The sequence below is a fragment of the Pseudomonas sp. genome (assembly GCF_017744435.1).
Taxonomy (GTDB): domain Bacteria; phylum Pseudomonadota; class Gammaproteobacteria; order Pseudomonadales; family Pseudomonadaceae; genus Aquipseudomonas.
The window spans coordinates 56,323-150,655 of sequence record NZ_JAGIBG010000015.1 but is presented as its reverse complement, the minus strand read 5'-3'; the positions used below and the strand labels follow the sequence as shown (position 1 = coordinate 150,655).

Below are 94,333 nucleotides of genomic sequence, written 5' to 3'. Positions count from 1 at the left end.
GTACTCGGCTACGAACCGAGCGGTCGCAGGTTCGAATCCTGCTGAGTCCGCCACTTTTGAAGTGGCTCTGCTTGCAAAGTCGCTTCACCCACCAGTGGTAATCTGGTCTAAAACTACCACCACGGACTCATAGCTCAGCTGGATAGAGTACTCGGCTACGAACCGAGCGGTCGCAGGTTCGAATCCTGCTGAGTCCGCCACACAATCAAGAAGCCCGCTCAATTGAGCGGGCTTTTTGTTTTCTGTTTCACTGCTTTGTCAGTGATGTCTGACTAGACTGCACAGTAACCAGCCCGACAGGCTTTTGCGCGGTGAATGTGTTTTTTACTGCGCGCCTGCCGTCGCACTGATGGCTTCGAGCGTTGTCCTAGCTTTATCTCGCAAACGATTGTTCTGGCCAAAATTTTAAGCGATCTGACAGCTTAGGCAGTGTATGATTGCGCCCGTCAGCCCCGCCGGGGCTTGTGGAAAACCACCATGGACTTACCCAGTAGTTACTCCTTAACAAGATTCATACAGCTAGATCTGACTGATTGATTCTCCCGGCGTGCTCCGCTGCTGGGAGTGGAGTTCGCCTATGACTGAAGTAGAAGTAAAGAAAGCTCAAGAAAGCCTGCAGGATCGCCTGGCCCAGGTGGTCGAACTGCTGCAGCGCCAACGTGTGGTAGAAGACCTGACCCACCGTCAGGAAGGTCAGCACAATGACCTGGTGGAAAACCTTGTCCACCGCCAGAACCTGGTCGACCTGCAGCGCAAGCTGGACGACCTGCACCCTGCCGACGTCGCCTATATCCTCGAAGCCTTGCCCCTGCAGGACCGCCTGACGGTCTGGCAGCTGGTGCGCTCGGATCGCGACGGCGACATTCTCCTCGAAGTTTCCGACTCTGTTCGCCAATCGCTGATCGCCGACATGGACGATCACGAGATCCTGGCTGCCGCCAAGGAAATGGATGCCGACGAACTGGCCGACCTGGCGCCAGAGCTGCCACGCGATGTCGTGCACGAGCTGATGGAGACCCTCGATGCCCAGCAGCGCGAGCGTGTGCGCTCGGCACTGAGCTATGACGAGGAGCAGGTCGGTGCGCTGATGGACTTCGAGATGGTCACCATCCGTGAAGACGTCAGCCTGGAAGTGGTACTGCGTTACCTGCGCCGCCTGAAAGAGCTGCCCAACCATACCGACAAGCTGTTCGTGGTCGACTATGAAGGCATTCTCAAGGGCGTGCTGCCGATCAAGCGCCTGCTGGTCAACGACCCAGAGAAGAAAGTGGCGGAGGTCATGGCGACCGACCCCGTGTCTTTCCATCCTGAGGAAGATGCCTACGACGCCGCTCAAGCCTTTGAGCGTTATGACCTGGTTTCGGCGCCGGTGGTGGACAAGAGCGATCGCCTGATCGGCCGTCTGACCATCGACGAGATGGTTGACCTGATCCGTGAGGAGAGCGAAAGCGAAGTCCTCAACATGGCCGGTCTGCGCGAGGAGGAAGACATCTTCGCCTCGGTCTGGCGCTCGCTGCGCAACCGCTGGGCATGGCTGGCCATCAACCTGATTACCGCCTTCGTCGCCTCGCGGGTGATCGGCCTGTTCGAAGGCTCGATCGAGAAGCTGGTGGCGCTGGCTGCGTTGATGCCCATCGTTGCCGGTATTGGCGGCAACTCGGGCAACCAGACCATCACCATGATCGTTCGCGCCATGGCGCTTGACCAGGTATCGCCGGGCAATACCAGCCGGCTGATGCGCAAGGAGCTGGCGGTGGGGCTGCTCAATGGCCTGGTCTGGGGCGGGGTGATCGGCGCGGTGGCGTTCTGGCTCTATGGCAGCTGGTCACTGGGCGTGGTGATGACCGCAGCGATGACACTGAACCTGTTGCTGGCGGCATTCATGGGCGTGTTGATTCCGATGACCCTGACGCGCCTGGGGCGCGACCCGGCCATGGGCTCGAGCGTGATGATTACCGCCGTTACCGACAGTGGCGGCTTCTTCATCTTCCTGGGCCTGGCTACGCTGTTCCTGCTCTGACACGTAGCTGGCGCGGTTCCCACAAATGCAGCGCAAAGCCCAGGACAGGCACAACGAAAAAAGCCAGCTTACGCTGGCTTTTTCGTGTCTGCTTGCTGCCGGCCTCAGGAGGCGTCGGCGGCCATTTCCACATCGTGAGCGATGAGGGCCACCAGCGCATTCTGCTGGCGGTGCGACAGCTGGCGGAAGCGTTGCAGGAGCTCGCGCTCGTGCAGCGACAGCTCCGGGCTGTCCAGGCGCATGCTCAGCTCGTCGCCCAGCGCACCTTCCTGGATAAGGCTCTGCTCCAGGCGCGCGATGATCTCGGAGTTCATGCTGCGGTGATGGTTGCGCGCTACCTCGGCAATGCGCTCACGCATCCCGTCTGGCAGGCGGACGACGAACTTGTCAGCGGTGCGGCTCGAATAAATAGCCTGTTTCATTGGGCGCATATAAATTGACCGGATTTACTGGTTCAGGGGAAGCGGTTCTCAAATTGGCCGCACGGGGTGGAAGTACGACCGTGGCGACGACAAAATGTTCAACCGTCATGAAAATTTGGATGGTCATCTTGCCTCATGGTCGCCGATTCCTTGGCGTCAATTCTGTGACAAATAGTGAGCCGGATAAAGGCTTTTTGCCAGTACCAATTATCAGAAATGAGCACTGGTTTGAAAAGTTTTGCATTATCCAGCCCTTCGCACCGTCAGCCTTTTGCCGTCAAAAACCTGTAAAACGCAGCAAAGGACACAGAAAACACCTAGAATGCGCGGGTTTCCTTCCATAGAGCATAGTGGCTATGCAACATGACGCAAGCGCCCAAGATGGAGCCTCAGGCCGCCTGATATTTCTGGTAGGACCGTCCGGTTCGGGAAAAGATTCCCTGATCGATGCATCTCGTGCGCAATTGTCTGCCGCAGGGGTGGAAATTGCCCGTCGCGTCATCACGCGTTCCGCCGAGGCCAAGGGTGAAGCAGCCCATGGCGTAAGCGCGGAGCGCTTCGCACAAATGCGCGAGGAGGACGCGTTCGCCATGCACTGGCGGGCCAATGGCCTGGAGTACGGGATTCCAGCCCAGGTGGATCAGTGGCTGGCGCAAGGGCACTCGGTGTTGGTCAATGGTTCGCGGGCTTATTTGCCTGAAGCGCAGGCGCGCTACCCTGATCTTTTGGCCGTGTGCCTGGAAGTGCAACCTGAGGTACTGCGTGAACGCTTGCTTGCCCGCGGGCGGGAAACCCCGGAGCAAGTCGACCAGCGCCTGGCGCGCAATGCCCTGCTGCAGCTGGAGGCCGGGCCGTCCGTACACTACCTCGACAATTCAGGTGACTTGGCAACGGCAGTTGCGGCTTTGCTCGATCTGCTGCGTCAGGAAAAGTTGATTGCCTGAGCGGCTCTCAGAAAACCCTTACGTGCAAAAAGCCCGATTCAGGCATGACAAACGGTGGCGCGCTGGTTAACATGCTCGCCGTCCCGCTATTGCTGCATTCAGATCAGCAAGATCGCCGGCGGGTTTCAGTCCCTGTAGTTTAATGGATAGAACGGGGTCCTCCTAAGACTCTGGTGCAGGTTCGATTCCTGCCGGGGACGCCATCCACGCTAAATCCCTCCCTCTGCCCCTCGTTTCCTTTGCACAAGGCCGACGTGCGCTGCGCGCGCCCGATCCGGAGCTTGCTGTCATTTCATCGAGGGTCGAAGGATGCTTGCCGCCACCTGCTTCAAGGCCAGCCAGGCGCTGCCTGTTGCCAATCAATTGCTGCTCAACCCGCTGCGGCCAGTTGCCGCCAGGGGGAAACCATGAGCGCCATACTGGAACTGCTGGCCCGGCCCCTGCTGCCAGGCCAGCGTAGCCTGCCCTTGCTGGTCGAGGCGCCTCACGCTGGCCTGGACCTCAACGAGGCGCTGGAGCCGATCCGCGCGTTGGTGGACCGCCACTTGCTCGACGCCGGAGGCATCCTTTTTCGCGGTTTCGAGGTGGGCGGCGCCGAGGCCTTCCGCAGCTTCGCCAGCGGCTTCGGCCACCCGCTGCTCAATTACGAGTTCGGCTCTACCCCGCGCAGCAATGTCACCCAGGGCGTGTACACCTCCACCGAGTACCCGCCGCACCAGAAGATCCCGCTGCATAGCGAACAGGCCTACACCCGTGAATGGCCGATGAAGATCTGGTTCTACAGCATGATCGCCGCCGAGAGCGGGGGGGAAACGCCAATCGCTGACAGCCGCGAGGTGTTCCGCCGAATCGACCCGCGCATCCACGAACGCTTCAACCGCCATGGGCTGATGTACGTGCGCAACTTCGGCAATGGCCTGGATGTGCCTTGGGAGCAGGTGTTCAACAGTGACGACCCGGCAGTGGTGGAAGCCTACTGCCAGCGCCATGCGATCACCTGCGACTGGAAGGACGACGGCGAACTGCGCACCCGCCAGGTCTGCCAGGCTGTGGCCCGCCACCCACGTACTGGCGAGGATGTGTGGTTCAACCAGGCGCACCTGTTCCATGTGTCCAACCTGCCGCCCGAAGTGCGCGAGAGCCTGCTGGAAATCGTCGACGAGGAAGACCTGCCACGCAACGTCTACTACGGTGACGGTTCGCCCATCGAAGACTCGATTCTCGACGAAGTACGCTGCGTGCTGGATGAATGCACCATCGCCTTCCCCTGGCAGGAAGGCGACGTGCTGATGCTCGACAACATGCTCGCCGCCCACGCCCGCAGCACCTTCACCGGCAAGCGCAAGGTCATCGTGGCCATGGCCGAAGGGCACGGCGCGGGCTGAGCCGCGCAGCACTGCAGCGGTGGCCGGTTCGTCTTCGGGCGTGCCGGTACGCTGCCGTAAAACCGGCGGGGCGGGTTTTGCAATCAGCGCCTAAATGCAAGCCGGAACCATTCGTTCAACAGGTATCGCGGAGCCCAGGGCGGCTCCCATCACCGGTTCGGACGACCTATGAGCACCCTCGATCAATCCCTGAAGCTGGCGCGCCGCTTCATTGAACTGCCGCTGGAAAAACGCCGTGTCTTCTTCGCCGCCCTGCGCGACGAGCAGGTCGATTTCACCAGTTACCCCATCCCCGACTGCAGCGGCATCGCCGGCCGCGACCAGCTCTCCTATGCCCAGCAGCGCATGTGGTTCCTCTGGCAGCTGGAGCCGGGCAGCGCTGCCTACAACCTACCAGGGGCCGTGCGCCTGCTCGGCAGCCTTAATCGCCAGGCGCTGGACCTGGCCTTTGCCGATCTGGTGCAGCGCCACGAGTGCCTGCGCACTACCTTCGAGGAGGTCGACGGCCAGGCGTTGCAGCGTGTCGGTGACGGTGCGCAGGTGCAGGTGCGCCATGTCGATCTGTCCGGCCTGGAGGCGGGCCAGCGTCTGCAGCGGACCCGAGAAGAAGTCGCCCGCGAAGCCGGCCAGCCATTCGACCTGCAGCAGGGCCCGCTGCTGCGGGTGGCGCTGCTGCAACTGGCGGCGGATGAGCATGTGCTGCTGCTGACCATGCACCACATCATTGCCGATGGCTGGTCGATGAACATCCTCATCGAAGAGTTCATGCGCTGCGTGGACGCCCGCAGCGCTGGCAACCAGGCCCCGTTACCGGCGCTGGCCGTGCACTACCGCGATTACGCCTTGTGGCAACGCAGCTGGATGGAAGCCGGTGAGCAGGCCCGCCAGCTCGACTACTGGCGCGCCCAGCTGGGCGAAGAGCATGAGCCATTGGAATTGCCCACTGACCGCCCACGCCCGGCTCAGCCGAGCCATGCCGGAGCGCGCCTGGAGTTCGCCATCGACGCCGAGCTGCGCAGCGGCCTGAAGGCGCTGGCCCAGCGTCAGGGCACGACCTTGTTCGTGGTGCTGCTGGCGGCCTTCAAGACCCTGTTGTACCGCTACAGCGGCCAGGGCGATATCCGCGTCGGTGGCCTGATTGCCAACCGCAACCGCGGTGAGGTCGAGGGCCTGATCGGCTTCTTCGTCAATACCCAGGTGCTGCGCAGCCAGCTGGATGGGCGCCAGACCTTCGAGCAGTTGCTGGCAGCGCTGCGCCAGACCGCCCTCGGCGCCCAGGCTCACCAGGAACTGCCGTTCGATGCGCTGCTGGAGGCGCTGCAGCCCAGCCGCAGCCAGAGCCACAACGCGCTGTTCCAGGTCATGTACAACCACCAGCCGCTGGTCACCGACATCCAGGGCATGCGCCTGGGTTGCGGCCTGCAGCTGGCGCACCTGGACGCCGAACAGAGCGTGGCCGGCGCCCGCAGCCATGCCGCTGCCAGTGACCTGATGCTGGAAACCCGCGAGGAAGGCGAACGCTTGCTGGCCGCCTTCACCTACGCCACCGATTTGTTCGACGCCGCCACCGTCGAGCGCATGGCCGGCCACTGGCGCAACCTGCTGCGCAGCGCGCTGGCCGACCCACAGCGCCGGATCGGCGAGCTGCCATTGCTCGAGGTTGCAGAAACCCGCCAGTTGCAGCATTGGGCGCTGCGTGCCGCCGCCCCGCAGGCCTCGGCACTGGCCCATCAGCGCTTCCAGGCCCAGGCAGCACGCACGCCCGAGGCGGTCGCGCTGGTGCTGGCCGGCGAAGGGCAGGGGGCCAGCCTGAGCTACGCCGAGCTGGAGCGCCGCAGCAACCGCCTGGCCCAGCGCCTGGCGCAGTCGGGTGTCGGCCCCGAGGTGCTGGTCGGTGTGGCGCTGGAGCGCTCGTTGGACATGGGGGTCGCCTTGCTGGCGGTGCTCAAGGCCGGCGGCGCCTATGTGCCGCTTGACCCGCAGGCGCCCAGTGAACGCATCGCCCAGGTGTTCGCCGACAGCGGCCTGCGCCTGCTGCTGACTCAATCGAACCTGCTGAGCCAGCTACCAGAGGCTGAGGGTATCGAGGTCCTGTGCCTGGACCAGGCCCAGGGCGAGCAGCCTGAGCATGCCCCGCAGGTATCGCTGCAGCCCGGCAACCTGGCCTACGTGATCTACACCTCCGGTTCCACCGGCCGCCCCAAAGGCGTCGCCATCAGCCATGGTGCGCTGGCCGAGTTCTGCGAACTGGCAACCGACTATTCGCGCCTGACCGCGGATGATCGCGTGCTGCAGTTCGCCACCTGCAGCTTCGACGGTTTCGTCGAGCAGTTCTACCCACCGCTGTGCGTCGGTGCCCGTGTGGTGTTGCGCGACAGCCGCCTGTGGGACAGCGCCAGCTTCCTGCAGGCACTGGAGCAGCACGGCATCACGGTCGCCGACCTGCCGGCCGCCTACTGGCACATGCTGGTGCAGGACTACGCGCGCGACACGCCACCGGCGTTTGCCGCACTGCGCCAGGTGCATGTCGGCGGTGAAGCCATGGCGGTGGACGGCCTCGATCTGTGGCGCCGCGCCGGCCTGGGTGGCGTGCGCCTGCTCAACACCTATGGCCCGACCGAGGCCACGGTGGTGTCCAGCATCCACGACTGCACGGCGCTGGCATCGCAGGATGTGTCCTGGCGCGGCATCCCCATTGGCCAGGGCCTGGCGGGCCGCCGCCTGTGCATTCTCGATGGCGAGATGCAGGCAGTGCCGGCCGGTGCCATCGGCGAGCTGTACATCGGTGGGCCCGGCCTGGCGCGCGGTTATCACGGCCAGCCCGCGCTCAGCGCCGAACGCTTCCTGCCCGACCCCGAAGTCCCTGGCGAGCGCCTCTATCGCACCGGCGACCGCGCCCGCTTCGACGCCAGTGGCGCCATCGAATACATCGGCCGCGTCGACCATCAGGTGAAGGTGCGCGGCTTCCGCATCGAGCTTGGCGAAATCGAGATGCGCCTGCAGCAATGCCCTGGTGTGCGCGAGGCGGCGGTGCTGGCCCTGGACATGGCCGGCGGGCGGCAACTGGTGGCCTATGTGGTCACCGAAGTGGATGGCGCCAGTGCCGAAGCACAGCGCCAGGCGATCCGCGAGGGCCTGCGCGCGACGCTGCCGGACTACATGGTCCCCTCGCACCTGGTGCTGCTGGAAAAGCTGCCGCTGACCCCCAGCGGCAAGCTCGACCGCAAGGCCTTGCCTGCACCCGACCCGAGCCAGTTGCAGGCCAGCTTCCGTGCGCCGGTCAGCGAGCAGGAACAGCAGCTGGCGGCGATCTGGATGGAGGTTCTGCAGGTACCCCGCGTCGGCCTCGACGACAGCTTCTTCGACCTGGGCGGGCACTCGCTGCTGGCGGCTCAGGTCATTGCCCGGGTCAAGTCCGAACTGGGCGTCGCGCTGCCCATGCGCAGCCTGTTCGAACGCCCGCACCTGGCCGCCCTGGCTGAGGAGCTGCAGGCCCTGGGCGGCACCGCGGACGAGGACTGGGCCGACATGGAAGCGTTCATGAATTCACTGGAGGAGGTTTGAGCATGACCCGCAACACTACGCTGCGTATCGCCGAGAAGTTCATCGGCTTGCCGCTCGAACAACGCCGCCAGTTCCTCGCCAAGCTGCGCCAGGATGGCAAGGACTTCGGCCTGCTGCCGATCCCGGTCAGCCGCCATGGCCTTGAGGCCATTCCACTGTCCTATGCCCAGCAGCGCCTGCTGTTCCTCTGGCAGCTCGACCCGCAGAGCGCCGCCTACAACATGGCCGCCGGCCTGCGCCTGCGCGGCGAACTGGACCAAAGCCGTCTGCAAGGTGCCTTCGACGCCCTGATCGAACGCCACGAAGCGCTGCGGACCGTGTTCCAGGTCGACGGCGAACAGCCACTGCAACGGGTGCTCGCGGCCGAGCCCCTGGCCCTGCGGCAGGTCGACCTTGGCACGGCCGACGAGGCCGAGCTGGCCCGCCAGGTGGAAGACGAAGTCGCTCGCCCGTTCGACCTGCTCAATGGCCCGCTGCTGCGGGCCAGCCTGTTCCGCCAGGGCCAGGATGAACACGTGCTGGTGGTGTGCATGCACCACATCGTCTGCGACGGTTGGTCGATGGACGTGATGGTCCGCGAGTTCGTCCAGTGCTACCAGGCCGGCGCCCAAGGCCTGCCAGCGTTGCCGTTGCAGTATGCCGACTATGCCGTGTGGCAGCGCCGCTGGCTGGAGGCAGGCGAGGGTGAGCGGCAGTTGCAGCACTGGCGCGAGCAGCTGGGCGACGAACACCCGTTGCTCGAGGTGGCGGCCGATTTCCCGCGCCCGCCCGTGCAGAGCTTGCAGGGCGAGACCCTCAAGTTCGACTTCGGCGGGCCGCTGTCGCAGCGCCTGCGCGATGTTGCCCGGGCCCAGGGTGTGACGCTGTTCATGCTGATGCTGACCGGCTACGCGTTGTTCCTCTCGCGCCATTCCGGCCAGCGCGACATTCGCATCGGCGTGCCCAACGCCAACCGTGGGCGCGAAGAGGTAGAGGGGCTGATCGGCTTCTTCGTCAACACCCAGGTGCTGCGCTGCGTGGTCGACGAGCGCCTGTCGCTGAGTGAACTGCTGGTGCGGGTGCGCGAGGCGACCTTCGCCGCCCAGGCCAATCAGGAGCTGCCGTTCGAGCAACTGGTGGAAGTGCTTGCGCCCGAGCGCAGCCTTGGCCACAACCCGTTGTTCCAGGCCAAGTTCAACCAGAACGTCGGCGTGCAGAAGCAGACCGCGCTGCAACTGCCGGGGCTGGCCGTCAGCGAGTATCCGCTGCGCAAGGAAGGCACCCACTTCGACCTCGCCCTGGACATCACCGACGACGGCAGCCTGGTGCACGGCGAGATGACTTACGCCAGCGATCTCTACCAGCGTTCCACCATCGAAGGATTCATCGCTGCGCTGCGTGAGCTGTTCGAGACCTTGCTGGCTGCGCCAGACGCGCCACTGCATACCCTGGTCAAGGCGTCTGCCGCAGAGGGTGGCAGCCACCGGGAGCAACCGGCTCTGGTCCTGCAGCGCTGGGACGAGCAGGTGCGCCGTCAGCCCGACGGCGTCGCGGCGGCCTGTGCGGGGCAGCGGCTCAGTCATGCCGAACTGGACAGCCAGGCCAATCGCCTGGCCCATCAGCTGCGTGATCTGGGCGTAACCACGGGTGCTCCGGTCGCGGTGCTGATGGAGCGCTCGCTGGATTGGCTGGTGTGCCTGCTGGGCATTCTCAAGGCCGGTGGCGTGTACATGCCGCTGGACATCAAGGCGCCGACCGAGCGCCTGCAAGGCATGCTGCAGCGCAGCGGCGCGCAGGTACTGCTGTGTGATGCTGCTGAGCTGCGCCAGCAGGCGTTGGCAGCGTCTGGTTGCCAGGTACAGCCCTATGCACCAGAGCGCTGGGCCTCGTTGCCGGGTGATGCGCCAGAAGCCGGGACACTGGCAGGTGCACCGGCCTACGTGATCCATACCTCCGGCTCCACCGGCCAACCGAAGGGTGTGGTGGTCAGCCATGGCGCGCTGGCCAGCTATGTCGATGGCCTGCTGCAACGCCTGGACCTGGCCGCAGACGCGAGCATGGCGCTAGTGTCCACCATCGCCGCCGACCTAGGCCACACGGTGCTGTTCGGCGCCCTGTGCTCCGGGCGCACCCTGCATGTGTTGCCAGAGGCGCTGGGCTTCGACCCGGATGCGTTTGCCGCCTACATGGCTGAGCAGCGCATCGGGGTGCTGAAGATCGTCCCCAGCCACCTCAACGGCCTGCTGCAGGCAGCCAATGCCGCCGACGTGCTGCCCGAGCATGCGCTGATCGTCGGCGGTGAGGCCTGTTCACCCGCGCTGTACCAGAAAGTGCGCGAGCTCAAGCCCGGCTGCCGTTTCATCAACCACTACGGCCCCAGCGAAACCACGGTCGGCGTGCTGACCCACGAACTGCAAGGTGAAGCGCCGCACACCATACCCCTGGGCGCAGCGCTGCCAGGTGTCAGCGTGCGGGTGCTGGACGATGTGCTCAACGTGCTGTCCGCGCGTGTCGCTGGCGAGCTGTACATTGGCGGCGAGAGCCTGGCGCAAGGTTATCTGGGCCAGGCGGCACTGACCGCCGAACGTTTCGTGCCCGACCCGTTTGGCGCGCCGGGCACGCGCCTGTACCGCAGCGGTGACCGCGTGCAGCGCGACAACGCAGGCTTGCTGCACTTCCTCGGGCGTGCCGACGACCAGGTGAAGATCCGGGGTTATCGTGTCGAACCAGGGGAGGTCGGCCGTGTGCTGCGTGGCCTGGCGGGCGTGCATGACGCGGTGGTGCTGGCCGTCCCGCAAGGGGATGACGCCGCGCAGCTGCAACTGGTCGGCTGGTGCGTGCCGGGCAACCCCCAGCTGAGCGTCGAGGCCCTGCGCGAGCAGTTGCAGGCGCTGCTGCCGGACTACCTGGTACCCGCTCATTTGCTGTTGCTGGAGCGCCTACCACTGACCGCCAACGGCAAGCTCGACCGTCGCGCACTGCCGCAGCCGCAGGTGCAACTCAAGCGCCATGTTGCCGCCAGCACACCGCTGGAGGAGCAGCTGCTGGCCATCTGGCAAGCGGTGCTCAAGCGTGACGACATCGGCGTCGAAGACAACTTCTTCGAACTGGGTGGGGACTCTATCCTCAGCCTGCAGATCATCGCCCGCGCCAAGCGCCAGGGCATCAAGCTGAGCCCGCGCCAGCTGTTCGAGAAGCAGACCATCGCCCAGCTGGCCCAGGTCGCCAAAGTGGCCCCTGTAGCGGCCAAGCCTGCTGCGGTTGCGCAGGTCAGCGGTGCCATGGCGCTGCTGCCGGTGCAGGCGCGCTTCTTCGAGCTGGCCCTGAACCAGCCTGGGCACTACAACCAGGCGGTCATGCTGCAGCCACGCCAGGCGCTGACGGCGAACATCGTCGAACAGGCCCTGGCGCTGCTGGTCAACCAGCACGACGCACTGCGCCTGGCCTTCAACAAGGTGGATGGCAGCTGGCATGCCGAGCACCGTGCGGGCGTGCCAGGCGGAATGCTCTGGCATCGCCAGGCGGCCGATACCGCGCAACTGCAGGCCATCGCCGAAGAGGCTCAGGGCAGTCTCGATCTCGCGCAAGGGCCGCTGCTGCGCGCCGTGCTGTGTGACCTTGCCGAGGGTGGGCAGCGCCTGCTGCTGGTGATTCATCACCTGGTGGTCGACGGTGTGTCCTGGCGGGTGCTGCTGGAAGACCTGGAGCAGGCCTGTGTCGCGCTGCTGGTCGGGCGTGCACCCGCGCTGGCGGAGAAGAGCACGGCATTCAAGGCCTGGGCCGAGCGCCTGGTGGGCTGGGCCCAGGCGGCTGACCGTGATGCAGAGCTGGCCTACTGGCAAGCGACCCTCGCGGGGCAGACCGGCGACCTGCCGGCGGCACGCCGCGACGCCGGGCTGCAGGTGCGCCACGCCCGCACCGTGCGCTGCCGGCTGGATGGCGCCACCACGCAAAACCTGCTGCAGCATGCGCCAGCGGCCTACCGCACGCAAGTCAACGACCTGCTGCTGACCGCCCTGGCGCGGGTGCTGTGCCGCTGGACCGGGCAGGGCAGTGCGCTGGTCCAGCTGGAAGGCCACGGCCGTGAGGACCTGTTCGACGGCGTGGACCTGAGCCGCACCGTGGGTTGGTTCACCAGCCTGTTCCCGGTGGCACTGACCCCGACCGACGGCCTGGCCGGCTCGCTCAAGGCCATCAAGGAACAGTTGCGTGGCGTACCCGGGCGCGGCATCGGCCATGGCGTGCTGCGTTACCTCGGCAGCCCGGCGCAGCAGGCGGCGTTGCAAGCGTTGCCGCAAGCGCGGGTGACCTTCAACTACCTGGGCCAGTTCGACCAGGGCTTCGGCGAAGACCGGCTGTTCGCACCTGCCGCGGAAAGTGTTGGCGCCACCCAGGCGGCCGATGCGCCACTGGGCAACTGGCTGAGCGTCAACGGCCAGGTGCTGGGCGGCGAACTCGAATTGGGCTTTACCTTCAGCGAAGCGATGTTTGATGAGCCGGCAATCGCCGGCCTGGCCGACGACTACGCCCGTGAACTGGCCGCGTTGGTCGAACATTGCCTCGACAGCCAGGCCGGCGGCGCCACCCCGGCTGACTTCCCGCTGGCCGGCCTGACCCAGCCGCAGCTGGATGCGCTGCCGGTCGACCTGCGCCAGGTCGAGAACATCTACCCGCTGGCACCGATGCAGGAAGGCATGCTGTTCCACAGCCTGTACGACGGCCAGGCCAGCAGCTACGTCAACCGCCTGCGCCTGGACCTCGACGACCTCGACCCCGAGCGCTTCATCCAGGCCTGGCAGCAGGCGCTGGACCAGCACGAATCGCTGCGTGCCGGGTTTGTCTGGGAGCAGGGCCTGGAAGCGCCACGCCAGGTGGTACTGCGCCACGTCCAGCTGCCGGTCGAGCGCTTCGACTGGGCCGGCGAGGCCGATATCGACGCCCGCCTCGAAGCGCTGGCGCAGGCCGAGCAGGCCCGTGCCTTCGACCTTGGCCAGGCGCCGTTGCTGCGCCTGGTACTGGTGCGCACCGGGCCGCAGCGCCATCACCTGATCTACACCAGCCACCATATCCTGATGGACGGCTGGAGCAATTCGTTGCTGTTCGCCGCCGTGATGCAAGCCTATTCAGGGCAGCCTGCCGCATTGGCGCCAGCGACGCGCAGCGACTATCTGGGCTGGTTGCAGCAGCAGGATCGCGCCGCTGCCGAGGCCTTCTGGAAAGCCCAACTGCTCGACCTGGACGGCCCGACACTGCTCGGTGGTACACGCGATGCCAAAGAATCCGGGCAGGGCGCGGTGGTACTGGAGCTGGGCGAGGCATTGAGCGAGGCTTTGAAGCACTTCGCGCAGGCCCAGCAAGTCACCCTCAACAGCGTGCTGCAGGCCGCCTGGGCGCTGCTGTTGCAGCGTCGTACTGGCCAGCCTCGGCCCTGCTTCGGCGCCACCGTGTCCGGGCGACCGGCGGAGTTGCCGGGGATCGAGCAGCAACTGGGCCTGTTCATCAACACCCTGCCAGTGGCCGCCGAGCCGCAAGGGCAGATGCCGGTTGCCGACTGGGTGCGTGAGGTGCAGGCGCTCAACCTGCGCCTGCGCGAGTACGAGTACCTGCCGCTGTATGCTATCCAGGCAGCGGCCGGGCGCCAGGGCGAGGCATTGTTCGACAGCCTGCTGGTGTTCGAGAACTATCCGCTGGCCCAGAGCCTGTCGGACAGCAGTGCCGGGCTGCGTCTGTCTGGCCTGGAGTATCAGGAATACAGCGGCTATCCGCTGACCCTGATTGCCGAAGCGCGGGATCAGATGCAGCTGACCTTCGCCTACCAGCGCCAGGTCTTCGACCATGCACAGGTGCAGCAAATGGCGGCCGAGTTGCGCCATCTGCTGCAAGGCTTCGCCAGTGCGCCGCACGCCTTGCTGGGCAGCTTCGGGTTGGTCGACGCAGAGGCTCACTCGCGAATCGTGAAGGGTTGGAATGCCACAGCACGGGACTACCCAGGCACGCCTTATGTGCACCAGCTTTTCGAACAGCAGGCAGCCCGCCAACCGCAAGCACCGGCACTGACCTTCGCCGACCGCACCTTGAGCTATGCCGAACTCAATGCCGAGGCCAACCGCCTCGCCGCGCATCTGCGCAGTCAGGGCGTCGGCCCGGACGTGCTGGTGGGCATCGCCGCCGAGCGCTCGGTGGAAATGGTCGTCGGCCTGCTGGCGATCCTCAAGGCTGGTGGCGCCTATGTGCCGCTGGACCCGGACTACCCGCAGGACCGCCTGGCCTACATGTTCGAGGACAGCGGCATCACCTTGCTGCTGACCCAGTCGCACCTGCGCGGAGGCCTGCCGATCCCTGCCGGGCTGGCGGTGCTCGATCTGGACCGGGCCGAGGCCTGGAGCGCGCTGGAGGCGCACAACCCGGCTGTAGAACTGCACCCGGAAAACCTCGCCTACGTCATCTACACCTCCGGCTCCACCGGCAAGCCGAAGGGCGCAGGCAACCGCCATATCGCCTTGCACAACCGCCTGGCCTGGATGCAGGAGGCGTATCAGCTCACCGCCACTGACAGCGTGCTGCAGAAAACGCCATTCAGCTTCGACGTGTCGGTGTGGGAATTCTTCTGGCCGCTGATGGAGGGCGCACGCCTGGTCATGGCACGGCCTGGTGATCACCGCGACCCAGCGCGCCTGGCCGAGCTGATCACCCGCGAGCAGATCAGCACGCTGCACTTCGTGCCGTCGATGCTGCAAGCCTTCGTCGGCGACGAAAGCGCCGCCCGCTGCACTTCGCTGCAGCGCATCATCTGCTCCGGCGAAGCACTGCCGGTGGAACTGCAACGCCAGACCCTGGCGCTGCTGCCGCAGAGCGGCCTGTACAACCTGTACGGCCCGACCGAGGCGGCCATCGACGTCACCCACTGGACCTGCGTCGAGGAAGGCAAGGACGCGGTGCCGATCGGCCAGCCGATCGCCAACCTGCAGACCTACGTGCTGGACGGCGAACTGAACCCGGTCAGCCCTGGCGTGACCGGCGAACTGTACCTGGGCGGCATCGGCCTGGCCCGTGGTTACCACCGTCGCCCATCGCTGACTGCCGAGCGCTTCGTCACCAGCCCGTTTGGCACTGGCCAGCGGCTGTACCGCACCGGCGACCTGGCGCGTCAGCGCGAGGACGGGGTGATCGAGTATGCCGGGCGTATCGACCACCAGGTGAAGATCCGCGGCCTGCGCATCGAACTGGGCGAGATCGAAGCACGCCTGCAGGAACAGGACAGCGTGCGCGAGGCGGTGGTGGTGGCTGCCGAAGGGCAACTGGTGGCGTACCTGGTCGCCGAACAGGCCGACAGCCTGGCGGCAATCAAGGCACACCTGGCGGCGGTGCTGCCGGACTACATGGTGCCGAGCCAGTGGGTGTTGCTTGAGCACATGCCGCTGTCGCCCAACGGCAAGCTCGACCGCAAGGCGCTACCCAAGCCTGAGCTGGGCCAGTCACGCAGCGAATACGCGGCGCCGCAAAGCGAACTGGAGCAGCGCCTGGCCGCCCTCTGGCAGGAGGTGCTCAAGGTCGAGCGGGTCGGCCTCAACGACAACTTCTTCGAACTGGGCGGGCATTCGCTGCTGTTGGTGCGCCTGGTCTCGCGGATCAAGACCGAGTTCGCCATCGAGCTGGCGATGCAGGACGCCTACCTGGCCGACAACCTCGGCGCCCTGGCCACCCTGGTGGCAGGCAACGCCAGCCCGGCGCAACACGACTACGACGCGATCTTCGACGCCCTCGACGAACTGGAGGCACTGGATGTTTAAGCAAGGGACCCAACAGGGCAATGAGCTGGTCCAGCGGATCAGCGGGCTGGCTCACGACAAGCGCGTGGCCCTGTTCAAGCGCCTGCTGGAGAAAGGCATCGACCCGGGCCGGCTGCCCATCGTGGCGCTGGCCGAAGCTGATGTGCCACGCCTTTCCCATGCCCAGCAGCGCCAGTGGTTCCTCTGGCAGCTGGACCCACAGAGTGCCGCCTACAACATGCCGGCAGCGCTGCGCCTGGAAGGCACACTCGACCTTGCCGCCCTGCAGAGCAGTTTCGACGCGCTGGTAGCGCGGCACCCGCCGCTGCGCACCACCTTCGAAGCAAGCGAAGGCGAGCCACTGCAGCGTATCCACGCTGCAGGCCCGGTGGTGATCGAGCATCTGGCCTTGCCGGGTGCCGACGACCAGGCCAGTGCCGAGGCGGTGAGCCGTGAAGTGGTGCGCCCCTTCGACCTGCAGCGTGGCCCGTTGCTGCGGGTGCTGCTGCTGGAAATCGGCGCGGCGGACCGGGTGCTGGTGATGACCCAGCACCACATCGTCTCCGATGGCTGGTCGATGCAGGTCATGATCGAGGAGCTGATCCAGCTCTATCAGGCTGCCTGCGAAGGCCGCCAGGCCCACCTCCCGGCACTCCCCATCCAGTACGCCGACTTCGCCGCCTGGCAGCGCCAGTTGCTCGAAGCGGGTGAGGGGCCGCGGCAGCTGGCTTACTGGACCGAGCAATTGAGCAATGCCCCAGCGGTGTTGGAACTGCCCACCGACCGGCCACGCCCTGCCGTACCCAGCCATCGTGGCCAGGCAGTGAGCGGCACGCTGGACGAGCCGTTGCGCCAGCGGCTGGTCGCCCTGGCACAGGCGCACGGCTGCACCTTGTCGATGGTGCTGCTGGCGTCGTTCCAGCTGCTGCTGCGCCGCTACAGCGGCCAGAGCGATGTTTGCGTGGGCATGCCGTCGGCGGGGCGCAACCGGCCGGAGGTGGAGCCACTGACCGGTTTCTTCGTCAACACCCTGGTGCTGCGCGGCCGCCTCGAAGATGGCCTGAGCACCGCGCAGCTGCTGCAGCACACACGCACCACCCTGCTTGCCGCCCAGGCCAACCAGGACCTGCCGTTCGAAGCGCTGGTCGATAGCCTGGTGGCGCACCGCGACCTCAGCCACAACCCACTGTTCCAGGTCATGTTCAACCACCAGGTGCTGGGTGATGGCCTGGGCACCTCGGCGCTTGCCGGTCTGTCGCTGACCTTGCTGCCGGCCCCGACTTCGCGCGCCAAGTTCGACCTGGCGCTGGACACCCGGGAGCATGGCGGCCAGCTCAGCGCGAGCCTGAGCTACGCCAGCGACCTGTTCGATGGCGCTACCGCCGAGAAGATGTTCGCGCACTGGCAGAACCTGTTGTGGCGCATGAGTGCCGAGCCTGGCAAGCCGATCGCCGAGTTGTGCATGCTCGGCGAAGACGAGCGCAATTGGCAGCTTCAGGACTTGAACCCCGGCCTCGGCCAGCCGGCCGAAATGCGTACTGTGCATGGCCTGATCCAGCAACAGGCCCAGCTGCGCCCGACTGCCCCGGCCCTGGTCGTGGCGGGCAGGCAGCTCGATTACCAGCAGCTCAACCAGTGGGCCAACCGGTTGGCGGCGCGCCTGCACGAGGCGGGCGTAGGCCCTGAGGTACGCGTGGGGATCGCGCTCGAGCGTTCCGTCGAGATGCTGGTTGCCTTGCTGGCCGTGCTCAAGGCCGGTGGCGCCTACGTGCCACTGGACCCGACCCACCCGCGTGAGCGGCTGAGCTACATGATCGAGGACAGCGGCGTTGCCCTGGTGCTGGCCCAGCCGCATCTGCTGGCCGTGCTACCGCTACCGGCTAGCGTCGAGGTGTTGCCGGTCAGCGCTGATGGCGCCGAGCTGCAAGGCTACCCGGCACACGATGCCCACTACCCGGTGGCGGCGGACAACCTGGCCTATCTGATCTACACCTCTGGCTCCACCGGCCGGCCAAAGGGCGTGGCGGTCACCCATGGCCCGCTGGCCATGCACTGCCTGGCCATTGCCGAGCGCTACGGCATGACCCCCGAAGACCGCGAGCTGCAGTTCGCCTCGATCAACTTCGACGGCGCCCACGAGCGCTGGCTGGTGCCGCTGGTTTCCGGCTCGATGCTGATGCTGCGCGACAACGATGCCTGGGATGTCGAGCGCAGTGCGCGCGAGATTGCCGAGCATGGCATCACCATCACCTGCTTCACCCCAAGCTACCTGCAACAACTGGCCGAGCACCTGGGCGAGGCGGGGGCCGACTTGCCCATCCGTTCCTACACCGTGGGCGGCGAAGGTACCAGCCGGGCCACCTTCGAGCAGATCCAGCAGGTGCTGCGCACGCCGCGCATCATCAATGGCTATGGCCCGACCGAGACCGTGATCACGCCGCTGCTGTGGGCGGTCCACCTGGGCAGCGGTTTCGATGCGCAGTACATGCCGGTGGGCACGCCTGTCGGCGCCCGTTCGGCCTATGTGCTGGGCAGCGACCTGCAGCTGTTGCCCGCAGGCGTGCCCGGCGAACTGTATATCGGCGGTGAAGGGCTGGCGCGTGGTTATTACCAACGCCCAGGCCTGACCGCCGAGCGTTTCGTCGCCGACCCGTTCGGCCCGCCAGGTGGCCGCCTCTACCGGACGGGCGACCTGGTGCGCCTGCGCCGTGACGGCGTGGTCGAGTACCTTGGCCGGGTCGATCACCAGGTCAAGGTACGCGGTTTCCGCATCGAATTGGGTGAGGTGGAATCGTGCCTGATGGGCATGGAGGAAGTGCGTGAAGCGGTGGTCGCCGTGGCAGGCGAAGGGCGTGGTTCGCGCTTGGTGGCTTACCTGGTGCTGGCGCCGGGGTTGCAGTGGGATGCCGCATTGCGTGGCCAGGTACTGGCCCGGCTGCGCCAGGCCTTGCCGGAGTACATGGTGCCCGCGCACCTGCTGGTACTGTCGACCATGCCCTTGAACCCCAACGGCAAGCTCGACCGGCATGCCTTGCCAGCCCCCGTGCTGGACCGTTCCGAGCATTACCGGGCACCGGTCACGCCGCTGGAACTGAGCCTGGCGAAGCTCTGGGGCGAGCTGCTGGATGTGGAAGAGGTCGGGCTCGATGACAGCTTCTTCGAACTGGGCGGCAATTCGTTGCTGGCCATGGAGCTGGTGCGCCGGGTGCGCGTGGCTGCGCTGGACGGCTTCAGCATGAGCCTGCGTGACCTGATGACCATGCCGCGTATCGGTGAGTTGGTCGAGCGCCTGCAAAGCACTGCAAGCCACAGCCCGATGCTATTGCTGAACACCCCGGAGCAAGGCGCCACACCGCTGTTCTGTCTGCATGGCGTGCATGGCTCGGTGTTCGACTACCTGCCGTTGGCCAGGCGCCTGCAGCCGCAGTGGGCGGTACACGGCATCCAGTGCCGGATGCTGTTCAATGCAACCTGGGTCGATTCGACCGTGGAGTCCATGGCCGCCGACTACTGCGATTACATCCGCGCCGTGCAGCCGCAGGGGCCGTACTGCCTGCTCGGCTGGTCGCTGGGTGGCGCCTTGGCGCTGCAAGTGGCGCGTGAGCTGGAGGCGCAGGGGCAGGTGGTGGCTTTCGTCGGGCTGCTGGACAGCTATCTGCCCCAGGCCGATCAGCAACAGCCGTGGGCTGAGCGCTTGCTGAACCTGCTGCTGGCGCTGGGCGCCGATGAGGGCGCCAGCCGGGCGCTGTGCAGTGGATGGCAGGGGCCAGAACAGGATGAGCGACTACTGTTCGGTGAGCCAATGGCGGCCTTACTGGGCAACCTGTCGGCACCGATGCTGGTCAACCTCGCCATTGCCGAGCGGGTTGCCTTGGTGCGCACTACGCTGCAACTGGATCGGGTAGCCATGGCCATGAAGGGGCTGCCAGACACTCGGGTGAAGCCCACGTGCTGGTGGGCGGCGGGGCGTGAAGCGGCAGCTCGGTCGGGCATCGATGGGCACTACGGCAGCGCATTGCGGCACTTCAACATCGACCGTGACCATTTCGACCTGATGCAGGATGTGCGGCTGATTGAGGATCTGGCCGAATTGCTGCAGGGTATTGGAGTTGAAGCCGAGGAGGCTGCATTCGAGGTTTGATGCACGCTTGAGCCTGGCGTTGGTTGTATGGGGCCTGTGAGATCGAGCGCCCAGGCAAGCGCGGCTCCCACCGGGATCGCGCGAGCATTAAGCAATTGAGCAAGACAGTTGGTCCTGCATTACCGCGAACACATCGCTGGCTACTAACCCCCTTGCGACAGACCAAAAAAAAGCCCCCTGGCGCATCGCACCAGGGGGCTTTTTCACACCGTCAGCTTCAGAAGTCGGCTCTGAGGGTCACGGTGTAGTTGCGCGGTTCACCATACACGTTGCTCGCGTTCAGCCAGCCGATCGACGAGTAGTACTTCTTGTCGAACAGGTTGTTGCCGTTGAGGGCGACGCTGAAGTTCTGGTTGATCTGGTAGGCCACGCGGGCGTTCCAGATGGCGTAGCCGGCCTGCTCGATCTTGTCGATGCCGTTGGTGCCACCCTGGTTGGTGTTGTGGTTCTTGCTCTGGATGCTGGCGCCGGCACCGACGGTCCACTGGTTCAGCTCGCCAGGCAGGTTGTAGTCACCCCAGAAACGCAGCAGGTGGCGTGGTGTGTAGCTGTTGAAGGTTGAGCCGGAAGTCGAGCTGCCATCACCCGGGTCGTTGAGAAACTTGGTCGAGGTGTAGGTATAGCCGGCAAACAGCTGCAGGCCGGCCAGCACTTCGCCGCTGATTTCCGCATCGAAGCCCTCGGCGCGTACCTTGCCGCCGGCCACGTAGCAGTTGGTTTCACCGTCCTGCCCGCACTGCGAGGCATAGTCGTACTGGGCGCGGTTTTCCTGGTCGACGCGGAACACCGCGAAGCTGGTGTTGACGCGGCCATCCAGCAGTTCGCCCTTCAGGCCGAGCTCATAGTTGGAGCCTTCGATCGGCTTGAGCGGGGCAAGGTCCGAGCTCAGTTCGGTCTGCGGCTTGAAGATGTCGGCGTAGCTGACGTAGGCCGACCATTGATCGTTCAGCGCGTAGATCAGGCCACCGTACGGGGTGACTTCACCGGTTTCCTTGGCGTGCGCAGGGTCTGGCGACGTCGTGGTGAAGCGCGTCAGTTCATAGTCGTACTTGTAGTTGCTGACCCGTGCGCCCAGCACCAGGGTCAGCGGGTCGATCAGCTTGTAGCGCATCACGCCGTACACGCCATTCTGGCGAATCTTGGCCTTGGAAACACCGGCGTAGGTGGTGCTGAGCATTTCATCCAGGGTGGGTTCGCGCGGCGAGACCGGGTCGTAGATGTTCATCGGGCCGAGGTTGAGCAGACCGCCTTGCAGGTCGTCGGTGCGCAGGTCGCTGGCGTTGGCACCTACCACCACCTCGTGCTCCAGGCCGAAGGCGCGCCATTTGCCGGTGAGGTTGATGTCGGCGCCCTGGTTGATGTTCTCGAAGTCGTAGAGGTAGGCGCGCGACTGCATGCCGTTACCGGTTGCCGGGTCGACGGCGCCACGGCCGAAGCTGTAGAGAATGTCGTTGGTCTCGCGGATATAGCTGCCCGAAGCCTTCAGGCGCCAGTCTTCGTTGAAGTCGTGGGTGATGTCGGCGAAGTAGGTGGTCTGCTTGTTGTTCCACTTGTTCCAGTCGGCACCGGTGAACGTGGAGCGGCCGACATTCACCGCGCTGCCATCCTTGTTGCGCGGCAGGCCACCGAAGTAGGGCGTCGAGTGCAGGTCTTCGACGCTGGCGCCGGCGGCGACCGTGGTGGAGTCGCTGAGGTCGTATTCGAGAATCCCGTACAGCACGTTCTTGCGGCTATCCGCCGTGTCGTAGAAATAGTCGCGGTCCTCATGGCCGGCGACCAGGCGCCCGCGCAGCCGGCCATCGGCAGTCAGCGGGCCGCTGGCGTCGAGGGTCTGGCGATAGGTGTCCCAGGAGCCGGCGCTGGCCGTGACCGACAGCGAAGGTACGGCCTTCGGGCGCTTGCGCACCAGGTTGATGGCCGCACCCGGGTTGCCGCTGCCTTGCAGCAGGCCGTTGGCGCCACGCAGGATCTCGACGCGATCGTACAGCAGGGTGTCGGAGGTGAAGCTGCTGCCGATGCCGTAATAGCGGCGGTCCAGCGGCACGCCGTCGTACTGGATGGTCTCGACCTCGAAGCCACGCGAGTAGATGTACTTGCCGCCGGACGGGCTCTGGTAGGTGGTGATGCCGGTGGTTTTTTCCAGCACCTGGTCAAGGGTGTCGAGGCGCTGGTCGTCCATAGCCTTGCGGGTGACCACGCTGACCGACTGCGGGATGTCCTTGAGGCGGTGGGTGCCCTTGCCGATGGTCACCGCGTTGGACGTGTAGCTCCCCGAGTCCTCGGTGGTGGCATCGAACTGGCGCCCGTTGATGTTGACCGGGCCCAGGTTCAGGGCGGAGCCGTCGGCCGGTCCGCTGAGGGTGATGGTATGGCCGTCGAGCTGGTAGGTCAGGTCACTGTCGCGCAGCAGCAGGCGCAGGGCCTGCTCGGGCTCCATGTTGCCCTTGACCGCAGGTGCAGGGGTGTTGTGTACGGCGTCCGGGCTGTACAGCAGTTGCAGGTTGGCCTGCTTGGCCAGGGTATTGAGTGCCCCCACCAGCCCTTGCGAAGGGATGTCCAGCGCGACCGGCTCGGCTTGCGCTGCCATGGACGCTGCCAGCGCACAGGCCAGCAGCGACGGTGGGAATATGGCCAGTGTTTTCCTGCGAACCGCCCGGGCGAGCGGCGAAACCGTGGTAATGGTCATGCGGATACTCAAGTGTTAGCAGATATATTGGTTATGAGATTTATTTGCATTTATGTGACGTGCCAGCGCCGCAGAACCGGAAAAATCAATGTGAAAATTCTGTGATTTCTTCTTCGACCCGCTTGCCGTCGCGCAGGCGCAGCAGGTGATCGGCGACGTCGAAATAGCGGTCGTCGTGGCTGATGACGATGATGGTCTTGCCCAGGCGCTTCAGTTCCGGCAGCAGCTCGGTGTAGAAAATGCGCCGGAAGGTCGGGTCCTGGTCGGCGGCCCATTCGTCGAACACCAGCACTGGGCGCTTCTCCAGCCAGGCGTTGACCAGCGCCAGGCGCTTGCGCTGGCCGGTGGACAGGTCGGTGGTGGTGAAGGCGCCGTCGCGGATCTGCACCTTGTGGGCGATTTCCAGGCGCTGCAGGTACTTGCCGGCGTCCTCGGGCAAGGCCTGGCCGTCCTGCAGCAGGTCGTCGAACAGGTAGTAGTCGGCGAACACCGTGGTGAACAGCTGGCGGTAGTCGTCGCGGTTGCTGGCGGTGACGGCTTGGCCGTCCAGCACGATCTCGCCTTCGTGGGGGGCGTACAGGCCCAGCAACAACTTGATCAGCGTGGTCTTGCCGCAGCCGTTCTCGCCAACGATGAACAGGATGTCGCCTTGCTCGACACGCAGGTTGATCGGCCCCAGGGCAAAGGGTGCGGCACCGTCCACCGGCGGGAAGGCAAAGCGCACATTGCGCAGTTCGAGGCTGCAGATCTGCCGGTCGGGGACTTCAGGAGCATCGAGCAGCAGGTGCGGTTCGGGTGACGAGAACTGGGTCGACAGCTCGGCAATGCGGCGGAAGGCGATCTGCGCGCGGCTGACGATGGGCAGGGTCGACACCAGGTGCTCCAGCGGCCCTTTCATGAACAGCAGCACCAGCACGAAACCGCTGGTGACCTTGGGGTCGGTGATCAGTTCGGCCTGCTGCAGGGCCAGCACCAGGCCGATGACCACGAAGAACAGCATCGAGCCCAGGCTCTTGGCGACCACGAAGATGTTGATCGAGCGGATATGGGTATCGCGGATGAAGTTGGCCGTGCGGCTGATGCGCTCGTCGAACATGCGCTGGCGCCGCGGGCGGCTGATGCGCAGTTCCTTGGCCCCGGAGGCGACGCCGCTGTAATGCCGCTGCATTTCGTCTTCCGCCTCGCGGGCCGCATGGAAGCCGCGGATACCGCGCACGCGGGCGATGTACTGCACCGCGGTGCCGAGCAGGATTGCGCAGGCGGTGATCAGGAACATCGGCCACGACAACTGGGCCAGGTAGCCGAGGCAACCCAAGGTCACCGACAGCGAAATGGCCAGGGGGGCGAAGGCGAAGGCGAAGTCGCTGATGGTGTCGACGTCGTGGGTCAGCACCGGGATCAGGCGGTGGCTGCGGTAGCGTTCGATCTGCTCGATGGGCGCGCTGAGCACCTTTTCGCCGAGGTCGCGGCGCAGCCTGGCGATCACATGCTGGCCGACATAGTTGGTGCCGATGTCCGAAGCGATGGAAGCGCACAGGGCGAGCAGGCAGATACCGGCGAACGCCAGGACCACACCCCAGGTGATGGCGCCGGGGGCATGCAGCAGGTTGTTGATGTTGGCGAGCAGCAAGGTGATGCACAGGCCGCCGACGATCCCCAGCACGACGGCCAGGGCGACGATCAGTCGGTAAGGCTTGAGCAGGCCGAGGAGTTCGCGGAGTGCGCCAGGGGTCGATCGGTTCATGGTGAGTTCCTGGTGGGTACGCGGATGCGGTTTCGGCGCTGCGCGCGGCAAGCACCGTATGGGCGGGTTGCCCAGTGAAAAGACGTGTGAGGGGGGCTGTGATTTAGCCGGCCCGGGCCGTGCGCCTGGGCCAGTCAGGTACCGCTCGCGGTACCGTGCAGGGGGGTGTCGCTCAGAGCTCGCGGGCTACCCGGAAGCCCAGCCAGTCGCCGCGCACGTAGGGTTCGCGGTAGTTGCGATTGCCGGAGCGGGAGAACACCGGCGCTTCGCTGTAGTCGTTGCCGCGGATGTGGTTGTACTCGCAGCTCGCTTCCATCCACGCGCTGCCATCGGCGGGGGCGCCGACATAATTGTCGTGCCGGCAGTCGGCGACCCATTCGTAGACGTTGCCATGCATGTCGTACAGGCCGAAGGCGTTGGCCGGGAAGCTGCCGGCCGGCGAGGTGTAGTTGTAGCCATCGGCGGCGCCATAGGTGTTGGCATGCTGGGCGATGCTGTAGTCCTTGCCTTCATCGAAGGGGAACGGGAACGGGCCGCTGGTGCCTGCGCGAGCAGCGTATTCGCGCTCGGCTTCGCTGAGCATGCGGTAGTGCTTGCCAGTCTTCTTCGACAGCCAGGCGACGTAGGCTTTCACCTCGTCGTAGCTGATGCACACCGCCGGTTGCTCGGGGCCTTGCGGGTAGCTGGGCTTGCCGTTGGTGCAACGGCGGCCGGGGCGGTCGTCGCCGTCGGGGAGGGTGACCTTGGCTTCGCGCTGCCAGGCCTGCAGCTGTTTGGCCTGCACCTGGAACTGGCTGATGGCGAAGGGCTTGGCGAAGGTCACGGTGTGCATCGGGCCTTCATCTGGCTGACGGCCGACTTCGTCATCGGGTACGCCCATGGTGAAACTGCCGGCGGGCAACACGACCATCTGCGGGCAATCCTTGCAGTCCTTGAACGTCTTGCCGGGGGCGTGCGCGTCGGCGGCAAAGGCCGGGGCGCTGGCGAGCAGGGCGGCCACCAGGGCCAGGGGCTTGAACATGTGCATGGCGGTTCTCTTGAAAGGCAAAAGGTCAGGCGAGTTGCGGGGCGAGAATGGCCATCACCCGGTCGATCTCGGCTTCGTCGTTGAGCAGGCTCGGGGCCAGGCGCACCACCGGGCCGACGTCACGGTCCACGGCGTCGCTGATCACCTTGTTGGCCATCAGGTGGCGGGCGACGGCGTCGCAGTCACGGCCCTCGACGCGGAAGAAGGTGAAGCCTGCGGAAAGCTGGCTGCTGCGCGGCGTCACCAGCTGCACCTTGGCGTGCTCGGCGAGGCGCTGCTTGAGGTAGTCGTTGAGCTGGTGCACCCGGGCCTGGACATCGGCCTTGCCCAGTTGCAGGTGCAGTTCGAACGCCTTGCCCAGGGCCAGGCGATGGTCGAAGGCGTGGTAGCCACCGGGGGTCATCAAGGTGCCGAAGTTCTCGCCCTTGGTGAAGGTCGGCAGGCTGGGCACCAGGTACGGCTGCGGCTTTTCTTCGCGGGCGATGATCACGCCGGTGCCGCGTGGGCCGAACAGCCACTTGTGGGTGCCGGCGATGAAGTAGTCGCAGTTGAAGTCGGCGAAGGTCACGTCCTCGATGCCGAAGCCGTGCACGCCGTCGACCACGTAGATGATCCGGTCCTGCTCGTCGCGGCTTTGGTTGAGGGTCTTCACCAGTTCGCCGACTTCGCGGATCGGCAGCTTGACGCCGCTGCCGGATTGCACCCAGGTCATGCCGAGCACGCGGGTTTCGGGGCGGATGGCCTGGCGGATATTGCCGAGCATTTCGTCCACCGAGGCCAGCTGCGGCTCCTTGAACAGCTTCACGCGGCGCACCTGGGTGCCCATCAGCCGCTCGCGATAGGCCAGGCGGGTATTGGTGGAATAGTGCTCGTGGGCGCTGACCAGGATCTCCTTGCCCGGCGCCACCTGCAGGCCGCCGTAGATCATCGACAAACCTTCGGTGGTGCTGCCGGTCAGGGCCACCTGGCCTGGCTGCACGCCGAAGTAGCGACCGGCCCAGGTGCGCACGTCATTTTCGTAGCCCCAGAGTTCCTCGCGGTCCCAGTCGACCATTTCGCCCGGGTTCTGGTCCAGGCGCGCGCGGAAGCGGGCGATGGCCTCGCTGACCACGCGGGGGTGGGAGGCCAGCAGGAAATTGCAGAAGTGCAGGTAGGCCGGGTCCAGGTCGAACTGCTGGCGCAGGGCTTGCCATTTGCTCAGGCCGGGTTTTGCCACAGGCGCGGCTGCCAGTGCGGTCTGGGCAAAGCTACCCGTCAAGGGCAAGGCGGCGGCGAGCAGGCCGGCCTGCTTGAGAAAGCTGCGACGGTCGTTCATCAGCCACGCTCCGCTTGAGTGTTGGCACCGGGCTTGGCCAGGCGCTGCACTTCTTCCCACACGCGCAGGAAGTTGCCGCCCCACAGCTTGGCGATGTCGGCGTCGGAGTAGCCGCGCTGGATCAGTTCGGCGGTGACATTGCGCGACTCGCCGACGTTCATCCAGCCGGTGACGCCGCCACCGTCGTTGAAGTCGGAGGCGATGCCGACATGGTCGATGCCGATCTTGCGCACCGTGTAGTCGATGGCGTCGACCATGTCCTTGACCGTGGCGCGGGGTTCTTCGTCGAGGATGGCGTAGAGCGCGCTGGCGTACTCGCCGAACTTCTTCTCGGGCCAGATGGAAATGATCGCGTCACCCGGCATCAGGGCGTTGGCCAGGCCGTTCAGCGGCTGCAGGTCGAAGCGCTTGCGCAGGGCATTGAGCTTGTCCAGGGTGCCCTGGCTCAGGGGCTTGAGGTAGGCCGGGAAGCCCACCACCTGCACCACGCCGCCGCTGTGCTTGATTGCTTGTAGCTCGTGGTCGCTGAGGTTGCGCGGAATGTCCACCAGCGCACGGGGTGCGGAGTGGGAGGCTACCATCGGCGCGCGGCTCAGGCGGGCGACGTCTTCCAGGGCCAGGGTGGACATCTGCGACACGTCGATGATCACGCCAAGGTCGTTGAGCCGGCCCACAGCCTGCTCACCCAGCGGCGACAGGCCACCGAGGGCGTCGGGAGTGTCGTTGAGGAACGGCAGCGGGCGCGAGGAGTCGGCCCAGGCGTTGTTGCCCACGTAGCTGAAGCCGAACATGCGCATGCCGCGAGCGGCCCAGGTGTCCAGGGCATCGAGGTCGTGGCCCAGCGGGTAGGCATTGAGCATGCTGAGGAAAATCGCGAACTTGCCTTCGCCGTGCAGGCGGCGGAAGTCGGCGGGGCTGTAGGCGATGGCGACCTGGTTGGGGTAGTCGCGCACCATGCCGGTGAGGATCTTGTAGCGCATCTCCTGCTGCTGGCGCGCTTCATCGACGAAGGCGGCGGTCGGGCGATGGGGCGCGTTCGGGCCATTCCAGATTTCCGGCCAGCCGAAGATCGTCAGCGCCGCGCCGGAGAGGCGGCCGCGGCCGGCCTTGACCAGGTCGAACTGGCCGCTGCCATCCTTGTCGGCCTCCTTGCCTTCGGTGCCGAAGTTCAGCGGTACGGTGATGTGGCTGTCGAAGGAGATGATGCGCTCCTGAAGTTCTTCGGCATGTTTCATCACCTCGCGCGGGTAACCGGCCGGCAGGTAGATGAAGAAGTACCAGGCCGCGGCGCCGGCGAGCGCGAGGATCAGCGCCAGGGCAGCGAGGTAGGGGGCCTTGCGCAAGCGTGTCGTGTTCATTGCCATCCCGTTGGTTGCAGGGTCGATGCGGTTGCGGCAGCCGCGATCACGGGGCTTGCCTGTCACCGAGGGACGAGCGCGACAGCGGGAAATTTAACGGCGTGCTGCCGGTAAATTTGCCGCGCGGCATCTCGTTCTAGCTCGATAGGCGTGGCTGACACGGATACGGATGTGGCGATGAGGTTTTCCAGGCGTGGGTTCATGGTGGGGCTGGCGGTCGCCGGCGCGGCAGGTTCGGCAGCGTGGTATGCGCGCCAGCCGCGCGACCACGACGAGAAACTCGGTAAAGATGAAGTGGCGACCGCCGGGGAAGCCACGGTAGAGGCTGCCGCAGGGGCTGGCGTGCGCATCGCCGACAAGCTGCGCGGCATCTGGGACCTGCGTTTCAGTGGTGCCGAGGCCGGCCTGGACGGCTTGGCGCTGCAGGGCCTGCAGATGCTGCTGGATGTCGGCCCGACTGGCCGCTCGCTGCGCGGCTACATCGACGTGGCTGAACGCCTGCGCGGCAATGATCAGCCGCGTTACCGGGTACTCGGCGAGCTGGTCAGTGCCGATGCCAGCAAGGTCCGCTGGCGTCTGGTGCCGGTCGGGGCATCAGCGCCGAGCCATGAGCTGGAGGCGACCCTCGATGAAGTCTGGGCTGGCTGGGGCAACGCTGGCGCCGGCACACTGACCGGACGCATCCGTCGCATCGACCGGCCATTGTTGATGACCGAACCGGACAATCACTTCGTCGCCAGCAAGCGCGCCTTCCCCGAAGCACGCCAGGTCACGCCGCTGGCGCCGGCGCTGATGGCCTGGCTGAATTCCCCCGAGCACCGCCTGTTCCACCAGGTGTGGCACGCCACCCGGGACAAGTGGCACCGCCTGGGCGACGACAAGCGCGATGCCCTGCGCGGTGCCGGCTGGCAACCCGGCCCACGTGACGCTGAACGCGGTGCGCGTGGGCGGCGCAAGCACCTCAATGGCTCCGGCGAGGACTTCTTCTTCATGCACCGGCACATGCTGGGGCACGCCCGTGGCCTTCAGCCTGACCTGCCGAACTGGGCGCAACTGCCGTTGCCGTCCCCACAGCTCGAGTACGACCGGCTGGGGTTCATCCGCTACCAGGAGAACCATGACGGCAACTCGGTGCCGCCGGCCTGGGTCGCGGCCAATGATGAAGAATTGAGCCAATGGCTGCATGGCATCAAGGCGGCGGAAACCTTCTTCAGCAATTTCCAGGTCTGGGAGTCGCAGTACCAGGACCCGGACTACATCAGCCGCCTGACCCTGGGGCAGTTCGGCTCGGAAGTGGAACTGAACATTCACGACTGGCTGCACATGCGCTGGGCGACCGTCACCCGCGACCCCTCCAACGGCGCGCCGGTGATGGCTGATCGCAACCAGACAGACTATGCGGCGCGCTGGTTCCGGGAGGAAAACGACTTTCTCGGCGACCCGTTCTCGTCACACGTCAACCCGGTGTTCTGGCGCTTCCATGGCTGGATCGACGACCGCATCGAGGACTGGTACCGGGCCCACGAGCGCGCCCACCCAGGTGAAGTGCAGCGGCGTGAGGTCAATGGCGTGTCGTGGTTTGCGCCGGGGCGTTGGGTGCAGGTTGGTGACCCTTGGCTTGGGCCGATGACCCATGGCTGTGGGGGGATTTCCGATGCCGGGGGCGGGGCTGGCGAGATGGAAGTGGAGGCGATGAAGCTGGCGTTGCGCATTGCTTTCAGTGGCGAGCGGGATGTGGGCGACCTGCTGCGGCGTACGCCGCGCAGGCCTTGGTATGCACGGCATATGAAGTTGCCGGAGGGGGCGGTTTAGGTTGCGTGATGGCTTGCAGGTGCTCGCCATGACAGGTTCAGCGCCTGTGAGATCGAGCGCCGCCCGCGCGGCGCTCGATCTCATAGGCGCTGCAACTGTTGTGGCAGGCACATGGCAGCCCTCACACAACCTTCACGCCGTTACTTGCAGTTCCCCGCCTTGCGATACCCCGCCGCCAACGCCTCGGCCTCACTGCCAAACGCCACCTGGTTCTTCTGCGAAACCTGGCTATACCCCGGGCAACCGCTGGCCAGGTGATACACATGGCTATTGCGGTTACCGACCACCGCACCGCTTGCCGCGGTGCTGGCCAGCGTCGGCTTGGCCGCCTCTTTCACTGCCGTGGTCGGCACCACAGCCGCACCCTGCGGCGTATACCCCAGCGCCCACTTGCGCTCGCCGGTCACGAACGGGTTGTTGTGCCCCATGATCGCGGCAATCCGCTGGTCACGCTGCTTCTCCCAGGCCGTCACCGGGTGCTGCTTGTCCCAGGCCATCAGCACCTGTTGCTGCTGGCGCGACATGCTCAGCTTGTAGCGATCGAACATGTAGAACGTGGTGCGTGCCACCAGCCCCTTCACCTCGTCGCGTGGCTCGGCGGTTTTCTGCTGGAAGTCGATCTTGGTGGTGCACTGGCCGTACTGCGGCGCAACGCCAGAGACCATGCCGTAATTGAAGTTGCTGCGGTCACCGTTCACTTCGCCCACGGACGGGTAGAGGTTGAACAGGTCGGCCTCCATGGCGCGGAAGGTCGGGTCGCTGTCGACGCACTGCTCGCGCCCGCCGTTCTGCCAGCACTGGCGCTGGTGGCCGAAGGTCCAGGCCGGGACGATGTGCTCCCACTCGGTACGCTCGGCGCGGGTCTGCAGCTTGCGGGTTTCATAACCACAGGATTTCAGGTCGACCCGGCCACCGGACTTGCCGACCCAGGTCCACTTGCAGCCACAGTACAGCTCGCCCATGGCGCTGTTGCCCTGGTCGAGGTAGATCTTCTGTTTGGCGACCACCTTGGCTTCGGTGAAGGTGGCGGGTGGGGTGGCGAAGGCGGCGGGGATGGCGGCGAAGGCGAGGGCGACGGCGCAAAGCAGTTTCTTCATGAAATACGTCTTAGGCTTACAAAAAAACGCGATTATACGGCTTGAGCGATTCGATAGAAGAGATGAAAGGCTTGCGCTTGAGCGCTGCGGCGCTATCGTTTGCGGGTCAGGATCTTGTCGAGCGAATCGTCATGCAAATTGCCCCGTCGCCTCTCAACGAGGCAGCCCGCCTGTGTTTCCTCGAGAGCCTGAACATCCTCGATACCCCGGCCGAGGAAACCTTCGACCGCATCACCCGGTTGGCCAGTGTGCTGCTCGATGCGCCCATGGCCCTGGTGTCGCTGGTCGACATGAACCGCCAGTGGTTCAAGTCGCGCCAGGGCGTGGAGGTTGCCGAAACCACGCGCGATGTGGCGTTCTGTGCCCATGCCCTGCATGCCGAAGACATCCTCGTGATCCCGGATGCCAGCGCCGATCCGCGTTTCGAGGACAACCCGCTGGTGACCGGTGGGCCGCGCATCCGCTTCTATGCCGGCGTGCCACTGCGCTTTGCCGGTGAGCTGACCGTGGGCACCTTGTGTGTACTGGACACCCGGCCCCGCCAGGTGTCGGAAACCGAGCTGGCGCACCTGCGCGACCTGGCGCGGATCGTCGAGCGCGAGATGCTCCACCGCAGCCTGGCCCTCGACTCGGGCAGCGCGGTGAAGCAGGCGGAGCAGGGCGCCCTGGTGTCCTCCGAGGCGCGTTTCCACCGGGTGTTCGACAACAGCCCGACGAGCAAGGCCCTGGTCGGGCTTGACGGGCGCATTCTTGAGCCCAACCGGGAGTTCTGCCAGTTGCTGGGCCGGGCCAAGGAGTGGCTGGTGCTGACCCGGCTGGGCGGGCTGATCGACCCGCAGGACCTGGCCAAGCTGGACGCGCCTTGGCAACAGATCGTTGCCGGCGAACAGGATTCGCTGGTCATCGAAGTACGGCTGGTCACTCCTACCAATGGTGCACTGTGGAGCGAACTGAGTGTGTCGGCGCTGCGCAACGAGCGCGGGGTTACCGAGCAACTGGTCGTGTTCGTGCGCGACGTCAGCGAACGCAAGCGCCGCCAGCAGCAACTGCAGCGCTACCAGGCGACCCTCGAGCAGCAGGTGGCGCAGCGCACCGAAGAGCTGGCACGCAGCCAGGAAACCCTGCAGGCCATCGCCGACAATATCCCGGTGCTGATCGCGCAGATCGGCACCAATCTCGAATACCGCTTCAACAATGCCGTGTACCGGCAGATCTTCGGCGTCGAGCCGACCCAGCTCAAAGGCCGCAAGGTGCAGGATGTGCTGCCTACGGACGTATACCAGCAGCTGCTGCCGTACTTTCACAAGGCATTGGCCGGCGAGCGGGTGGAGGCTGACAACGTGCGTTACAGCCCCGACGACACGCGGATCTGGCACGCGTCCTATGTACCGGATATCCGCAACGGCAAGGTGGAGGGCTTTTTCGCCATGTCGCTGGACGTGACCGAACGCAAGCGCAAGGAAAAGACCCTGCTCGACCAGGCCACGCTCGACCCGCTGACCGGCTTGCCCAACCGCGCGGCGCTGCATGAAGAGCTGGATTTCGCCCTGCAGCAGCGGGCTGCGTTTGCCTTGTTCTTCATCGACCTGGATGGTTTCAAGCAAGTCAACGACCAGCATGGCCACGAGGCGGGTGATGCCGTGTTGCAGGCTGCTGCGGGGCGCATGCTGGCGATCATGCGCGCGGATGACACGGTGGCCAGGCTGGCCGGTGACGAGTTCGTGGTCATCGCCCAGGCCGTGGCCAACCAGGCATCAGCCCAGGATATCGCGCGCAAGCTGTGCGACGTGCTGTCGGCGCCGGTCGCCGTGGAAGGCGCCGAAGTGGCCGTTGGTGCCAGTATCGGCGTGTACCTCAACCATTCCGGGCATGACCCGCAGACTGCCGAGGATGCCCTGGCGCTGGCCGACAAGGCCATGTACGAGGCCAAGCGCAGCGGGCGCAACCGCTTCAGTGTGGTGCCCGACCGCTAGAAGCCCCAATGCTGCAACGCCCACAACACGCCCATGCCGACCGCCAGGGTCAGCAGCGTACTGCGCGTGCGCCAGGCAACCAGCCCCGCCACCACAGCCGCCGGTATCTGCGGGTTGCTCCAGTCGATACTCGGCTGGCCAGCCTTGAACACCACGGCCGGCAGCACCAGCGCAGCCAACACACTGGCAGGGACGTACACCAGCGCACGGCGCAACATCGGCGGAATGCGCAACGCACCGTAGAATTCGATGAACGACAGCCGTATCGCAAAGGTGCCCAGGCCGATCAGGGCAAAGGTGATCCATGGGGTCATGTCGTTCATGGCGCCTCCGCTGCCACGGGTGCGCCCTTGCGCAATTGCTCGATGCTCAACCCGCTGATCACACCGCCCAACGAGGCGACCAGCAAGCCGAGGTTGTAGGGCAGGTCGTGTGCCAGCACCGCCAGCGCGCCGCCCACCACCGCTGCGCCCAGCATCGCCGGGTTGCGGATGCCCGGCACCAGCAGGGCCAGGAACGACAGCGGAATGGCAAAGCCCAGCGACCAGGACTCCGGAATGCCGGTGCCCAGGTACACGCCGGCCAGCACCGCCAGGTTCCAGCCGAACCACATCGGCAAGGCGGTCCCGAGGTAGTAGGGGAAGGCAAATCGACCGAGGCCGCCAGCGCCGAATTTCAGGCTGCACAGGGCGAACGACTGGTCGGAAAGCAAGTAGGACAACGGCCAGCTCTTGCGTCGTGGCAGATCGCTCAGGTGCGGGGCCAGGGCGGCGCTGTACATCAGGAAGCGCAGGTTGATCACCAGCGCGGTGACCACCATGGTCAGTGGCAGCGCACCGCTCTGCATCAGCTGCAGCACCACCATCTGCGCGGAGCCGGAATAGAACAGCAGGGTCATGCCCATCGCGTCGAGCGGCGACATGCCCACGCCGATGGCCGTGACCCCGGTAATCAGGCCGAACGGCACCATGCCGGTCATGAGTGGCAGCACTGCGCGGACACCCTCGGTGAATGCGTGCATCCCGCTTTTATAGTGCATGTGGGTTCCTTGAACATTCATCAGGCTTGCTCAAGGTAAAACCCGCCCGGCTTGGTAACAACGCAGATTTCTGGAATATTAGGCCTAAAAAAAATAGGCCTTGAACCATGTCACTCGATTCCCCTACCCGGCACACCCTGCAGCTCAATGCCCTGCGCGCCTTCGAGGCGTCGGCGCGGCTCGGTGGTTTTGCCCGGGCTGCCCACGAACTGAAGGTCACCCCCGGGGCGATTGCGGCGTTGATCAAGACCCTGGAAACCCAGTACGGCGCCGCCCTGTTCGAGCGCCATGCCAAGGGCGTGCGCCTGACCCCGCTGGGCGAAAGCGTGAAGACGCAGTTCACCGAGGCCTTCGATGCGGTGGAGGAGGCTGCCCGTACCTTGCGCCGGCTGGCCGCGCCGCAGCGGGTGCATATCGTGACTTCGCCGGCATTGGCGCAACTGTGGATCGGGCCGCGGCTGCCGCGCCTGACCGAAATGCTCGCACCCATCGAGGTCTCCGTGACGGCGGTCGATGAACCGCCCAACCTCAAGCGCAGCCCGTTCGACCTTTGCCTGTTCTACGTCGAGCAGGTCGAGCGCGGCCAACGCAAGCTGGCCGATGAAGACATCTTGCCGGTGTGCAGCCCCGCGCTAGCCGCCCAGATCGCCGCGCCGGCAGATCTGGCCAGTGCGCGCTGCATCAAGGATGTCGGTTGGCAGGACTGGGATGTCTGGTCGGCGGCAATCATGCCTGAGCAGCACTTCGTGGCCCGAGGCCCGGGTTTTTCCCTTTACTCGATCGCGGTGCAGCAAGCCTTGCTGGGCGCCGGCGTGCTGATCGGGCGCAGGAGCCTGATCCAGCCGTATCTCGACAGTGGTGAACTGGTCGCGCCCCTGGCCCGCTCGGTGCCGTTGGGGTTGACCATCGCGGCATGGCGCTTGCCAGGTGCCACGGGCAACCCACGCGTGGCGGCGGTGGAAGAGGCCTTGAAGCGGCTGGCCTGAGGTGTGGCCAACGTTGCGCTGGCCACGCCCTGGTTTCAGACCTGCTCGGTTTCCGTGGTCTGTCCGGCCATCTTGGCCTGGGTCTTGATCTCGATGTCTTCCTTCATGCGCCGGGCGATCTGGTCATCGATCTTGGCCTGTTGCTCAGGTGGCAAGGCGTTGTATTCGTCCTCGGTCATGCCCAGTTCCTGGAGAATCTTTTCCTTGATCTTCTCTTCCGGGGATTTGGCCATGTAGTCGCGGAAATCCTGCACTGCATCACTGGTTTCCTGGGTGCTGGCGCTGGCTTGCTGGCGGGCAGCGAGGTCGGGGTTCTGCAGCATGACCTTGAGCTTGGCGAAGGCTTCTTCGCGGGCGTCGTCGGCGTTCTGCTGCGACGTGCTGCCCTGGCTGTTCTGCTGCGCAGACGCATTGCGGGTGGCCAGCGGCGCACGGAACGGTACCAGTTCGGCTTGCGCCTGGTCGTGGTTGATGCGCTGCTGCAGGTGCGCGGTGGCCTGCCAACCCAGGCCATTGAGGGTAATTGCCATGTTCTCCTCCTTGGACGTTGCAAAGCCAGGAAAGCGGGGCAAGTCCCATGCCAGCCGTGCAAGCCGCGAAAATAGGACGTTCGGGCTATTCCGGTCGTTGGCCGCCAGGCATATGCTTGCCTGTCAGAGGAAGCAAGTTGCCGCCTGCGGCAAACACAAGCACTGTCGGCAGCACCTTCATCGGCGCGCAGTTGCTGGACACCAGGGAGAGCGTCCATGAATCAGGAAGTACTGCCGGCACCTGCCGGCTTCAGTGAGCAGCAGCTGGCCACGCTGTTCGGGTTGATCAGTGATGGTATCTGGGACTGGAATGCCAATACCGGCTACGTCTACCGCAACCCTGGCTGGTACGCCATGCTCGGCTACGATAGCCATTCCATGGCCAACACCGTACTGACCTGGGAAAGCGTGATCCACCCCGAGGATTACCCACGGGTGATGGCGCATTTCGAGGCCTACATCAACCAGCGCAACGAGCGCTATCTCATCGAGTACCGCTGCCGCTGCCACGATGGCAGCTACCTGTGGGTCGAGGACAGCGGCCATATCATCGACCGCAACGAAGACGGTTCGGTGGCGCGCATGCTCGGCGCGCACCGCAATATCGATGCGGGCAAGCGCCTGGTGGCGCAGCTGGAGCAGAAGAACCATTCGCTGGAAGCCCAGGTGTTCGAACGCACCCGCGAGCTGTCCTGGGTCAACCAGCAGCTGCAGCGCCAGCTCGACGAAAACCGCATCCTGGCAGAGCGCGACGCGTTGACGCGGATTGCCAATCGCTACCGGCTGGAGAAGACCTTGCAGCAGGAGTGTGCACGGGCCAAACGCTTCCGCCAGCCACTGGCGCTGATTGCCATGGACCTGGATGATTTCAAGCCGATCAATGATCGCTATGGCCACGCCTGTGGCGATGCTGCATTGATCCGGGTAGTCGAAAACCTGAGCACCAGCCTGCGCGAACTTGACCTGCTGGCACGATGGGGCGGCGACGAGTTCGTCATGGTGCTGCCGCAGACCACGCTGGGCGAGGCGCTCGACCTGACGGGGCAGTTGCGCCGGGTGATGGAGCGGATGGAACCGGTGGGCGATTGCCGCCTGACCATGAGCTATGGCGTGGTGCAGTGGCAGGACGGAGAGAGTCACCAGGACCTGTTGGACCGGGCTGACAAGGCTTTGTACCGGGCCAAAGGCACGGGCAAGAACGCCATTTGCGATTGAGTTTGTGACACCGGCAGGCGCTGCAGGCGCGGATCCTGATCGCCGGTACGCGCGCGGCTTAAAGTTTCCTGTCAGCATGCCGACTCATAGGTCACTGGGTACGGGCTATGCCTCCGTATCGCCAATGGTTGGAGTTCCTGCCCGCTGCGGCAGGGTGCGTCGCCTTGCGTCCACTTCAATTCGTGCCCCGCTGCCGGTCGACGCAACCGGTCGTGGGCATTGGTCTCAAAGAGTTCTGAAGGGGCAAGTATGAATCTTTATGTCAACCAGGTGAAAAACAAGCCGGACTACCGGGGCGCGCTGTTCAAGGGCGATATCTTCCTCGAAACCGGGCTTGGCAATGCACATCAACTGTGCGCCCTGGCCCGGCAGAGCATCACTGCCGCATTCGGTGGCGAAACCGATCACCAGTCGCTGCACAAGATGATGCCGGTGGAGACCTTCGTCGAGCGCGTCACCGCGCTCAAGCGCCAGTTCACCAATGGCCCTGAAGCCAAGGCACTGATCCGCGATTTCATCCGCGAGATCGGTGCCGACCCGAAGGAGTACATCTTCGACGTGCCGCGGGTGCGCGTGGTGCCGAACTACGACTACCTGCATGCCGGCGTGAGCTATGCCTACAAACCGCACCGGGATACCTGGTACGGCGGCGTCGAAAGCCAGGTGAACACCTGGATGCCGGTGTACAGCATCGAGCCGGAACAGACCATGATGATCAACCCGGCGTATTTCGAGCGGCCGGTGCACAACAGTTCGGCCCAGTGGAGCCTCAAGCACTGGATCAACGAGCAGCGGTACAAGGCCTCGCAGAACATCACCGAAGAGACCCGGGTGCACCCGGTTCCGCTGGAGGACATCGACACCAGCGCCGAGCTGCGCGTGGCAGCCAACAGTGGCGAGATGCTGATCTTCTCCGGTGCCCACCTGCACGGCACCGTGGCCAACTTCACCGACAAGGTGCGCTTCAGCGTGGACTTCCGCCTGATCCACCTGCAAGACTTGCTGCACAAGCGCGGCGCGCCGAACGTCGACAACGGCTGTTCGGATGCTGATGCCGGCTTCAAAGACTATTTCAATGCCAGCGACTTTTCGCCATTCCAGGGAGTTAACCCATGACCAAGCGTCGTCTGACCGCTGCCGAGGTCGAGTACAACGAAAAGCGCGCCAGCGTGCTGAGCCGTGTCGATGCCCGATACGTGGCTGATGCACCGTTCCTGTTCGCCAACCGTATCGCCGTAACCGCTGCGCTGTCGCGCATCGAACTGTTTAAGATGGTCCAGGATGTTCCCGGCGCCATCGTCGAGTGCGGTGTGTACAAAGGCAACTCGTTGATGCTGTACATGCAGCTGTCGATGATTCTCGAGCCTTATGCGATCAACCGTTCGATCATCGGTTTCGACACTTTCGGCGGCTTTGCCAGCATCGATGCCGAGCAGGACCCGGCCGACATCAACGAAAGCATGTTCTCCGACACCGACGAGACGCTGATCCAGGACATGATCGATGCCAACGACCTGATCCGTCCGGTCAACCGCATTCCGCGTTGCGAGATCGTCAAGGGCGACATCCTGGAAACCGTGCCGGCCTTCGTCAAGACCCGTCCGGACCTGGTGGTGGCGATGCTGATTCTCGACACCGATCTGTACAAATCGACCAAGGTGGCGCTGGAAACCTTCCTGCCGTACATGCCCAAGGGTGCGATCGTGGTGCTGGACGAAGTGGCCTACCGCAACTTCCCGGGCGAGACCCAGGCACTGCGTGACGTGCTGGACCTGAACAAGATCGAGCTCAAACGCCTGCCGTTCGATTCGACGGTGGGTTACTTCCGCGTCTGACGTGGCATAGCGACGAACGAAAAAAGACCCGCGGCGCCTGGGGCGCAGCGGGTCAAATCGGCCTCGGCCGCTTCAGTGTCAGATATGCAGTGCGTGGCCCAGCGCGCGCAGTGCCGCTTCCTGCACCGCCTCGCCCAGCGTCGGGTGAGCATGGATGGTGCCGGCCACATCTTCCAGCCGTGCGCCCATTTCCAGCGACTGGGCAAACGCCGTGGACAGTTCCGATACCGCCACGCCAACTGCCTGCCAGCCCACGATCAGGTGGTTGTCACGCCGCGCCACTACCCGCACGAAACCGCTTTTCGATTCCAGGCTCATGGCCCGGCCGTTGGCGGCGAACGGGAACTGCGCGACGATGCAGTCCAGTCCTTGCTGGCTGGCTTGCTCCGGCGTCTTGCCGGCCACCACGACTTCCGGGTCGGTGAAGCACACCGCAGCAATCGCGGCGGGCTCGAAACGCCGGGTCTTGCCGGCAATGATTTCGGCAACCATCTCGCCCTGCGCCATGGCGCGGTGGGCGAGCATCGGTTCGCCGGCCACGTCTCCGATGGCCCAGACGTTGCGCATGCTGGTCTGGCAGCGCTCGTCGATGGCGATGGCGGCGCCGTTCAGCTTCAGGTCCAGGCATTCCAGGTTGAAGCCTTTGGTCCGTGGCCGGCGGCCCACGGCCACCAGCACTCGGTCGGCTTCCAGGCGCAGTTGCCCGCCCTGGCCATCGCTGGCCAGCAGGCAGCCGTTCTCGTAGCCTTCGACGCTGTGGCCCAGGTGCAGGGCGATGCCCAGCTTCTTCAGCGATTCGGCCACGGGTGCGGTCAGTTCGCTGTCGTAGGTCGGCAGAATGCGCTCGCGTGCTTCCACCACGCTGACCTGCGCACCCAGCTTGCGATAGGCGATGCCCAGTTCCAGGCCAATGTATCCGCCGCCCACCACCACCAGGTGCTTGGGCAGGGCCTTGGGCGCCAGGGCTTCAGTGGAGGAAATGATCGGCCCGCCGAGCGGCAGCATCGGCAGTTCGACGCTGTGCGAGCCGGTGGCCAGCAGCAGGTGCTCGCAGCGGATACGCTGGCCGTCGACCTCGACCTGTTTGCCGTCGAGGATCTTCGCCCAGCCGTGAATCACCTTGACCCCATGCTTTTTCAGCAAGGCAGCCACGCCGGTGGTCAGGCGGTCGACGATGCCGTCCTTCCAGGCCACGCTCTGGTCGATGTCCAGGCGAGGGCTATCAACGCTGATGCCCAGTGGCGACTGCCCGGCAAAGCGTGCGGTCTGGTGGAACTGCTCGGCCACATGGATCAGCGCCTTGGACGGGATGCAGCCGATGTTCAGGCAGGTGCCGCCCAGGGCTTGGCCTTCGACCAGCACGGTGGGGATGCCCAGTTGCCCGGCGCGGATGGCAGCCACGTAGCCGCCAGGGCCGCCGCCGATGATCAGCAGGGTGGTGTCGATGATCTGGGACATGCTCACTCCAGGAACAGACAAGCAGGTTGTTCGAGCAGGCCACGCACGGCCTGGATGAACTGCGCGGCATCCATGCCATCGACCACCCGGTGATCGAACGAGCTGGACAGGTTCATCATCTTGCGCACGACGATCTGGCCGTCGATCACCACCGGGCGCTCGACGATGCGGTTGACGCCGACGATCGCCACTTCCGGGGTGTTGACCACCGGGGTGCTGACGATGCCGCCCAAGGCGCCGAGGCTGGTCAGGGTGATGGTCGAGCCGCTCAGTTCTTCACGGCTGGCCTTGTTGGTCCGTGCGGCGTTGGCCAGGCGCGCGATCTCGCCGGCGTTGGCCCACAGGCTGGCGGCTTCGGCGTGGCGTAGTACCGGCACCATCAGGCCGTTGTCACCCTGGGTGGCGATGCCCACATGCACCGCGCCGTGGCGGGTGATGACCTGGGCTTCGTCGTCGTAGGTGGCGTTGATCTGCGGGAAGTCGCGCAAGGCCACGACCAGGGCACGGACCAGGAAGGGCAGCAGGGTGAGCTTGCCACGGGTGTTGCCGTGCTTGGCATTGAGCTGCTGGCGCAGGGCTTCCACGGCGGTGACGTCGATCTCTTCCACGTAACTGAAGTGCGCGACGCGGCGCTTGGCATCCTGCATGCGCTGGGCGATCTTGCGGCGCAGGCCGATCACTGGCACCTGCTCGCTGTCGGTGCGCTTGGCGTAGCCACTCGGCGCCTGGCCGGCCGCGCTGTGCGGCTTGCTCATGAAGGCGTCGAGGTCTTCGTGCAGGATGCGCCCGGCCGGGCCGCTGCCATGCACGTAGCGCAGTTCGATACCGGCATCCAGGGCGCGCTTGCGCACCGCCGGTGAGGCCAGCGGCTTGTCGCCCGGCTGACGCGGCACGATCGCTGCTTCAACGTGATGCTCGGGTGCCTGCAAGGCTGCCGGCTGTGGTGCTTTCGCTTCTGGCTTGGGTGCAACAGGCGCCACGGCCGCGCTGTGGGCTTCCACAGCTTTGGCCTGTGGCACATCCACATGGTTGCCGCTGCCTTCTACCTCGATGCGGATCAGCTCGCTGCCGACCGCCATCACTTCACCGGGCTGGCCACCCAGTGCCAGCACCTTGCCGCTGACCGGCGAAGGGATTTCCACGGTGGCCTTGTCGGTCATGACATCGGCCACCACCTGGTCCTCGGCGATCACGTCGCCGACCTTGACGAACCATTCCACCAACTCGACCTGCGCGATGCCTTCGCCAATGTCCGGCATCTTGATGACGTGCGTGCCCATTCAGACCTCCATGACCCGTTTCAATGCCGCGCCTACCCGCGAAGGGCCTGGGAAGTAAGCCCATTCCTGTGCGTGGGGGTAGGGGGTGTCCCAGCCGGTGACGCGTTCGATCGGTGCCTCGAGGTGGTGGAAGCAATGCTCCTGCACCAGCGACACCAGTTCGGCACCGAAGCCGCAGGTGCGGGTGGCTTCATGCACGACGACGCAGCGGCCGGTCTTCTTCACCGACTCGACGATGGTCTCCAGGTCCAGCGGCCAGAGGCTGCGCAGGTCGATGACTTCGGCGTCGACGCCGCTTTCTTCGGCGGCCACCTGAGCCACGTAGACCGTGGTGCCGTAGGTCAGCACGGTGACATCGTTACCCGGGCGGGTGATGGCGGCCTTGTCCAGCGGCACGGTGTAGTAGCCGTCCGGCACCGCGCTTTGCGGGTGTTTCGACCACGGCGTGACAGGGCGGTCGTGGTGGCCGTCGAACGGGCCGTTGTACAGGCGCTTGGGCTCGAGGAAGATCACCGGGTCGTCGCATTCGATCGAGGCGATCAGCAGGCCCTTGGCGTCATACGGGTTGGACGGCATCACCGTGCGCAAGCCGCAGACCTGGGTGAACATCGCCTCCGGGCTCTGGCTGTGGGTCTGGCCACCGTAGATGCCGCCGCCGCAGGGCATGCGCAGGGTCAGTGGGGCGATGAACTCGCCGGCCGAGCGGTAGCGCAGGCGGGCCATTTCCGAGACGATCTGGTCGGACGCGGGGTAGAAATAGTCGGCGAACTGGATTTCCACCACCGGGCGCAGGCCGTAGGCACCCATGCCCACGGCGGTGCCGACGATGCCGCTTTCCGAGATCGGGGCGTCGAACACTCGCGACTTGCCGTACTTGGTCTGCAGGCCCTCGGTGCAACGGAACACGCCGCCGAAGTAACCGACGTCCTGGCCGTAGATCACCACATTGTCGTCGCGCTCGAGCATGACATCCATGGCCGAGCGCAGGGCCTGGATCATGGTCAGTGTGCTGGTGGCCATGGCGGTTTCCGGGTTGATGCTGTTGTTGTGATCGTTCATGTCAGACCCCCAGTTCCTGGCGCTGACGGCGCAGGTGGTCAGGCATTTCCTTGTACACGTCCTCGAACATCGAGGCCGCGCTCGGGATGTGGCCGTTGGCCAGGGTGCCGTACTGTTCCGCTTCCTTCTGCGCGGCGATGACCGCGGCTTCGAACTCGGCGGTGGTGGCCTGGTGTTCTTCTTCGGACCAATGGCCGATCTTGATCAGGTGCTGCTTCAGGCGGGCGATCGGGTCGCCCAGCGGGAAGTGGCTCCAGTCATCGGCCGGGCGGTACTTGGACGGGTCGTCAGAGGTCGAGTGCGGGCCGGCGCGGTAGGTGACCCACTCGATCAGCGACGGGCCAAGACCACGGCGGGCACGTTCGGCGGCCCAGCGCGAGGCGGCATACACGGCGACGAAGTCGTTGCCGTCGACCCGCAGCGAGGCGATGCCGCAACCCACGCCACGGCCGGCGAAGGTGGTCTGCTCACCGCCGGCGATGGCCTGGAAGGTGGAGATCGCCCACTGGTTGTTGACCACGTTGAGGATTACCGGGGCGCGGTAGACGTGGGCGAAGGTGAGGGCGGTGTGGAAGTCCGACTCGGCGGTGGCACCGTCACCGATCCAGGCCGAGGCGATCTTGGTATCGCCCTTGATCGCCGAGGCCATGGCCCAGCCGACCGCCTGCACGAACTGGGTCGCCAGGTTGCCGCTGATGGTGAAGAAACCGGCTTCGCGCACCGAGTACATGATCGGCAACTGGCGGCCCTTGAGCGGGTCGCGCTCGTTGGACAGCAACTGGCAGATCATCTCCACCAGCGACACGTCGCGGGCCATCAGGATGCTCTGCTGGCGATAGGTGGGGAAGCACATGTCGGTGCGGTTGAGCGCCAGCGCCTGGGCGCTGCCGATGGCTTCCTCGCCCAGGCTCTGCATGTAGAAGGACATCTTCTTCTGGCGCTGGGCAACCACCATGCGGCTGTCGAAGATGCGCGTCTTGAGCATCGCGCGCATGCCTTGGCGGAGGATCTGCGGGTCGATGTCCTCGGCCCATGGGCCTTGGGCGTTGCCTTGCTCGTCGAGCACGCGGACCAGGCTGTAGGACAGGTCGGCGGTGTCGGCAGCGTCGACATCGATCGGGGGTTTACGGATTTGCCCTGCGTCGTTCAGGCGCAGGTAGGAGAAATCGGTCTGGCAGCCTGGCCGGCCGGTGGGCTCGGGCACATGCAAACGCAGGGGGGCGTACTCGTTCATGCTTTTTACGCTCGCTCGGATGTTGTTTTTGTGAGCTCTGAAGCGGCCGCCGCTGAGTACCGGCTTGTGACTGGTAGGTCAGCGTCTTCTACATCTTAGTGGGAGGGCAGGAGAATTTTTCTCTCAAGTTGGTTGCCTTTGTCTGGCGGGGGAGATAAACATTCCGGATAAACATAAAAAACCGGTGAATTTGTCTCATGCGCAAGCTCGATCGTACCGATATCGGCATTCTCAACAGCCTCCAGGACAACGCCCGCATCACCAACGCGGAACTTGCGCGGTCGGTGAACCTGTCGCCGACGCCCTGTTTCAACCGGGTCAAGGCCATGGAGGAGCTGGGCGTGATCCGCCAGCAGGTGACCTTGCTGTCGCCAGAGGTGCTGGGGCTGGACGTGAATGTGTTCATCCATGTCAGCCTGGAAAAGCAGGTCGAGCAGGCGTTGCACCGCTTCGAGGAAGAGATCGCCGAGCGGCCCGAGGTGATGGAGTGCTACCTGATGACCGGCGACCCGGATTACCTGTTGCGGGTGCTGTTGCCGAGCATCCAGGCGCTGGAGCGGTTTCTCGATTACCTGACGCGGTTGCCGGGGGTGGCGAACATCCGCTCCAGCTTCGCCCTCAAGCAGGTGCGCTACAAGACGGCGTTGCCGTTGCCCGCCAATGGCATGACCTTGCGGGAATAGTTTTCACCTGTGCCGGCCTCTTCGCGGGCTCGCCCGCTCCCACAGGGATCACACAATGCCTGAGGCTCGTGCTGTCCTGTGGGAGCGGGCGAGCCCGCGAAGAGGCCGGCACAGGCAACACAGAGGGTGCTTGATATTTTAAACACCCCAAGCCTATGTTGTTGTCAGCCTATAACAACAAGGACAAGCGTCATGACCACCGCCGCCCACCGCTCGCCTGCCGAGCTCCTCCAGGGCATCGACCAGATCGAATGCGTCACCCCCGACCTCAACGGCGTTCCCCGCGGCAAGGTGATGACCGCAGAGGGCTTCCTCGAAGGCCGCCGCCTGCAGATGGCCCGAGGCGTACTGTTGCAATGCATCATGGGCGGCTACCCGCCGGCGCGTTTCTACGGCAGCGACGACGGCGACCTGGCGCTGGTGGCGGAACCTGCGCAGATCCACCGCCTGCCGTGGAGCGAGGAGGGCCTGGCGCTGGCGATCTGTGATGCCAACGAGCTCGATGGCCGGCCTTCCGCGCTGTCCACGCGCGGGCAGCTCAAGGCGGTGATCGCCCGCTACGCCGCCCTTGGCCTGGCACCGGTGGTGGCGACCGAGCTGGAGTTCTTCGTCTTCGCGCCCAACACCGACCCGCAGCAACCCTTCCTGCCACCCGTTGGCAAGGATGGCCGCCGCGAGCTTGGCCATTCGGCGTTCAGTGTCAGTTCCAACAACGGCCTGCGCCCGTTCTTCCAGGAGGTCTACCAGTGCATGGCGGCCCTGGGCCTGCCACGCGACACCTTCATGCACGAAATGGGCGTGAGCCAGTTCGAGATCAATCTGTTGCACGGTGACCCGCTGCTGCTGGCCGACCAGACTTTCCTGTTCAAGCACCTGCTCAAGGAGGTGGCGCTCAAGCACGGCCTGAGCGTGGTATGCATGGCCAAGCCATTGGCGCACACCCCGGGCAGCTCCATGCACATTCACCAGAGCGTGGTGGAAACCGCCAGTGGGCGTAACGTGTTCAGCGACGAGCAGGGCCAGCCGACCGATGCCTTCTACCACTTCATCGGCGGCCAGCAGGCGTGCATGGCCGACTTCACCGCGCTGTTCGCGCCCAACGTCAACTCCTACCAGCGGCTGTGCCATCCGTACGCTTCGCCGAACAATGCCTGCTGGTCCGAGGACAATCGCGCTGCCGGCCTGCGCATCCCGGCCAGTGCGCCGGTGGCGCGGCGGGTCGAGAACCGCCTGCCGGGCGCCGACGCCAACCCCTACCTGGCTATTGCTGCCAGCCTGGCCGCCGGTCTGCACGGCATCGAGCAGCGCCTGCAGCCAACCGCGGCGATCCAGGGCGAGTTCGAGGTGCCGGAACACCTGAGCCTGCCGTGCACCCTGCATGCGGCCCTCGATCGCCTCAAGCGCAGCACCCTGGCGCGGGAGCTGTTCGGCAGCGAGTTCATCGACGGCTACCTTGCCAGCAAGACCCTGGAACTGACGGATTTCTTCAACGAGATCACCCCGTGGGAGCGTCGTGTGCTGGCCGCACAGGCCTGATCGCGACACAACCGCTACTGGACGCGCCCCTGTCCGGCTATTTGTCTGGCAGGGGACTGCGCCGCGGCCAATTTGCTTTTATGCTTGCCAGCAAGCCAACGCCACCTGACCAGGGAGTTCGACGGGACGTATGCGGAACATCTGGAAGCCCTTTCAGTCGTTGTATTTCGCCGCCTTGATGATGTTGATCGGCTCGGGCCTGCTCAGTACCTATCTGGCCCTGCGCCTGGCGGCCGATCATGTCGACAGCCTGTGGGTCGGTGCATTGATGGCCGCCAACTATTTCGGCCTGGCCGTGGGTGGCAAGGTCGGTCACCGGCTGATCGGCCGGGTTGGGCATATTCGTGCCTATGCCACCTGTGCCGGTATCGTCGGCGCAGCGGTGCTGGGCCATGGTTTGACCAGCTGGCTGCCGGTGTGGGTCGGGCTGCGGATGATCGTCGGCCTGGGCATGATGTGCCAATACATGGTCATCGAGAGCTGGCTCAACGAGCAGGCCGAGGCCAAGCACCGCGGTGCGGTGTTCAGCGGCTACATGATCGCCTCTTATCTTGGCCTGGTGCTCGGCCAGCTGATCCTGGTGGTGCACCCGCAGCTGGGCCCGGAACTGCTGATGCTGGTGGCCATGTGCTTTGCCCTGTGCCTGGTGCCGGTGGCGATGACCCGGCGCATCCACCCGGCGCCCCTGCGCCCGGCGCCGATGGAGCCGAAGTTCTTCATCAAGCGGGTGCCGCAGTCACTCAGCACGGTGCTGGGTTCTGGCTTGATCGTCGGTTCGTTCTACGGCCTGGCGCCACTGTATGCCTCCAGCCAGGGCATGACCACCGAGCAGATCGGTCTGTTCATGGGCTGCTGCATCTTTGCCGGGCTGCTGGTGCAGTGGCCGCTGGGCTGGTTGTCCGACCGCTATGACCGGGCGGTGCTGATCCGCAGCGTCGCGGTGGGCCTGGCGCTGGCTTCGGCGCCGTTGGCGTTCCTGCCGAGCGTGCCGCTGGAGGCGCTGTTCGGCATCGGCTTCGTGATTTCGCTGCTGCAGTTCTGCCTGTACCCGCTGGCAGTGGCGTTTTCCAATGACCACGTCGAGAGCGAGCGAAGGGTGTCGCTGACCGCCATGCTGCTGGTCACCTATGGCGTGGGTGCCTGTATCGGGCCATTGGCGGCGGGGGTGCTGATGAAGGTATTGGGGGCGCAGATGCTCTATGCATTCTTTGCATTCTTTGCTTTGGTGCTGGTGTGGCGCATCCGGCCGAAGGCGGTTACCGGCCTGCACCAGGTGCAGGACGCGCCGTTGGGGCACGTGGCGATGCCGGCAGCTGGTTCGCCGTTGTCGGCGGCGCTCGACCCGCGGGTGGATGAGCAGACCGTGCAGGAAGTGATGCAGGCGCCGGTGGCGGCTGAGGATACCGAGGATGACCAGAAGTCTGAACCGGTTGCCGAGGCTCAGGCGCAGGATGAGGTCAGCAAGTCAGTCTGAACCTGTGCTGGCCTCTTCGCGGGTAAACCCGCTCCCACAGGTACTGCACAGATTCTGACACCATAGATAACCCTGTGGGAGCGGGTTTACCCGCGAAGAGGCCGGTCCTGCAAACACACAAGCAAAAACGCCACCCGATGGGTGGCGTTTTAGTTTGTGCAGTCGACTCAGTAGTCGTCCTTGTCGAACCGCCGCGCTTCACGCTGCAGCTGGTACACAAAGCTTTCGATCTTGCGCTGCGACTGGCCGCTGAGGTTGTGGAAACGCACGCCGGCGAAGGTGGTGTTGATCCGCTCTTCATAGTGCAGGTGGCGCAGCTCGACCATGGTGTCCACCAGGCCAAGCGGGTTGCTGGCCTTGAAGCGCTCGTACACCTGGCCCAGTTGCAGCCGGTCCTCGACGTTACCTTCGAAGCGCAGCTTGCAGCCGGTGGCAGAGATGTCCAGCAGCTTGCCGCGCAGGGCACCATTACCCTTGAGGTAGCTGCCGTCGAGAATGATGTCGACCAGTTGCGACAACTTCAGCGCGGCGCGGAAGGCATTGCGGCGCTGGTGGTAGGTCATTTCTTCGGGCATCGCGCCACGGTAGCAGCGGTGGCCGTCGACTTCGCTGATCTTCAGTTCGTGATTGCATTCCCAGGCGATGCGCACGCCGTCGTGGAAGCCTTCGACGCGGAACGGTTCGCCGTTCTCGATGAATTTTTCGCCGTCGCGCGGGATCATTTCGTCCAGCGCCAGGGTGTTGCTGTCACGGTCCACGTGTACCACGTAGCTCTGGAACCGCTGGCTGCGCTCATGGAAGGTGATGATCAGCGGATCATGGCTCTCTTGTAGCTGGCGCAGGTTGGCCGCGATCTCCAAGGGCGTGTTCAGCACCTTCGGCGGTTGCGGGGCATCGGCTTCATTGAACACGGGTTTTCAATCTCCAGGCAAAAACGACACACGCAAGTAACGGCATTTTGCCAGTATGTTCCGTGCCTTGATAGAAGTAATCACACTTGGCTGAGCGCCCGGGGCTTGGCAAGTGGTGAAGTGGTGCCACGGCTGTCATAGAGCGACGGTGCTTCGCCGCCCTGGAGGATTCTGATCTGGTTGGCCGTAACGTGTTGTTGTACCTGGATGATCCGGCCATTGGTCTCGTTGACCTTCTGGCAGTCATTCATCAACTGGTTCAGCACATCCAGCTGCTGCAGGATCAGCTCGCCGTTGTCCGACTGCGCCGCCAATGCCTGCACCCCGGCGCGGTTGGCGCTCAGGCCAAGGCTGGTAAGCAGGGTGTTGCGGCGCATGCCTTGCTGCTCGAGCAGGACGATCAGCGACTGCTTGCGGGCCAGGATGCCCTCCAGCGGCGCCATGTCGCGACTGTGCAGGGCTACCGACTCCTGCTGGAGCAGGTCGAGCAGTTCCTGGGTCGGGGCGATGTCGTCTTCGATCAGTTGCAGCAAAGTGATGTCGTGCATGGCTAACTCTTGGCTTTACATAGCGTCCGTGAAGTCAGCGCGCCGAACGGTCAGCGCTGGGCTTCGAAATCGAGCAGTTTGCTGGCGACCCGGCCGGCATCGACCTGGTAGCTGCCGTCTGCGATCGCCTGCTTCAACTGGGCCACGCGGGCACTGTTGACGACGGGCTGGTCGCGCAGCTTGTCGCTGACCTTTTGCAACTGCTGGGCCTCTTGGCTGAGGTGTACCGCTTCTCCGCTGGCGCTGGCGCTTTTCGGCGCTTCTTGGGTTTCGCCGGTTTTCTCGGCGTTACCGGACGTGGCGTTGCCACGAACGCCGCCCGTGATGGACGGAGAGTTATTCAAACGACTGAAGTCGATGACCATGATCAGAAACCTCTGGGTATTTGGACGCTTGCCTTGTTTTCGGCCAACCCGAAAGAAACTTTAGGCACAAATGCTTAGCCGCCTGTCAGCAAGCTCGCGAACCCGTTTCCGCACAGTTTAGGAAAAGCAGTTGCACACCGCCAGCGTAATCTACATGGCGACCTCGACCTGGCCGGGGCCGGTGACCCGGGCTTTCACCACCCGCTGCGAATTGAGGTTGCGCACGCGGATCTGTTCGCCCTGGCCACCCTTGGCCAAGGCTTCGCCAGGCATGCGCACGCTCAAGGGGCCGCTGCGCGCGGTGATCACCACATGGTCGCCCTTGCTTACCACTTCGGCTTGCTCCAGGTGCTGCGCCGTCAGCACCTGGTCGAGCACCGTCGGTCGCACCATCTTCATGCCCACTGCCTGGTCGAGGTCGGTGAGGAAGCCCTGGGTCAGCGTGCCGACGTCGCGCTCGCGCAGGGCCACGTCATTTTCGCCGATCACGTTGTCGCGCTTGAGCGGCCGGGTCACCACCACCACGTCGCGGAACAGCTTCACCGTCGCCGGCACGAAAATGGTCCAGGGCGCGCTGCCATCGCAGCGAACCTTGACGGTCACCCGGCCCAGCGGTTGCGCCGGGCTTTCCAGCGAGGCGTCCAGTTGCTGGCTGCACAGCGGCATGCGCAGGCGCGGATCGAGCGGGTTGACCTGGATTTCGTAGCGTCCGGGCGTCTGGGTGGTGGCCAGGTAGTCCTCGACGCTGAATTCAAGAAACCCTTGGGTGACACCGATAAGCTGTTCAGGCAAGGTAACCGCGTCCGCCAGCGTGCGAACGCCAGGTGCCAGCAGGCACAGCATGGCGAGCGTGCTGCTCAGCAGGTGCGTCAGTCGTCGGAAATTTGTCGTTTTCATGTACATGGCGCTCAAAAAAGCAAAGCCCGTGCCGACTTGGTGACCACGTAGCACCAAAAAGGCAGAACGCATAAGGAGTCAGGCATGGCGGGGGTAATGGATTCAGTCAACCAGCGCACGCAGCTGGTCGGGCAGAATCGCCTGGAGTTGCTGCTGTTCCGTCTGAACGGAGCGCAGCTTTACGGCATCAACGTGTTCAAGGTTCGCGAAGTGCTGCAGTGCCCGGAGCTGACCGTGCTGCCCAAGTCGCACCCGGTGGTGCGAGGCGTGGCCAACATTCGCGGGGCGACCATCCCGATCCTCGACCTGTCGATGGCGACCGGCCTGCCGGGGTTGCAGGAAGACACGCGCAACAGCTTCGTGATCATCACCGAGTACAACACCAAGACCCAGGGCTTCCTGGTGCACTCGGTCGAGCGCATCGTCAACATGAACTGGGAAGAGATTCATCCGCCACCCAAGGGCACGGGTCGCGACCACTATCTGACCGCCGTCACCCGGGTCGACAACCGCATGGTCGAGATCATCGACGTGGAGAAGGTGCTGGCCGAAGTGGCGCCGTCGTCCGAGTCGGTGTCTGCCGGTGTGGTCGATGCCGAGGTGCAGGACAAGGCCACGCTGCTGCGGGTGCTGACCGTCGACGATTCGTCGGTGGCACGCAAGCAGGTCAGCCGCTGCCTGCAGACGGTGGGTGTGGAGGTGGTGGCGCTCAACGATGGCCGACAGGCCCTGGACTACCTGCGCAAGCTGGTCGATGAGGGCAAGAAGCCGGAAGAAGAGTTCCTGATGATGATCTCCGACATTGAAATGCCGGAAATGGACGGCTATACGCTTACTGCAGAGATCCGCAGCGACCCACGTATGCAAAAATTGCACATCTGCCTGCATACTTCGTTGTCCGGAGTGTTCAACCAGGCGATGGTCAAGAAGGTCGGGGCTGATGATTTCCTGGCCAAGTTCAAACCGGACGACCTGGCCCAGCGCGTGGTCGACCGGATCAAGGCAACGCATTGAAGCAGCCGGGGGCATGCTCCCGGCACCAGTGATTGAAAAGAGGCGGCAGTAGTGTCTACGGGTAATTTGGAGTTCGAACAGTTCAGGGTCTTCCTGGAGAAAGCCTGTGGCATCCTGCTGGGCGAGAATAAGCAGTACCTGGTTTCCAGCCGTCTCAACAAGCTGATGGAGCAGCAGGGCATCAAGAGCCTGGGCGAACTGGTGCAGCGCATCCAGACCCAGCCGCGGGGCGGTTTGCGCGAGCAGGTGGTGGATGCGATGACCACCAACGAAACCCTGTGGTTTCGCGATACCTACCCGTTCGAAGTGCTGAAGAACAAGGTCATTCCCGAGTTCGTCAGGAACAACCCCGGGCAGCGCCTGCGCATGTGGTCGGCGGCCTGCTCGTCGGGTCAGGAGCCTTACTCGATCTCGATGGCCATCGACGAGTTCGAGCGCAGCAACCTGGGCCAGTTGAAAATGGGGGCGCAGATCGTTGCCACCGACCTGTCCGGCTCGATGCTGACCAACTGCAAGACCGGAGAGTACGACAGCCTGGCGATTGCCCGTGGCCTGTCCCAGGAGCGTCTGCAGCGTTACTTCGACACCAAGGCGCCGGGGCGCTGGGCGGTCAAGCCGGCCATCCGCAGTCGCGTCGAGTTCCGTTCGTTCAACCTGCTCGACAGCTATGCGAGCCTGGGCAAGTTCGACATCGTGTTCTGCCGCAATGTGCTGATCTACTTCTCGGCGCAGGTGAAGAAGGACATCCTGATGCGTATCCACAGCACCCTGAAGCCTGGGGGCTACCTGTTCCTCGGCGCCTCGGAAGCGCTGAACGGGTTGCCGGACCACTACCAGATGGTCCAGTGCAGCCCGGGGATCATCTACCAGGCGAAGTAAGCGAGAGGGCCGGCAACGCAAGTTGCCGGCCTTTTTATTTGCCTGTACCGGCCTCTTCGCGGGTAAACCCGCTCCCACAGTTACTGCACAGCTTTTGAAGGCGGTGCGCACCCTGTGGGAGCGGGTTTACCCGCGAAGAGGCCAGGACAGGCAGAAGAGAAATGACGTCAATTTTTTGTTTTGCCGCTTTTGCCGCCCGGCAATTGCCGCTTTCGTTTCGCCAGGCGGAAGCACTTTGCCGCTTTTCTGGCATCGCGCCATCAATCGTCAGTGCTACACCCCAGCATTTCCGGGCTTTCGGAAATGTGGCACAGCCCTTGCTATACCTTGCTCAACGAAATTCCGGCCAACCTTCGAAGGTTTTCCCGACATGAGCATCAGTTTCGACAAGGCGCTTGGCATTCACGAAAAGGCACTGGGCTTCCGCGCCCAGCGCGCCGAAGTGCTGGCCAACAACATCGCCAACGCCGACACGCCCAACTACAAGGCGCGTGACATGGACTTCTCTTCGGTGCTTGCCGCCGAGAGCCAGAAGCAGCAAAGCGGCCGCTTCGCCATGGATCGCACCAACAGCCGCCACATCGAGGCCGAAGGCCTGGCGATGGCTGACGACACCCTGCAATACCGCGTGCCGACCCAGCCGTCGATCGACCAGAACACCGTGGACGCCCAGATCGAGCAATCGAACTACACGGAGAACGCCATCGGCTTCCAGGCCAGCTTCACCTTGCTCAACAGTAAATTCAAAGGGCTGGTTTCGGCCCTGCGCGGAGAGTAATCCATGTCTCTTTCCAGTGTTTTCAACATTGCCGGCAGTGGCATGAGCGCGCAGAACACCCGCCTCAACACCGTTGCCTCGAACATCGCCAACGCCGAGACCGTGTCGTCGAGCATCGACCAGACCTACCGTGCGCGCCATCCGGTGTTCGCCACCACCTTCCAGAACGCGCAAAGCGGCGTCAGCCAGTCGCTGTTCGAGGACCAGGGTGAAGCGGGGCAGGGTGTGCAGGTCAAAGGCATCGTCGAAGACCAGAGCAATCTGGAGGCGCGCTACGAGCCGAATCATCCGGCGGCGAACAAGGACGGCTACGTCTACTACCCGAACGTCAACGTGGTCGAGGAGATGGCTGACATGATCTCCGCCAGCCGTGCGTTCCAGACCAACGCCGAGCTGATGAACACCGCCAAGAACATGATGCAGAAAGTACTGACCCTGGGTCAGTGATAAGGAATCCAGATCATGGCAGTCGATAGCACCAGCGGTGTGAACCTCAACGACGTCATCGCGGCGTCCGGTGTCACTTCCAGCACCAAGAAAACCTCCACGACCAGCTCCGCGACCGGTGGCCAGACCCTGGGCAAGGATGCGTTCCTGCAGTTGCTGGTCACCCAGATGCAGAACCAGAACCCGCTGGATCCGCAGGACAACAGCGAGTTCGTCGCCCAGTTGGCGCAGTTCAGCAGCCTCGAAGGCATCACTTCGCTGAACGAGTCGGTCAGCGCCATCACCAGCGCCATGGCCTCGTCGCAAGCGCTGCAGGCATCTTCGCTGGTGGGTCGTTCGGTGATCGTGCAGAACGACAAGGCGATCGTCGATACCGCAGACAGCTTCAATGCGCAGTTCGTGGTGCCTCAGTCCATCAGCGAGGCGAAGGTCACCATCACCGACAAGGATGGCAATACCGTCAAGACCATCGAGCTGGGTGAGCAGAAAGCCGGTTATGCCGACTTCATCTGGGATGGCACCAACAACAAGGGCGAGAAGGTCGACCCGGGTACCTATACCTTCACTGCCACCACCACCGTGGACGGCAAGTCGGTGCAGATGAACACCCTGCTACCGGCCAAGGTCACCAGTGTCAGCTTCAACACCACGGGCGAGATGGTGCTCAACCTCGCCGGGGTCGGCAAGGTTTCCCTGTCCGACGTACAAACCATCGGTATCTAAGGCCAGAACGGCGCAAGGAGCTACAGCATGTCTTTCAATATCGGCCTTAGCGGTCTGTACGCAGCCAACAAGCAACTGGACGTTACCGGCAACAACATTGCCAACGTTAACACCACCGGTTTCAAGTCGTCGCGTGCCGAGTTCGCCGACGTCTACGCCGGTGCCAACCGTCTGGGCGTGGGCAAGAACCAGGTCGGCAACGGTGTGCGCCTGGCGGCGATCTCCCAGCAGTTCAGCCAGGGTGACGTCAACAACACCGGCAACGTGCTGGACATGGGTATCCAGGGCCAGGGCTTCTTCGTCCTCTCTGACAACGGCGCGCGCGTGTACACTCGTGCCGGTGCCTTCCAGAACAGCAAGGACAACTATGTGGTCACCTCGGACGGCCTGCGTCTGCAGGGCTATGCCGCTGACGCGAACGGCAACATCCAGCGCGGCGTGCTGACCGACCTGAAGATCGATACCTCGTCGCTCGCACCGAAGGCCACCACCCTGATCGACCAGGGCATCAACCTGAACTCCGAAGCGACCATCATCCCGCTGCCAAGCGCCACGCCTGCCGGCCCGGCGTTCGACCCGGCGGATGACACCACCTACACCAAGTCCTTCCCGACCAAGGTGTACGACAGCCAGGGCAACGAGCACACCATGGAGCAGTTCTACCGCAAGACCGGTACGAACCAGTGGACCATGTATACCCTGATCGATGGGCGCAATCCGATGGATCCGACTTCCACTGCGCCGCTGGAAGCGTCCATGACATTCAATTCCGACGGTAGCGTGGCGTCCATGGCCACCGACCCGGCCACTATCCCGGCAGGTGCCCCGGCAGGTGCCCAGTGGGATGTGACCAACAACACCTTCACCCTCAAGGGCTGGATCCCGGCCGCCAAGGATGCATCGGGCAACTGGGCCTCCAACGGTTCGGCGGAAAACACCGCCGGCATGCGTCTGTCGATGAACAGCACCACTTCGTACAACACCGAGACCGCGCGTATGTCGCAGTCCCAGGACGGCTATGCCACCGGTATCCTGTCGAGCCTGTCGATCGACTCCACCGGCGTGATGTTCGCCAGCTTCAGCAACCAGCAGTCTCGCGCCATCGGCCAGGTGGCCCTGGCCAGCTTTGCCAACGAGCAGGGGCTGCAGCAGATTGGTGGTACGCGCTGGACCGAGACCTACTCGTCGGGCATTCCGGGCATCGACTCGCCGAAAACCGGCACCCTGGGTAGCGTCGAATCCAACGCGCTGGAGGCCTCGAACGTCAACCTGACCCAGGAGCTGGTCGAGCTGATCAAGGCGCAGAGCAACTACCAGGCGAACGCCAAGACCATCTCCACCGAAAGCACCATCATGCAGACCATCATCCAGATGACCTGATGGTCGCTGGTTGAGCATGCGTGGACTGACCCCTTTCCTGTAAAGGGGTCAGTCGTATTTGCAGGAGGGATCATGAAAAGGCTGGTTGTCACGTTGGTCGCCGCGTTCTGCCTGTACCAGGCCCAGGCTGGCACCGCGCCCTGGTGGCGCTGGGAGAGCCAGGTGGATGGCCGGCTGGTGTGTTCGCAATGGCCGCCGGGGGAGGGCTGGAAGAAATTCGCCGGCCCCTTCACCAATGGCGGTTGCCGCGAACCGTGATGAGGCCGGTACAGGATTGCCGCCATCGGCAACCCGGCGCCGGATAACCGGCGGCATCCCAATCGCAAAACCCCGAAAAAAGCCCGTATTCACGGGCTTTTTCATGAATTCAAAAAGTTGGTTCGGAACTTGCTTTAGAGCCTGCACAGCAACGGCGAGCGGCAAACGATCGTCAGTGCAGCGGAGGATGACTGTGGACAAGATGCTTTACGTGGCCATGACCGGCGCCAGCCAGAACGCGCTGGCGCAGAAGGCCCACGCCAACAACCTGGCGAACGTTTCCACCAACGGTTTCCAGCGCGACCTGGAGCAGGCGCGCTCGATGCCGGTGTTCGGTGACAGCTTTCCGTCGCGGGCGTTTGCCATGACCGAACGCCCGGCTACCGACTTCAGCGAAGGGCCGATGGTCGAGACCGGGCGTGACCTGGACGTGGCCGTGTCCGGGCAGGGCTTCATCGCCGTACAGGCGCCGGATGGCAGCGAAGCTTACGTGCGCACCGGCAGCCTGAACATCGACGCCCTCGGCGTGCTGCGTGCCGGCAACGGCATGCCGGTGATCGGCAACGGCGGCCCGATCGCCATTCCGCCAGAACAGAAAGTTGAAGTCGGTGCCGACGGCACCATCAGCATCCGCTCGATGGGTGAAGACCCGCGAGTGATGGCAGAGGTCGACCGTATCAAGCTGGTCAACCCGGACATCAAGAGCATGACCAAAGGCCTGGACGGGCTGATCCACACCCAGAATGGCAAACCGGCTGCCGCCGACGTCAATGTGCGGGTGGTATCGGGCTTCCTCGAAGGCAGCAACGTCAATGCCGTGGAAGAAATGACTTCGGTGCTGGCGTTGTCCCGTCAGTTCGAACTGCACGTAAAAATGATGAACGCGGCCAAGGAAGGCGATGAAGCCATGGCGCGTGTTTTGCAAATCGGCTAACCAACATTGAACGGGTGCCGTAAAACAGGCGCACGAGGAGAATACTGATGCTTCCGGCTCTTTGGGTCGCTAAAACCGGCCTGTCCGCCCAGGACACCAACCTGACCGTCATTTCCAACAACCTGGCCAACGTCTCGACCACCGGCTTCAAGCGTGATCGTGCCGAGTTTTCTGACCTGCTGTACCAGATCAAGCGTCAGCCAGGCGCGCAATCGACCCAGGACAGCGAGCTGCCGTCGGGCCTGCAGGTCGGTACCGGTGTGCGCATTGTCGGCACCCAGAAGAACTTCCAGACCGGCAGCCTGCAGACCACCGAAAACCCGCTGGACATGGCGGTCAACGGCCGTGGCTTCTTCCAGGTGCTGCAGCCGGACGGCACGGTCTCGTACACCCGTGACGGTACCTTCCACCTGAACTCCGATGGCCAGATCGTCACCGCCCAAGGCTTTGCCCTGGAGCCGGCGATCGTGGTGCCGAACGACGCCCAGACCTTCACTGTCGGCCAGGATGGCACCGTGTCGATCACCGTCGCCGGCAACCCGGCTGCGCAGGTCATCGGCAACCTGCAGACCGCCGACTTCATCAACCCGGCCGGCCTGCAGGCGATCGGTGACAACCTGTTCCTGGAAACCGCTGCCAGTGGCGCGCCACAGGTCGGCACCCCAGGCCTGAACGGCTTCGGCACCACCCTGCAGCAGACCTTGGAAAACTCCAACGTCAGCACCGTGGAAGAGTTGGTGAACATGATCACCACCCAGCGTGCCTACGAGATGAACTCCAAGGTCATCTCCACCGCCGACCAGATGCTGTCGTTCGTGACTCAACAGCTCTAAAAGCCCTAGTGCAGGTTCTACTGCCGTTACACCGTGAGGTAAGTGTCATGAAACGTCTGTTGTCTGTGTTCGCCCTGGGGGGGGCGGTTGTGTTGGCAGGTTGCGTCGCGCCGACGCCAAAGCCGAACGACCCGTACTACGCGCCGGTTCTGCCGCGCACCCCGCTGCCGGCGGCAGCCAACAACGGTTCGATCTACCAGGCCGGTTTCGAGCAGGGCCTGTACACCGACCGCAAAGCGTTCCGCGTGGGTGACATCATCACCATCACCCTCAACGAACGCACGTCGGCGAGCAAGAACGCAGGTTCGCAGATCCAGAAGAACAGCAAGGCTGACATTGGCCTGACCTCGCTGTTCGGCTCCACCCCGAACACCAATAACCCGTTCGGCAGCGGCGACCTCACCCTTGAGGCTGGCTACAGCGGTGACCGCACCACCAAGGGCGACAGCAAGGCCACCCAGGGCAACACCCTGACCGGTTCGATCACCGTCACCGTGGCCGAGGTGCTGCCCAACGGCATCATCGCCGTGCGCGGCGAGAAGTGGATGACCCTGAACACCGGTGAAGAGCTGGTGCGCATCGCCGGCCTGATCCGTGCCGACGACATCGCCACCGACAACACCGTGCCGTCCACCCGCGTGGCCGATGCGCGCATCACCTATTCGGGCACCGGCTCGTTCGCCGATGCCAGTCAGCCCGGCTGGTTCGACCGCTTCTTCCTGAGCCCGCTTTGGCCCTTCTGAGTACGGATGAACATGTTCAACCTTAGGCAGCTGATTGCCGCGACCTTGCTCCTGTCCTGCGCGTTCGGTGCCCACGCCGAGCGCCTCAAGGACATTGCCAGCATCTCCGGCGTGCGTTCCAACCAGTTGATCGGCTATGGCCTGGTGGTGGGGCTCAATGGTACGGGTGACCAGACCACCCAGACCCCGTTCACCTTGCAGACCTTCAACAACATGCTGTCGCAGTTCGGCATCAAGGTGCCGGCCGGCTCCGGCAACGTGCAGCTGAAGAACGTCGCTGCGGTGTCGGTGCATGCCGACCTGCCGGCGTTCGCCAAGCCGGGCCAGGTGGTGGACATCACCGTTTCGTCGATCGGCAACTCGAAGAGCCTGCGTGGCGGCAGCCTGCTGATGACCCCGCTCAAGGGTATCGACGGCAACGTCTACGCCATCGCCCAGGGTAACCTGGTGGTCGGCGGTTTCGATGCCGAGGGCCGTGACGGCTCGAAGATCACCGTCAACGTTCCGTCGGCCGGCCGTATTCCTGGCGGAGCCTCGGTCGAGCGTGCCGTGCCAAGCGGCTTCAACCAGGGCAACAGCCTGACCCTGAACCTCAATCGCCCGGACTTCACCACCGCCAAGCGCATCGTCGACAAGGTCAACGACCTGCTCGGCCCAGGTGTGGCCCAGGCCGTGGACGGCGGCTCGGTGCGGGTCACCGCGCCGATGGACCCGAGCCAGCGGGTCGACTACCTGTCGATCCTCGAGAACCTCGAGATCGATCCGGGCCAGGCCGTGGCCAAGGTCATCATCAACTCGCGTACCGGTACCATCGTCATCGGCCAGAACGTCAAGGTCTCGCCAGCAGCGGTGACCCACGGCAGCCTGACCGTGACCATTACCGAAGACCCGATCGTCAGCCAGCCGGGGCCGTTCTCCAATGGCCAGACGGCGGTGGTTCCGCGTTCGCGGGTCAATGCCGAGCAGGAAGCCAAGCCGATGTTCAAGTTCGGCCCGGGCACCACGCTGGATGAGATCGTCCGTGCGGTGAACCAGGTTGGCGCGGCACCCGGCGACCTGATGGCCATCCTCGAAGCACTGAAACAGGCCGGCGCCTTGCAGGCCGACCTGATCGTGATCTGAGGACGCCACGGATGAATTCGAAAAGCCTGGTTTCCAGTCACGCTGACAGCGGTGCCTACACCGACCTCAATCGCCTGAGCTCGCTCAAGCACGGGGACCGCGACAGCGACGCCAACGTGCGCAAGGTGGCCCAGGAGTTCGAGTCGCTGTTCATCAGCGAGATGCTCAAGGCCTCGCGCAAGGCCAGTGACGTGCTGGCCGACGACAACCCGATGAACAGCGAGACGGTCAAGCAGTACCGCGACATGTACGACCAGCAGCTGGCCGTGAGCATGTCCCGCGAGGGCGGCGGTATCGGCCTGCAGGACGTGCTGGTGCGCCAGCTGTCGAAGCACAAGAGCACCCCGGTCAACACCAGCCCGTTCCCGCGTGTCGATGGCAACGCGCCGACGCTGTGGGGCAACAAGGTGGCCGACCCGGTGCAGGCTACCCAGTCCACGGCCACGCGCAACGACGTGGCTGCGCTCAACTCGCGGCGCCTGGCGCTGCCGGGCAAGCTCACCGACCGCCTGCTGGCCGGCATCGTGCCTTCGGCCGCCAGCCCGGCCGCAGCAACCAATGCCGCCGCCGTGCCGGCCCGTGACGGGCAGCGGGTGGCCAGGGCCGTCGCCATTCCGGACAACGGCCTGCGCATCACTGGTCGCGCCGTGGCGCAGCCGCCGCTGGCACCGAAGAAGGCCTTTGCCGACAGCGACGAGTTCGTCGCCACCATGCTGCCGATGGCCGAGCAGGCCGCCAAGCGCATTGGTGTCGATCCGCGTTACCTGGTGGCCCAGGCCGCCCTGGAAACCGGCTGGGGCAAGTCGGTCATGCGCAACAGCGACGGCAGCAGCAGCCACAACCTGTTCGGCATCAAGGCCAGCAGTAATTGGGAAGGCGATTCGGCGCGGGCGATCACCAGCGAGTTCCGCGATGGCCAGTTCGTCAAGGAAACGGCAGCGTTCCGTTCCTACGATTCGTACCAGGACAGTTTCCATGACCTGGTAAGCCTGCTGCAGAGCAATTCGCGCTATCAAGATGCGGTGAAGTCGGCCGATAACCCAGAACAATTCGTGCGAGAACTGCAAAAGGCCGGGTACGCCACCGACCCGAACTACGCCAGCAAGATCTCGCAGATCGCAAGACAGATGAAGTCGTACGAGAGCTACGCAATGCTCGGTACCACAACGAAACTTTAAGGGTATGGAACCATGGCGAGTCTGATCAATATTGGCATGTCGGGACTGTCGGCCTCCCAGGCGGGCCTGCATACCACCGGCAACAACATCGCCAACGCCGATGTCGCCGGGTACTCCCGCCAGCAGAACGTCCAGCGAGCCAAGGGCTCGGTGCAGGAAGGCCAGGTGTTCATGGGCACCGGCACCACCCTGGGCGATGTCCGTCGGGTGTACAACGCCTTCCTGGATGCCCAGTTGCAGACCGCCACCTCGCTCAACAGCGACAGCACCGCCTACCTGAACCAGGTCACGCCGCTCAACAACCTGCTGTCCGACAGCAACACCGGTATCACCGGTGCGCTGACCAACTTCTTCTCCGCCCTGCAGAGCGCCGCCAACAAGCCGACCGAAGACGCTTCCCGTCAACTGTTGCTGAGCAATGCCGAAGCGCTGGCCAGCCGCTTCAACAGCTTGTCTGCCCAGTTCAAGGAGCAGAACAGCAACATCAACGGCAACCTCAGCTCGATGACGTCGCGGATCAACGAACTGACTTCCAGCATTGCCAAGTACAACGATCAGATTTCCAAGGTCTCGGCGGCCAACGGCCAGCCGAACGATCTGCTCGACCAGCGCAACGAAGCGGTGCGCCAGCTCAACGAGTTGGTGGGGGTGCAGACTGTCGAGCGTGACGGCAATATCGATGTCTACCTGAAGAACGGCCAATCGCTGGTGCTGGGCAAGACCACCAACAAGATGAGTGCCGAGCCAAGCGTCACCGACCCGACCCAGTTTTCGGTCAAGCTCGACCGTGGCAGCACCACCATGGATGTCACCAACAGCATCAGCGGTGGCGAAATGGGCGGCCTGCTGCGCTACCGCAGCGAGACCCTGGCACCGGCCATGAACGAGCTGGGCCGTATTGCGCTGGTGGTGTCGCAGCAGATCAATTCGCAGCTCGGTCAGGGCATCGACAAGAACGGTGAGTTCGGTGCTGCGCTGTTTGGCGACATCAACAGCGACAGCGCCATGTCCGCGCGCAGCACACCCAAGGTCGGCAACACCGGCAGTGCCGCGCTGAACGTGGTCATCCGCGATACCGGCAAGCTGAGCACCAGTGATTACCAGGTGACCTTCGTCGGCCCGGGCACGGACCAGTACCAGGTCAAGAAGCTGCCTGACGGCACCGACATGGGCACCTACAGCACCAATGACGACCCGGCGCCGGTCATCGATGGTTTCAGTCTCGACCTCAAGAGCGGCACCGCAGCGGTGGGTGACAGCTTCAAGATCACCCCGACCCGCAATGCCTCGGCGGAGATCGGCGTGGTGCTCACCGACGCCAAGCGCCTGGCGCTGGCCGCGCCGCTGACCGCGACTTCGGGTAGCGGCAATATCGGTACGGGTGTGATCACCCAGCCGGTGCTGACTTCGGTGCTGGATATTGCCGACCCGGCTCAACGCCAGGAACTGCAGACCGGTATCAAGTACTCCACGCCGCTGCGCCTGGTATTCGGTAACGAAACCGCCTCGCCGCAGACCTACGAAGCCTTCGATGCCAAGGGCAACAGCATTGGTACAGGCACCTTCGTTCCAGGGCAGAGCAATACCCTGAAGTTCGATGTGCCGATGATCGACTCCGCGGGCAACCCGATCAACGACGCCAGTGGCAACCAGAAGTCGTTCAGCTTCGAAATGGATGTCGCCGGTGCGCCGAAGGATGGCGACAGCTTTACCGTGTCGCTGACCGGCGCCGGTTCTTCGGACAACCGCAACGCGCTGTCCCTGCAGGAACTGCAGACCAAGCAGACCGTGGACATTGGTTCGACCAAGGGCATCAGCATCACCGACGCCTACGGCAAGCTGGTGGAAAACGTCGGGGCCCAGGCCAAGCAGGGCCAGATGGACACCCAGGCGACCGGCGTCATCCTGACCCAGGCAACCGGTGCCCGTGATTCGGTGTCCGGTGTGCAGCTGGATGAAGAAGCCGGCAACCTGGTCAAGTATCAGCAGTACTACACGGCCTCGTCGCAGATCATCAAGGCGGCGCAGGAAATCTTCAACACCCTGATCGCCGCGCTTTAAGGAGTCTTGACCCATGCGTATTTCCACGGCCCAGTTCTATGCATCCAGCGCGGCAAACTACCAGCGCAACTATTCCAATGTGGTCAAGACCAACGAGGAAGCCAGTTCCTTCGTGCGCGTCAACACCGCCGCCGACGACCCGGTGGGGGCGGCACGCCTGCTGCAGCTGGGTAACCAGGCAGACATGCTGGCGCAGTACAAGACCAACGCCACCAACATCACCAACTCGCTGAACCAGGCCGAGACCACGCTGGACTCGATCAACACGATCCTGTCGCGGGTCAACGAGCTGGCGCTGGAGTCGGGCAATGCCGGCTACACAGACACCGAGCGCAAGGCCAAGGCAGCCGAGTTGGGCCAGCTGGAAGACCAGTTGCTGGGCCTGATGAACAGCCGTGACGAGAACGGCCAGTACCTGTTCGCCGGCTCCAAGACCGACACTGCACCGTTCGTGCGCAATGCCGATGGCACCTACTCCTACCAGGGCGACCAGACCCAGCAGGAGCTGCAGGTCGGCGACATGCTCAAGATGGCTGGCAACAGCACCGGCTACAGTGTGTTCCAGCAAGCCCTGAACACCAGCCGCACGTCCACCACCCTGACTGCTCCGCCAGTGGATGACGGCCGGGTGAAGCTGTCCAACGGCCAGGTGTCGGGCAGCGTCACCTACAACGACCGCTTCAGAAGCGGCCAGCCGTACACCATTACCATGCTCAGCAGCACCAAGTTCAGCATTACAGACAGCCTGGGCAACGACGTCACCGCCGAAGCCACCCAAGGGGGCAGCTTCGACCCGAACACGGCGGGCGGTTCGATGGTCAGCTTCCGTGGCGTGGACCTGCGCCTGAACATCAACTTGCAGGATGGTGATGTTGCGGACACCGCGGTGGCGGGCCATACCTTCACCCTGCAGAGCAAGCCGGACACCATTACCGCCACCCGCAGCCCGGGCAACCCGTCGAGCGCGCAAGTGTCGTCGATCAACGTCACCGACCAGAACAAGTACAAGGCCATGTTCCCGAGCGGGGGCGCGGTGATCAAGTTCACCAGTGCTACCGACTTCGAGCTGTATGCCCAGCCGCTGACCGCCGACAGCCGGCCGGTGGCCAGTGGCACCATGGCGGGCAACGTCGCCTCGGCCGCTGGCGTGGACTTCACCTTCAGCACCACCCCCCCGCAGCAGTCCGGTGACCAGTACATGGTCAATGTCGACAATCACCAGACCCAGAACGTGCTGGATAGCGTGGCCAAGCTGCGCACAGCCCTGAGCCAGCCGATCGACGGCGACAATGCGGCCTACCAGCAGCTGCGCGCCGACCTGGATTCGGCCATCGCCAACATTCAGAGTGGCCAGGACACCCTGAGCCGGGCGGTTACCGATATCGGTGCGCGGGGCAAGGCGCTGGAGATCCAGCAGAACACCAACGAAAGCCTGAGCATCGCCAACACCAACACGCAATCGTCGATCCGCGACTCTGACCCGGCCGAGGTGATGATCCGCCTGACTCAGCAGAAGACCACGCTCGAAGCTTCCCAGCAGGCGTTCGCGCGCATCAGCCAGCTGAGCCTGTTCAACGCCCTCTGAGTGCGCCTGTAGCCGTTCCTCCTCCTGACCGGGGGAGGGGCGGTGCGTTGTTCCAACCTGGTAGCGACTGTTCTGAATTCTCTGCGGGCAGTCACCTGTCGAGAGAATTGCCCCGTGTACCCAGCCCCCCTAGTCAGTCTCGTCATCCCCGCCTGCAATCCTCGGTTCTTCCGCGCGGCCCTGGCCAGTGCCCTGGCCCAGGACTACGACAACCTCGAGGTCATCGTCTGCGACGACAGCCACGGGCCCGAGATCGAAGCGGTGGTCGAGGAGCTGCGCGGGCTGGCCGGTCACCCGTTGGTGTATCTGCGCAATCCACAGCCGCTGGGGTTTGTCGGCAACCTGCAGCTGGGGCTCGAGCAAAGCCAGGGCGACTACATCAAGTTCCTCTGCGATGACGACCGCCTGATGGCCGATTGCGTGTCCAGCCAGGTGCGGCTGTTCCAGGCCCATCACGACCTCAGCCTGGTCGCGGCCCGGCGCCACCTGGCCGATGCCGGGGATTGCATCCTGCCGCAGCGCCTGGAGACCAGCCCGGTCACTTACGGTGCCACGCTGTTCAATGGCGATGACCTGCTGGACTTCTTCGAAACGCGCCAGCTCAACTTCATCGGCGGCCTGAGCAGTGTGCTGCTGCGTGCCGGCGACCTGCGCGAACTGCTGCCCGCACTGGCGCCGGGCTTCGTGGCGATGCTCGACTTCGTGCTCTTCGTGTGCCTGCTGCGCCGCGGGCACCTGGGTCTCACTGCCGGGGTGCACTGTATCGAACGGGTCCATCCAGGACAGCTGAGTGGCCGACACGACATGAAGGCCGCCGCCGTCGCAGAAGCGCAGCACCTGCGCGACATGTTTGCCGCGCGCACCGGCGAGCGTGTACCGTTCAGCGGCTGGATACGGATGCAGGTCCTTCACGGTGATCAGCGCGATGCCCTGCGTACCTGGGATAACCTGTTCCTGATACACACGCTGCGCTGCCTGCAGGCCATTCATGATTCCCGGGTTGGCAGCGACAGTGAGAGTTTTACCGAGCTTTACCAGCAATGGCTGGCTTGCCGTCAGGACCCGTTGGTACTGGCGCGGCTGATGCGCCTGAGCGAGCACTGGCCAGTGCGCCCGCGCATCGTACCGGTGGTGATCGACAGCGAGGGTGACCCTCGGGCGCTGCAGGTGACGCTCGACAGCATCGCCCGACAGGCCTATGCCGCGGATGCGACCCTGGTGCTGTCGGGAGCATCCCGGCCTCACGCGCCCGAGGCTCGCGTCATCAGTCAGCCGTTGCAGCCGGACTGGGCCATGCAGCTGAACACGCTGGTCGAGCAACTGGAAGGGGTGGACTGGATCTACTTGCTGCGTGCCGGTGACCGTCTCAACAGTTTCAGCCTCATGCTGCTGGCCGAGCGCATCGTGTCGCGCCCGCAGATCGCCTGCTGCTATGGCGATGAAGGCGGCCTGCAGAACGACGAGTCGGTGGAGCCGGTGTTCAAGCCCGACTTCAACCTCGACCTGATGCGCGGCTATCCCTACACCGGCCGCATGCTGGCGCTCTCCCGCAACGCCATTCAGGCCTCGGGCGGTTTTGCGGCCGGCTACCGGGAGCTGGCCCCCCATGACCTGCTCTGGCGCCTGGTGGAAGAGCGCGGCCCGCAGGTCATCGAGCACATTCCCGAAGTGCTGGGGGAGAGCGCTTTCGGCTATGCCGCCTGGCTGTCCTCGGCGGCAGTGGTCGAAGACAACCGGCAACTGCTGGACGCGCATCTCAAGCGTCTGGGGGTGGCCTACCAGCTGCGCAACAGCGGCGGGCCGATCAACCAGGTGCGTTACCTGCACGCTACGCAGCCACGGGTAAGCCTGGTGATCAGTGCCCGGGACCAGCTGCCAGCGCTCGAGCGCTGCCTGGAAAGCGTGCTGGAGAAGACCGCCTACCCGCACTACGAAGTGCTGATCGTGGACAACGCCAGCGAGGGCGCCGAGACCCATGCCTGGCTGGCTGCCCTGCAGCAGTTGGGCAGCGACAAGCTGAGGGTGCTGAGCCTGGGCGAGGAAGCCAGCTTCGCCGCGCTGCAGAACCTGGCGGCGCAGCAGGCCCGGGGTGACTATCTGCTGATGTTGAGCCCGTTTGCCGTGGTCACTGAGCCGGGCTGGCTCGACGCGATGCTGAGCCATGGTCAACGTCAAGAAGTCGGCGCGGTGGGTGCCAAGCTGTGCGATGCCCGGGGCCTGGTGGTCCAGGCTGGCAGCGTGCTGGGCCTGCGCGGCGGGGTGGCTTCACCCTTTGTCGGCGAGCCTGTGGAGGCGGGCGGCTATATGCAGCGTCTGCAGGTGGCGCAGAACTACTCGGCAGTGGCTGGCGACTGCCTGCTGATTCGAAAGCAGCTGTTTCTGGACCTGGGTGGGCTGAACGACACGTCGTTCAGCCTCGCTTTCAGCAATATCGACCTGGGCTTGCGACTGGGCCAGGCAGGTTATCTGGTGGTGTGGGCGGCCGACGCCCAGCTGGTGCTCGACCCTCCGGCCGGCACTGCGGCCGACGCTGCCCCTGATGCCGAGTGCCAGGCCCGCCTGGTGCAGCAGCACGAGGTGTTCTCCCGGGCCTGGATGCCGCTGCTGGCACGCGACCCGGCCTACAACATCAACCTGTCCTTGGATGGCTCCGGCTTTTGCCTGGCCCCGGGCTTGAAAGCAGGCTGGATGCCGTTCGTCGAGCGCTCGCTGCCCCATGTGCTGGCGTTGCCCATGAACACCGGCGCGGTTGGCCATTACCGAGTGATCCAGCCGCTGGTGGAACTGGAGAAGGCCGGCTGGGTGACTCAGCAGCAGTACTTCGAGATTCCCACCAGTATCGAACTTGAGCGCTGCTCGCCGGACGTGGTGGTTGTGCAGGGGCGCTATCAGGAAAACTTCGTCAAGGAGATCGAGCGCCTCAAGACGTTCTCCAAGGGCTTCTGCATCTACGAGCTGGATGACTACGTGATCGATGTGCCGAAGAAGAACGACCACCTCAAGCACACGCCTGGAAATCTGGAGAAGTCGCTGCGCCGAGGTATCGAGCGTTGCGACCGGCTGGTGGTCTCGACCCAGGCCCTGGCCGATGCGCTGTACGGCGCCCACAGCGACATCCGGGTCATGCCGAACATGCTCGCCGAGGACCTTTGGATCGGCCTGCGCAGTCAGCGCCGCAGCTCGCGCAAGCCACGGGTGGGCTGGGGTGGTGGCACCAGCCATACCGGTGACCTTGAGGTGATCGCCGAGGTGGTCAAGGCCCTGGCCAGCGAGGTGGACTGGGTATTCTTCGGCATGTGCCCGCCAGCGCTGCGCCCGTACATCAAGGAATTCCACCCGCCGGTGGCGCTGGAGCTGTACCCGGCCAAGTTGGCCAGCCTGAACCTGGACCTTGCCCTGGCGCCGCTGGAGTACCACATCTTCAACGACTGCAAGAGCAACCTGCGCCTGCTGGAGTACGGTGCCTGCGGCTACCCGGTGATCGTCACCGACACCCGAGCCTACGAAGGCTACCTGCCGTGCACGCGGATCAAGACCAACAGCACCGAGGAATGGCTGCAGGCGATCCGCATGCACCTGGCCGACCCGGACGAAAGCATGCGCATGGGCGACCGTCTGAAGCAGGAAGTGCTGCGCGACTATGTGTTGCGCGACGAGCATGTACAGCACTGGTACAGCGGCTGGATGCCGGGCTGAGCACGCGGCGGTACCCACGCCGCCACTCTGGCGCGTTTCCTGCAAGCCCCCCTGGATATCGCCATAAATCGTGCAGCCACACGAGCCATGGCCGGTGACGAACAAGAGGGGACAACATGAAGGCGGTAATTCTGGCCGGTGGACTGGGCACGCGTATCAGCGAAGAGTCCCATCTCAAGCCCAAGCCCATGATCGAGATTGGCGGCAAGCCAATTCTCTGGCACATCATGAAGCAGTATTCGGCCCATGGTATCCATGACTTCGTGATCTGCCTGGGCTACAAGGGCTATGCGATCAAGGATTTCTTCGCCAACTATTTCCTGCATACCTCGGACGTCACCTTCGACATGCGCGCCAACCGCATGGACGTGCACCAGAACTACAGCGAGCCCTGGCGTGTGACGTTGGTCGATACCGGTGAAGAGACCATGACCGGCGGCCGCCTGCGCCGTGCTGCGCGCTACCTGGAGGGCGAAAAAGCCTTCTGCTTCACCTACGGCGATGGCGTCTCGGACCTGAACATCGGCGCTCTGGTGGATTTCCACTTGGCCCATGGCAAGCTCGCCACGGTGACCGCCGTGCAGCCACCGGGGCGCTATGGCGCGCTGGAACGCGACGGTGAGCAGGTTCGCGGTTTTGTCGAGAAGCCCCGCGGCGATGGCGGCTGGATCAACGGCGGTTTCTTCGTCCTCTCGCCCAAGGTGATCGACTACATCGACGACGACCAGACTTCCTGGGAGTCCGAGCCGCTCACCCGGCTGGCCGCAGCGTCGCAGCTCAACGCTTTCCAGCATGACGGCTTCTGGCATCCGATGGACACGTTGCGCGACAAGAACCATCTGGAGCACCTCTGGCAAAGCGGGGAGGCCCCATGGAAGCAGTGGGACTGAGCCCGGCATTCTGGCAGGGCAAGCGTGTCCTGCTGACCGGCCACACGGGCTTCAAGGGGGGCTGGCTGGCCCTCTGGCTGCGTAAGCTTGGGGCGCAGGTCACAGGTTTTGCCCTGGACCCGGGAACCGAACCCAATCTGTTCGAGCTGGCCCAGGTCGGCCGCGAGATTACCGATGTACGCGGTGACTTGCGTGATCTGGGTGCGCTCCTCGAAACCATGGCCGAAGCACAGCCTGAAATCGTCCTGCACCTGGCGGCGCAGCCACTGGTGCGCGAGGCCTACCATGACCCGTTGGGCACCTATTCCAGCAATGTCATGGGTACCCTCAACCTGCTGGAGGCCATGCGCCAGGTCGGTGGCGTGCGGGCCTGCGTGCTGGTGACCACCGACAAGGTCTATGCCAACCAGGAATGGCCTTGGCCCTACCGCGAGAACGAAGCCCTTGGCGGGCACGATCCGTACAGCAGCAGCAAGGCTTGCTGCGAGTTGCTGGCGCAATCCTACGCCGCCTCGTTCTTCCCGGCTGACAAACACGCCGAGCACGGCTTGGCGATGGCGACCGCGCGCGCCGGCAATGTCTTGGGCGGAGGCGACTTCGCCGCCGATCGGTTGATCCCGGATGTGCTCAAGGCCTGGTCGGCCGGTACGCCTGTGACCCTGCGCTACCCCCAGGCCGTGCGCCCCTGGCAGCACGCCCTGGAGCCGCTGGCGGGCTACCTGCAACTGGCTGAGCGCCTGTATCGCCAAGGCACGGTGTATGCGGGTGCCTGGAACTTCGGGCCTGGTGAGCAGGACATGTGCAGCGTCGGCGAGGTGGTGGCGCATCTTGCCCGCCAGTGGCCGGCGGCACCGGGCATGCAGGTCGAGCCGAGCGAGCTGCACGAAGCCGGCCTGCTGCGTCTGGACAGTTCGCGTGCGCGCCAGCTACTGGGCTGGCGCACGCGCTGGTCGCTGCAAGACTGTCTCAGGCACACCCTGGACTGGCACCTGGCCTGGCAGCGTGGCGACAACATGCGCGCCTTCACCCTTGACCAGCTGAACCTGTACGCGGAGTTGTCGTGACTGATCTGCTGTTGCACGCCTTGCCCCTCGATGGTCTGTTCAGTGTCCAGCACAAGCGCCACGGCGATGCTCGCGGCCAGTTCGCCCGGCTGTTCTGCGAAACCAGCCTGGGCGCACTGGATGCGCCGTTCCACGTGCGCCAGATCAATCATTCGCATACTGTCGGCCAAGGCAGCGTGCGGGGCCTGCACTACCAGCTCGGCAGCGTGGCGGAAGCCAAGCTGATCACCTGCCTGCGTGGCGAAGTGTGGGATGTGGCGGTGGACCTGCGCCAAGGCTCACCGACCTTTCTGCACTGGCACGCCGAGCACTTGCGGGCCGGGGACGGGCGCAGCCTGCTGATCCCGGCCGGCTTCGCCCATGGCTTCCAGGTGCTGAGCGACGAGGCCGAACTGCTCTACCTGCACAGCGCCGACTATGCCCCAGGCTGCGAGGGCGGGTTGTCGGTGCACGATCCAAGGCTGGCCATTACCTGGCCGCTGGCCGTCAAGAATCTGTCAGCCAGGGATGCCGGGCATCCCTGGCTCGACCCATCGTTCACCGGAGTGTGTCCATGAATTGCCGTGGCTGTGGTACCTGCCTGAGCCTGCCCCTGATCGACCTTGGCACCGCGCCGCCGTCCAACGCCTACCTGCGCGCCGAGCAGCTGGCCGCGGCCGAGGCCTGGGTGCCGCTGAAGGTCGCGGTGTGCGAGCAGTGCTGGCTGGTGCAGACCGAGGACTACACCCGCGCTGATGCGCTGTTCGATGCCGACTACGCCTATTTCAGCTCCTACTCCAGCTCCTGGCTGGCCCATGCCCGCGACTACGTGGCGCACATGGTCGAGCGCTTCGGCCTGAATACGCAAAGCCGGGTGGTGGAGATCGCCGCCAACGATGGTTATCTGCTGCAGTACGTGGCTGAACGCGGTATCCCCTGCCTGGGTGTGGAGCCCACTCGCAGCACGGCCCAGGCGGCACGCGAAAAGGGGCTCGAGATCCGCGAAGTGTTCTTCGGCCAGCAGGCTGCCGAGGTGCTCGCGGCCGAGGGCTGGTCGGCCGACCTGATGGCGGCCAACAACGTGCTGGCCCATGTGCCGGACATCAACAACTTCTTGCGCGGCTTCGCCACCTTGCTCAAGGCCGATGGCGTCGCCACGTTCGAGTTCCCGCACCTGCTTTGCCTGATGGCCGAGCATCAGTTCGATACCCTGTACCACGAGCATTACTCCTACCTGTCGCTGACGGCGGTGCACACCCTTTGCCTGCGCAACGGCCTGGAAATCTTTGATGTTACTGAGCTGCCGACCCATGGCGGCTCGCTGCGGGTGTTCGCACAGCGAGCCGGCGGCCCGCAGGCACGGCGCGCCAGTGTCGATGACCTGCTCGGTATCGAAGCGGGAGTGGGGGTGACCACGGCGGCGTTCTACAACACCCTGGCGCCGGCCGCCGAACGCATCAAGCACCAGTTGCTGCGCTTCCTGCTGCAGGCCAAGGCCGAAGGCAAGCGTGTGGTCGGCTACGGTGCGGCGGCCAAGGGCAATACCTTGTTCAACTACGCCGGGGTCAAGCCTGACCTGCTGGCCTGGGTGGCCGATGCCAACCCGCACAAACAGGGGAAGTTCCTGCCGGGCAGCCGCATTCCGGTGGTGGCCCCCGAGCGGCTGGCCATCGAGCAGCCGGACTACGTGCTGGTGCTGCCCTGGAACCTGCTCAAGGAAGTCAGTGAGCAGCAGGCGCAGGTCCGTGAATGGGGCGGGCGCTTCGTCATCGCCGTGCCGGAGCTGACTGTCCTGTGACGCGCATGAAAGTACTGGTTACCGGGGCCAGCGGTTTTGTTGGCCGGCACCTGGTCGGCGCGCTTCTGGCGCGCGGCCATCAGGTGCGTGCCGTTGCGCGCCGCGTGGAAGCTGCCCAGGCGATGCCGTGGTTCGACCAGGTCGAGTTCGTCCGCGCCGATGTCCATGACCCGCAACTGGACGTCGGCGCGCTGTGTGACGGTATCGATGCGCTGGTGCACCTGGCCTGGCCCGGCTTGCCGAATTACCAGGGGCTGTTCCATTTCGAGCGCAACCTGATGGCCGACTACGGGTTCATCCAGCGTGTGGTGCAAGCGGGCGTTGCCCAGGTGCAGGTCACCGGCACCTGCCTGGAATACGGCCTGCAGGACGGCGCGCTGGGCGAGTCGCTGCTCTGCCAGCCGGGCAACCCCTACGGCCTGGCCAAGCACAGCCTGCGCCTGTTCCTCGAAAGCCTGGCCCGGCAGCAGCCGTTCACCTTGCAATGGGTGCGGCTGTTCTACCTGTTCGGTGAAGGTCAGAACCCCAACAGCCTGCTGGCGGCGCTGGACCGGGCCATCGACTCAGGGCAGCCGCGTTTCGACATGTCTGGCGGGGAACAGCTGCGCGATTTTCTGCCCATCGAGACGGCCGTTGGTTACCTTGTCGGCCTGCTCGAACGGGGCGATTTCAGTGGTGTGGTCAATTGCTGCAGCGGCCGGCCGATAGCGGTACGTACGCTGGTCGAGTCGCACATCGCCAAGCGCGGCGCGCAGATCGCGCTGAACCTGGGGCATTACCCCTATCCGGCCCACGAACCCATGGCGTTCTGGGGCGATGCCCGCCAGTTGCGGGCGCTCTTGGGGGGTAGCCTGAAATGAATCATGAGTTATACCGCGCCACCGCCTTGTGCGACGGTGCGCACCTGTTCGTTATGAATTCCTGTTACCTCGATGAATTTCGCCGCATGACCGCTGGCCGCTTCACCTGCCACGCCATCGGCAGCGCTGATTTCACACACTTGCCAACCGAGACCGCACAATGACCGACTCGCCGATCAAGGCCTTCGAAGCCGAATGCACCGCCGAAATCGCCGCCCAGGGTGAAGACCAGGCGCTGCAGCAACTGTCCCGTGACTTCTTCAACAAGTCCGCCGAGCACAAGTACAGCTACCACTTCTCCTGGATGGGCCGGCCGATCATCCAGCTGCCCCAGGACATGATGGCGATGCAGGAGATCGTCTGGCAGGTCAAGCCGGACCTGATCATCGAGTGCGGTATTGCCCACGGTGGTTCGATCCTCTACTACGCATCCTTGCTGGAGCTGCAAGGCCATGGCGAGGTGCTGGGCATCGACATCGACATCCGCAAGCACAACCGTGAAGCCATCGAGGCGCACCCGATGAGCAAGCGCGTGCGCATGATCGAAGGTTCGAGCATCGACGCTGGCATCGCCGCACAGGTCAGGGCGATTGCCGAAGGCAAGAGGGTCGTCCTGGTGCTCGATTCCAACCATACCCACGACCACGTGCTCAAGGAGCTGGAGCTGTACGCGCCGCTGGTGGCCGTGGGCAGCTACTGCGTGGTGATGGACACCGTGGTCGAGGACATGCCGGCCGACTTCTTCCCCGACCGCCCATGGGGCCATGGCGACAACCCCAAGACCGCCGTCTGGGAATACCTCAAGGGCAATGACAGCTTCGAGATCGACTATCAGCTGCAGAACAAGCTGCTGGTCACCGTGGCACCGGACGGCTACTTGCGCCGGGTTCGCTGAGTCACTCAACAACGGTTCGATTTCTTCGGCGGTAACGCCAATGGTGGTGAAGACTATGCAAGGCAATTTCGCGGCAGACCAGGCAGCTACGCTGCGTGAGCGGCTCACGCTGGTACTGATGACGCACAACCGGCCGGCGTTCCTGCAGCGCACGCTGCAGTACTACAGCGACTACCCGTGCTCGATCCTCGTCCTGGACTCTTCGACCGAATCGGCCGCGGCAATGGCGGCTGGATACCCGGATGTCGAGTACCTGCACCTGCCGCAGTTTTCCTACCAGGGCTTCCAGGCCAAGCTGACCTATGGCGTGAACCGGGTGAAAACCCCGTTCATGGCCTTCGCCGCCGATGACGACTTCCTGTTGTTCGACGGGCTGAACCAGTCGCTGGACTTCCTCGACGCCAACCCTGACTACGGCATGTGCCACGGCTACTCCCTGAACTACCTGGCCGAAGCCACCCGGGTGAACTATTACCGGCGCAACAAGAAGGTCCGTGAAGACTACGACGCGCCGCGCGCCGAACAGCGTTTGCTGGATTACATGGGCGAGTTCATTCCACCGTTTTACGCCGTGACCCGCACTGCGCTGCTGCGCCAGTGGTTAGAGTTGCTGCCCGAAGGCACCGGCTTCGAGTGGCTGGAAGTCAGCCATGTGTACTTCCTGCTGGCCAATGCCAAGGCGCGGTTGCTGCCGATCGCCTATGTCGTGCGTGAAACCAACTATGGTGTTTCCGAACACAATTCCGAAGTGTTTACTGTGCTGGCCGCCACTGACGCCAGGTCGGTGGCCGATCGCGAACGCTTCGCCGACTTCCTCGCAGGCCTGCCAAGCGCCATCGATGGGCTGGACCATGGGCAGCGACGCCAGTTGGCCCTGGACAGTTTCGCCGTCATGGCCGAGGGCTTGTACACGAGGCGGGCGCTGACCTTGGAGCTGGTCTGGGTGTCGAGCTGGCTCGACCCGCTGAAACCACCGGTGCGCACCTTCGAGCGGTCCCAGTACGTGGAAATGCCGTTCTACAACCAGGCGTTCTTCGATTTGCTGACCTCGTTCGAATTCCTGATCCATGCCATGCCGGCCGGGCGCCTGCAGTTGCAGCAGCTGGAACCGTTGCTGCTGCGCCAGGAGCAACTGTTGCAGGCGCAGGTGAACGACACCCCGGGGACTGTCTGGTCCCGTTTGTGGGATGCGCTGAAGCGCAACGGGTTCAACCGCGAGGTGGTGCGCGGCCTGGCCGAGCAATTGCGCGACAGGGGTGAGGCCAAGGACAGCGAGGCGATGTTCGCCTGGCTGGCGCGACTGGACGGCGTACCCCATCAGAGCGCCCGTGAACTGCTTGGCAGCATGCGTTCGGGGCGCCTGCTCGACTGGCTGGAGGCACGCAAGCCGGACGCTGCGGCACAAGGCGCAATCGCCGAGCACCTGGCGTTGCATCAGGGCGGGCCGCAGTTCGGCATCCTGCTGCTGGACCTGGAGAACAACCAGGCCGCACTGCAGGAGACGTTCGACAGCCTGGTAGGGGGCCTGAGCAAGGCGTTTCGCATCATGGTGTTCACCACGGGTGAGCCGCCGATGGCCACCTCGCTGCACAACACCCTGCATTTCATCAAGGTCAGCCGTGAAGACTACGTCGAGCGGATCAACCAGATTGCCAGGCAGACCTCCTGTGAATGGCTGCTGCTGGCCGAAGCCGGTGACCAGTTCACTGCCACCGGCCTGTTGCGTGCCAGCCTCGAACTGCTCAGCGCGCCGGATTGCCGCGCGGTCGCGGTCGACGAGATTCAGCAGCAGGCCGATGGCACCTGGCGTGAGTTGCTGCGTCCGGGCGTCAACCTGGACCTGCTGCAGACCAACCCAGGGCTGATGGCACGCCATTGGTTGCTGCGTCGTGAGGTGCTGGTGGAGGCGGGCGGCTTCGACAAGCAGTTCAGCGAAGCCCTGGAATTCGACCTGTTGCTGCGCCTGATCGAGCGTGGCGGCCTCAACGGTCTGGCCCACCTTGACGAACCGTTGCTGATCACCCCGGTACCGCAGGCTTCGGACAACGATCAGGCGCGCCAGGCGCTGGTCCGGCACCTGGCGACCCGCGGTTACAGGGCCCAGGTCAGCGCGCCGTTGGCGGGTACCTTGCGTATCGACTATCGGCACGTCGAGCGACCGCTGGTGAGCATCCTCCTGCGCAGCCAGGACAATCTGGACGACTTGCAACGCTGCCTGACGAGCATTCTGCAGCGCACCCGCTATGCGCGCTACGAGGTGCTGATCGCCGATAACGCCAGCCAGTCGCCTCAGTTGCTCGAATGGCTCGCGCAGCAGCAGGGCGCCGGCAAGGTGCGCGTGCTGCAAAGTCCTGAGCGCCTCAGCCCGGCAGCACTGTGCAACGCTGCCAGTAGCGAGGCCAAGGGCGATTACCTGGTGTTGCTGGCGGCGGATGCCGAAGTGGTCAATGCCAACTGGATCGAGGCGCTGCTGAACCAGGCGCAGCGCCCGGAGGTAGGCGTGGTTGGCGCCAAGCTGCAGAGTGCTGACGGTAAGCTCACCCAGGCCGGCTTGCTGCTGGATGCCGACGGCGGCGTCACACCTGCATACGCCGGTGAGGCGGGCAATGCGCCGGGTTACCTGAACTGCCTGGCCGTCGAGCAGAACCGTCCGGCAGTCTCGGCGAGCTGCCTGATGGTCCGTCGTGAGCTGTACCAGGCCCTGGAAGGCCTGGATGAAACCACCTTCGCCGAGGCTTTTGGCGATGTCGACCTGTGCCTGAAGGCAGCCGCAGCCGGTCTGCTGACGGTCTGGACGCCGCAGGTACAGGTGATTCACTCCGGCGTGGTGGCTGCGGACCCGGCGGCGCTGACGGCGCTGCGCGCCAAATGGTCGGCGCACTGGCCGGGCGCGGCCCAGGGCCAGCTCCTGACTCCGGGCACGGCGGCGCTGGACTGGGCCGGCCTGATCGGCTGAAGCGGCAGGTTGCGGGGCTGGCCTGTATCTTGCTACGAGCTGGCATACAAAGCGCGCGAGTCAGAAATTTGAAGGCTGCGCGCTGCCTGACCTGCAACCGGGCGCCGTCGTCGGTCGATGGCGCCGCCCCTAGGATCGACGTATGTTCGACGACAAGTCCATTTTCATTTTCCGCTCCGAGGGCCAGCTGACAACCCTGCACACAGGGATGCTGGCGTGATTCCATATGCCCGCCAGAGCATCGACGCGTCTGACATCAGTGCGGTTGTCGAGGTCTTGCAGTCCGACTGGTTGACCCAGGGGCCGATGGTCGAGCGCTTCGAACAGGCCATTGCCCAGCGCTGCGGCGCCAGTTACGGGGTCGCGGTATGCAACGCCACCGCCGGCCTGCACCTGGCTTGCCTCGCCGCAGGGCTGGGCAGCGGTGACTGGCTGTGGACTTCGCCCATCAGTTTCGTCGCATCGGCGAACTGTGGGCGTTACTGCGGGGCCAGCGTCGACTTCGTCGACATCGACCCACATACCTGGGCTCTCGACGCCGCAGCGCTTGCGCTGAAACTTGAGCAGGCTGCCCTGCAGGGGCGCCTGCCCAAGGTGGTGATCGCCGTGGCATTCGCCGGTCAAAGCGCCGACATGCGTGCGATCAAGGCGCTGGCCCACCAGTACGGTTTCATTCTGATCGAGGATGCTGCCCACGCGGTCGGCGCACGCTACGCAGGGGTGGCGGTCGGCAATGGCGAGTTCGCCGACATGACGGTGTTCAGTTTTCACCCGGTGAAAATCATTACCTCGGCCGAAGGTGGCATGGTCCTCACCAACCGAGCCGACCTGGCCCAGCGCCTGCGCCTGTTGCGCGGTCACGGGGTGACCCGGGACACTGGCCAGATGACCGAAGAGAGCCATGGCGCCTGGTACTACCAGCAGCTCGAACTGGGGTTCAACTACCGGATAACCGATCTGCAGGCCGCCTTGGGGCTTTCGCAGCTGGCGCGGCTGGATGATTTCCTTGATCGCCGTCGAGCGTTGGCGGCCCGCTACCAAACGTTGCTCGCGAACCTGCCGGTCAGCCTTCAGGCGCCCCAGCCTGAGGCCGAGTCCGCCTGGCACCTGTTCGCGGTGCGCCTGCAGGGCGATCGCATACCGCGCTCGCACCGGGAGGTCTTCGACGGGCTGCGGGCTGCGGGGGTCGGGGTCAATCTGCATTATATCCCCATCCACTTGCAGCCCTATTATCGCGAGCTGGGTTTCAAGCCCGGGGACTTCCCTCAGGCCGAGGGCTACTACGCAGGCGCCCTGAGCCTGCCGATGTACCCGGGCCTGAGCGACGCCCAGCAGGATCATGTGGTCGACAGCCTGCGCAGGCTGCTGACATGACTGAGTACAGGGAACACAACGTCGCGATCATTCCGGCCCGTGGTGGCAGCAAACGAATCCCGAGCAAGAACCTCAAGACCTTTGCCGGGTTGCCGATCATTGTCCACTCGATTCGCGCGGCGCTCGCCAGCGGCTTGTTCGACCAGGTGGTGGTCAGCACGGACGATGCGGATATCGAGGCAGTAGCAAGGGAGCATGGCGCGCAGGTGCCGTTTCGTCGCCCCGCTCACCTGGCCGACGACCATGCGACCACCCATGCGGTGGTCAGCCACGCCCTGGAGGTACTGACCAGCCAGGGCCAGGTGCTGACCCATGCCTGTTGCATCTATGCCACTGCGCCGTTCCTGCAGCAGCGCTTCCTGCATGAGGGGTTGGCACTGTTGCGTCAGCACCCTGAACGCGCTTTCGCTTTTTCGGTGAGCAGTTTCGGCTTCCCGGTGCAGCGGGCGCTGACGCTGGACGCAGAGGGCGCGTTGGTGCCCCTGAATCCGCAGTTCCGTGAGACCCGGTCGCAGGACCTGGCACCGGCCTACCAGGATGCCGGCCAGTTCTACTGGGGGCGGGTGGAGGCCTGGTTGCAGAATGAAGTGGTTTATTCCGAGCGCAGCCTGCCCGTGATCATCCCCCGGCATCTGGTGCAGGACATCGACACCGAGGACGACTGGTTGCGCGCGCAGTACCTGTACGCAGCGCTCAAGGCAGGAGGGGAGCTGGACTCATGAAGGCCCGGGTGCTGCCCGACAATCAGGCATCATTGCAATTATTCGCGGGCGCCGGCTTCGTGCAGTCGCGGTGCTCGCTCGAGCGGGTTTTCCAGGAGTAGCCCATGCACAGCTTCAACATCGGCCACCGCCTCGTCGGCGCGGACCAGCCACCGCTGGTGATCGCGGAAATGAGCGGCAATCACAACCAATCGCTGGCGCGCGCCCTGGAGCTCGTCGAGGCGGCCGCTGCTGCCGGTGCCCATGCACTGAAGTTGCAGACCTACACCGCCGACACCATGACCCTGGACCTGGCCCATGGCGAGTTCTTCATTGCCGACCCGGACAGCCTCTGGCAGGGCTCGTCGCTCTACGCGCTCTACCAGAAGGCCCATACCCCTTGGGAATGGCATCGGCCCATCTTCGAGCGCGCCCGTGAACTGGGCCTGCTGGTGTTTTCCACGCCCTTTGACGAAACCTCGGTGGACTTCCTGGAAAGCCTGGATGTGCCGGCCTACAAGATCGCCAGCTTCGAGAACACCGACCTGCCGCTGATCCGCAAGGTGGCGGCCACCGGCAAGCCGCTGATCATCTCCACGGGCATGGCCAGCCTGGCGGAGCTCGAGCGCACTGTTCAGGCGGCGCGGCAGGCGGGGTGTCGTGACCTGGTGCTGCTCAAGTGCACCAGCACCTATCCGGCGAGCCCGCACAACAGCAACGTGCTGACCATCCCGCACATGCGCGAACTGTTCGGTTGCCAGGTCGGCTTGTCGGATCACTCGCTGGGTGTCGGTGTGGCCGTGGCCGCGGTGGCCCTGGGGGCCACCGTAGTGGAAAAGCATTTCACCCTCGACCGCAGCGAGGGTGGCGTGGATGCGACATTCTCTCTGGAGCCTGGGGAGATGGCCGCGCTGGTGCAGGAAACCGAACGCGGTTGGCAGGCGCTGGGGCAGGTGCACTATGGCGCGACCCAGGCCGAGCAGGCTTCGCTGCGCTTCCGTCGGTCGCTGTATGTGGTGCGCGACATGGCTGCAGGCGAGGTCTTCGACCGTAGCAATGTGCGCGCCATCCGCCCGGGCATGGGGCTGGCGCCACGGCATCTTGATGCGGTACTCGGGCGCAAGGCCCGCCAGCCGCTCAAGCGTGGCACGGCACTGGACTGGTCGCTGCTCGACTGAATGTGGGAGCCGGCGGGCCCGCGAAGGGCCGCAAAGCGGACCCGATCGCTTTGAGTGAACTGCATTGCCGAGGTGACGCACCCCGGCAAAATGTGCGATTGTCTCGAAATATTCGTGACCTATCGGTCAGAGCGGGCATCTCCCTCTGTAACCGTTAATGGGGTTGGCGCGCAAATCGTCGCGTGCCTGCTCCGCCTGCTGCCCGGTCCACCCGGCGGCAGATCCCGTTATTCTGGCGCTGCTCGAGTCATCCGGGCGGCGGTATCGAGCTGTTATTTTTTGGGAAGCCATGATGATCGGCATTAAAAGCATCGCGAGCTATGTGCCCGCTTCCGGCCTGGACAACTATGTGCAAGGCGCGAAATTCGGCAAGGACGAAGAGTTCATGTTCGGCAAGATCGGCGCGAGCTTCCTGCCGCGCAAGGACGCTGAGCAGGAAACTTCCGATCTGTGCGTGGAGGCGGTCAACAACCTGTTCGCTGCCAATCCGCAACTCAAGCGCGAGTCGATCGATGCGCTGATCGTCGTTACCCAGAATGGCGACGAGGAAGGCTTGCCGCACACCGCCGCCATCGTCCAGCACAAGCTCGGCCTGCCGACTCACGTCGCGGCCTTCGACATTTCCCTGGGTTGCTCCGGTTACGTCTATGGCATCTATGCGCTCAAGGGCTTCATGGAGGCCGCGGGCCTGAAGAACGGCCTGCTGGTGACAGCTGACCCGTATTCCAAGATCGTCAACCCGGAAGACCGCAACACCACCATGCTGTTCGGCGACGCCGCCACCGCCACCTGGATGGGTGAGGATGCGGCCTGGCAGCTGGGCAAGTCGAAGTTCGGCACCGACGGCGGCGGCGCACCCCACCTCAAGGTGACCGATGGCGAGTTCTACATGAACGGCCGTCAGGTGTTCAACTTCGCCCTGATCAAGGTGCCGGCGCACCTGCATGAACTGCTGGGCGAGTCGGGCCTTGAAAACAAGGATATCGACGCCTTCTGCATCCATCAGGGCAGTGCGGCGATCGTCGATGCCGTGGCACGGCGCTTCGAGGAGGACCCGGAAAAGTCCCAGGCCGACAAGTTCGTCAAGGACATGCTGGAGACTGGCAACACCGTATCTTCCAGCGTTCCGCTGCTGCTGCAGAAGCACATGTTCGACGGTAACTGGAAGCGTGTGGCCATCAGCGGCTTCGGCGTCGGCCTGTCGTGGGGCTCGGCGATTCTCTACAAGGCTGAATAACCGCCGCCATTAGGTTAACCTTCGGCGTTTCGCAGGTAAGGGAAGCTCAACCCATGAGCGAGTTTTTCCAGCGTAACGCTGAAGTGCTGCAGCGCCGCTGGCCGGCGCTGCTGGAGCGCCTGCAGGGCGAGGCGGGTGAGGCCCTTGAGGTCAAGCTGGTAGAAGGCCTGGGGTCGACCCTGAGCGTCTCCGGCATCCAGCTCACCAGCCGTCACGACCGGCTCGCTGAGGCGCGTCTGCAGGCGCAAAGCCTGCCGGCCGACAGTTCCACCGTTCATCTCTATGGCACTGGCCTGGGCGATCTGCAGCGCGTGATGCTGGAGCGGCCGGGGCTCGTCCGGCTGCAGGTGTACCTGCTCAATGGCGCCCTGTTCCAGCTGGTGCTGCAACTGCTCGATCAGTCCGACTGGCTGGCCGACCCTCGGGTCGAGCTGGCCTACGCTGGCGACGGTGGGGAAATCGCCCTGCCGTTCTTCGCCTTGCCCTCGGAGCTGGTGCTGGCCGATGACTTCAATGCGAAGATTCGCGATCGGCTGATCAGCGAAGCCCACCTGGCAGACAACAACCGCGCCTTCGACGTGGCCGACCCGCGCCTGCAGCAACTGCTCGAAGACAGCTTGCCGCTGCTGCGTCAGGATCCTGATGTGGCCGCCCTGTTCGCCACCCAGGCGGGGCGTGACTGCTATGTGATCGCCACAGGGCCAAGCCTGGCCGGGCATCTGCCGGCCCTGGCAAACGTTCGTGCGCGGGCCGAGCGGCCGCTGTTTATCTGCGTCGACACCGCGTACCTGCCATTGCTGCGTGCCGGTATCCAGCCGGACATCGTGGTCAGCGTCGACCACAAGATCCGCATCCATCACTTGCCGCCGGACGATTCGGCGGCAACCACCCTGGTCTACATGCCGATGCTCGATGTCGAGTTGCTCGGTCGCTGGCGCGGGCCGCGCTACACCGCCTATTCCGGCAGTGCGCTGTATGCCCGGGTGCGTGAAGCGATACCGCGCGCCGAACTGTTCGTGGGCGGCAGCGTGATCCACCCGGCGACGGACCTGGCGGTGAAGATGGGAGCAGGCACCATTACCCTGTTCGGTGCTGATTTCGCCTTCCCCGGCGACCGCACCCACACCGGCTGGGGCGACGGCGTGCTCGGTCCGGCAATTTCGGCGTCCCGGCACTGGGTGCTGGATGGCCATGGCCAGCGGGTGCGCACCCAGCTGAACTTCCGCGGTTACCTGGTCGAGCTTGAGCGCTTCATTGCGCATCATCCCCAGGTGCGGTTCTACAACACCAGCCGGGCGGGCGCGTTGATCGCCGGCACCACCTTCGATCCGGAGTACTGTGCATGAACGCTGCCAGGCAAGTGAGTGCGGCCTGTGACTGCGCTGCGCTGTTCCGCCTTGGGCGGGATGTGGAAGGGGCGCTGCGCATGGTCGAGCTGTTCGACGCAGTAATGCCGCAAGTCGAGCCTCAAGCAGGGGCCGTGCTATTGCAGGCCATGCTCGCCGCGCAGCAGCGCCAGGACTGGCTGGCGCTGGCCGACTTCCTCGAATACGAACTGCGACACCTGATTGAGCAGGCCCCTCGCGCTGAAATGTGATGCGCGTCACATTCAACTTGCGACCGTCGCGTCGCAGGACAGGGCTGCAAGGCCCGGTTTTCAAGGGGTGGCGCCATGATGGCATTTTTTTTTGGAAAACCCCTAAAGCAACTTGCAAAACCGACGATAACCATTACGAAGGTTCTCTAGGCCACACCCGGCGGATGCCAGGGCCGGAAGCCGCAGTATCCATCCAACGAGGAATTCGTCATGGCATTAACCGTAAACACCAACACCACTTCGCTGGGCGTGCAGAAGAACCTGAACAAAGCTTCCGACGCTCTGGGCACTTCGATGACCCGTCTGTCCTCGGGCCTGCGCATCAACAGCGCCAAGGACGACGCCGCCGGCCAGCAGATCGCCACCAAGCTGCAGACCATGGTTACCGGTACCACCGTTGCCATCAAGAACGCCAACGACGGTAACTCGATCACCCAGACCGCTGAAGGCGCTCTGTCGGAAATCACCAACATCCTGCAGCGTATGCGTGAGCTGGCTCTGCAAGCTCGAAACGACTCGAACGGTACCACTGAACGCGCCGCTCTGAACAAAGAGTTCGCTGCCAAGTCCGACGAAATCACCCGTATCGCTTCGTCCACCACCTTCGGTACCAGCAAGCAGCTGCTGGACGGTACCGCCGGCGACATGGAGTTCCAGGTTGGCGCGATGACTGGCACCAGCCAGACCCTGACCGTTTCCCTGAGCACCTCGTTCGCAGCTTCGACCCTGGGTGTTGGCACTGGTACCCTGGCGATCTCGGGTACTACCGATGCCGCTGTTCACACCTCGGCTGACGCTGCTATCGACGCAATCGACACCGCTCTGCAAACCGTGAACGACACCAAGTCGGACCTGGGTGCCATCCAGAACCGCTTCCAGTCGACCATCAACAACCTGCAAAGCATGAACGAGAACTCGGCTGCCGCCATGGGCCGCGTTCAAGACACCGACTTCGCCGCAGAAACCGCTCAGCTGACCAAGCAGCAGACCCTGCAGCAAGCTTCGACCGCAGTTCTGGCCCAGGCCAACCAACTGCCATCCGCCGTACTGAAACTGCTTCAGTAATAGCGTGATGCAATCAGCGAGAGGGTGCCTGCGCACTCTCTCGCTTTTTACTTTCAGAGGTGATGCACGATGGACATAAGCGTAAAGTCGAGCCCGTCGTATCCGGTGTCGTCGGTAGCCGGCAACCTGCACAAGGATGATGCAGCGCTCAAGGCCTTCGGCCAGGTCCGCGACGCATCGCAGCTGCAAGACGCTACTGCCCCCGGTAGCGAGGCCGAACTACACTCGGCCGTGAAGGAAATACAGGATTTCGTCCAGTCGTTGCAGCGCAACCTGGAATTTTCGGTGGATGATTCCACCGGCACATGGATCGTCAAGGTGGTCGCCCGCGACAGCGGTGAAGTGATTCGCCAGATCCCCTCGGAAACCGCGCTGGAGCTGGCCCGCAGCCTGCAGGATGCCAACAGCGTGCTTTTCGATATCAAGGCCTGACGGCTGGCCGACCGATTCGCTTCCCTCTGTTGCAGGGGGTGGTTGAGCTTGTTGGCGTTAACCAGATAAGGAGTTTGTAATGGCAAGTCCAATTCTACCGAGTTTGGGACTGGGTTCCGGTCTCGATACTACGGCCATTGTGAAGGCCCTGGTTGATGCCGAGAAAACCCCCAAGCAAAGCCAGCTCGACCGCCGTACCTCGGCCAATACCGCTTCGATTTCGGCGGTGGGTGGTATCAAGAGTGCGCTGACGGCGTTCCAGTCTGCGCTGGCAAAGCTCAACAGCGCTTCCAGCCCGGCGTTCCTGGGGTCGGTGGCTACCAGCTCCAACGACAAGACGGTCAAGGCCACCGCTGGCAGCTCGGCGGTCAATGGCAGCTATTCGGTGCAGGTATCGCAACTGGCCACCGCCTCGCGGGTCGCCAGTGATCGTTACACCGATAGCAGCTCGTTGGTATCCGCCAGTGGCGGTACTCTGACCCTGACCCAGAACGGCGCCAGCGTCGATGTCACCATTCCGGCCGGTGCCACGCTGCAGCAGACCCGCGATGCCATCAACGCCCAAGCCACTTCCAAGGGCTTCACTGCCAACATCGTCAACGATGGGCAGGGCTCGCGCCTGGTGTTGAGCTCCGACACCATGGGCAAGGACTCGGACATCTCCGTCTCTGGCGTGATGACCATCAGCCCGGCTGCCGAAATGACCGCTGCCGGTGGTGCCGGGCGCATTGGCGGGCTGGCCGTGGACGCCGAGTTCAATATCGATGGCATGGCGCTCACCAGCAAGTCGAACAAGGTCGAGAACGCAATCAGCGGCATGACCTTCGAACTGCTGGCAAAGACGGACACCAACTCGTCGGTATCGATTGGCGTGACCGCCAACACCGATGGCCTGAAGACCTCCTTGCAGTCTTTCGTCGACGCCTATAACGCGCTGGTGCTGAACATCAACAGTGTCAGCAAGGCTGTGCAGGGCACCGATGGTACCTGGAGTACCCCTGCGCTGGCGGGTGACTCCGCAGTGCGCGGCATGCTGACTGCGCTGCGCAATGAGCTGGTGGTTCCGTCGACTTCAGGTTCCGGGCAACTGACCGTACTGTCGCAGCTGGGTATCAATACCTCCCAGGCCAGCGGCATGCTGGAATTCGACAGCACCAAGTTCACCAAGGCCATTACTGATCAGAAGCTCGGTGGCGAGGTGCAGAACCTGTTCAACGGTGATGGCGGCGTGCTGGACCGCATGACCAAGGCCATGGAGCCGTATTCGGCGAGTGGTGGTCTGCTGGATACCCGCAACAAGTCGCTGGAGTCGGCGAAGAAGTCGCTGGAGCTGGAGCAGACCGCCCTCGATGCGCGCATCAAGGACCTCGAGGCTTCGTTGACCAAGAAGTACAACACCATGGACACCCTGGTCGGTCAGCTGAACTCCCAGCGCGACACCGTGACGTCCATTTTCGAGGCAATGGCGGCGCAGCAGAAAAACTCCTGAGCGGCATAGGGCCTGATCGGCCCGGCATCGCCCGCCAACGCCAAAAGCCCGACGAAGCGTGACGCTCCGTCGGGCTTTTTGTATGCTCGCTAAAGTTTTTTGACGCCGCGCCGATAGCCCGGTCATACAGCAACCCCCGTGGTGACGAGGTACCCATGAATCCAATGTTAGCCCTTCGGCAGTACCAGAAGATTGGCGCCCAGGCGCAGACCTCCGAGGCGAGCCCGCATCGTCTGGTGCAGCTGCTGATGGAGGGCGGCCTGGACCGCATTGCACAGGCAAGCGGTGCGATGCAGCGCAAGGATATCGCCGGCAAGGGTATCGCGATCGGCAAGGCCATCGGCATTATCGGTGGGCTGCGTGACGGCCTGGATCGCGACAACATGACCGACGAGCTCAATCGTCTCGACGGCCTCTACCTGTACATGACGCGCCGCCTGAGCGAGGCCAACATGCAGAACGATCCGGCAATCCTCGACGAGGTCAGGGACCTGCTGATCACTGTCAAGGAAGGCTGGGACGCGATCGCTGCGCAGTAGGAGGGTGTATGAGCAAGGTGATCGAGCGTATCGAGCAGACCCGTGACGAGTTGCTGGCTGCGTTGGCCAGTCGCGACTGGCAGGCGGTCGGTGAGCTGGACCTTGCGTGCCGCGTGTGTGTCGAGGACGTGCTGGCTGAAGCACTGAGCAATGAGGCCGCGGTGCGTGCGAGTCTTGAGGAATTGCTGGTGGTCTACGGGCAATTGATTGATGTTGCAAGTGGCGAGCGTCAATCAATAGTCGACGAGATGACACAAATCCGTCAGGCGAAAAACGCCGCCAAGGTATACCATCTGTTCACTTGACCACGGATTCGCAAAAAGTCGTGCGCCATTAATTTGACTGCATGGCTTTTTTTGACTTTACTAGTGGCTGTTTTCGAATTTCAGACGTCCGAACACTGACCATTCAGTCGGAGATGTCGAGCATGCCCTGAGAAGGGCGCCGATATGACTAGGGAAGTTGCTATTGCATGTGGCGTGAAACCAAGATTCTCCTGATCGATGACGACAGCGCCCGCCGCCGCGATCTGGCGGTGGTCCTGAACTTTCTCGGCGAAGAAAACCTCCCATGCTCCAGCCAGGATTGGCAGCAGGTCGTAGGGAGCCTGTCTTCGAGTCGTGAAGTGCTCTGCGTGCTGATCGGTACCGTCAATGCCCCGGGCAGTGTGCTTGGGCTGCTTAAGACAGTGGCTGGGTGGGATGAGTTCCTTCCTGTTCTGCTGATTGGTGAAATTTCTTCTGTGGACTACCCGGAAGAACTGCGCCGTCGGGTCCTGTCCAACCTCGAGATGCCGCCGAGCTACAGCCAGTTGCTCGATTCGCTGCACCGTGCCCAGGTCTACCGCGAGATGTACGACCAGGCCCGTGAGCGCGGTCGTCAGCGCGAGCCCAACCTGTTCCGCAGCCTGGTCGGCACCAGCCGTGCCATCCAGCATGTGCGGCAGATGATGCAGCAGGTGGCCGATACCGACGCCAGCGTGCTGATCCTCGGTGAGTCCGGCACTGGCAAGGAAGTGGTGGCGCGCAACCTGCACTACCATTCCAAGCGCCGCGAAGCGCCGTTCGTGCCGGTCAACTGCGGGGCGATCCCGGCCGAGTTGCTCGAAAGCGAACTGTTCGGCCATGAGAAGGGCGCCTTTACCGGCGCGATCACCAGCCGTGCCGGGCGCTTCGAGCTGGCCAACGGCGGTACCCTGTTCCTCGACGAAATTGGCGACATGCCGCTGCCGATGCAGGTCAAGCTGCTGCGTGTGCTGCAGGAACGCACCTTTGAGCGCGTGGGCAGCAACAAGACCCAGAGCATCGACGTGCGCATCATCGCGGCGACCCACAAGAACCTCGAAACCATGATCGAGGACGGGACGTTCCGCGAAGACCTGTACTACCGCCTCAATGTGTTCCCGATCGAGATGGCGCCGCTGCGCGAGCGCGTGGAAGACATCCCGTTGCTGATGAACGAGCTGATCTCGCGCATGGAGCACGAGAAGCGCGGTTCGATCCGCTTCAACTCGGCGGCGATCATGTCGCTGTGCCGTCACGGCTGGCCGGGCAACGTCCGCGAGCTGGCCAACCTGGTCGAGCGCATGGCGATCATGCACCCGTATGGGGTGATCGGGGTGTCGGAGCTGCCGAAGAAGTTCCGCTATATCGACGACGAGGACGAGCAGCTGGTCGACAGCCTGCGCAGCGACCTCGAAGAGCGCGTGGCGATCAACGGTCACACACCGAACTTCAGCAACCATGCGATGTTGCCGCCAGAAGGCCTGGACCTGAAGGACTACCTCGGCAGCCTCGAACAGGGCCTCATCCAGCAGGCGCTGGACGACGCCAACGGCATCGTTGCGCGCGCGGCTGAACGTTTGCGCATTCGTCGCACCACCCTGGTCGAGAAGATGCGCAAGTACGGCATGAGCCGCCAGGGCGGCGAGGACCAGGCGGAAGACTGATTCCGCCTGTCCCGGCCTCTTCGCGGGCTTGCCCGCGAAGAGGCCATTCCTGCAGAAGCAAATCCCCATCCCCGGCACGGCTATTGCTACAGCGCTGGCACCACACCGTTTTTATGACGGTCAGCCACGCGAGAGAGCACGATGCCCCAGGCCGCCCACTTTTCCCGAGTCCCTGATCCGCAGGGGCGTACCCCGGTCGAACAGGAGAGTCGACAGGGGCTGGAGCAGGCGTTCGCCCTGTTCAATCAGGTATCTACCCAGCTCAACCAGTCCTACAGCATGCTCGAAGCCCGCGTCAGCGAGCTCAAGGGCGAGCTGGCGGTGGTCGGCGCGCAGCGCATGGCCGAGCTGAACGAGAAGGAACGCTTGGCCAACCGCCTGCAGAACCTGCTCGACCTGCTGCCGGGCGGAGTGATCGTGATCGACGACCAGGGCCTGGTGCGTGAGGCCAATCCTGCGGCCTGCGAATTGCTCGGCGAGCCGCTGGTCGGTCAGCTGTGGCGCCAGGTCATCGCCCGCAGCTTCGCGCCGCGCAAGGATGACGGCCATGAAGTCTCGCTGCGTGACGGTCGTCGCCTGTCCATTGCCACGCGTTCGCTGGATGCCGAACCCGGTCAGCTGGTGCTGCTCAACGACCTGACTGAAACCCGTCGCCTGCAGGATCAGCTGGCCCGGCATGAGCGCCTGTCTTCCCTGGGGCGCATGGTCGCCTCGCTGGCGCATCAGATTCGCACGCCGCTGTCGGCGGCCATGCTCTATGCCAGCCATCTGGCTGACGCTGAGCGCGAGCTTGCGCCAGAAACCCGCCAGCGCTTCGCCGGCAGCCTGAAGGAGCGCCTGCACGAACTGGAGCACCAGGTGCGCGACATGTTGGTGTTTGCCCGTGGCGAGCTGCCGCTGGGTGACCGGCTGACCCCGAAGGGCCTGTTCCAGGCCCTGCAGCAAGCTGCCCAGCCCCATGTGCAAGGGCATGCGGTGCGCTGGCAGTGCGACAGCCATCTGGGTGAGTTGCTGTGCAACCGCGACACCCTGGTCGGCGCCTTGCTCAACCTGGTCGAGAACGCCTTGCAGGCCAGTGACAGCCCTGCGCGGCTCAAGGTGCACCTGTTCCGTCGCGAGCACACCCTGCACCTGAACATCAGCGACGCCGGCAGTGGTATCGATGCGCAGCTGCTGGGGCGTCTGGGCGAGCCGTTCCTGACCACCAAGGCTACTGGCACCGGGTTGGGGCTGGCGGTGGTCAAGGCCGTGGTGCGTGCGCACCAGGGCAAGCTTCAGCTGCGCTCGAAAGTCGGGCGTGGCACCTGTGTAAAGATTGAGTTGCCGTTGATCGACGGGCAGGCAACGGAGGGCGTGTGATGGCAATCAAGGTGCTGCTGGTCGAGGACGACCGCGTTTTGCGCCAGGCACTGAGCGATACCCTGGAGATCGGCGGTTTCGCCTTCGATGCGGTCGGCAGTGCCGAAGAGGCGCTGGAGGCGGTGGCGGGCGAGGCTTACAGCCTGGTGGTCAGTGACGTGAACATGCCGGGCATGGACGGCCATCAGTTGCTGGCGCAGTTGCGACGCCACCATCCACAGTTGCCGGTGTTACTGATGACCGCCCATGCGGCCGTCGAGCGGGCCGTGGAGGCCATGCGCCAAGGGGCCGCGGATTACCTGGTCAAGCCGTTCGAGCCCAGGGCGTTGCTGAGCCTGGTCGAGCGCCATGCCGCCGGGCGCCTGACAGCCACCGACAACGAGGGGCCGGTGGCATGCGAGGCCGCCAGCCGACACCTGCTGGAGCTGGCTGCGCGCGTGGCTCGCAGCGACTCGACCGTGCTCATTTCCGGTGAGTCGGGTACTGGCAAGGAAGTGTTGGCGCGCTACATCCATCAGCAATCGCCGCGGGCGGCGCAGCCATTCGTTGCGATCAACTGCGCGGCCATCCCGGACAACATGCTCGAGGCCACCCTGTTCGGTCACGAGAAGGGGGCCTTCACTGGCGCCATCGCGGCCCAGGCTGGCAAATTCGAGCAGGCCGAGGGCGGTACCTTGCTGCTCGACGAGATCTCCGAGATGCCCCTTGGCCTGCAGGCCAAGTTGTTGCGCGTGTTGCAGGAGCGCGAGGTGGAGCGGGTCGGTGGGCGCAAGCCGATTGCCCTGGACATCCGGGTGCTGGCCACCAGCAACCGCGACATGGCGGGTGAGGTGGCGGCGGGGCGCTTCCGCGAAGACTTGTATTACCGTCTTTCGGTATTCCCGCTGGCCTGGCAACCGCTGCGCGAGCGCGCTGGCGATATCCTGCCGCTGGCCGAGCGCTTGCTGGCGCGCCACGTGGTGAAGATGAAGCATGCACCGGTGCGGCTGTCTGCCGAGGCGCGCGCCTGCCTGCAGGCGCACGCCTGGCCGGGCAACGTGCGCGAGCTGGACAACGCCTTGCAGCGGGCGTTGATCCTGCAGCAGGGTGGGGTAATCGAAGCGGCGGATTTCTGTCTGGCAGGCGCCATTCCATTGTCGGCTGCAATGATGGCCACTACATCGCCATCATCCATGGACGTGGCGGTGGACTCGGGTGGCTTGGGCGACGACATGCGTCGCCATGAATTCCAGATGATCATCGACACCCTCCGTGCCGAACGTGGTCGCCGTAAGGAAGCTGCCGAAAAACTGGGCATCAGTCCGCGCACCTTGCGTTACAAGCTGGCGCAGATGCGTGATGCCGGGCTCGATGTAGAAGCCAGTCTGTTCGGCTGAAGACAGTCATTTATATGTTTGCGCTACGGGCTGGCACATGAGTTGCTAGTTCAGGGCTATCCGCCGCATGAGTGTCAAAAAAATGCGGCCGCCGGAGAGAGAAGGTCATGAGCCAAGGTGTTGAATTCAATCGTCTGATGTTGGACATGCGGGCCATGCAGGCCGATGCCATGTCGTTGCCCAAAGCCACCGCTGCCCCTGAGCTGGCGCCTGGCCAAAGCACCTTTGCCGACATGCTCGGCCAGGCCATCGGCAAGGTCAACGAGACCCAGCAGGCGTCGACCCAGCTCGCCAATGCCTTCGAGATCGGCAAGAGCGGTGTCGACCTGACTGACGTGATGATCGCCTCGCAGAAAGCCAGCGTGTCCATGCAGGCGTTGACCCAGGTACGCAACAAGCTGGTTCAGGCGTACCAGGACATCATGCAGATGCCGGTTTGAGGACGGAAGTGAGTCATGGCTGAAGCAGTCGTCGATAACGCCCCCGCCAAGAGCGGTGCGCCAGGTTCCAAGCCAGCGCGATTCAACATGGCGTTCCTGGAAAACATCTCGCAGATGCCCATGCTGCGTCAGGTCGGCCTGCTGGTCGGGTTGGCGGCGAGCGTGGCGATCGGCTTCGCCGTGGTGCTGTGGTCGCAACAGCCGGATTACCGGCCGCTGTATGGCAGCCTGGCCGGCATGGACACCAAGCAGGTCATGGATACCCTGGCCGCCGCAGACATTCCCTATCACGTCGAGCCCAACTCCGGTGCTCTGCTGGTCAAGGCCGACGACCTCTCCCGTGCGCGCCTGAAACTGGCAGCGGCCGGCGTGGCGCCAAGCGATGGCAATGTCGGCTTCGAGCTGCTCGACAAAGAGCAGGGGCTGGGCACCAGCCAGTTCATGGAAGCGACCCGTTATCGCCGCAGCCTGGAAGGTGAGCTGGCGCGTACCGTTTCCAGCCTGAACAACGTCAAGGCCGCTCGGGTGCACCTGGCGATCCCGAAAAGCTCGGTGTTCGTGCGTGACGAGCGCAAGCCAAGCGCCTCGGTACTGGTCGAGCTGTACCCTGGTCGTTCGCTGGAAGCCGGTCAGGTGATGGCCATCGTCAACCTGGTCGCTACCAGCGTGCCCGAGCTGGACAAGTCGCAAGTCACCGTGGTCGACCAGAAGGGCAACCTGCTTTCCGAGCAGTTGCAGGACACCGCGCTGACCATGGCCGGCAAGCAGTTCGACTACAGCCGCCGCATGGAAGGCATGCTGACCCAGCGTGTGCACAACATCCTGCAGCCGGTGCTGGGCAATGATCGCTACAAGGCAGAAGTGTCTGCCGACCTGGATTTCAGTGCGGTCGAGTCGACCTCCGAGCAGTTCAACCCGGACCAGCCGGCGCTGCGCAGCGAGCAGGCAGTCAATGAACAGCGCGCCAGCAGCCAGGGCCCGCAGGGCGTGCCGGGCGCGCTGAGCAACCAGCCGCCAGGCCCGGCGTCGGCCCCGCAAACCACCGGTGGCGCTGCGGCGCCGGCCGGAGCCATCCAGCCAGGTCAGCCTCTGGTGGATGCCAATGGCCAGCAGATCATGGATCCGGCTACCGGCCAGCCGATGCTGGCCCCGTACCCGTCGGACAAGCGTGAGCAGACCACCAAGAACTTCGAGCTGGACCGTTCCATCAGCCACACCCGCCAGCAGCAAGGCCGCCTGACCCGCCTGTCGGTGGCGGTGGTGGTCGACGACCAGGTCAAGGTCGATGCCAATGGCGAAAGCACTCGTGCCCCATGGGGGGCCGAAGACCTGGCGCGCTTCACCCGCCTGGTGCAGGACGCGGTGGGCTTCGATGCCAGCCGTGGCGACAGCGTGACCGTGATCAACGTGCCGTTCGCCGCCGACCGTGGCGATGAGATCGCTGAAATCGCGTTCTACCAGCAACCGTGGTTCTGGGACATCGTCAAGCAGGTGCTGGGCGTGCTGTTCATCCTGGTGCTGGTGTTCGGCGTGCTGCGTCCGGTCCTCAACAACATCACCGGTGGCGGCAAGCAGGCTGCTGCGGACAGCGACATGGAACTGGGCGGGATGATCGGTCTGGATGGCGAACTGGCCAACGACCGTGTCAGCCTCGGTGGCCCGTCAAGCATTCTGTTGCCGAGCCCGACCGAGGGTTACGAAGCACAGCTCAACGCAATCAAGGGCCTGGTGGCCGAAGACCCGGGTCGCGTAGCCCAGGTCGTCAAAGAGTGGATCAACGCCGATGAGTGACAATCGAGCCATTACCGCCAAGCTGAGCCGTGTCGACAAGGCCGCAATCCTGCTGCTGTCGCTCGGTGAGACCGATGCTGCACAAGTGCTGCGACACATGGGCCCGAAGGAAGTGCAGCGGGTCGGTGTGGCCATGGCGCAGATGGGCACTGTGCACCGCGAGCAGGTCGAGCAGGTGATGAGCGAGTTCGTCGAGATCGTCGGCGACCAGACCAGCCTGGGTGTGGGCTCTGACGCCTACATCCGCAAGATGCTCAACCAGGCCCTGGGTGAGGACAAGGCCAACGGCCTGGTCGATCGCATCCTGCTCGGTGGCAACACCAGCGGCCTGGACAGCCTCAAGTGGATGGAGCCGCGTGCCGTGGCCGATGTGATCCGCTACGAGCACCCGCAGATCCAGGCCATCGTGGTCGCCTACCTCGACCCCGACCAGGCCGGTGAAGTGCTGAGCAACTTTGACCACAAGGTGCGCCTGGACATCGTCCTGCGCGTGTCGTCGCTCAATACCGTGCAACCGGCGGCGCTCAAGGAGCTGAACCAGATCCTCGAGAAGCAGTTCTCGGGCAACTCCAATGCGGCGCGCACCACCCTGGGCGGCATCAAGCGCGCGGCCGACATCATGAACTTCCTCGACAGCTCGGTGGAAGGTGCGCTGATGGACGCGATCCGCGAGATCGACAGCGACCTGTCGGAGCAGATCGAAGACCTGATGTTCGTCTTCAACAACCTGGCCGATGTCGACGATCGCGGCATCCAGGCGCTGCTGCGCGAAGTGTCGTCCGATGTGCTGGTGGTGTCGCTCAAGGGCGCCGACGAGCGGGTCAAGGACAAGATCTTCAAGAACATGTCCAAGCGTGCTTCCGAGCTGCTGCGCGACGACCTCGAGGCCAAGGGCCCGGTGCGCGTCAGCGACGTGGAAACGGCGCAGAAGGAGATCCTCACCATCGCCCGACGCATGGCCGAGGCCGGCGAGATCGTGCTCGGCGGCAAGGGTGCCGAGGAAATGATCTGATCCACAGGCTACGCGAGCCCCTGTAGGAGCGGCCTTGTGTCGCGAAAGGGCTGCAAGGCAGCCCCAGGATTTCAGCGTTGTTGCATAGATTGCTGGGGCTGCTCTGCAGCCCTTTCGCGACACAAGGCCGCTCCTACAAGGGCGTGTCGCTTGCAGATGAGTAGCTGAGAACATGCCCACCAAAGAATCCCATCCCAGCGACCTGATCCGTGCCCGCGACCTCGAGGGCGTCGATGTCTGGGCGCTGCCCAGCTTCGACCCGGAGCCTGAGCCGGAACCCGAGCCCGAGCCGGAAGTCGTCGAAGAAGTCGAAGAAGTGCCGCTGGAAGAAGTCCAGCCGCTGACCCTCGAAGAACTCGAAGCGATCCGCCAGGAGGCCTACAACGAAGGCTTCGCCACTGGCGAGCGTGAGGGCTTTCACAGCACGCAACTGAAG

Annotated in this window: 74 protein-coding genes, 3 tRNA genes and 1 pseudogene (2 of these 78 running past the window's edge); 59 read left to right on the top strand and 19 right to left on the bottom strand. The window is 64.2% G+C overall.

Translation table 11 applies throughout. The annotated features are described in order from the left end of the window. The 3 genes from J7573_RS12815 to mgtE all read left to right on the top strand — a co-directional run. Positions 1–53, top strand: a tRNA-Arg gene (locus J7573_RS12815) (it extends 101 nt beyond the left edge of the window). A gap of 70 nt (positions 54–123) precedes the next feature. Beyond that, positions 124–200, top strand: a tRNA-Arg gene (locus J7573_RS12810). 377 nt (positions 201–577) lie between these two features. Further along, on the top strand, positions 578–2,020 hold the full coding sequence (gene mgtE, locus J7573_RS12805) for a magnesium transporter (protein ID WP_294335300.1): 1,443 nt from the start codon (positions 578–580) through the stop codon (positions 2,018–2,020). Positions 2,021–2,124: 104 nt separating this feature from the next. Here the strand turns inward: mgtE and J7573_RS12800 are convergent, their stop codons facing one another. Continuing rightward, entirely contained in the window at positions 2,125–2,451 is a 327-nt protein-coding gene (locus J7573_RS12800; RefSeq protein ID WP_003254499.1) for an Arc family DNA-binding protein, read from the bottom strand. After that, positions 2,408–2,569 (bottom strand): hypothetical protein, encoded by a 162-nt coding sequence (locus J7573_RS12795; protein ID WP_163985918.1) that lies wholly within the window; start codon positions 2,567–2,569, stop codon positions 2,408–2,410. The genes J7573_RS12800 and J7573_RS12795 overlap by 44 nt, the downstream gene beginning before the upstream one ends. Positions 2,570–2,798: 229 nt before the next feature. On the opposite strand from J7573_RS12795, the gene phnN reads away from it, so the two are divergent. From phnN to J7573_RS12765, 6 genes are all read left to right on the top strand, one after another. Further along, entirely contained in the window at positions 2,799–3,386 is a 588-nt protein-coding gene (phnN, locus tag J7573_RS12790) for a phosphonate metabolism protein/1,5-bisphosphokinase (PRPP-forming) PhnN (RefSeq protein ID WP_294335272.1), read from the top strand. 128 nt (positions 3,387–3,514) lie between these two features. Continuing rightward, positions 3,515–3,589 (top strand) — tRNA-Arg (locus J7573_RS12785). A gap of 204 nt (positions 3,590–3,793) precedes the next feature. After that, entirely contained in the window at positions 3,794–4,771 is a 978-nt protein-coding gene (locus J7573_RS12780) for a TauD/TfdA family dioxygenase (protein ID WP_294335271.1), read from the top strand. A 168-nt stretch (positions 4,772–4,939) separates the two neighbouring features. Beyond that, positions 4,940–8,335 carry an amino acid adenylation domain-containing protein gene (locus J7573_RS12775; RefSeq protein ID WP_294335270.1) on the top strand — a complete coding sequence of 1,132 codons (3,396 nt, stop codon included), beginning with the start codon at positions 4,940–4,942 and terminating at the stop codon, positions 8,333–8,335. A gap of 2 nt (positions 8,336–8,337) precedes the next feature. After that, positions 8,338–16,104, top strand: coding sequence for a non-ribosomal peptide synthetase (locus J7573_RS12770; RefSeq protein WP_294335269.1), 7,767 nt, complete (start codon positions 8,338–8,340; stop codon positions 16,102–16,104). Then, positions 16,097–20,224, top strand: coding sequence for a non-ribosomal peptide synthetase (locus tag J7573_RS12765; RefSeq protein ID WP_294335268.1), 4,128 nt, complete (start codon positions 16,097–16,099; stop codon positions 20,222–20,224). The genes J7573_RS12770 and J7573_RS12765 overlap by 8 nt, the downstream gene beginning before the upstream one ends. A gap of 217 nt (positions 20,225–20,441) precedes the next feature. Here the strand turns inward: J7573_RS12765 and J7573_RS12760 are convergent, their stop codons facing one another. The 5 genes from J7573_RS12760 to pvdM form a co-directional block, all read right to left on the bottom strand. Continuing rightward, complete coding sequence (locus J7573_RS12760) at positions 20,442–22,910, bottom strand: TonB-dependent siderophore receptor (RefSeq protein WP_294335267.1); 2,469 nt, start codon at positions 22,908–22,910, stop codon at positions 20,442–20,444. Between the two features lie 85 nt (positions 22,911–22,995). After that, complete coding sequence (locus tag J7573_RS12755; RefSeq protein ID WP_294335266.1) at positions 22,996–24,654, bottom strand: cyclic peptide export ABC transporter; 1,659 nt, start codon at positions 24,652–24,654, stop codon at positions 22,996–22,998. Between the two features lie 172 nt (positions 24,655–24,826). Beyond that, complete coding sequence (locus J7573_RS12750) at positions 24,827–25,681, bottom strand: formylglycine-generating enzyme family protein (RefSeq protein WP_294335265.1); 855 nt, start codon at positions 25,679–25,681, stop codon at positions 24,827–24,829. Between the two features lie 25 nt (positions 25,682–25,706). Next, a complete protein-coding gene (gene pvdN, locus J7573_RS12745; RefSeq protein WP_294335264.1) occupies positions 25,707–26,996 on the bottom strand; it encodes a pyoverdine-tailoring periplasmic protein PvdN in 1,290 nt (429 codons plus the stop codon). Further along, positions 26,996–28,354, bottom strand: a complete 1,359-nt coding sequence (pvdM, locus tag J7573_RS12740; RefSeq protein ID WP_294335263.1) for a pyoverdine-tailoring dipeptidase-like protein PvdM — start codon at positions 28,352–28,354, stop codon at positions 26,996–26,998. Before pvdM ends, pvdN begins: the two co-directional genes overlap by 1 nt. Before the next feature lie 177 nt (positions 28,355–28,531). Between pvdM and J7573_RS12735 the strand changes: the two genes are divergently transcribed. Continuing rightward, positions 28,532–30,166, top strand: coding sequence for a twin-arginine translocation signal domain-containing protein (locus J7573_RS12735; RefSeq protein ID WP_294335262.1), 1,635 nt, complete (start codon positions 28,532–28,534; stop codon positions 30,164–30,166). A gap of 140 nt (positions 30,167–30,306) precedes the next feature. Here J7573_RS12735 and J7573_RS12730 read toward each other — a convergent pair whose 3' ends face one another. Then, complete coding sequence (locus J7573_RS12730; RefSeq protein ID WP_110636371.1) at positions 30,307–31,263, bottom strand: endonuclease; 957 nt, start codon at positions 31,261–31,263, stop codon at positions 30,307–30,309. 131 nt (positions 31,264–31,394) lie between these two features. Between J7573_RS12730 and J7573_RS12725 the strand changes: the two genes are divergently transcribed. After that, on the top strand, positions 31,395–33,236 hold the full coding sequence (locus tag J7573_RS12725; protein WP_294335261.1) for a diguanylate cyclase: 1,842 nt from the start codon (positions 31,395–31,397) through the stop codon (positions 33,234–33,236). Here J7573_RS12725 and J7573_RS12720 read toward each other — a convergent pair. Together J7573_RS12720 and J7573_RS12715 are read right to left on the bottom strand one after the other, a co-directional pair. Continuing rightward, a complete protein-coding gene (locus tag J7573_RS12720; RefSeq protein WP_294335259.1) occupies positions 33,233–33,559 on the bottom strand; it encodes an AzlD domain-containing protein in 327 nt (108 codons plus the stop codon). The two genes, J7573_RS12725 and J7573_RS12720, sit on opposite strands and share 4 nt — an antisense overlap. Further along, the gene (locus J7573_RS12715; RefSeq protein WP_294335258.1) at positions 33,556–34,275 is read right to left on the bottom strand and encodes an AzlC family ABC transporter permease; all 720 of its coding nucleotides are present in this window, start codon (positions 34,273–34,275) and stop codon (positions 33,556–33,558) included. Before J7573_RS12715 ends, J7573_RS12720 begins: the two co-directional genes overlap by 4 nt. A gap of 107 nt (positions 34,276–34,382) precedes the next feature. Here J7573_RS12715 and J7573_RS12710 point away from each other — a divergent pair, with 107 nt between their 5' ends. Next, a complete protein-coding gene (locus tag J7573_RS12710) occupies positions 34,383–35,261 on the top strand; it encodes a LysR family transcriptional regulator (RefSeq protein WP_294335257.1) in 879 nt (292 codons plus the stop codon). A gap of 35 nt (positions 35,262–35,296) precedes the next feature. Here J7573_RS12710 and J7573_RS12705 read toward each other — a convergent pair whose 3' ends face one another. Beyond that, positions 35,297–35,791: a hypothetical protein gene (locus J7573_RS12705; protein WP_294335256.1), complete on the bottom strand. Its 495-nt coding sequence runs from the start codon at positions 35,789–35,791 to the stop codon at positions 35,297–35,299. 216 nt (positions 35,792–36,007) lie between these two features. On the opposite strand from J7573_RS12705, the gene J7573_RS12700 reads away from it, so the two are divergent. The 3 genes from J7573_RS12700 (at position 36,008) to J7573_RS12690 (ending at position 38,841) form a co-directional block, all read left to right on the top strand. Further along, positions 36,008–37,006: a sensor domain-containing diguanylate cyclase gene (locus J7573_RS12700; RefSeq protein ID WP_294335254.1), complete on the top strand. Its 999-nt coding sequence runs from the start codon at positions 36,008–36,010 to the stop codon at positions 37,004–37,006. Between the two features lie 249 nt (positions 37,007–37,255). Then, on the top strand, positions 37,256–38,122 hold the full coding sequence (locus tag J7573_RS12695) for a hypothetical protein (RefSeq protein ID WP_294335253.1): 867 nt from the start codon (positions 37,256–37,258) through the stop codon (positions 38,120–38,122). Beyond that, the gene (locus tag J7573_RS12690; RefSeq protein ID WP_294335251.1) at positions 38,119–38,841 is read left to right on the top strand and encodes a TylF/MycF/NovP-related O-methyltransferase; all 723 of its coding nucleotides are present in this window, start codon (positions 38,119–38,121) and stop codon (positions 38,839–38,841) included. The genes J7573_RS12695 and J7573_RS12690 overlap by 4 nt, the downstream gene beginning before the upstream one ends. A 78-nt stretch (positions 38,842–38,919) precedes the next feature. On the opposite strand, the gene lpdA is transcribed toward J7573_RS12690, so the two are convergent. From lpdA to J7573_RS12670, 4 genes are read right to left on the bottom strand one after another with little or no spacing between them, the layout of a single operon-like run. Next, positions 38,920–40,299: a dihydrolipoyl dehydrogenase gene (gene lpdA, locus J7573_RS12685; protein ID WP_294335249.1), complete on the bottom strand. Its 1,380-nt coding sequence runs from the start codon at positions 40,297–40,299 to the stop codon at positions 38,920–38,922. Between the two features lie 2 nt (positions 40,300–40,301). Beyond that, positions 40,302–41,579 (bottom strand): dihydrolipoamide acetyltransferase family protein, encoded by a 1,278-nt coding sequence (locus tag J7573_RS12680; RefSeq protein WP_294335245.1) that lies wholly within the window; start codon positions 41,577–41,579, stop codon positions 40,302–40,304. After that, positions 41,580–42,638: an alpha-ketoacid dehydrogenase subunit beta gene (locus J7573_RS12675; RefSeq protein WP_110636399.1), complete on the bottom strand. Its 1,059-nt coding sequence runs from the start codon at positions 42,636–42,638 to the stop codon at positions 41,580–41,582. Position 42,639: 1 nt separating this feature from the next. Further along, complete coding sequence (locus tag J7573_RS12670; protein WP_294335241.1) at positions 42,640–43,872, bottom strand: 3-methyl-2-oxobutanoate dehydrogenase (2-methylpropanoyl-transferring) subunit alpha; 1,233 nt, start codon at positions 43,870–43,872, stop codon at positions 42,640–42,642. A gap of 197 nt (positions 43,873–44,069) precedes the next feature. On the opposite strand from J7573_RS12670, the gene bkdR reads away from it, so the two are divergent. The 3 genes from bkdR (at position 44,070) to J7573_RS12655 (ending at position 47,565) form a co-directional block, all read left to right on the top strand. After that, positions 44,070–44,555, top strand: coding sequence for a Bkd operon transcriptional regulator BkdR (bkdR, locus tag J7573_RS12665; RefSeq protein ID WP_008098689.1), 486 nt, complete (start codon positions 44,070–44,072; stop codon positions 44,553–44,555). A gap of 294 nt (positions 44,556–44,849) precedes the next feature. Further along, complete coding sequence (locus J7573_RS12660; RefSeq protein ID WP_294335354.1) at positions 44,850–46,091, top strand: glutamine synthetase family protein; 1,242 nt, start codon at positions 44,850–44,852, stop codon at positions 46,089–46,091. 130 nt (positions 46,092–46,221) lie between these two features. Further along, entirely contained in the window at positions 46,222–47,565 is a 1,344-nt protein-coding gene (locus J7573_RS12655; protein WP_294335230.1) for an MFS transporter, read from the top strand. 167 nt (positions 47,566–47,732) lie between these two features. On the opposite strand, the gene J7573_RS12650 is transcribed toward J7573_RS12655, so the two are convergent. From J7573_RS12650 to flgA, 4 genes are all read right to left on the bottom strand, one after another. Further along, on the bottom strand, positions 47,733–48,476 hold the full coding sequence (locus J7573_RS12650; RefSeq protein WP_294335227.1) for a flagellar brake protein: 744 nt from the start codon (positions 48,474–48,476) through the stop codon (positions 47,733–47,735). Between the two features lie 80 nt (positions 48,477–48,556). Next, on the bottom strand, positions 48,557–49,024 hold the full coding sequence (locus J7573_RS12645; protein WP_294335225.1) for a flagellar protein FlgN: 468 nt from the start codon (positions 49,022–49,024) through the stop codon (positions 48,557–48,559). 50 nt (positions 49,025–49,074) lie between these two features. Continuing rightward, positions 49,075–49,389 carry a flagellar biosynthesis anti-sigma factor FlgM gene (flgM, locus tag J7573_RS12640; RefSeq protein ID WP_254484235.1) on the bottom strand — a complete coding sequence of 105 codons (315 nt, stop codon included), beginning with the start codon at positions 49,387–49,389 and terminating at the stop codon, positions 49,075–49,077. Between the two features lie 150 nt (positions 49,390–49,539). Then, positions 49,540–50,292 (bottom strand): flagellar basal body P-ring formation chaperone FlgA, encoded by a 753-nt coding sequence (flgA, locus tag J7573_RS12635; protein WP_294335219.1) that lies wholly within the window; start codon positions 50,290–50,292, stop codon positions 49,540–49,542. Between the two features lie 78 nt (positions 50,293–50,370). On the opposite strand from flgA, the gene J7573_RS12630 reads away from it, so the two are divergent. The 41 genes and pseudogenes from J7573_RS12630 to fliH all read left to right on the top strand — a co-directional run. Continuing rightward, a complete protein-coding gene (locus tag J7573_RS12630) occupies positions 50,371–51,300 on the top strand; it encodes a chemotaxis protein CheV (protein WP_294335218.1) in 930 nt (309 codons plus the stop codon). A gap of 51 nt (positions 51,301–51,351) precedes the next feature. After that, complete coding sequence (gene cheR, locus J7573_RS12625; protein ID WP_294335216.1) at positions 51,352–52,179, top strand: protein-glutamate O-methyltransferase CheR; 828 nt, start codon at positions 51,352–51,354, stop codon at positions 52,177–52,179. Between the two features lie 370 nt (positions 52,180–52,549). Then, entirely contained in the window at positions 52,550–52,957 is a 408-nt protein-coding gene (flgB, locus tag J7573_RS12620; protein ID WP_054886324.1) for a flagellar basal body rod protein FlgB, read from the top strand. A gap of 3 nt (positions 52,958–52,960) precedes the next feature. After that, on the top strand, positions 52,961–53,404 hold the full coding sequence (gene flgC, locus J7573_RS12615) for a flagellar basal body rod protein FlgC (RefSeq protein ID WP_027921143.1): 444 nt from the start codon (positions 52,961–52,963) through the stop codon (positions 53,402–53,404). Between the two features lie 15 nt (positions 53,405–53,419). After that, positions 53,420–54,127, top strand: coding sequence for a flagellar hook assembly protein FlgD (gene flgD / locus J7573_RS12610; RefSeq protein WP_294335210.1), 708 nt, complete (start codon positions 53,420–53,422; stop codon positions 54,125–54,127). Positions 54,128–54,154: 27 nt separating this feature from the next. Then, a complete protein-coding gene (gene flgE, locus J7573_RS12605) occupies positions 54,155–55,507 on the top strand; it encodes a flagellar hook protein FlgE (RefSeq protein ID WP_294335208.1) in 1,353 nt (450 codons plus the stop codon). A gap of 72 nt (positions 55,508–55,579) precedes the next feature. Continuing rightward, complete coding sequence (locus tag J7573_RS12600) at positions 55,580–55,765, top strand: hypothetical protein (RefSeq protein ID WP_294335207.1); 186 nt, start codon at positions 55,580–55,582, stop codon at positions 55,763–55,765. Positions 55,766–55,958: 193 nt separating this feature from the next. Further along, the gene (gene flgF / locus J7573_RS12595; RefSeq protein WP_294335205.1) at positions 55,959–56,699 is read left to right on the top strand and encodes a flagellar basal-body rod protein FlgF; all 741 of its coding nucleotides are present in this window, start codon (positions 55,959–55,961) and stop codon (positions 56,697–56,699) included. Positions 56,700–56,746: 47 nt separating this feature from the next. Next, positions 56,747–57,532 (top strand): flagellar basal-body rod protein FlgG, encoded by a 786-nt coding sequence (gene flgG / locus J7573_RS12590; RefSeq protein ID WP_294335203.1) that lies wholly within the window; start codon positions 56,747–56,749, stop codon positions 57,530–57,532. Between the two features lie 47 nt (positions 57,533–57,579). Continuing rightward, entirely contained in the window at positions 57,580–58,275 is a 696-nt protein-coding gene (gene flgH / locus J7573_RS12585; protein WP_294335201.1) for a flagellar basal body L-ring protein FlgH, read from the top strand. A 12-nt stretch (positions 58,276–58,287) separates the two neighbouring features. Further along, on the top strand, positions 58,288–59,397 hold the full coding sequence (locus J7573_RS12580) for a flagellar basal body P-ring protein FlgI (RefSeq protein ID WP_110636808.1): 1,110 nt from the start codon (positions 58,288–58,290) through the stop codon (positions 59,395–59,397). A gap of 11 nt (positions 59,398–59,408) precedes the next feature. After that, positions 59,409–60,575, top strand: a complete 1,167-nt coding sequence (flgJ, locus tag J7573_RS12575; protein WP_294335198.1) for a flagellar assembly peptidoglycan hydrolase FlgJ — start codon at positions 59,409–59,411, stop codon at positions 60,573–60,575. Positions 60,576–60,587: 12 nt separating this feature from the next. Next, the gene (gene flgK / locus J7573_RS12570; RefSeq protein WP_294335196.1) at positions 60,588–62,636 is read left to right on the top strand and encodes a flagellar hook-associated protein FlgK; all 2,049 of its coding nucleotides are present in this window, start codon (positions 60,588–60,590) and stop codon (positions 62,634–62,636) included. Positions 62,637–62,649: 13 nt separating this feature from the next. After that, entirely contained in the window at positions 62,650–64,221 is a 1,572-nt protein-coding gene (locus J7573_RS12565; protein WP_294335195.1) for a flagellar hook-associated protein 3, read from the top strand. Positions 64,222–64,335: 114 nt separating this feature from the next. Further along, positions 64,336–67,917: a glycosyltransferase gene (locus J7573_RS12560; RefSeq protein ID WP_294335193.1), complete on the top strand. Its 3,582-nt coding sequence runs from the start codon at positions 64,336–64,338 to the stop codon at positions 67,915–67,917. A 116-nt stretch (positions 67,918–68,033) separates the two neighbouring features. After that, complete coding sequence (rfbF, locus tag J7573_RS12555; RefSeq protein ID WP_294335191.1) at positions 68,034–68,807, top strand: glucose-1-phosphate cytidylyltransferase; 774 nt, start codon at positions 68,034–68,036, stop codon at positions 68,805–68,807. Next, the gene (gene rfbG, locus J7573_RS12550; RefSeq protein WP_294335189.1) at positions 68,789–69,871 is read left to right on the top strand and encodes a CDP-glucose 4,6-dehydratase; all 1,083 of its coding nucleotides are present in this window, start codon (positions 68,789–68,791) and stop codon (positions 69,869–69,871) included. The genes rfbF and rfbG overlap by 19 nt, the downstream gene beginning before the upstream one ends. Further along, positions 69,868–70,428 (top strand): dTDP-4-dehydrorhamnose 3,5-epimerase, encoded by a 561-nt coding sequence (gene rfbC / locus J7573_RS12545; RefSeq protein ID WP_294335188.1) that lies wholly within the window; start codon positions 69,868–69,870, stop codon positions 70,426–70,428. The genes rfbG and rfbC overlap by 4 nt, the downstream gene beginning before the upstream one ends. Continuing rightward, complete coding sequence (locus J7573_RS12540; RefSeq protein WP_294335186.1) at positions 70,425–71,648, top strand: class I SAM-dependent methyltransferase; 1,224 nt, start codon at positions 70,425–70,427, stop codon at positions 71,646–71,648. The genes rfbC and J7573_RS12540 overlap by 4 nt, the downstream gene beginning before the upstream one ends. A gap of 5 nt (positions 71,649–71,653) precedes the next feature. Next, entirely contained in the window at positions 71,654–72,508 is an 855-nt protein-coding gene (locus tag J7573_RS12535) for an NAD(P)-dependent oxidoreductase (RefSeq protein WP_294335184.1), read from the top strand. A 23-nt stretch (positions 72,509–72,531) separates the two neighbouring features. After that, positions 72,532–72,672 (top strand): annotated as a pseudogene (locus J7573_RS12530) (methyltransferase); the annotation flags it as partial. Next, positions 72,669–73,403, top strand: a complete 735-nt coding sequence (locus tag J7573_RS12525) for a cephalosporin hydroxylase family protein (protein WP_294335183.1) — start codon at positions 72,669–72,671, stop codon at positions 73,401–73,403. The pseudogene J7573_RS12530 and the gene J7573_RS12525, both read left to right, overlap by 4 nt. Positions 73,404–73,458: 55 nt before the next feature. Then, the gene (locus J7573_RS12520; protein ID WP_294335181.1) at positions 73,459–76,359 is read left to right on the top strand and encodes a TIGR00180 family glycosyltransferase; all 2,901 of its coding nucleotides are present in this window, start codon (positions 73,459–73,461) and stop codon (positions 76,357–76,359) included. A gap of 216 nt (positions 76,360–76,575) precedes the next feature. Next, on the top strand, positions 76,576–77,733 hold the full coding sequence (pseC, locus tag J7573_RS12515) for a UDP-4-amino-4,6-dideoxy-N-acetyl-beta-L-altrosamine transaminase (protein WP_294335179.1): 1,158 nt from the start codon (positions 76,576–76,578) through the stop codon (positions 77,731–77,733). Next, positions 77,730–78,455: a pseudaminic acid cytidylyltransferase gene (gene pseF, locus J7573_RS12510; protein ID WP_294335178.1), complete on the top strand. Its 726-nt coding sequence runs from the start codon at positions 77,730–77,732 to the stop codon at positions 78,453–78,455. The genes pseC and pseF overlap by 4 nt, the downstream gene beginning before the upstream one ends. Before the next feature lie 104 nt (positions 78,456–78,559). Continuing rightward, complete coding sequence (gene pseI, locus J7573_RS12505; RefSeq protein ID WP_294335175.1) at positions 78,560–79,612, top strand: pseudaminic acid synthase; 1,053 nt, start codon at positions 78,560–78,562, stop codon at positions 79,610–79,612. A 292-nt stretch (positions 79,613–79,904) separates the two neighbouring features. Then, positions 79,905–80,849 carry a ketoacyl-ACP synthase III gene (locus tag J7573_RS12500; RefSeq protein WP_294335173.1) on the top strand — a complete coding sequence of 315 codons (945 nt, stop codon included), beginning with the start codon at positions 79,905–79,907 and terminating at the stop codon, positions 80,847–80,849. A gap of 53 nt (positions 80,850–80,902) precedes the next feature. Beyond that, positions 80,903–82,195, top strand: a complete 1,293-nt coding sequence (locus J7573_RS12495) for a 6-hydroxymethylpterin diphosphokinase MptE-like protein (RefSeq protein ID WP_294335172.1) — start codon at positions 80,903–80,905, stop codon at positions 82,193–82,195. Beyond that, positions 82,192–82,446, top strand: coding sequence for a hypothetical protein (locus tag J7573_RS12490; RefSeq protein WP_294335170.1), 255 nt, complete (start codon positions 82,192–82,194; stop codon positions 82,444–82,446). Before J7573_RS12495 ends, J7573_RS12490 begins: the two co-directional genes overlap by 4 nt. A 210-nt stretch (positions 82,447–82,656) precedes the next feature. Beyond that, positions 82,657–83,511, top strand: a complete 855-nt coding sequence (locus tag J7573_RS12485) for a flagellin domain-containing protein (RefSeq protein ID WP_217885931.1) — start codon at positions 82,657–82,659, stop codon at positions 83,509–83,511. 69 nt (positions 83,512–83,580) lie between these two features. After that, positions 83,581–83,943, top strand: a complete 363-nt coding sequence (locus J7573_RS12480) for a flagellar protein FlaG (RefSeq protein ID WP_110636490.1) — start codon at positions 83,581–83,583, stop codon at positions 83,941–83,943. Positions 83,944–84,022: 79 nt separating this feature from the next. Then, positions 84,023–85,432: a flagellar filament capping protein FliD gene (fliD, locus tag J7573_RS12475; RefSeq protein ID WP_294335165.1), complete on the top strand. Its 1,410-nt coding sequence runs from the start codon at positions 84,023–84,025 to the stop codon at positions 85,430–85,432. 155 nt (positions 85,433–85,587) lie between these two features. Beyond that, positions 85,588–85,971 carry a flagellar export chaperone FliS gene (gene fliS, locus J7573_RS12470; protein WP_294335163.1) on the top strand — a complete coding sequence of 128 codons (384 nt, stop codon included), beginning with the start codon at positions 85,588–85,590 and terminating at the stop codon, positions 85,969–85,971. Between the two features lie 8 nt (positions 85,972–85,979). Further along, positions 85,980–86,276: a flagellar protein FliT gene (locus J7573_RS12465; protein WP_294335162.1), complete on the top strand. Its 297-nt coding sequence runs from the start codon at positions 85,980–85,982 to the stop codon at positions 86,274–86,276. A gap of 167 nt (positions 86,277–86,443) precedes the next feature. Next, the gene (gene fleQ, locus J7573_RS12460; RefSeq protein WP_294335160.1) at positions 86,444–87,919 is read left to right on the top strand and encodes a transcriptional regulator FleQ; all 1,476 of its coding nucleotides are present in this window, start codon (positions 86,444–86,446) and stop codon (positions 87,917–87,919) included. A 141-nt stretch (positions 87,920–88,060) separates the two neighbouring features. After that, positions 88,061–89,278, top strand: coding sequence for an ATP-binding protein (locus J7573_RS12455; RefSeq protein ID WP_294335158.1), 1,218 nt, complete (start codon positions 88,061–88,063; stop codon positions 89,276–89,278). Then, complete coding sequence (locus J7573_RS12450) at positions 89,278–90,654, top strand: sigma-54 dependent transcriptional regulator (protein WP_294335156.1); 1,377 nt, start codon at positions 89,278–89,280, stop codon at positions 90,652–90,654. The genes J7573_RS12455 and J7573_RS12450 overlap by 1 nt, the downstream gene beginning before the upstream one ends. A gap of 107 nt (positions 90,655–90,761) precedes the next feature. Next, positions 90,762–91,094, top strand: a complete 333-nt coding sequence (gene fliE, locus J7573_RS12445; protein ID WP_294335154.1) for a flagellar hook-basal body complex protein FliE — start codon at positions 90,762–90,764, stop codon at positions 91,092–91,094. Between the two features lie 15 nt (positions 91,095–91,109). After that, positions 91,110–92,885: a flagellar basal-body MS-ring/collar protein FliF gene (fliF, locus tag J7573_RS12440; protein ID WP_294335153.1), complete on the top strand. Its 1,776-nt coding sequence runs from the start codon at positions 91,110–91,112 to the stop codon at positions 92,883–92,885. Continuing rightward, a complete protein-coding gene (fliG, locus tag J7573_RS12435) occupies positions 92,878–93,897 on the top strand; it encodes a flagellar motor switch protein FliG (RefSeq protein WP_054887156.1) in 1,020 nt (339 codons plus the stop codon). The genes fliF and fliG overlap by 8 nt, the downstream gene beginning before the upstream one ends. Positions 93,898–94,069: 172 nt before the next feature. After that, positions 94,070–94,333, top strand: the start of a protein-coding gene (gene fliH / locus J7573_RS12430) for a flagellar assembly protein FliH (protein ID WP_294335149.1). The gene runs 498 nt beyond the window's last position; only the first 264 of its 762 coding nucleotides appear in the window; it begins with the start codon at positions 94,070–94,072; its stop codon lies off the right edge, out of view.

Coding starts and splice junctions, on each gene's coding strand:
- mgtE (WP_294335300.1), top strand. CDS start 578: ATGACTGAAGTAGAAGTAAAGAAAGCTCAAGAAAGCCTGCAGGATCGC.
- J7573_RS12800 (WP_003254499.1), bottom strand. CDS start 2,451: ATGCGCCCAATGAAACAGGCTATTTATTCGAGCCGCACCGCTGACAAG.
- J7573_RS12795 (WP_163985918.1), bottom strand. CDS start 2,569: ATGACCATCCAAATTTTCATGACGGTTGAACATTTTGTCGTCGCCACG.
- phnN (WP_294335272.1), top strand. CDS start 2,799: ATGCAACATGACGCAAGCGCCCAAGATGGAGCCTCAGGCCGCCTGATA.
- J7573_RS12780 (WP_294335271.1), top strand. CDS start 3,794: ATGAGCGCCATACTGGAACTGCTGGCCCGGCCCCTGCTGCCAGGCCAG.
- J7573_RS12775 (WP_294335270.1), top strand. CDS start 4,940: ATGAGCACCCTCGATCAATCCCTGAAGCTGGCGCGCCGCTTCATTGAA.
- J7573_RS12770 (WP_294335269.1), top strand. CDS start 8,338: ATGACCCGCAACACTACGCTGCGTATCGCCGAGAAGTTCATCGGCTTG.
- J7573_RS12765 (WP_294335268.1), top strand. CDS start 16,097: ATGTTTAAGCAAGGGACCCAACAGGGCAATGAGCTGGTCCAGCGGATC.
- J7573_RS12760 (WP_294335267.1), bottom strand. CDS start 22,910: ATGACCATTACCACGGTTTCGCCGCTCGCCCGGGCGGTTCGCAGGAAA.
- J7573_RS12755 (WP_294335266.1), bottom strand. CDS start 24,654: ATGAACCGATCGACCCCTGGCGCACTCCGCGAACTCCTCGGCCTGCTC.
- J7573_RS12750 (WP_294335265.1), bottom strand. CDS start 25,681: ATGCACATGTTCAAGCCCCTGGCCCTGGTGGCCGCCCTGCTCGCCAGC.
- pvdN (WP_294335264.1), bottom strand. CDS start 26,996: ATGAACGACCGTCGCAGCTTTCTCAAGCAGGCCGGCCTGCTCGCCGCC.
- pvdM (WP_294335263.1), bottom strand. CDS start 28,354: ATGAACACGACACGCTTGCGCAAGGCCCCCTACCTCGCTGCCCTGGCG.
- J7573_RS12735 (WP_294335262.1), top strand. CDS start 28,532: ATGAGGTTTTCCAGGCGTGGGTTCATGGTGGGGCTGGCGGTCGCCGGC.
- J7573_RS12730 (WP_110636371.1), bottom strand. CDS start 31,263: ATGAAGAAACTGCTTTGCGCCGTCGCCCTCGCCTTCGCCGCCATCCCC.
- J7573_RS12725 (WP_294335261.1), top strand. CDS start 31,395: ATGCAAATTGCCCCGTCGCCTCTCAACGAGGCAGCCCGCCTGTGTTTC.
- J7573_RS12720 (WP_294335259.1), bottom strand. CDS start 33,559: ATGAACGACATGACCCCATGGATCACCTTTGCCCTGATCGGCCTGGGC.
- J7573_RS12715 (WP_294335258.1), bottom strand. CDS start 34,275: ATGCACTATAAAAGCGGGATGCACGCATTCACCGAGGGTGTCCGCGCA.
- J7573_RS12710 (WP_294335257.1), top strand. CDS start 34,383: ATGTCACTCGATTCCCCTACCCGGCACACCCTGCAGCTCAATGCCCTG.
- J7573_RS12705 (WP_294335256.1), bottom strand. CDS start 35,791: ATGGCAATTACCCTCAATGGCCTGGGTTGGCAGGCCACCGCGCACCTG.
- J7573_RS12700 (WP_294335254.1), top strand. CDS start 36,008: ATGAATCAGGAAGTACTGCCGGCACCTGCCGGCTTCAGTGAGCAGCAG.
- J7573_RS12695 (WP_294335253.1), top strand. CDS start 37,256: ATGAATCTTTATGTCAACCAGGTGAAAAACAAGCCGGACTACCGGGGC.
- J7573_RS12690 (WP_294335251.1), top strand. CDS start 38,119: ATGACCAAGCGTCGTCTGACCGCTGCCGAGGTCGAGTACAACGAAAAG.
- lpdA (WP_294335249.1), bottom strand. CDS start 40,299: ATGTCCCAGATCATCGACACCACCCTGCTGATCATCGGCGGCGGCCCT.
- J7573_RS12680 (WP_294335245.1), bottom strand. CDS start 41,579: ATGGGCACGCACGTCATCAAGATGCCGGACATTGGCGAAGGCATCGCG.
- J7573_RS12675 (WP_110636399.1), bottom strand. CDS start 42,638: ATGAACGATCACAACAACAGCATCAACCCGGAAACCGCCATGGCCACC.
- J7573_RS12670 (WP_294335241.1), bottom strand. CDS start 43,872: ATGAACGAGTACGCCCCCCTGCGTTTGCATGTGCCCGAGCCCACCGGC.
- bkdR (WP_008098689.1), top strand. CDS start 44,070: ATGCGCAAGCTCGATCGTACCGATATCGGCATTCTCAACAGCCTCCAG.
- J7573_RS12660 (WP_294335354.1), top strand. CDS start 44,850: ATGACCGCAGAGGGCTTCCTCGAAGGCCGCCGCCTGCAGATGGCCCGA.
- J7573_RS12655 (WP_294335230.1), top strand. CDS start 46,222: ATGCGGAACATCTGGAAGCCCTTTCAGTCGTTGTATTTCGCCGCCTTG.
- J7573_RS12645 (WP_294335225.1), bottom strand. CDS start 49,024: ATGCACGACATCACTTTGCTGCAACTGATCGAAGACGACATCGCCCCG.
- flgM (WP_254484235.1), bottom strand. CDS start 49,389: ATGGTCATCGACTTCAGTCGTTTGAATAACTCTCCGTCCATCACGGGC.
- flgA (WP_294335219.1), bottom strand. CDS start 50,292: ATGTACATGAAAACGACAAATTTCCGACGACTGACGCACCTGCTGAGC.
- J7573_RS12630 (WP_294335218.1), top strand. CDS start 50,371: ATGGCGGGGGTAATGGATTCAGTCAACCAGCGCACGCAGCTGGTCGGG.
- flgB (WP_054886324.1), top strand. CDS start 52,550: ATGAGCATCAGTTTCGACAAGGCGCTTGGCATTCACGAAAAGGCACTG.
- flgC (WP_027921143.1), top strand. CDS start 52,961: ATGTCTCTTTCCAGTGTTTTCAACATTGCCGGCAGTGGCATGAGCGCG.
- flgD (WP_294335210.1), top strand. CDS start 53,420: ATGGCAGTCGATAGCACCAGCGGTGTGAACCTCAACGACGTCATCGCG.
- flgE (WP_294335208.1), top strand. CDS start 54,155: ATGTCTTTCAATATCGGCCTTAGCGGTCTGTACGCAGCCAACAAGCAA.
- J7573_RS12600 (WP_294335207.1), top strand. CDS start 55,580: ATGAAAAGGCTGGTTGTCACGTTGGTCGCCGCGTTCTGCCTGTACCAG.
- flgG (WP_294335203.1), top strand. CDS start 56,747: ATGCTTCCGGCTCTTTGGGTCGCTAAAACCGGCCTGTCCGCCCAGGAC.
- flgH (WP_294335201.1), top strand. CDS start 57,580: ATGAAACGTCTGTTGTCTGTGTTCGCCCTGGGGGGGGCGGTTGTGTTG.
- J7573_RS12580 (WP_110636808.1), top strand. CDS start 58,288: ATGTTCAACCTTAGGCAGCTGATTGCCGCGACCTTGCTCCTGTCCTGC.
- flgJ (WP_294335198.1), top strand. CDS start 59,409: ATGAATTCGAAAAGCCTGGTTTCCAGTCACGCTGACAGCGGTGCCTAC.
- flgK (WP_294335196.1), top strand. CDS start 60,588: ATGGCGAGTCTGATCAATATTGGCATGTCGGGACTGTCGGCCTCCCAG.
- J7573_RS12565 (WP_294335195.1), top strand. CDS start 62,650: ATGCGTATTTCCACGGCCCAGTTCTATGCATCCAGCGCGGCAAACTAC.
- rfbF (WP_294335191.1), top strand. CDS start 68,034: ATGAAGGCGGTAATTCTGGCCGGTGGACTGGGCACGCGTATCAGCGAA.
- rfbG (WP_294335189.1), top strand. CDS start 68,789: ATGGAAGCAGTGGGACTGAGCCCGGCATTCTGGCAGGGCAAGCGTGTC.
- J7573_RS12540 (WP_294335186.1), top strand. CDS start 70,425: ATGAATTGCCGTGGCTGTGGTACCTGCCTGAGCCTGCCCCTGATCGAC.
- J7573_RS12535 (WP_294335184.1), top strand. CDS start 71,654: ATGAAAGTACTGGTTACCGGGGCCAGCGGTTTTGTTGGCCGGCACCTG.
- J7573_RS12525 (WP_294335183.1), top strand. CDS start 72,669: ATGACCGACTCGCCGATCAAGGCCTTCGAAGCCGAATGCACCGCCGAA.
- J7573_RS12520 (WP_294335181.1), top strand. CDS start 73,459: ATGCAAGGCAATTTCGCGGCAGACCAGGCAGCTACGCTGCGTGAGCGG.
- pseF (WP_294335178.1), top strand. CDS start 77,730: ATGACTGAGTACAGGGAACACAACGTCGCGATCATTCCGGCCCGTGGT.
- pseI (WP_294335175.1), top strand. CDS start 78,560: ATGCACAGCTTCAACATCGGCCACCGCCTCGTCGGCGCGGACCAGCCA.
- J7573_RS12500 (WP_294335173.1), top strand. CDS start 79,905: ATGATCGGCATTAAAAGCATCGCGAGCTATGTGCCCGCTTCCGGCCTG.
- J7573_RS12495 (WP_294335172.1), top strand. CDS start 80,903: ATGAGCGAGTTTTTCCAGCGTAACGCTGAAGTGCTGCAGCGCCGCTGG.
- J7573_RS12490 (WP_294335170.1), top strand. CDS start 82,192: ATGAACGCTGCCAGGCAAGTGAGTGCGGCCTGTGACTGCGCTGCGCTG.
- J7573_RS12485 (WP_217885931.1), top strand. CDS start 82,657: ATGGCATTAACCGTAAACACCAACACCACTTCGCTGGGCGTGCAGAAG.
- J7573_RS12480 (WP_110636490.1), top strand. CDS start 83,581: ATGGACATAAGCGTAAAGTCGAGCCCGTCGTATCCGGTGTCGTCGGTA.
- fliD (WP_294335165.1), top strand. CDS start 84,023: ATGGCAAGTCCAATTCTACCGAGTTTGGGACTGGGTTCCGGTCTCGAT.
- fliS (WP_294335163.1), top strand. CDS start 85,588: ATGAATCCAATGTTAGCCCTTCGGCAGTACCAGAAGATTGGCGCCCAG.
- J7573_RS12465 (WP_294335162.1), top strand. CDS start 85,980: ATGAGCAAGGTGATCGAGCGTATCGAGCAGACCCGTGACGAGTTGCTG.
- fleQ (WP_294335160.1), top strand. CDS start 86,444: ATGTGGCGTGAAACCAAGATTCTCCTGATCGATGACGACAGCGCCCGC.
- J7573_RS12455 (WP_294335158.1), top strand. CDS start 88,061: ATGCCCCAGGCCGCCCACTTTTCCCGAGTCCCTGATCCGCAGGGGCGT.
- J7573_RS12450 (WP_294335156.1), top strand. CDS start 89,278: ATGGCAATCAAGGTGCTGCTGGTCGAGGACGACCGCGTTTTGCGCCAG.
- fliE (WP_294335154.1), top strand. CDS start 90,762: ATGAGCCAAGGTGTTGAATTCAATCGTCTGATGTTGGACATGCGGGCC.
- fliF (WP_294335153.1), top strand. CDS start 91,110: ATGGCTGAAGCAGTCGTCGATAACGCCCCCGCCAAGAGCGGTGCGCCA.
- fliG (WP_054887156.1), top strand. CDS start 92,878: ATGAGTGACAATCGAGCCATTACCGCCAAGCTGAGCCGTGTCGACAAG.